Origin of the sequence: Nocardia sp. GCM10030253, assembly GCF_042675075.1 — a bacterium.
Classification (GTDB): Bacteria; Actinomycetota; Actinomycetes; order Mycobacteriales; family Mycobacteriaceae; genus Nocardia.
The window spans coordinates 172864-286853 of record NZ_JBHTDL010000005.1; the positions used below are offsets into that span (position 1 = coordinate 172864).

Below are 113990 nucleotides of genomic sequence, written 5' to 3' on the forward strand. Positions count from 1 at the left end.
TTCTGCCCGCCAGCTTCCACACCTCGAAGAGTTTGATCTCGGCGCCGTTCCCGCCGCGGGCCCGCGCGGAGTCCAGGTGCTGGGCGAGACTGCGCAACCACGTTGTGACCTGGACCGCGGTGTAGCGTTTCGCCCCTGAGCGTTCGCGGCGGAGTCCGGCAACCGCCGCTGGAATCATTGCCGTGAACACGGTCTCTCGCACAGTTTGTTCGTCCGCGGCTGTCGCGAGCTGCACTACGTCGGGCGGCGCGGCGCGCTGCAGGAAGTCGATGGCCAACGTCAGGAGCCACGGGGTTTGTAGTGACCTCGCGAGGGTGCCGCCGGGGTTGATGTCGAGTTCCCTGATGATCGGTTGCCATCGGTCGGGATCGATGCCAGCGGAATCGCGGTGTCGCTCCAGATGTGTTCGGACTTCGACACTGTTGAGCGGACGGAGGATGACTGCCGTAGCGGAATGGAGTCCCGAGTCGCTGCCGAGTTCCTGTGCCAGTCGGTAGGTGGCGGTGCGGCACATGACGACGACCGGTCGGCCGCGCCATTCTGGTTCGTTGAGCTCGTCCAGCGCGGCCCGCGCGCGTGACGGGGGCGACGTGGGAGTGTCCATCTCGTCGAGGCCGTCGAGCAGCGGCAGTATGCGCTCGGCCTCGATCATGGCGGCGGCAACCTGGCGCCGGAGGCCGTAATCGTCAGCGAGCTGGCTCGCCATCCAGCTGCTGAAGTTGGCTCGGGTGGGATCCCAGCTGGCCGCGTTGAATCGGACGGGGACCGAGTTGTGACGGCGGTACCCGATCTCGGCCGGGCCGTCCTTCAGTAGTCCGAGAAGCAGATGGATCGCGGTCACGGTCTTGCCGGCGCCGGACTCGCCGAGCACTACAAGTCGTTGCGGCGAGAGGCTTCGGTAGTAGCGGGCGACATCGACGAGCCAACCGAACTCCTCGCCACCGGCAGCCCGCACGCGGGCGAGCGCTTCCCACTGGATGTCGACGCCCTCTCCCCGGACTACACCCAGCTCGCCGAGACGGCGCTGCTCGATGCGTTGAACGAGTTCGGCAAGTTCGTCGGCTTTCACAGACACCGTCGCCAGCGAGGTGTCCGGATTCCACCAGCGCCACAGCAGGCTGAGACCTTTGGCGGCCGATCCCGCCACACGGGCGGCGGCGCCCAGTTCCGCTCCAGTCATGGCAATGCCCTCGCAGACCTGTGAAGTGCTCCGTCGCCGCCGGGCGGGTAGCGGCTGCTCCCTTCGCAGCGAGTGGTTCGTCCGATGCCGAGTGTGCACCGACAATCGTCGCCGTGGAGCGTTTCCAGCGGTACATCAGTCGATGTTTGCTCGTCGGCGGGAACCTGGCGTGCCGGAGCAGTCGGGAACCTGGCCTGCCGGAGCAGTGAGGTCCGATTACCGGTCAACCACTCTGCGGGATTCAAGTGACCCGCGCTCGGATTAAGATGCCAACGGTGGGGTTGCTGTTCGAGGCGCGTGCGTCGGATTCGCTGTGGATCGACTCTGTTTGGACGTGCCGTAGCGAGCGGGTCGCGGAGATGACCAGCGTTGCGACCGAGACCTGGGGCCTGGTGTTCTGGGAACAGGAGGGCACGGCGTACGCGGGCATTACAGGTCCGGAGAGCCGCTGCGATACCGCCCACGTGCCTGAAGGCGCGGACTTCGTCGGGATCCAGTTCGCGGTCGGCACATCGCTTCGCGCGGTGGCCACACCGTCCCTGGTCGACAGCGGGGTCCTCTTGCCAGATGTGACCAACCGGACCTTCTGGCTGGCTGGTGCCCGCTGGGAGACACCGCACCCGAACGACGCCGAGGCGCTCGTGGACCGGCTCGTCCGAGGCGGAGTCCTGGTCCGCGATCCTTTGGTCGCGGACGCTCTGCGCGGGCACCGTCCCGCGGCCACCGATCGCACGCTCGAGCGTCGTTTCCGGGCGGCGACGGGCCTCACCCGAGGCGCGGTGCGGCAGATCGGGCGCGCCCGATCTGCCGCGTTACTGCTGACCGCGGGCGAGCACCCGAGCGATGTCGTCGACAAGCTCGCGTACTACGACGAACCCCATCTAGCCCGCGCGCTGCGACGGTACGTCGGGCGTACCGCACGGCAGCTCCGCGAGGGCCGCGGCGGTGTGATCGCGCTCGATCCTGCTCAGCGCACGACGTTGTAGACGAGCTTGGCCACTCCGTTGGAGTAGGTCGCGGACTCCTCGAGGCGCAGTTGCTGCTTGTCGCGGTCCGCCCTGCTGAACAGACTCTTGCCCTCCCCCAGCAGCACTGGGAACACGAGCAGGTTGTACCGGTCGATCAGATCGGCGTCCGACAGACGCCGGGCCAGCTCGGCGCTGCCGTGAATGAAGATGGCGCCACCATCGCTCTGCTTCAGAGCGGCGATGTCGTCGATCGACCGCAGGATCGTGATCGGACCCCATCCCTCGATCACGTCGTCGTCGGTGAGGCTGGTCGAGACCACGTACTTGGGAAGTTCCTTGTACGCGGCGTGATCCGCGGAGTCGCGCCAGAACGGGGCGAACACCTCGTAGCTGCGACGGCCGAACATCAGTGCCGTCGTGTCTGCGAGTTCTTCGCCCTTGAGCGAGTAGGCCTCGGGCACGAACTCGGTGTCCATCACCCAGCCGCCGCTGCGGTGCCCCTCCTCCTTGCCGCCCGGCGAGTCCACTACACCGTCCAGCGACATGAAGCCCGTGTAGACCAGTTCACGTGTCAAAATTCCTCCTGAGATCCAAAAGCGGAGACCGCCGTCGACCACCCAGGTGCAGACCGCCCAGGCGGTCACCGGAGACACCGCTGGTCGACAGCCTATCGGCGGCTCGCGCTGCGGTCTTGGACAGAAACGACACCACTTTCAGCGTCTGCCAGCGACCGTAAACGTCCTGTAATGGCTCCCCTACGCCATTCGGCCGTGCAACATACGTGCGACATCTCCCGGCGACCGGCGGTCATCCACAGTCGGGTTCCCCATTGGGGATAGACGCGAAAAATCCCCCTGACCTCGTGCAATGTCAAGGGGATTTGGTGGCCAGGGCCGGGATCGAACCGGCGACCTTCCGCTTTTCAGGCGGACGCTCGTACCAACTGAGCTACCTGGCCGCAGGCACCCGTATTGAATGCCATACGCGAAATGCCGGATTGCTCCGGCACTTCTCTTGCGACCCTGACGGGACTCGAACCCGCGACCTCCGCCGTGACAGGGCGGCGCGCTAACCAACTGCGCCACAGGGCCTTGCGTGCTACCAACGATCCGAAGACCGTACCCCCTACGGGATTCGAACCCGCGCTACCGCCTTGAAAGGGCGGCGTCCTAGGCCGCTAGACGAAGGGGGCTCGTCCTGGATTCCTCCAGACCGGCTTTCAACGGGTGTCCGTTGGGAGCTCGGTTAGCTTATGACAGACCGGTGTGGCTTTCCAAACCGGCTGGTCAAAGCCCTAAACCGAGGTCTTCCAGGCGAGCTTGGGCCTGCCAGCCATCCTTGCGGAACTTCTCGCCCCACTCGGGAGTGGCCATGGCCTCGACGATCACCTCCAGCGCCTCCTGGAATCTGGTTCGCAGATCCATTCCGCCGCCGAAGAGATCCACCATGTAGCGCTGGCCCGCGAGTGCGGCGGCCAACGTGCGAGTGAACCGGTCCGGGTCGGCGTCGGCGCGCAGCTGCCCCTGCTCGATGGCGCGGACGGTGAGCATCCTGGTGGCGCGGCCGAGGATCCGCCCACCGCCGGTTTGCACGTCCCGATAGAAATCGGGCTCGATGATCAGCCGATACTCGGCCTGGACGATGATGTCGTGCTCCAATCGCAGCGCTATCTCGTCGACCAAGCCGTGCAGGATGTCCAGTGCACCGAGATCCGCTCTGGGAAGCCAACGTTCGGCCGATGCGCGATAGCGCTCGACCGCCGTCTCCAGAACGGCACGGGCCAGATCTTCCTTGGAATCGAAATGAAAGTACATGGCGCCCTTGGTGGCGCGCGAACCTTCTAATATGCGGTTGAGCGATGCAGCGGCATAGCCGCTCTTCCCGAACTCAACGGCGGCGGACCTGATAATCGCCGCGCGTGTCCGGCGGGCCCGCTCTTGCTGCCGTGCCATGCTCGAAACGCCTCCGAAGCCTACTCGCCGCCAATCGATGCCCCCCAAAGGAACAGACCCTTGGCGCGAAGTTATGAGTTTTATCAATACTTCAAACCGGGTTTTCGCCCAGTTTCAAACTTTCGGTACGAAAACTTGCGAAAAACCCGAAACACACCAGCTGGTATAGTTTTCCTGCCTGGGTGCGCCGCAGGGGGTGCGCACCCGGGCATTTCTTCGTCTCGGATCTGCCTCCCCCGGCGTCGAATCGTAGGTTGCCACGATCGGCCATACCGGTCGCGACACGTTCGGACACAACAACGATAAGCCGAATTCCGGAACGCCGGGCAAGACGGCGATTCTTCCGGCATTCACCAAGTCGTCACCGTACCTGGAATCATCATCCGACACGCGGCAAACTGGAGAGTAGGGTCGCGGCCGGGCCCAGTTATCTGTTACAGCAAATATCCCGCAATCAACCCGGGCGGTCTGCTCGATTTCCGAATTCGACAGCGTCGCAGCCACGTTCACCCGAGTCGACCGGCCAACCGGTGACGTGACCATTCGACGCGCGGCACCCGCCCGCGCCGACGGCGCGCTCCCCCGAGCTCCGGCTCCGCACCCCCCGCAAATCCAAAGACTTTGGTAGGCAACATGTTTCGATGATATCCATGTCTGGGTGAAATGAACAAAGCTGGGTACCAAATGTTTACCGGCAGCATCGTCGCGCTCGCACCCTTTGTTACCCGGCGCCACACCACCTCTCGGCAGCGCCCCACGATCGCCGCCGACGGCCGCATCCCCGCGCACCGGACACGCCACCGCCCCGGTTACCGAATGCGCGCCCGGCCCACTACACTGTCCCACCGCGCCCCTATAGCTCAGTTGGTAGAGCTACGGACTTTTAATCCGCAGGTCGTAGGTTCGAGCCCTACTGGGGGCACCCCGTCGGGCGTCCGGTTCGCGAACCGGACGCCCGACCTATTTTCCCCGGCTCTTCGACGGGCGACGCGCACCCGCTCCCACCACAAAACACCACACCACCCACAGGGTTTCCCCTACTGTGGGCGCGTCCCCGCACACCTGGGACACCCCTCGACAACAGGCGGAGCTGATGACTTCTTTCGATGATTTGCTCGCCCAGGTACCCGTTTCCCAGATCGCCGCGAAGCTCGGCGTCGACGAGAGCACCGCGAGCACCGCGGTCAAGGCCGCGCTGCCGACACTGCTCGGCGGACTGCAGGCCAACGCGACCCAGCCGGAAGGCGCCGCTTCATTGGTCGGCGCCCTGGACAACCATGGAGACCTCGTCGAAGGCGAGGGCGAGGTCGACATCGACAAGGTCGATGTCACGGACGGCTCGAAGATCGTCGACAACGTCTTCGGCGAAGAGAAGAACACAGTGATCAGCGCGCTCGGCGCGAGCGAGGGCACCGGCGGCAACGACCTGGTGTCCAAGCTGTTGCCGATGCTTGCCCCGATCGTGCTTGCCTATCTGGCCAAACAGCTGTCCGGTGGCGGTGGCGCCGCGGCGGAACCGCAGACACAGGCAGGCGGCGGTGGCATCGGCGACCTGCTCGGCGGGCTGCTCGGCGGCAGCAGCAAGAGCGGTGGCATCGGCGGCGCGATCGGCGAGGCACTGGCCAAGAACGCTGGCGGCACCCTCGGCAATGTGCTCGGCGGTCTCTTCGGCGGCAAGCGCTGAACCAGCGCTTTCGACACTCCCGGTGGCCGTCCGTCACGCGATTTTCGTTCGACCAGCGGACATTCCCCGCCTCCAGGCGCTGTGTGTGATCGAGCACCCCGGGCTAACAACTCTCGGCCCGCAGCGATAGTCCCCTCGCTGCGGGCCATAGTCATAGACTCATCGTGGTCGCCGAGCGCCAACGAGGGCGTATGACGTGTATCACCGGGGCATCGATTGTCAGACAGATGCGTTTCGCATCACACTTACGGTGCCGTAAGGTATGGCCGCATCGGCACGGTCTTACCTTGGGGGGACGACCTGCAAGAGCGCACGCACACATGAAGGGCATATGCATGGCAAGGGATCTGACTCAACTCGAGCTGCTCACGGAGTTGGAGCCGGTTGCCGAAGAAAACGTCAACCGGCACCTCTCCCTGGCAAAGGAATGGCATCCGCACGACTACGTCCCGTGGGACGAGGGTCGCAATTTCGCGGCACTCGGCGGGGCGGATTGGGACCCGGAGCACTCCCGGCTGAACGAGGTCGCCAAGGCGGCCATGATCACCAACCTGCTGACCGAAGACAACTTGCCCTCCTATCACCGTGAGATCGCCGAGAACTTCTCTCAGGACGGCGCATGGGGCACCTGGGTGGGCCGCTGGACCGCCGAGGAGAACCGCCACGGCATCGTCATGCGTGACTACCTGGTGGTGACTCGCGGCGTCGATCCGGTCGCCCTCGAAGAGGCGCGCATGATCCACATGACCAACGGGTTCGCCTCGCCGACCGAGGCCGACGCCGGCTTCCTGCACTCGGTCGCGTACGTGACCTTCCAGGAACTCGCCACCCGGGTCAGCCACCGCAACACCGGCAAGGTGTGCGACGACCCGATCGCCGACCGCATGCTGCAGCGCGTCGCCGCCGACGAGAACCTGCACATGATCTTCTACCGCAACATGTGCGGTGCGGCGCTCGACCTGTCGCCGGACCAGTCCATCGAGGCGATCACGCTGATCCTGGAGAATTTCCAGATGCCGGGCGCGGGTATGCCCAACTTCCGCCGCAACGGCGTGCTGATGGCCAAGCACGGCATCTACGACCTGCGCCAGCACCTCGAAGAGGTGGTGCAACCGGTGCTCAAGAAGTGGGACATCTTCGAACGCACCGATTTCACCCCCCGCGGTGAGGCGGTCCGCGATCGACTCGCCATCTTCCTGGAGAAGCTGGCCGGCGACGTGATCAAGTTCGAAGATCAGCGCGACCGCATGCTCGCCCGCGAGGCGAAGAAGCGCGAGCTGGCCGGGAGCGCCGTGGGCTGACCCCCACCCCGATGACATCGAGCCGCCGTCCGAATATCCGGACGGCGGCTCGTTTATGTCCCGCTAACCAGTAATTGCAATGGCGAGCTATTTCATCGCGGCAGTGCGCCGTCGACGCCGCCGACGTCGGTGATCTTCCAGTCCGAGTTCTTATCCAGCGTGACGTTATAAGTCACCGTCGTCTGCGCGCCTTCCGGGCTTTGTGCGTTCGTCGAACTCACGTTGACGAATACATTTACCTTGTAGACGCCGTCCAGTTCCGACATCACCTTGGCGGTGATCGGCGCGGCCGTCGACGTCCACTTCAACGGCACCAGAATCTGCTCGAGCTTGGGGCCGGTCGCGTCGAACTTGTTCGCCAACTGCGGCGCGGTATTCGCCTTCAACTTCGCGACCCAGGCATTGATGTCCTGATAATTGACCGTTGCGGCGCCGACCGAATATTCGGTGGCGACCTGCTCGGCTTTCCGGTCGTCCGCAACGCGATCATTTTGCTCGGCCAGATCGTGACGAGCCGACCACAGCAGTCCGCTCAGCACGCAGACCGCGACGACCAGCGCGGCAATGACGGCGCTCCTGATCACCGTGGAAACCTGGATCGACACCGTTCCAGGACGGGCGGGCTTCGCTTGCGATGCCGCTCCCGCCGATGTCGCTGTGGTGGTACCTCCCGCCGCCGACTTGCCGCCGGCCTCGGCCTTGTCCCCGCCCGATCCGGCGTCTTCGATCCGTTCCGTCATGCGGCCTCTCCGATAAGTCTGGTGTGTCGAGACGCTCCAACCACTGGCGGCAGGCGTTACTCGGGGTACCAGGTTACTGACGTCGCATAAGTGCGCCGTGACACCCCGGTGCTGGCACCGTGGGAGGCGCAGAATGCGCATCCGAATGCCGAATCCGCCGACGATCCGGCCGCGAACCTCGACACTTGGGGTACCGGCGCCGAACGAGCGGCGCGACTGGCCGCTGAGGGCGCGCTGCGCTGAACCGGCTCTTATCGGAACACGGAAGGCCGAGAATATGGCTACATCGAAGGCCGAGGCGCCCCTCGCGGGCAAGGTCGTCGCGATCACCGGTGGCGCGCGCGGCATCGGCCGCGCTACCGCCGAGGCATTCCTGGCCGCGGGCGCCGCTGTCGCCATCGGCGATATCGATGTCGAACTGGTGGCCAAGACCGCGGCGGAGCTGGGCGCCGACCCGGACGCCAAGATCGTCGGACTGCCGCTGAACGTGACCGATCGGGCCTCGTTCGCCGCGTTCCTCGACTCGGTGGACAGCGAACTCGGCCCGTTGGACGTGCTGGTCAACAATGCGGGCATCATGCCGACCGGACTGTTCGCCGACGAGGACGAGGCGATGACCGATCGGATCATCAATATCAACCTCAACGGCGTCATCCACGGCTCCAGGCTGGCCGTCAAGCGGTTCATGGCGCGCGGCAGCGGTCACCTGATCAACATCGCCTCGCTGGCTGGAACACAAGGCTTTCCCGGCCTGGCCACCTACTGCGCGACCAAGCATGCGGTGGTGGGCTTCACCTCGGCGTTGCACCTGGAGATGAAGGAGCACGGCGTGCATGTCGGCGCGGTGCTGCCCGGCATCGTGCGCACCGAGCTGTCCGCCGGTGCGAATATGCCGAGCTGGATCACGCCCATGACCACTGTCGACCCGGAGGACGTCGCCGCCGCCATCGTGAAATCGGTGCGACAGCAGAAGCCGATGGTGACCGTGCCGCGCATGCTCGCCGCCATCATCAAGTCCGCGCAGCTGCTGCCGTACCGCGCGCAGCTCGGCGTCGCTCGATTGACCGGCGCGACAACCGCTTACGCGCAGCCGGACCCTGCGGTGCGGGAGATCTACCACCGTCGTCTTCGGGGCCAGTAGGACCTCACCGATCGATCCCGCAGCGCGACCGATCACTACTTCGGCGGCGGCCGGTGCGGGTGGCGAGGTCCGGAGGGGATGGACCCCGCCACCCGACAGCGATAGCGGCGGCTTGGGCGTACCGACCCGCTCTGCAGTCCCCGGGTCCCCCAGGGCGATGCTGAGCGTAGAACAGCACCGCAGCTCCTCGTGGCGTGTTAGCCGAACTGTTACCCAGTGAGAATATTTCGATGAATTCTGGTGTTGGGTACGCGATTTCCTGGTTGCGGCGAATGCGCGCGAGGAACTATGTAGCGCATGGATCCGAGCAACGCCGCCGCGCGGCTACTCGCAGAAGTCCTTGCCGCAGGATTCACTGTCGAAGGGTTCATCCGCGCCCTACGCGCCGACCCGAACGCCGACACCGCGGTCCTACCGCCGCTGTCGGGTCCGTGGCGCATACCACCGCCCGGGCACAGCTACTGAGCGCACCTCGTGACCGACGCGGGGCGCAGTATTCCCCAAATTAGCGGCATGTGGAGCCGCCACCTGACTCACGCGGGCGGCGCCATCTTGCAGCTCGATGGCTGGACCGCAAGGCAGACCATCGAGACCGACAATCCGTGGGAACTCGGCGATCTGGCGGAGTGGCTGCCCGAACTCGGCTGAGCGCCTGCGGAATCCGGCGGCGCCGAAGGTCTCGGAGCCGACGGCACCGCCCCCGGCAGTGCCGATCGCCATAGGATTCGTTCGACTGCGCACGACGCCCCCGAAACGGGAGACAACGATGTCCGACCTGCACGCCGAAAGCCCCCATAACGCCGGATGGCGGACACCGCTGCGACTGTTCCTGGCCGCCATGTCCGTGATCGGCTTCGTCGTACCCAATGCGATGGTGATCACATACCTCAGCGGGTCGGATCACACCCAGGTCGACTACTTCCGGGCCTGGACCGCGAGCCTGCCCTCCTCGCAGCTGCTGGTGGACCTGGTGATCGTGGCAATCGCCTTCCTGGGTTGGGCGCTGACCGAAGCCCGCAGGCTCGGGATCATGCGCTGGTGGCTGCTGTCGGCGGGGCTGACCTTCGCGGTCGGCATCTGCTGCGCCGTGCCGCTGTTCCTGCTCGTCCGGGACCTGTACATGGACCAGCACCGAAGGACGGACGCAGGCGTAACTCGCCCCTGATTCCGTCCGACAGCCGAACGGCCATCGCCAGGCCAAAGAGTGAATCAGCGCACGTCACGCACCGCCAGCCTCGGGGTCACCCCGCCGCTGATGCGACACTGGAGGGCGTGACGATGACTACCGAGGCGAAGACCACACTGCGGATCGGGCCGTATCCGGTCGATCCGCCAGTTGTGCTCGCGCCGATGGCGGGCATCACGAACCTGGCATTCCGCAAGCTGTGCCGGGAGTTCGGCAGCTCGACCTCGATCTATGTCTGCGAGATGATCACCGCGCGGGCCGTGGTGGAACGCAACGAGAAAACGCTGCACATGATGTCCTTCGACGAGGACGAGCACCCGCGCTCCATGCAGCTCTACGGCGTCGACCCGGCCACCCTCGGCGAGGCCGTCCGGATCATCGTCGGCGAGGGCTGGGCCGACCACATCGACCTCAACCTGGGCTGCCCGGTACCGAAGGTCACCCGGCTCGGTGGCGGCGCGGCGCTGCCCTACAAGCGCGCCCTGTTCAGCCGGATCGTGCAGGCCATGGTCAGCGGCGCCGAACCGGCCGGCGTTCCGGTGACAGTGAAATTCCGCATCGGCATCGATGACGACCATCTGACTTATCTCGATGCGGGCCGCATCGCCGAGGCCGAGGGCGCCAAGGCCGTCGCACTGCACGCACGCACGGCCGCGCAGCGGTATTCGGGCCAGGCCGACTGGACCGCGATCGCCCGGCTCAAGGAAGCCGTGCGGACGATCCCGGTGCTCGGCAACGGCGATATCTTCTCCGCCGCCGACGCCGTCCGGATGATGGACGAAACCGGTTGCGACGGTGTCGTAGTCGGCCGCGGCTGCCTCGGCAGGCCGTGGCTGTTCGGCGAGCTCCAGGCAGCGCTGCGCGGTGAGCCGCTGCCGGAGGCGCCGAACCTCGGTCGCGTCGGCGAGGTGCTCTACCGGCACGCCGCGCTGCTGTCCGAGCACCTCGGCGAGGATAAAGCGATGCGCGACCTGCGCAAGCATATGGCCTGGTATCTGATGGGCTTCCCGGTCGGCGCGGATCTGCGCCGGTCCTTCGCCACGGTGTCGCAGCTGACCGAATTGCGGGACCTGATAGGCCAACTCGATCCGGACGCCCCGTTCCCGAGGGACGCCGAGGGACCGCGCGGACGACAGGGCTCACCGGGCAAGGTCGCGTTGCCACACGGCTGGCTCGACGATCCGGACGATCCCGCCGTGCCGGAGGGCGCGGATTTGATGCACAGCGGCGGCTGATTTCCGCAGGCAGTGCACCGTGCGAAACTCCCATGCGGCCTTTTCGATTTCATCCTCGGCTGGCTCGTCGTGGCGGAATCGTTATCATTGGCGGAATCGGTCATGCCGGGCGAACCCGGCTCGGTGTCGATAGCCAGGCGGCGTAGACGAAAAGTGAGGTTCGTTGGTGGGTGACGATCGGCACGGGCGTTCGCCTAGGCCCGGAGATCGCGCCCCGTGGGAGCGCTATCCCACGGCAGACAACCCCGAACGAGACGACTCGCGGTCGTCCCGGCGGTCCAGGCATACCGACAACACCCCCGAATCCGGCTCGGCACCACTGACGGTTCAGGACCTCGTCCAGAAAGTCGACAGCGAACGCGGCGGGCGCAGGCGCAGGGCGGCAGCAGCCCCCGAGAGCGACGCCGCACCGACCGGCCGGGGCCGGCGCGAGCCCGCGCACCCCGCCGACGGCGCACCACGTGAATCCGGCACCCCGTCGCGGCCCGCCAACGCCGCACCACAGCGACCGCCCGAAGCCGCCGCCCCGCGACCCTCCGGCGCCCGCCGCTCCCCTGTCTCCTCCGTCGTCGAGGACATCGCCGGCGCAGCGCCCGCGACCGCCCGAGCCACCACGAGCCGACGCGGCGTCGAGGACACCAGACGATCAACGCCCGGCGCGCAGGAACCGCCCGAGGCCGTGACCGACATCATCCCTCCGGTCACCGAACCCACCCGGACCAAACGCCGCTCCACCGGATGGCCGACCACCGAATCCGACAAACCTGATCGAGCCGCACAGCCGAAGACCGTCGGCAATCCGCCGCTGTCCCGGCTCGCGGCGAGCAGGGAGCGTCGCAGCAAGCGGTTACGGGCGGCAGGGCGCGCCACCCTTGCGATGTTCGCGGTGCTCGCGCTACTCGCCACCGGCGGCGGCTGGAGCTATCTGAATGCGACCGCCAACGGCTTCACCCAGGTCAACGCGATCGACGACAACGCCGAGGACGTCGTCGACTCGGGCGCGCAGCTCGGCGACGAGAACTTCCTCCTCGTGGGCACCGACACCCGCGCAGGCGTCAACGGACGACTGGGGGCGGGCACCATCGACGACGCCGAGGGTGCCCGTGCCGATACCGCGATGCTGGTGCATATACCGAAGAACCGCTCGCGAGTCGTCGTCGTGTCGTTCCCGCGCGACCTCGACGTGACCCGGCCGCAGTGCAACGGCTGGGACAACGACAAGCCCGCCTACACCGCGGAAACGTTCCCCTCGGCGATGGGCGACAAGCTCAACGCCGTTTATGCCCTCGGCGGACCCAAGTGCCTCGTCACCACGATTCAACGGCTGACGGGCAGCACCATCAATCACTTCATCGGGATTGATTTCGTCGGCTTCGAAGCAATGGTCGACCAGGTCGGCGGTGTCGAAGTCTGCGCACCGAAGCCGATCACCGACGAGATTCTCGGCACTGTGCTCGAGAAGCCGGGCAAGCAGCGAGTAGACGGCGAGACGGCACTGAACTACGTGCGCGCGAGGCATGTCTACGGTGAGGAACGCAGCGACTACGACCGCATCAGCCGGCAGCAGCGGTTCCTCGCCTCGCTGCTGCGCGGCGCCCTGTCCAGCAAGGTGCTGTTCGATCCTGGCAAATTGAACGGGTTCATCAAGGCATTCACCGATGCGACCTTCGTCGACAAGGTCACCGCGAACGATCTGCTGATGCTCGGGCGGTCCCTGCAGAAGATGGACGCGGGTGCGGTGACCTTCCTGACCATTCCGACTGCGGGTACCACCTCCTACGGCAACGAGATCCCCCGCGAATCCGACATCAAGGCCATCTTCAAGGCGATCCGAGACGACCAGCCGCTGCCCGGTGAGAAGAAGGTGGCACCCGCCCCTGGTTCGATCCCTTCGGCTCCGCCCGCGCCGCCGAAGCTGATCGCGGTGGATCCGGGCACGGTGTCGCTGCTCGTTTCCAACGGCTCGACCACCGTGGGTGCGGCGAACAAGGCGGCCACCAAACTGGGCAACCAGGGCTTCCAGATCTACAACACCGCCAACTACTCCGGTGGTACCTCGGAAGTGGCCACCAAGGTCCGCTACGGGACCGGACACGAAGCCGAAGCGGCCACGGTGGCCAGCTCGCTGCCGGGGGCGACGATCGAGTTGTCGAGCGATCTCGGCGGCATCGTCGAAGTCGTGATCGGCGCCGACTACACGGGCAACGTGCGCACCCCGACGCCGGTCGGCGATCCGATCTCGAATATCGAGGTCAGCACATCCTCGACGCCGACGCCGGTCACGCTTCCCTCCGACCTGGAACACGTCAACGCCGCAGACGACACCTGCAAGTAAGCGACAGCCAGAGCTGGGGCATGCCCGTTCGCCGGGCAATATTCAACTGACGACGACCTCGGTCGCTTCGATGGTGACAGCCCTGGCGGCCAACGGTTCGCGGGCAGGGCCACGGAGCACCGACCCGTCGGCGATGCTGAATTTGCTGCCGTGACAAGGGCACTCGATGGTGTCGCCGACTTTGCCGACGGCGCAGCCCTGGTGGGGGCAAACGGCCGAGAAGGCCCGGATGTCACCGGGGGTCGGTTGGGTCACGACCAGACCTTGCTGTGAAAATATCCGCCCGCCACCGACGGGGATTTCGGCCAGCGCTACTCGCATCGGCCCGGAGTCGGCACTGCCGCTCGCGCATCCGGCGGCGACCACCGCCGCGGCAGCACCGACCCCGAGCAGCACGCTGCGCCGCGTGCATTCAGCGCAAGGCGGCGGATCGGAGTGCGGTGCGGAAGCGTTGTTCATGCGGCCACCAGCAGCCCGGTCGCGTACATCACCAGCAGTCCGACAGCGACGCCGCCGAGGGTCATCGCACCGAATCCCCGACCGCGCTGTTCGCGCAGGCTGGGCACGATCTGCACGATGACCTGGATGATCGCGCCGACGCCGACGCCGAGCAGCAGGGCCGACAGCTCGGCGTTGTTCACTGTCGCGCCGAGGACGGCGCCCACGATGGCAGGGGCCCCGGCGATCAGTCCGAGACCGAGCAGCGTCAGCAGCGGTGGGCGGCGCTCGGTCAGCGGTGACACCACGGCGAGACCCTCGGTGGTGTTCTGGATGGTGAAACCGATGACCAGGAAGGTACCTAGCGCCAATTCGCCGACGGCATAGGCGGATCCGATGGCCAGACCCTCGCCGAGGTTGTGCAGGCCGATACCTATGGCGATCATCAGCGCCAGCCGCACCCCGGCACTGCCCACTGCCTCGGCCGCCTGACGTCGGTTGCGCAGCCACTGGTCCACGGCGGTCAGTCCGAGGAAGGCCAGGCCCGCACCGAGGACGACCAATGCCGCGCCACCGAACGCACCACCGGAGCGGCCCGCGAGCTCGAATCCTTCGCTGATGCCCTCCCATGCCAGAAACGCCAGCAGACCCACCGTTACGGCGAGCAGCACCCGCACGACCCGACTGCCCGCGACACGCATAACGGGCAGGAACAACATGCCGAGTACGACTGGGACGATGCCGACGTAGGTCCCGAGTAGCGCCATCAGGCCGAAGAACGACGCGTTCGGCTCCGGGGTCGTCACGGCGAGCGGGACGTCGTGCTCGATCACCAGACCGGTCGAGGTCAGCATGGAAATCTTGTAGGGCTGGCCGTCCTGCCACGGGTAGTCGAGTAGCAGCCGTGCCGACGCCAACCGCCCGATCGGCTCGGTCGGTCCGGTGAAGTCGATATAGGCGTCGTTGACGAAAATCTGCGCGATCGAAACCGGGTCGGGCCCGGTGTTGCGCACGGTCAGCTCGATCGTGCCCGGCGTGAGCGTGGTGTGCTCGACCGCGATCTCCTCCACGGGCGGGCCGGTCCGTTCGGGCAGGGTGCGCCCGCCGAGCAGGCTCAACCCGACCAACGCGATCATAAGAAGCGCCACCGAGACCAGTCCGAGGATCCACGGCCGACGGGTGTTCAGGGTGTCGGTCATCGCGATTACTCCGTCACCTCGAACATGCCCATCCAACCGAGTTCGGCGAACTCGGTCTTGTGCGCATGGAACATGTATTGCCCCAGGTGAGGGAACCGCAGCTCACAGATACCGCGCTGGCCTTGCCCCTGCACGATGGTGTCGGTGAATTCCGTTGGCTCCAGCCGGGTTCCGGTGGGGTAATAGTCGAAGAAGTTCCCGTGGATGTGGAAGCTGTTGATGGGGTCGTACTCCAGCACGTTGACCAGGTAGATGCGCACCAGTTCGTTGCGCTTCACCCGGATCGGCTCGTGCATGAAGTGGAACGGAATCCCGTTGACCGCGTAGAGCTGGTTGCCCTCGCCATCGAAAGTCGTGTTGTAGCCGTGCATCACCATCACCATCTCGTCGGCCGGTGGCCGTGGCTGCGGCGGATCGACGATGAACGTCCCGTACATGCCGCGGGCGATGTGTTCGGCCAGCGGGCCGACATGGCAGTGGAACAAATGCAGTCCGAACGGTGTCGCGTCGAACTCGTAGGTGAAGCTCTCACCCGGGTTGATGACACCGCGACCGATACCGGGAATGCCATCCATCTCGGCGGGGTGGATGCCGTGGAAGTGCAGTGTGTGCGGATGGTGCGAGCCGTTGGTGAAATTGACCCGCAGCAGATCGCCCGCGCGACAGCGCAGTGTCGGACCCGGGATCCGCGAGTTCAGCGTCCACGCGGGGAAACGCACCCCCGGCGCTATCTCGATGTCCTCGTCACTGGCGAAGACATCCCATTCGCGCAGTGTCCGCCCGTCCGGCCGCGTCGAGGTCCTGCCGTAGTCGAAGTCGCGCAGGACCTCGGTCGGATCGAACCCATTCGCGACGTGATCGACGACCGCGCCCTTACGGAACGTCGGCCCGCTGACCCCGCCGCCGTGCGCACTCGGGTTCGGGTGGTGTGGTCCCGGAGGTGCTTCGGCTTTGGCCGGTCCGGAGTCGAGCAGCGGCAATGCCCCGAGCGCGAGGCCCGTCGAAGCCGCGACGGTTCCGCCGATCATGAACCGGCGCCGTGTGGAAGATGTCATTCCAGCCTGTCATGATTAGAACGAGCGATCTTCTTAGTTTGGCAGGCCGAAAATTATCTTTCAATAGCCCGAATGCAACTGGCGCCGCTCTCAGCTGCGGCAACACCAACGCAAACGACTGGCACCAGGCATTAACCCGCTGTTCGTGACTCGGTCAGCGCGGGGCACTAGTGTCTGATTTCATGCGTGTCATCTACAACGAGCAAATGGCCGATCTTGCCCACCTGCTGGGCGAGATGGCCGGCCTGGCGGGTTCGGCCATGGACCGGGCCACCCAGTCACTGCTCCAGGCCGACCTCGGCCTCGCCGAGTCGGTGATCAGTGAAGACGACCGGATCGCCGAGATGATCCAGGACGCCGAAGAGAAGGCGTTTGCCCTACTTGCGCTGCAGGCGCCCGTCGCGGGCGATCTGCGGCAGGTGGTCAGCGCCATCCAGATCGTCGGCGACGTGAACCGGATGGGCGCGCTCGCGCTGCACGTCGCCAAGGTCACCCGGCGCCGCCACCCCAACCATGCCCTGCCGGAATCGGTCAACGGCTACTTCGCAGAGATGGGCCGCATCGCGGTGAACATGGGCGCGGGCGCCAAGGAGGTGCTCGAGACCCGTGACCCGGAGCGCGCGGCGCAGCTCAACCAGGACGACGAGGCGATGGACGATCTGCACCGTCACCTGTTCACGCTGCTGATGGATCGCGACTGGAAGTACGGCGTCGCCGCGGCCGTCGACGTGACCCTGCTCGGCCGCTACTACGAGCGCTTCGCCGACCACGCCGTTGAGATCGGCCGTCGGGTGATCTTCCTGGTCACCGGCGTGCTCCCGCCGGATCCCGACACCGAATCGTGAGGAATCGAAGGCCCGCACACCACTGCGGGCCTTCGTATTCTCAACCGCCGCAACTTATCTCGCGAGGTTTGCGTAACTCCCCATTGATGCGCTGAAGACGCAGCAAGGCCCGCGCCGTGGCGCGGGCCTTGCTGTCTGTCCGTGTCTAGCCGAAGCGGCCGGAGATGTAGTCTTCCGTCGCCTTCTGGCCCGGGTTGGAGAAGATCTTCTCGGTGTCGTCGATCTCGATCAGCTTGCCCGGCTTGCCCTGCGCCTCCAGGTTGAAGAAGCCGGTCTGGTCACTCACCCGCGCGGCCTGCTGCATGTTATGGGTGACGATGACGATGGTGAATTCCTTCTTCAGCTCGGTGATCAGGTCCTCGATCGCCAGGGTGGAGATCGGGTCCAGCGCCGAACAAGGCTCGTCCATCAGCAGCACGTCGGGCGAGATCGCGATCGCGCGCGCGATGCACAGACGCTGCTGCTGACCACCGGAAAGGCCGCCGCCCGGCTTGTCCAAGCGGTCCTTCACCTCGTTCCAGAGGTTGGCGCCGCGCAACGAGCGCTCGGCGACCTCGTCGAGTTCCTTCTTGCCCCGCACACCCTGCAGCTTCAGCCCGGCAACCACATTGTCGCGAATCGACATGGTGGGGAACGGGTTCGGCCGCTGGAACACCATGCCGATGGTGCGGCGCACACCGACCGGGTCGACGGTCGCACCGTAGATGTCCTCGCCGTCCAGCAGTACCGCGCCCTCGACGCGGGCGTTCGGGGTCACCTCGTGCATGCGGTTCAGCGAACGCAGCACGGTGGACTTACCGCAACCCGACGGGCCGATGAAGGCGGTCACGCTGCGCGGCAATACCGACAGCTTGACATCGGCAACCGCGTGGAACTTGCCGTAGTAGATATTCAGGTCTTTGACGTCGATCCGCTTTGCCATCCGAGTATCCGTTCGCTTCTATCGGTTCCGCGTGAGCAGCTTGTTGACGACCGCGGCCGCCGCGTACAGCAGCGCGATCAGCAGGATCAGCGTCAGGGCCGCGCCCCACACCCGTTCCCGGCCCGCCGCTTCCGGGTTCGCCAGCTCTTGGTAGATCAGCAGGGGCAGCGAGGCCATGTTCCCGTCGAACATGTTGGAGTTGATCGACTTGGCGTAGCCGACGAGCACCAGCACCGGCGCCGTCTCGCCCATGACGCGGGCGAGGGAGAGCAAGATGCCGCTGATCATGCCGGGCGCGGCGGTCGGCACGACGATCCTGAGGATGGTCTTCCACTTCGGGATGCCGAGCGCATAGGACGCCTCGCGCAACTCGTCCGGGACGAGCTTGAGCATTTCCTCGGTGCTGCGCACCACCACCGGCAGCATCAGCAGCACCAAAGCCAGCGACACCGCGAAGGCGCTCTGCGGGAAACCGAGGGTGGCGATCCACAGCGCGAAGATGAACAGGGCCGCGACGATGGACGGCACACCCGCGAGGATGTCGACCATGAAGGTGGTGACCTTGGCCAGCCTGCCGCGGCCGTACTCGACCAGGTAGATGGCGGCCATGATGCCCAGCGGCACCGCGATCACCGCGGCGACCGCTGACTGCACGACCGTGCCGTAGATCGCGTGGTACACACCACCGCCGGTCTGATCGGGCAGGATGCCCTTCTGCGACTTCTGCCACCAGTCCAGCGAGGCGATCGCGCCGATACCCTTGCTGACCACCATCCACAGCACCCAGACCAGCGGCACGAGTGCGATGGCGAAGCACGCGGTGACCGCCGCGGTCGCAATGTTGTTCTTGATCCGGCGGCCCTTGCTCACATGGCGGAAGGTGGGCGCCTTGACCGGCTTGTCGAGAGTCGTCGTGGTAGCCATTACTGGTTGACCTTTCCGCCGGCCGCGAGCCGCGCCAGCGCATTGACGACGAAGGTCAGCGCGAACAACACGAAGCCTGCCGCGATATAGGCGCCGGTCGGCAGCGGAGAACTGAATTCCGAAGCCGCCGAAGCGATCTTGGAGGCGAAGGTGTAGCCGCCGTCGAACAGCGACCAGTGACCCGCCTGTGCGGAGGTACGCAGCACAACCAGCACCGCGATGGTCTCGCCGAGCGCGCGACCGAGGCCAAGCATGGAACCGGCGATCACACCGCTGCGCCCGTACGGCAGCACGGTCATCCGCACCACCTCCCACTTGGTGGCGCCGAGGGCCTGCGCGGCCTCGATGTGCGTGACCGGGGTCAGGTTGAAGACCTCACGGGACACCGAGGTGATGATCGGCAGAATCATCACCGCCAGCACGACGCCCGCGGTGAAGATGGTGCCGCCACCGCCGATCGACACATTGCCGTCGGAGAACAGGAAGAGCCATCCGAGGTTGTCGTTCAGGAAGGTCTGCGCCGGTCCGAGCTGCGGCGCGAGCACCAGGAATCCCCACAGGCCGAACACGATCGACGGCACCGCGGCAAGCAGGTCGACGAGCATGGCGAACGGCCGCGCCAGCGCATTCGGCGCGTAGTGGGTCAGGAACAGCGCGATGCCGACCCCGATGGGCACCGCGATCACCAGCGCGAAGACCGAGCTCAGCACCGTGACCATGAACAGGTCCTTGATGCCGAACCGCAGATCGTCGGCATTGCTGGTGCTGAACTCCGTGCTGGTGAAGAAGTTGACCTCGTCAGCCCTGAGCGAAGGCACCGCGCGAACCAGTAGGAACAGCGCGATCAACGCAATGGAGGCGACGATGATCGCGCCCGCTGCCGTGGCCATCGACCGGAAGATGGTCTCGGCCCGCTGGCTGTGCGGTCGACGCGCCGCGGTGGGAGCCCCCTTGGTGGGATCGCCCTTGGTCAGGCTCACGTCATTATTCGGTTCGCTGGGCATATGCGCAGTATCTCCAGCCGCCCGCGGGCCCGTCGAGTCCGACGAGCCCGCTGCGGTCACCTCAGGGTGCACGGTCATGACGATGCGATCAGGAGATGGCGTTGATCGCGGTGGTCAGGCGGGTCTTGAACTGCTCGGGGATCGGGATGTAGCCGTTCTCCTCGAGTCCCTTCTGGCCGTTGCTGGTGGCCGAGGTCAGGAAGGCCTTGACTGCCTTGGCGATGTCGGCATCGCTGTACTTCGAGCACACGATCTCGTAGGTGGCGAGCATGATCGGGTAGGAGCCGGCCACGGTCGGCTTGTAGAACGAGGTGGTGTCCAGGACGAGGTCGTTGCCCTCGCCCTTGATCTTCACACCGTCGATGGCCTTGCCCGCGGTCTCGACCGACAGCTTCACCGGGTCCTTGCCGGCCGAGGTGATGATCTGCGCGACGGACAGGTTCTGCGACTTGGCGAACGACCACTCGTTGTAGGTGATCGAGTTCTTGGTGTTCTTGATCGCGGCCGAGGTGCCCTCGTTGCCCTTCGCGCCCTCGCCGACACCGCCGGTGAAGGTCTTGCCCGCGCCCTTGCCCCAGGCGCCGTCGGAGGCCGCGTCCAGGTAGAGCTGGAAGTTGTCGGTGGTGCCCGACTCATCGGAGCGGAAGATCACGGCGATCTTGTCCGAGGTCAGCTTGGCGTTCGGGTTCAGCGCCTTGATCTCGGGGGCATCCCAGGTGGTGACGGCGCCGTTGAAGACCTTGGCTGCGGTCGGGCCGTCCAGCACGAGGTCGGTGACACCATCGATGTTGTAGGTGATGGCGATCGGGCCGAAGACGGTCGGCAGGTTCCACGCCGGGGCGCCACAGCGCTCCTGCGCCTTGGCCGGCTCTTCCTTCTTCGAGCTCAGCGGCGAGTCGGAGCCACCGAAATCGGTCTGGCCACCGATGAACTCGTTGACGCCCGCACCCGAACCGCTCGAGGTGTAGTTGAGGGTGTAGCCGTCGCAGTTGGCCTCGTAGGCGGCGACGAAGCGCTCCATGGCGTTCTTCTGCGCCGTCGCACCGCTGGCCTTGAGCGCCTTCTTGCCGCCGCAGGCGACGCTGGTGTTGGCCGCGTTGCTGGTTTCTGTGGTGTTGTCGTCGCTGCCACATGCGGCAAGAGTCATTGCGCCGACGGCCAGCACGCCGACGACGGCGCTACTGCGCTTGAAGTTCACTATTCCTCCGGGGAATCACGTCCGACACGCCCGGTCCCTCACCGGCCCGGGCGGGTGTTGTGGTGCCGTTCGCGAGGAACTTGCGCACCAGGCAGCTGCGCCGCCCATAAGTAACGTAGGTTCGCCCGGTTGACAGTTGGACCAAGCTGGATGAACGGAGGGTGAACAGCCCGGCGCGATTAGGCCTGGTACGTGTGATATTTGCCCCAGTGTTACTCGGGCAACGCCAATGAGCCGCTTTTTGTTCAGCCTCGGGCCGCGTAGGCGACGTCGATGTGCGCGGGAGCGAATCCGAGCCGGGTGTAGGTGTGCACGGCCGCGGTGTTGTCGGCCTCGGTGTAGAGCAGCACCTCGGCGAGTGCGCGTTCGCGCAGGTAGTGCAGGCCCGCGAGAGTGAGCAGCCGGCCGAGTCCGCGCCCCTGCGCCGCAGGGTCGATGCCGACCACGTACACCTCGCCGATTGCCGGATCCTCGTCGTAATGCACCTTGGTCCAATGGAATCCGAGCACATGACCGGGATCGGCGGCATCGGCCGCGATGAACAGGCCCTTCGGGTCGAACCACGACTCGTTTCTTCGGACCTCGATATCGCGCGCGGTCCAGCGACCCTGTTCCGGATGCCAGGCGAACGCGGCGTTGTTCACCCGCAGCAGCTCGGCATCGTCGGCGGGACCCGAATAGGTGCGCAGCACGATCTCCGCCGGGACACCCAATTCAGGTAGCTCTGGCGTTGCCATGGCTCGGCGCATCTGCCACAGCTCGCGCGCGGTCACCAGTTCGAGGCGGGTCGCGACAGCCTGCGCGGGCGGCCGGTTTCCGTGCGCCCACACCCGGGTTCCCGCGCCGCCCTCGGCAAGCGCGGCGACCACGAGTTCGGTCCCGATGCCGTGGTCACGCGCGGCCGGATCGACCGCGACCTCGGCCATCGCCGGATGCTCACCGTGTCCGGGAACCAGATTCGCGTACCCAACGATCGCGCCGTCATGCCGCGCGATCAGGTGCCTCGCCTCATCGGCGGCGGTCAACGACAGCACGGCCTGTTCGGAGACCGGGGCGACACCGTCGGCGGCGGTGGCCCGGTCGAGCAGGTCACGCACCGATCGCGCGGCATCGGCATCGACCTGCTCGATCCAGCGCATCGTCGTATCAGTCATCTGCCGCGAAGATCACTGCACAGAACCGTTCACCGGCGTGAGCGGAGCTCCGTCGGTGCCCTCGTTCTCGTCTTCCTGGAGCGAGACCTGCTCGCCCTTGGCGGCCGACCTGGACGGGCGCACCGCCTTGTATCCGACATTGCGCACGGTGCCGATCAGCGACTCGTATTCACTGCCCAGCTTGGCGCGCAGGCGACGCACGTGCACGTCGACCGTGCGGGTGCCGCCGAAGAAGTCGTAGCCCCACACCTCCTGCAGCAGCTGGGCTCGGGTGAATACCCGGCCCGCGTGCTGCGCGAGATACTTGAGCAGCTCGAATTCCTTGTAGGTGAGATCGAGCGGGCGGCCACGCAGTCGCGCGGTGTAGGTGCCCTCATCGATCACCAACTCGCCGAGCGTGATCTTGCCGGTGTTCTCCGGGCTTGCCACACCACCGTTACGGCCGACCAGCAGCCGCAACCGGGCGTCCAGTTCGGCAGGCCCGGTGCCGGGCAGCAGAATGTCGTCGAGGCCCCAATCGGCGTTTACTGCCACCAGGCCACCCTCGGTGAGCACAGCGACAACGGGCACCGAAGAACCGGTGCTCCCGAGCAGCCGGCACAGGCCGCGCGCGGCGGCCAGGTCGGTGCGCGCGTCGACAAGTGCCACATCCGCGGTGCCCGCTTCCAGCAGGGACGCCACCTCGGTCGGTGCCGGACGCACGTTGTGCGCAAGCAGCGCGAGCGAGGGCAGTACCGACTCTGGGTTGGGGTCGGAGGTCAACAGGAGCAGCTCCACAGGCCCTCCTCCCATCTCGTAGCTCCGACGACAACAGCAGTAACCGCCGAAGCCACGTCGCTAATCACAGGTAATCGGATGCAAGATTAGCGCGTGAACCCCGATGACCTCGCCATCCGGGTAAGCAACGCTCTGGTAATGAGACATTTGATAGCCGAAATTCGCCGCCGGTTAGGGTTGGAGGCATGCGCAAGCTGATTATCGGGCTGCTGGTCCTCGCGGGACTGGCCGTGGTCATCGATTTCGGCGCCGCCGCCTACTCCGAGTATCGCGTCTCGCGCGCTCTGCGTGAGGGCGCCGACCTCATCGCCGACCCCGAGGTGACGATCCACGGGTTCCCTTTCTTCGCCCAGGCGCTCGACGGTCGATTCCAGAACGTCGACATCCGGGCACGCATCGTGCGTCAGGACATCCCTGGCGAAATCTCGGCCGAGGCGACGCTGACCGGAGTGCACCTGCCGCTGCGCGATCTCGTCGACGGCAGCGTGCGCCGCGTCCCGGTGGAACGGGTCGAGGGGCGCATGCGCCTGGAGCCCACTGAACTGGGCAGACTGTTCAAAATTCCGGACCTGCAAGTGCATTCGCGACCTGCGGATAAATCCGACGGAACGGGCGGATCGGGCGGATCGGGGATGACAACGGCGGGCGCGCTGGTGCTCACCGGCACCCTGCCCGGCACACCTGTCGCCTCGACCGTGCCCGGCGCACCGCTCGGCGGCGACAAGGTGAGCATTCAGGCGGATCTGCTGCTCGACGGCGATCAGGTGCGGATCATCGCGACCGGTTTCTACCGCGGCACCGGCACCGAGACCACCCCGACGGCGGTCATCCCCGAAGCCGATCGGCCCGCGGTGCTCGAGCTGTTCACCCGTACGATCGATACCAAGGAATTGCCGTTCGGTCTGCGGCCGACGAAGGTCTCCGCGCAGGGCGGGCAGATCGTGGTCGAGGGCAAAGGTGAGAACGTGACGATCGACCTCGACCGATTGCAGCGGCCATGATCGAAATCACAATTCTGGTGGTGATGGTGCTCGCCGCGCTGGCGGTCGGCACGGCGCTGCGGCGCCTGGACGGAAAGCTGCGCGTCACCGATGTGGTCGAGCCCATCGAGTCGGCACGCGCCGAGTTGCTTACCGCCGCCGGGGTGACCGGTTCGGGTCCCGCGGTACTGCATTTCTCCGCCGACTGGTGCGGTCCGTGCGCGGCGGTGCGCAGGGTGGTTGCCGGTGTGACCGACGAACTGGCCGCTTCGCCGAACCCGCCACTGGACATCGAGATCGATATCGATGCCGAGCCCACGCTCGCGAGAGAGCTGAACGTGCTCTCGTTGCCGACCACTTTCGTCTTCGACAGGGAAGGCAGGGAGCGGTTCCGCATCTCCGGCGTCCCGAAAACCGGCGATCTCCGCACCGCGCTCGAGCCACTGACGGTGTAAAAACCGGGCCTGAAATGGCTTCATAGCCAGTGTGACGAACCCGGGGTCCAATTCTCCCGCCGAACCGGGTAAACTGCCTTTCGTGCAAGCCAACCACGAGCTGATGCTCACCCGACGCCGCACAGTTGATCTGTGTCGCCTCGGTGGTTGTTGCTGCCTGTGCCGCTGACCGGTCGGTTCGTTCAGATTTCCTGACGCCGACCTTTGTCCGCCGTGCGAGTGATCTCATTGATCCCCCGGCGAACTGGCAATTTTCCAGCCAACAGAGTCATTCAGCGCAGGAGTACGCACAATGTCCGCCAAAACCCGTAATACTGCCTCCGGGACAGCCATTCCCCTCGGTTCCGTCGACGTTCGTGGACCGCGCTTCGCCGCGTGGATCACCACCGCCGTCCTCGTCGTCGTGCTGATCGCCGCCGCCGTCTCCACCGCGGCCGCCGCCGTGCTGATCGCGATCCAAGCGGTGGTCTTCGCGATCGGCGCCGCCAACGGTCCGCGACGCAGCCCCTACGGTCGGATCTACGCCGCGCTGGTCGCACCGCGCGTCGGCCCGCCGACCGAAACCGAACCCGTGGCGCCGCTGCGGTTCGCCCAATTACTCGGCCTGGTCTTCAGCGCCGTCAGCCTGCTGGGTTTCCTGGCCGGCTCCACCGTGGTCGGCGCGGTGTTCGCCGGCTTCGCCCTGTTCGCGGCGTTCCTGAACGCGGCGTTCGCGATCTGCCTGGGTTGCCAGATCTATCCGCTGGTCGCCCGTTTCCGCCGGGCCACCCCCGCCCCGGCTTCGAACTGACCCTGCAAGTCACCACCCCCGAAAGGAACAACATGGCCCGCTCCGATGTCCTGGTCCCCGTTGACTGGGCCGAAGAGAACCTCAATACCCCCGGCATCGTCTTTGTCGAGGTAGACGAGGACACCTCCGCCTACGACGGCGGCCACATCGAGGGTGCCGTACGGCTCGACTGGAAGAAGGACCTGCAGGATCAGGTTCGTCGCGACTTCGTGAACCAGGAGCAGTTCTCCGATCTGCTCTCGGCGCGCGGCATCGCGAACGACGACGAGGTTGTGCTCTACGGCGGCAACAACAACTGGTTCGCCGCGTACGCGTACTGGTACTTCAAGCTTTACGGCCACAACAACGTCAAGCTGCTCGACGGTGGCCGCAAGAAGTGGGAGCTCGACGGCCGCCCGCTCTCGCGCGACGCCGTGAGCCGCCCCGCCACCCAGTACAAGGCCGCCGCGCCCGACCTGACCATCCGCGCCTTCCGCGACGAGGTCATCGCCGCCATCGGCGAAAAGAACCTGGTCGACGTCCGTTCGCCTGACGAGTTCTCCGGCAAGATCCTGGCCCCGGCCCACCTGCCGCAGGAGCAGAGCCAGCGTCCCGGCCACATCCCCAGCGCGATCAACGTGCCGTGGAGCAAGGCAGCGAACGAGGACGGCACCTTCAAGTCGGATGCCGAACTGACCGAGATCTACAACGAGGCCGGCCTGGACGGGTCCAAGGACACCATCGCCTACTGCCGCATCGGTGAGCGTTCCTCGCACACCTGGTTCGTGTTGCAGGAACTGCTCGGCCACCAGAATGTCAAGAACTACGACGGGAGCTGGACCGAATACGGCTCCCTCGTCGGTGCACCTATCGCGTTGGGAGCCTAATCACATGTGCGCAGCACCTACCCAGGGTCAAGCTATTCCGGCCGGAGTCGACGTGGAGAAGGAAACGGTCATCACCGGCCGCGTCCTCAGCACCGACGGCCAGCCCGTCGGCGGCGCGTTCGTGCGCCTGCTCGATGGCAACGGTGATTTCACCGCCGAGGTCGTCGCCTCGGGCACCGGCGACTTCCGGTTCTTCGCCGCTCCCGGCGCATGGACCGTGCGGGCGCTCTCCTCGGCCGGCAACGGCTCCGCGGAGATCCGCCCCGACGGCACGGGCATCCATCCCGTCGATGTGGCCGTCGCGAAGTAATAGCTGACGCCGCGAAAGCGACCGATCGCCGCCAACGGCCTCGGCGTTTCCCCGACTTCACGGGGAAGCTCCGGGGCCGTTGTGCTGGGCGGAGCACAAGTCGTTAGACTCCAAACGTGGTCCTCTTCTTCGAGATTCTGCTGGTGGCCGTGGCCGTGCTTATCGGCTGGTTCGGCCTGTACGTCTTCTACCGGCTGTTCACCGAGTCATGAGCGAACTCGCGAGCGAAGGTTCCAATCCGGCCGAGCGAGCGAGTGAACACATGAACGGCGCCGCTCCGGCCGAGCCGTCTCGCCGCAGCGGCGATCAAGCCGTGGCCGATGCCGCCGAACGCGCGAAAGCGACCGGTGCGCGCAACATTCCGATCCTGCCGGATCTGCCGTTGCCGGAAGACACCGCGAACCTGCGCCTCGGTCCGGATCTGAGCTCCTCGATGCTGGCGCTGCTACCGATGGTCGGCGTGTGGCGCGGCGAGGGCGAGGGCAACTCCCCCGAACGTGGCGACTACCGCTTCGGCCAGCAGATCATCGTCTCCCACGACGGCGGCGACTATCTGGCCTGGGATTCGCGTTCCTGGTTCATCGATGCCGACGGCTCATACGGGGGCCCCGACCTCCGCGAGAGCGGCTTCTGGCGGGTGGGTATCGATGGCGACGACGAAGTCATCGAACTGCTGCTCACGCACAGCACCGGCATCGTCGAACTGTTCTACGGCACCGCGCTGACCCAGTCCTCCTGGGAGTTGGCCACCGACGTCGTGATCCGCAGCCAATCCGGCATCGTCGTCGGCGGCGCCAAGCGGTTGTACGGCATCGTCGAGGGCGGCGACCTGGCTTACGTCGAGGAACGCGTCGTCGCCGACGGCCCCCTCGAACCCCGCCTCTCCGCGCGCCTGCAGCGCTACATCGGATAGTCGAGTACGACCAGCGATACAACGCCCCGCACCTCGAATCACCATGAGGGCGGGGCGATCTGCTGTTTCGGGCCGCTATCGCTTGGCTGAACTACCTACGGCTCACGACGGTCGCACTTGACCAATAGTTCATCGGCGACCGTTTCCACCGCCAATGTGAAGCCGCTTACCTCGAGAACGGCCCCGCGCAGTCGTTCATCGTGCAATCGCGACTCGGAGACGGCTGCGACCTGACTTCCGACCAGCTGCGAATACGGGTACTCCGAACCGACATCGAACGCGGTGTACTTTCCGGACTCCGCCACATACTCGATGTATTCGGGCTCCGTCACACCGGCGAACGGGTCACGCCAAGCCCCCGACCCCACGCGTAGTTCCTCACCATCACTGCCCGCGTCGAAGAGCAGGACCGTCCCTTCGTCGAACGTCAACTCGATCGGCCCCTCCGAACGATCGACGTCCGTACCGTGCACGTAGAACACGCGCCTGACCGCCGTGATGCGCCGACCGACCGCCGCAGCAAGACTCTCCGAAGCCACCCGGATACCCCTTCGTAGAACCGACCGGTGAACTGTATCGTTCCGGCCCTTCGTCGCGGCGCGCGTTGACAGCACCCGCATCCAAAACAGGCCCATCGCCGAAAACGAATGAATAACTCATGGCGCGGAGCACAATTCGGTGGCACATCAGGCTTATTTTCGACCCGGTGCTCGATTTCGGTCAGATCGATGCCGACGGGGACGGAGTTTCGGAGGGCCGATCTTCGGCAGATAAGGGAACGACCCCCGAGCCTTCCTTGTGGATGCAACTCGCACAAGGCCCGGTCGGACTAGACCGGGGGCTCGGGGGCCGGGTGACTGCGTTGGATTCGCTAGCGCTCGCGCGGGAATCCTGCAGCGGTGGCGCTAGCGCGCAGCCACCTCACGTGTCCTGGAAAAATACATTTCTCGAACCACCTCCTTCCTTGTGTACAAACGAATTTAGCGAGGAGTCAGCGAGTCGGCAACGGAATTTAGCGGTGGGCGGAAACGGCGGTCTCCCGCGGCGAAAAATCGACACTGACCTGGCCTGATGCTGCGACGTGGACGATCACGTCGGCGCGGTGGTCCGGCGGGAGCTGATGCGTGACGGTGACCACAGTTCGATCGGGATCGACGAGGCCGCTGTCGATGTCGAGAAGATCGCGCAGCAACTGTGCGCCCGCTGCGGCCTCGAGGTGTTCGGTCGGCTCGTCCAGCAGCAGGACTCGGGCGGGCGAGATCAGGGCACGGGCGAGCAGGATGCGGCGGCGCTGCCCGCCGGAGACGGCAGCGGCACCGCCGACGAGGTCGGTGTGCAGGCCGTCTCGGAGGGACGCCAACCAGTCGCCAAGGCCTACTGTGCGCACGGCCTTGGCGGCTTCCTGCTCGGTCAGGTCGCCGCGGGCGACGCGGAGGTTCTCGAGGACGGATGTGCCGAAAAGATGGGCGTCTTCGGCGAAGAAGGTGACTCCGGGGCGTGGTGTGTCGAAGAGCCCAGCCCAGTACATGAGCAGCGTGGTCTTGCCCGCTCCGCTCGGGCCGACAATGGCGATCCTGCGTCCCTCGGGGAGGTCGGGGAGGTTGTCCGGCAGCAGGTCCCGCGAAGAACCGTGGCGGTCTCGGCCATCAGATGGACCGTGCGCCGAGCCCTCCCGCACAGCGAAGCGCGCGTCGTCCCGACCATCGGTGCGGGACAGGCGATGCAGGGCGGCGCGGGCCGTGGTCAGCGCCTGCGCGGCTGTCGGCAGTGGGCCTACCGCTTCGAACGCAGAAAGCGGCAGGAGCACAAGAATGGTGAGCGCCATCGGTGTCATCGCACCGGGGCCGCCGCCGTTCGGCCCGTAGATCGCGATTCCCACCAGCAGCGCGCCGAGTACGCTCGCGCCGATCGAGAGCGGCGTCGCCGCTGCCGCCCAGGCGCTGCGTGACGCTGCCGAATCCTCCGCCACCACCGCTCGTTGCCCTGCGCGGTTCGCGGCCGCGAGCGCCGCGTCCAGACGGCCGGCAACGCGCAGTTCGGGCGCATGGTCGAGCACGGTGACCGCCTGCGCGGTGAACTCGGCACGATCATCGCGCACGGCCGTCTCGGCCTCGCGTGCGGCCCGGGCCGACAACCAAGGGGCGACGAGCCCCGAAACCGCCAGCGCGGCAGCCAGGATCACAGCCGCGGCCACCGAAATAGTGGCAAGCAACCCGATCGCCGCAGCCGACAAGATGATGGATACCGCGACCGGCACGAAGACCCGCACCACTACCGCGCCGAGATCGTCGATGTCGCCACCGATACGAACCAGCAGATCGCCGCGACGCAATCGCGCGGCTCCGCCCGAACCCACCTCGCCCGCGTCAGCCTGCCTACGCGAACGCACACCGGGTACAGCCCGCCGCATCCAGACGTCGGATCCAGCGAGCGCCCGGTACACAGTCGTCCGCGCCGTCGTCATCGCACGCAGCGCAACATCATGCGTAGCAAGACGTTCCAAGTATCGGCACAGTCCGCGCGAAATACCCAGCGCCCGCACCGAAACCACCGCGACACTGAGATCGAGCACCGGCGGCATCTCCCAGGCCCGAGCGATCAACCACGCCGCCAACGCCGCCAGCCCGAGCCCACTCCCCAATGCCAACGTGCCCCATCCGATCGCCACCACAATCCGCCACGGCGACACCTCGAGCAAACCCCACATCCGCCGCAGATCCCCCCACAGCGTGCGACCGGCGCGCCGCTGCGATCCTGTTCGCGCTGAAGCCCTTGCGACACCACGGATCCCGACAATCATCGGCCAGCCCCCTCAACCGATGTAGTCAGCTCGGCGGTGGTGGCGTGGACCGGCACGATGCTGTCCGCGGCGGCGAGGACCGAGGGGCGGTGGCCGATGATGACGACGGTGGCTCCGGCGCTGGCGCGTTGTTTCAAGGCTGCCAGTACGGCGGCCTCGCTGTGGTGGTCCAGGTGGGCGGTTGGTTCGTCGAGAAGGAGTACGGCGCGGTCGGCGGCGAGCACTCTGGTGAGGGCAAGGCGCTGGCGCTGACCCAGCGACAGGCCGACGCCGCCGGTACCGACGACCGTGTCCCAGCCGTGCGGCAGCTCGGCCAGAACCGCATCGAATCCGGTTGCGATGCAAGCGGCTTCGAGCTCGTCGACGACCCGCGCGGCACCCATGGACGACTTGTCGGCGGCGCGAGCGCCGAGTAGTTCGAGGTTCTCGCGCAGGGTTCCCGGTACCAGGACCGGGCGCTGCGGCAGCCAGGCCACGTGGGACCACCAGCGGTCCTCATCGAGTTCGCGCACGTCGGTGCCGTCGACGGTCACCATGCCGTGGTCCGGCGTGACAAGGCCCAGAATCACTTGCAGCGCAGTCGTCTTCCCACTCCCATTCGGACCGGCAAGCACGGTTACCGCATTGGGGCGCAGCACCGCCGACAGCCCGGCGGGCGCAAAGCCATCCCTGGCGCGCACCCTGAGATCGCGTATCTCGATCACACCTGCGAAATCCCCGCCATCGCCACGGGAAACACGACGCTGGTCGACCTCACCGGATCCGGGCAACCCCGGCTCGGCCGCCACCGAATCCGGTTCCAGCACAGCAAAAGCCTTGTCGGCTGCCGCCATTCCGTCCTGGGCAGCGTGGAAGCGCTCGCCGACCATACGCAGCGGCAGGTAGACCTCGGGGGCCAGGATCAGTGCCACCAATCCGGCATACAGGCCCATGCCACCGTAGACGAGCCGTAAACCGATGGAGACCGCGATCAGTGCGACGCTCAGGGTTGCGAGCATCTCCAACACCATGGAGGACAGGAAGGCGATCCGCAGCGCCCGCATGGTGCGCTGCCGCAGCGCATCCCCCAGTTCGCGTACCCGATGCTCCATCGAGCTCCGCCGGATTCCACCGGAGCCGGCGGCCTTGTCTGCCACTGCGACCCGCGCGTCGAATCCCGAAGCACCATCGCCGGACCCGGGTGCGCTGTCGCGGGATCCGGCCGCACCGTTGCCGGATCCGGCCGCGCCGTTGCCGGATCCGGCCGCACCAACGCTGAATTCACCGGCGCCGCGCTCCCGACCGAGCGCCCGCAGCGTAGGCATCCCTGCGAACAGGTCGAGCAGTTGATCCGACAGCCGGGTGGTTGCGGCGAGGGTGGCTTCGGCACGACCCTGGGTGAGCAGGCCGATCAGGATCATGAAGACCGGGATGAGCGGCAGGGTGATCACGGCGATAACACCGGATATCGGGTCGTGGACGGCGATGACCGCCAGCACGACCGGTGGCACCAGGCAGGCGAGCAGCAGGGCCGGGAGATAGCCGACGAGGTAGCCGCGCAGGCCGGTGAGGCCGGTGCTGACAACGACCGCTAGTTCGGTTCGGCGGGTTTCGAGTTCGCGGGGTGTCATGCGGGCGCCTGTGGCCAGGACCGCGGTCTCCAGTTCGGCCACCACCGTGGCGCCCGCCCGATGCGCCAGCCGCGATTGCACCCAGGTGGCCACCACCCGACAGCCGATCGCGCAGACAATGACAGCGAGTTCGGTCGCCCACGCGCCGAGGGTGCGCAGGCCGGGGTCGGTGACGACCCCGGCAAGCACCCGTGCCAGTGCCACCGCGGTGACCACGATGGAAACCGTAATCACCAGTGACAGCACCACACTCAGCGTCAGATAGCGGCGAGCCGAACGAGCGTGCCGCCACAGGCGCGGATCGACGGGCGGACGAGCCATGATCAGTCCTTGTTCGAATCCGGTGGGAGGGCCGATTCCAGCGGGAGACCGATGGGCGGCGGAATCTGGTCGACCGTGATGCGTTTGCGGAACACCCAGTAGGTCCAGCCCTGGTAGACCAGCACGACCGGCGTGACGATCACCGCCGCCCAGCTCATCACCTTCAACGTGTACGGAGTCGACGACGCATTGTCGATGGTGAGGTTGAACAGGTCATTGATGGTGGAGGGCAACACATTCGGGTACAGCGAACCGAACAGCAGCACAGTGGCCGCGGCGACGGTGAGCGTGGTGCCGGTGAACCCCCAGCCGTCCCGATCGGCGAACGAGGCGGCACCGGTGACGACGAGTCCGATCACCGCGAGCACCAAAGGAATCCAGGTCCAGCCGGTGCCGTAGGCGAGCTGGGTCCAGACACCGAAGACACCCACCACCACGGCCGTCGGCATGAGCAGCAACCGCACCGTCTTCACCGCGTCCTCACGCACTTCGCCGCCGGTCTTCAACACCAGGAAAACGGCTCCGTGCAGCGCGAACAGCAACCCGGTCGCGAGCCCGCCGAGCAACGCGTACGGCCCGAGCAGATCCCACACCGAACCCGCGATCTGCTTCTTCTCGTTCAGCGGAACTCCGCGTACCACATTGGCGAACACCCAGCCCCAGGCCAAAGCCGGTATCCAGGAGCCGATGCCGATGCCGATATCACAGCGGGCCCGCCACTTCGGATCGTCTATCTTGCTCCGGTATTCGATGGCACAGACTCGCAGGATCAGCGCGACCAGCACCAGCAACAGCGCAAGGTAGAAGCCGGAGAACAGACTCGCGTACCACTCGGGGAAGGCCGCGAACATCGCGCCGGCCGCCGTCAGCAACCACACCTCGTTGCCGTCCCACACCGGACCGATGGTGTTGAGCACCACACGCCTTCGCGCGTCACTGCCCTTACCGAGGATCGGCATCAGCATCCCGACACCGAAGTCGAAGCCCTCCAGCACGAAGTAGCCGGTGAACAAGACGCCGATCAGCAAAAACCAGAACTCTTGCAGATTCATCGTCGGCTCCTAGATTGCGTCGAACGAACTTGTCGGTGCCCCGCCGTACAGTGGTCTTGCGTCGGAAACGACGTCCCGGACCTCCAAGCGGGAGGCCGGGTTATCAATGCCTGTGGAGAATTCGGCGCTGGCCGGCCCGCTTGTCGGACTGGTGAAACTGGGCTCGATGAAGCAGGAACCTCTGCCTGACAACGGCAAGGGACACCCGAGAAGGGTGGTGTCGAACGAGTTGTTCGGCACGCTTTAATAAGCGAATGAAAGCTGCTCGACGTCTTCAGCACGGTGACGTCCCCCTCCCTGTGTGTCGTCCGGTCCGCGATCGTCGGACCTGACGGCCGCGGGCTCTTCGGGGCCTGCGATGACATATCGGCGCATCAGGTAGAACCACACCACCGCGAGCGCACCGTAGAGCAGGGTGAAAACCACAAGCGAGGTGATCACCGTGCCCGCGACGTGGTCGGAGACGCCCTGCTGCACCATCAGCCGCAGCCGCGGGTCGCCGGTCGGGTTCGGCGCGACAACCCAGGGCTGGCGGCCCATTTCGGTGAACACCCACCCTGCTGCGTTGGCCAGGAACGGCGTCGGGATCGCGATCAGGCACAGCCACGAGTACCAGCGCTGATCGGCGACACGGCCGCCTCGGGTCAGCCACATGCCGACCAGCCACAGCAGGATCGCGCCGGCGGACAGGCCGATCATGGCGCGGAAGGACCAGTAGGTGACGAACAGGTTGGGCCGGTAGTCGCCGGGCCCGAACTTCTCGTTGTATGCCCGCTGCAGGTCGACCACACCGTCCAGGGTGACGTCGCTGAACTTGCCCTCGGCCAGGTAGGGCAGCACAAAGGGCACCTCTAGCACGTGCGTGACGCTGTCGCAGTTGTTGTGCGTGCCCACCGTGAGGACCGAGAAGTCCGGATCGGTAGCGGTGTGGCACAACGATTCCGCCGACGCCATCTTCATCGGCTGCTGCTCGAACATCAGCTTGCCCTGGATGTCACCGGTGAAGAAGATGGCGACGCCGGACACCACGATCACCCACATGCCCGCGCGCCCGGCGGAACGCCACATCCCCCGCGCCTCGGCGACTTTCGTCGCATCGCCGCTGCGCGCGTTCCGTACCATCCACCAGCCCGAGATGCCCGCGACGAAGGTGCCCGCGGTGAGGAAGGCGCCCGCCACCACGTGCGGGAAGGCCGCGAGTGTCGTGTTGTTGGTCAGCACCTCCCAGATGCTGGTCAGCTCGGCCCGCCCACGCTCGGGGTTGTACCTGGCGCCGACCGGATGCTGCATGAACGAGTTGGCCGCGACGATGAAGTACGCGGAGGCGTTCACACCGATGGCGACCATCCAGATGGTGGCCAGGTGCAGCTTTTTGGGCAACCGCGTCCAACCGAAGATCCACAGGCCGAGGAACGTCGACTCCAGGAAGAACGCGACGAGCGCCTCCAGCGCGAGCGGGGCGCCGAACACGTCTCCGACGAAGCGCGAGTATTCGCTCCAGTTCATCCCGAACTGGAATTCCTGCACGATGCCGGTGGCCACGCCCAGCGCGAAGTTGATCAGGAACAGCTTCCCGAAGAACTTCGTCAGCCGGTACCAGTGCTCCTTGCCGGTCACCACCCATGCGGTCTGCATACCCGCGACGAGCGGCGCGAGGCCGATCGTCAGCGGGACGAAGACGAAGTGATAAACGGTGGTGATGCCGAACTGCCAGCGCGAGATGTCCAGGACGCTCATTCGACCTCCAGCCGATCTACGACATGTCGTAGTAAAGGCTACGCCGGAGACTTGACCGATCAAGGAGTCTTACGCCACGACACACCGGGTTTTCGGCCTCGGATAGTTCATTTCCCGAGCTCGGCAACAACTCCTACACGTCGTAGTAGGACGAAGATCACGGAAGGGAGTCCCGATTTCCTCACCAATCCCCGATCGCCCCGGCCCGGCTGACGCCCCGGTCGACCAGCTCGATGATCTCCTCGACATTGTCCGGCGCCATCATGCGCAAACCGTCCAGCGAGTTGACCCTGGCGGCCAGGGTGATGCTCGATAGCATCCAGATGCTGTCGCAGGTGAGCAGGTCGGCGGTGAACAGCGACTTGTACTCACACTTCCAGCCGGCTTTCTCGGCCTCGACGAACAGTGCCCGCTGGGTGACGCCGGGCAGGATGCCGTTCTTCGCGGGCGGGGTGATCAGCTGCTTGTCACGCACGATCACCACGCTCGAGCGCGGACCTTCGAGCACGCGGTTCTCGGTGCTGGTGAAGATCACGTCGTCGGCGCCCATCCGGTGCGCGAACCGCAGTGCCGCCATATTGGAGGCATAGGACAACGTCTTCGCACCCAGCAGCTGCCACGGTGCGGCCTGCGCCAGATCCACCGAAATGCCGCGCGAAAGCGTCACCACCGAAACACCATCGGTCCTGGCCTGCTGCACCCGCTCCGGCACCGGCAGCACCAGCACATAGGAGGTGGGCACCGGCACCGCCGCGGCGAGATCACCGGAGGTGACCGTGGACTTGGCCCCGGACAGTTCGGTGTCGCGGCCCCGCGTGCACACCAGTCGCATCACACCTTCGCGTTCGGTGCCCCATTCCTTCGCCGCCCGCTCGACCGCCTCGCGCCACCGCCCCAGTTCGGGCTCGGGCAAGTCCAGCGCCTGCGCCGAACGCCGCAGCCGACCTAGATGAAACTCGATCGCACAAGGATTGCCGGACCGCACCAGCACCGTCTCGAAGACACCGTCACCACGAAGCACGCCGATATCGTCGGCAAATAACAACGGCGCGTCCGCATCCCGGACCGCGCCGTCGAGTGTTACCAAAACTCGATCTACCATGCGTGGAAGCGTAGGCCCTGTTCGCTGGCCGTGCCTACGTCACGGCAATGTTCGCGGCCGCTTTTAGGGTGGTATCCGACCGACCGCGACTCCTACGTCGTGGTTGCCTGGGCAGCTCCCCGATCGAACACCCGCCGGCAGCCCGACTACGGCACGCGCCTGGGCAGCCGCCTAGAGTGGTTGGCGTGTCCGTGGTCGTTGTACCCAGCCCCATCCTTGTTGTCCCGGGTGCCGTCGCGGGAGCAGCCGGTTCGCCGGATGCCGCCGTCGCATGGCATTACGGCGATCCGTTCGGGGAGCAACGCGCAGCAGTCGAGCGGGTGGCGATCGTCGATCGGTCGCATCGTTTCGTGCTGAGCATTACCGGCGCCGAGCGGCTGACCTGGCTGCACACCATCAGCAGCCAGCACATCGCGAACCTGGGCGACCGGAAGTCGGCGGAGAATCTGGATCTCGATCTCAACGGCCGGGTGCTGCACCATTTCGTGCTCACCGACCTGGACGGCACGCTGTGGATCGACACCGAGGCCGACCACGGACCCGCGCTGCTCGAATTCCTGAAGAAGATGGTCTTCTGGGCCGACGCCAAGCCCGACGCAGCCGATTACGCGGTGCTGAGCCTGCTCGGCCCACAGGTGAGCACGCTGACCGAGACCCTGGGTCTGACCGAGCCACTGCCCGACATCTACGACGCGGTGCCACTACCCGGCGGCGGTCTGCTGCGCCGGATGCCATGGCCCACCGACGATTCCTTCGATCTGGTGATCCCGCGTGACCAGCTGTCCGACCTATGGACCCGGCTGACCGCCGCAGGCGCCGAACCCGTCGGCATGTGGACCTTCGAGGCGCTACGCGTCGCGGCACTGCGCCCGCGCGTCGGGTTGGACACCGATGAGCGGACCATCCCACACGAGGCGCACTGGATCGGCGGCATTGCCGAGCAAGGCGCGGTCCATCTGAACAAGGGCTGCTATCGCGGACAGGAAACGGTGGCCCGGGTGCACAACCTCGGCAAACCACCGCGCCATCTGCTGCTGCTGCACCTCGACGGCTCCGCCGACGATCGCCCCGCTGTCGGCGACGACGTCACCGCGGGCGGACGCGCGGTCGGCCGGATCGGCACCATCATCGACCACTACGAACTCGGCCCGATCGCCCTGGCCTTGATCAAGCGCACCATCCCGGCCGATACCGCGCTGACCGCCGGGCCGTGCGCCGCCGCGATCGATCCGGATTCGGTGCCCGCGGACGACGCACCACAAGCAGGCAGGCTCGCGGTCGACCGCCTGCGCGGACGCTGAGCTGTGTTGGTACGCACAAACCAGACACCGAGAGGGGCAGTGCCGATGCCACCCGATGACTTCGCCCGCGTGCTGGCGGTCTGCGTCGTCCACGCCGAACTCGAGGTGCCGGGCCGGGTCGGCAAAACCGCGATCGACAAGCGGCCGCAGCCCGATCGGGTGGTGGTGCGATCCCTCGGACTCGACGGCGACCACGTGTGCGACACCAAGAATCACGGCGGCATCCATCAGGCCGTATACGCCTACGCCGAGGCGGATGCCCTGCGCTGGGCAGACGAGCTCGACCGCGAACTGCCCGCAGGCTGGTTCGGCGAGAACCTGCGGATCTCCGGGCTCGCGGTCAGCGACGCCGTGATCGGCGCCCGCTGGTCGATCGGCGACACGTTGCTCGAAGTGAGCGCCCCGCGAGTGCCGTGCGCCACCTTCCAGCACTGGTCCAACGAGGCCAAATGGGTCAAGCGCTTCACCCTCCAGAGCGATACCGGGGCATACCTTCGGGTCCTGGCCGAAGGCACGATCGGCGCCGGCGACCAGGTGACGGTGGTGCACATCCCCGAGCATGGTGTCACTGTCCGCGACCTGTTCACCGGTACCGACCTCGACCGGCTCGAGTTGCTGCTGACGGCCGAGCCGTCGATATCCGACGATGTCCGGATGCAGGTCGAGCGGCACGTGCGCCGACATGCGAACCAGCAACGCGCCGAGCAACATCGGGCCGACGACCTTGCGACGGGAGTGCAGCGATGAGTCAGCGCGCAGGAACGACGGAACCGAGCGTCAGCGAGGTGGAGTCGTGAGTGAGCGCAGCGAGCGAACCATGTCACAGTGTGCGTCGCGCACGACGGAACCGAGCGTCAGCGAGGTGGAGTCGTGAGTGTCGAACTCGTCGAGGTCGTGCGTTCCGGTTTCCGTGAATGCGTACATCGCGGGTCGGCCGTGATCCTCGGCCGAGACGGCGAGCCCACTCTCGCACTCGGCGAGGTGCACGTGCCGATCTTCCCGCGCTCCACCAACAAACCGTTGCAGGCGATCACTCTGCTGCGCAACGGCTTCGAGCCCCTCGACGACGCGGAGCTGGCCATCGCGACGGCCTCGCACTACGGCGAGCAGGACCATGTCGCGCTGGTGCGCAGACTGCTCGAACGGTTCGGGTTCGGCGAGAAGGCCCTCGAATGCCCGCCCGACCTGCCGTCGGACGAACGGGCACGGGCCGCGGCGCTCGCCGGATCCGTTGCGCCGAGCCCGGTCTACATGAACTGTTCCGGCAAGCATGCGGCGATGCTTGCCACCTGTGCCGTCAACGGCTGGCCGACCGAGGGCTACCTCGACGAGGCGCACCCGCTGCAGCAGTCGGTGATCGCCACCATCACCGAGCTCACCGGGGAACCGGAGACCGATCTCGGTATCGATGGCTGCGGGCTGCCGATCATCCCGGTTTCGCTGGTCAATCTCGCACGCGCGTTCGCGACCATGGCAACAGCCGACCCCGCGGCACCGGAACGGCGCGTCGCCGACGCGATTCGCGCTCATCCGCGAGTGATTTCCGGCACGAACGCGCCCGATTTATTGACTATGCAGGCAACCCCCGGACTGGTCTGCAAGATCGGCGCCGACGGCGTGCACGCCGGTGCGCTGCCGGACGGAACCGCCTTCGCATACAAGATCGATGACGGCCACGATCGGGCTCGAATCCCCCTGACGCTGGCCATTTTGCACCGAATGGGCATCGATTGGACCGACGCGCATACCGAGCTCGCGGCCCCCGCGGTACTCGGCGGCGGTGCCAGAGTGGGCGTTATCCGTGCCATCCCCGGGGTGCTGTAGGCACCAGCGCCGAGGGCGACAACCTGGCAAACGGCACCTCGTGACGAGTTCTTCACCCACTCCTGGAAGCGAGACCGCCGGACACACGCTAAAGTGTCTGTCAGGAAGATATCAATTCGAACGGGGCCGCCAAACCACCCCAGGCCGCCCCGCAGTGACGCGAGGGGGTCAGCCATGGGCCGTGGCCGGGCTAAGGCAAAGCAGACCAAGGTCGCACGCGAGCTGAAGTACAGCTCTCCGTCGACCGACTTCACGAGCCTTCAGCGCGAGTTGGCGGGTAGCAGTGCTCCCCACACCGCGCAGCGCAGTGATGTGATCTCCGACGAGCACGATGTCGACGAGTCGCGGTCCCGCTGGGACGGCGACGATAATTACGACGACTGGCGCCGCTGACACACGTCAACGTACGAGGGGGAGGCCCTGGCCTCCCCCGCTTTCATGCGTCGATCGACCCTGTGTCGGCGGACGCAACCATCTAGGCCTGCAACAGAATTACCTGCATACGACAACAGAGTCCCGCATCATCCGATGCGGGACTCTGTTGTGCGTTCAGCGGTCTGTCAGAACCTCGGGTGCTCGCCGACCAGGACCGCACGCAACGCGTCCGCATCCTTGGCCTTCTTGACGGTGCCGAGGGTCCAGCATTCGATGTGCCGCGCGGTCAGTACCGCAAGCGCCCGGTCGACGTCCTCCGGCGCGACGACAGCAACCATCCCGACGCCCATGTTGAAGGTCTTCTCCATCTCCACCCGCTCGACCCGGCCGCGCTGGGCGATCATCTTGAAGACCGGCGCGGGATTCCAGGTGCCACGATCGAGTTCGGCGACCAGACCCGCGGGCAGCACCCTGCCCAGGTTGGCGGCCAGTCCGCCACCGGTGACGTGTGCGAAGGTGCGCACATCGGTTTCGGCGATCAGCGCAAGGCAGTCCTTGGCGTAGATCCTGGTCGGCTCGAGCAGTTCCTCGCCGAGCGTGCGACCGAACTCCTCGACGTGCCCGGTCAGCGACATCCGGTCGATGTCGAGCAGCACCTTGCGGGCCAGGCTGTAGCCATTGGAGTGCAGGCCCGACGCGCCCATCGCGATCACCACGTCGCCGGGCCGCACCCGGTCCGGGCCGAGCACCGCGTCGGCCTCGACCACACCGACACCGGTCGCGGACAGGTCGTAGTCGTCAGGATCCATCAGGCCGGGGTGCTCGGCGGTCTCGCCACCGAGCAGCGCGCAGCCTGCCTGTACGCAGCCGTCGGCGATACCGGAGACCAGTTCGGCGACCCGCTCCGGCACTACCTTGCCGACGGCGATGTAGTCCTGCAGGAACAGCGGCTCGGCGCCGCACACCACCAGATCGTCGACGACCATGGCGACCAGGTCGAGCCCGACGGTGTCGTGCTTGTCCATGGCCTGCGCGATCGCGATCTTGGTGCCGACGCCGTCGGTCGAGGCGGCGAGCAGCGGCTCGCGGTAGCCACCCTTCAGCGCGAACAGTCCGGCGAATCCGCCGAGCCCACCCTGGACTTCGGGACGGCTGGCCTTCTTCGCCAATGGTCCGAACAACTCGACGGCGCGGTCACCGGCCTCGATGTCCACGCCGGCTGCGGCGTAGGAGGCACCGGCGCCACTGGGTGTCTGTTCAGTCATTTTCGGGGAAAGCTCCAAACCGAATCGGCGGATAGATGCCTGATCACGCTACCGGAGCCGGATAACGAGCACGCACCGGTATTAGCGCTTGTCCGCCTCTCCGGGTCTTTTGCCGGTATTGGGTGCCGCGAGCCTCGAGCACCGGACCGGCGGGTGAGTGCTCGACCTGTTTCGGGCGCACCCGACGAGTTATCCATGAGCGAGCGAAATCGATTGTCGCGTCATGCATGTCCGCCGCCGGTGTGCGTGCGCGATCATTCATCTCCCAACTCGGTCGTGAACAGGCTCGCCGTCTCGGCTCGACGACGGCGCTGTTCCACAGGATCGGGAACCGGCACCGCGGCGACCAAGCGTTGTGTGTACTCCTCCTGCGGCGCCCGCAGGATCCGATTCCGATCGCCCTGTTCGACGACCGCGCCGTCGCGCAGCACCACGATCCGATCAGCCAACTGGTCGACCACGGCGAGATCGTGGCTGATGAACAGGCAGGCCCACCCGCATTCACGTTGCAGCTGCCCGAACAGCTCGAGCACGGCGGCTTGCACCGACACATCCAGCGCACTGGTCGGCTCGTCGGCGACCAGCAGATCGGGGTCAAGCGCCAGCGCCCGCGCCAGGCTGGCGCGCTGACGCTGACCACCGGACAGCTCGTGCGGATAGCGGCGGTCGGTCCCCGCGGGCAGTTGCACGTCCTCGAGCAGGTGCCGTACCCGCTCGCGGATCTGTGCCGCGCTACCCATCTTGTGCACGATCAGCGGTTCGGCGACGCAGTCGCCGACGGTGAGCCGCGGATTGAGCGAGCTGGCCGGGTCTTGGAAGACGAAGCCGAAGCGGCGCCGGATCGGCCGCAGCTGCCGTTGCGACAGCTTGGCGATGTCCTGCCCACGGACTCGGACAATCCCCGACGTCGGGCGTTGTAGCGCGGCGACACAGCGGCCGATGGTCGACTTGCCCGATCCCGATTCACCGACCAGACCGAGCGTCTCGCCTGGCCCGATGCACAGGCTCACGTTGTCCACCGCGCGGAACGGCGGCCTGCCGAACGGTCCGGGGAACTGGACCACCAGGTCGGACACCTCGAGCACCGGGTCGCCCGCGATCGTCACATCTTTCGGCGGGCCGTGCTCGAGCTGTGCGGTGCCGAGATGGGGCACCGCCGCGAGCAACGCACGGGTGTAGTCCGCACGCGGATTCGCGAACAGCTCGTCCACCGCGGCCTCCTCCACCACCCGGCCGTCGCGCATCACCACGACCCGGTCGGCGAGGTCGGCGACCACACCCATGTTGTGGGTGATGAGCACGATGGCGCTGCCGATGCGATCGCGCAGATCCCGCAGCAGCTCCAGGATTTCGGCTTGCACGGTGACATCGAGTGCGGTGGTCGGCTCGTCGGCGATGATCACCTTCGGCTCGCAGGCGATGGCGATGGCGATCACCACGCGCTGCTTCTGCCCGCCCGAGAGTTGATGCGGGTAGTAGTCCACCCGATGCTCCGGGTCGGGCAGCCCGACCAGCCGAAGCAGTTCCACCGCACGCGCTTTGGCCGCCTTGCGACCCATATCGCTGTGGGCCCGCAGCGCCTCGCCGATCTGGAAGCCGACGGTGAACAGCGGATCGAGCGCGAGGCCTGGCTCCTGGAACACCATCGAGATCGCACCACCGCGCAACGCGGTGAGCTGCTTCTCGCTCATCGAGGTGATGGCCTCGCTGCCGAGAGTGACCAGGCCGCGCACCCGCGCCGTGGCGGGCAGCAACCCCATCGCCGTGCGGGAGCTCACCGACTTCCCGGAACCCGACTCCCCCACGATGGCGAGGACCTCGCCGGGGAATACCTCATAGGACACATTGCTGACGGCATGGACGGGCCCGGCGTCGGTGGCGAACGTCACCGACAGCGATTCGATCGACAACGCAGGTCGGCGATCGGCAACCACGGACGGCTCACTCATCGGTCTTGTCCTTCCGCACTGCGCCGCCTGCTTCGGCACCGCCATCAGCAGCAGCATCCTTGTCCAGCGAGGTACCGCCGCCATCGGCCGCTGCCTCGCCCGCATCCGCATCGGTTTCCGCTGCGGCAGTGGGATTCTCGGCACCGTCCACCTCGGCGGCACCGTCCACCTCGGCGGCCGCAACGCTGTCGTCCGCGGACATCGCAACGGCACGGCGGGTCCGCAGCAGCGGGTTGAGGGCCTCATTGAGGCTCTCTCCGACCAAGGTCATCCCGAGCACCACGAGAACAATGGCGGTACCGGGAAAGATGCTGGTCCACCAGATGCCGTTGGAGACATCGTTGAGCGCCTTGTTCAGGTCGTAGCCCCATTCGGCGGCCTGGGTCGGCTCGATGCCGAAACCGAGGAAGCCGAGGGCGGCCAACGTCAGGATCGCGTCGGCGCCATTGAGGGTGATGATCACCGGCAACGACTGGGTGACGTTGGCGAGGATGTGCCGGAACAGGATTCGCGTGGTGGAGGCGCCGGTGACCCGTGCGGCATCCACGTACGGTTCGTTCTTCACCGCGACCGTGGCGTTGCGTACCACCCGAAAGTACTGCGGCACATAGATCGCCGTAATCGCGACCGCGGCCGAAAGCACGCCGCCGAAGCTGCTCGACTGGCCGCCTGCCACCACGATCGACACGACGATCGCGAGCAGCAGCGTCGGGAACGCGTAGATGGCGTCCATGAAGAGCACGAGTATCCGGTCGACCCAGCGGCCGACATATCCGGACACCAGACCGAGCGGCACGCCGATGAGCAACGACAGCGTCAGCGAGATCGCGATCACATAGAGCGCGGTGCGAGCACCGTAGATCACCCGGGAGAACACGTCTTCACTCCGGACCGATGTGCCGAACCAGTGCTGCCCCGACGGCGGTTGCTGCGCAACGAAAGCGACACCGTCGGAAGAGTTCTGGGCAAGCCCGTACGGGGCGATCAAGGGCGCCAGGATCGCCGTCAGCACGAACAACGCGACCAGGCCGAGACCGACCATCAGGGTCACTCGCTGCAGCCCAGCGGTCATCGTGAACAGTCGCAGCCCCGGCAACCGCCTGCGGACGTTCGGCGGTACCGGTGGCACGACCAGCGGCTCGCTGGCCAATTCCGGTGCGGTCATCAGAACCTCACCCTCGGATCGATCAGCGCGACGACGACATCCACCAGGAAGCTCATGGCCGCGACGGCGAGTGCGACGAACGCGACGATGCCCTGCACCGCGATGAAGTCACGTTGATGCAGATATTCCGCGAGCTGATAGCCGAGCCCCTTCCACTCGAAGGTCGTCTCGGTGAGCACCGCCCCGCCCAGCATCATCGCGATGTACATGCCCATCACCGTGACGATGGGAATCATCGCGTTGCGCACGGCATGTCGGCCGGTCACCACCCGCGCGGAGAGCCCGCGGGCCCGCGCGGCGTCCACGTAATCGCTGCGCAGGGTCTGGATCAGATTGATGCGCACCAGCCGCAGGAAGATGCCCGCGGTCAGCAGGCCGAGCGCGATCGCCGGCAGCACAGCGTGTTTCAGCACATCGACGAGATAGCTGGTGTCGCCGTAGAGGATCGCGTCGATCACCATGATGTTGGTCTTCGGCGAAACGTGCTGCAGTTCGAGCTCCACCGGGGTGCTGGCCCGGCCCGCGACCGGCAGCCAGTCCAGTTTCACCGCGAAGATCAACTTCAGCAGCATGCCGACGAAGAAGACCGGCGCCGCGTAGGCCAGGATGGCGAACATGCGCAACCCGGCGTCAGCGGTCGAATCACGATGTGTCGCCGCGTATCTGCCCAGCGGAACGCCCACCGCGAAGGCCACGAGCAGTGCCCAGAACACCAGCTCGAGTGTCGCGGCACCGTAGGTCGTGACCACCTCGCTGATCTGCCGATTGTCTTGGGAGTGACCGAAATCCCCGTGCATCAACCCGCGGATGTACTCCCAGTACTGGGTCAGGATCGGCCGGTTCAACCCGGCCGCTTCCTTGCGCACTTCGATCTGCTCCTGGGTCATGCGACCGCCCATCGCCGCACTGATCGGATCGCCGATCACCCGCATCAGGAAGAACACGACCGTCACCAGAATCCACGCGGTCGGCAGGATCAGCAGTAGCCGAATCACCAAGTACCGCAACAGTGCAAGCTGACGGGAGTCCCCGCCACCCCCCTTGACGCGGCGCGGCAGCCCGAACCGCCGGGCTCGAGGCGGTGCCGTTTCGAGCGACCTGCGAGCAGTCGCTAGCGATGCCTCGAGCCCGGCTTCATCAGATGTCACTTGCTCAGTACCGTGTAGCGGAACTTGAACGAGGCGTCGAGTGTCTGCGGCACCCCCTGCACCTTGGGATTCGCTACCGCAATCTGCTTGCCCGACAACAACGGAAGCGTCGGCAGGTAGTTCTGCGCCAGGTCACGCTGCACCGCCTCGATCAACTTGACGCGCTTGTCCTTGTCCGGCTCCGTCACCTCCGCGGTGAGCTGCGCGGTGATCTTCGCCTCCTCGAAGTGCGACTGCAGGAAGTTGTTCGGCGCGAAGAACGGGGTCAGGTAGTTGTCTGCGTCCGGGAAGTCCGGGAACCAGCCGAAGTGATAGAGCGGGTAGCCGTCACGCGCACGTTCACGCTGGTAGGTAACCCATTCGGTGGATTGCAGGTTCACCTTGAACAGCCCGGATGCCTCCAGCTGCGACTTGATCGCCGCGTACTCCTCGGAGCTGCTCGAACCGTAGTGATCCGGGTTGTATTGGAGGTTGAGCTCGACCGGCGTCGCGACGCCCGCGTCGGCGAGGAACTTGGCGGCCGCGTCCTTGTTGGGCTTCGCGCCGTAGAGCTCTTGGAGCGGCTCCGCGGCACCCGGCATACCTTGCGGTACATAGCCGTACGCGGGCTTGTAGGTGTTCTTGTAGACACCCTCGGCCAGTGCGGGACGGTCGATGGAGGACGCCATGGCCTTGCGCACCGCGAGCTTCTGCTCCGGCGTACCGCCCGGCATGGTGTTCATGTTGAACACGATGTACCGCAGCTCACCGCCGGGACCGTCGTACACCTTGACCTTGTCGTTGCCGCGCAGTGATTCGATGTCGGTCGGAGTGAAGGACCGGTAGCCGACGTCGAGCGCACCGTTCTGCAGGTCGAGCTTCATGTTGTCGGAGGTGGCGTAGTACTTGGTGGAAATCGTCGAGGTCTTCGGGGTGCCGAGGATGCCCTTGTAGTCCGGGTACGCCTTGTACTCGACCAGCTTGTTCTTGTCGTAGCTCGCGATGGTGTAGGGCCCGGAGTAGCCCTTGGCCTTCACCACGTCCTCGTCGGCCATGACCTTGTCGGCCGGATAGACCTTCTCGTCAACGATCGGACCGGCCTGGGTCGGCAGGATCGCCGGGAAGGTCTGGTCGTTGGCCACCTTCAGGGTGAACGCGACGGTCAGGTCGTCGACGGCGTCGGTCTTGTCCAGGTTGCCGAGCAGTGAGGCGGGCCCGTTGGGGTCGTTGATCTTGACCATCCGGTCGAAGGAGAACTTGACGCTCGTGGCGGTCAATGGATTCCCGTTGGCGAACTTCAGCCCGGACTTCAGCTTGCAGGTGTACACGGTCGGCGTGGTGAACTCACACTTCTCCGCGGCGTCCGGTTTCGGGGTGGCATCGCCGGGGGTGAAGTTCAGCAGATACGAATAGATCTGGGTCTCGACCAGCAGCGATCCATTGTCGTACGCGGCAACGGGATCCAACGAGAAGATCTTGTCCGTGGTGCCGGCAACCAACCCGGCACCGTCACCGCCATCCCCGGTCCGTCCGGAACCGCAGCCGGCCAGTCCAGCGGCCAGCAGCGCTGCCGCGCCGACGGCCGCGCATGCTCGCATCCGCTTTCGTTCTCCAGGCGTCCTTGAAACCAACATCAGGGCCCCACTTCTCGAGCGCCGCACCGCGTTCTCCTGGATCACAGGCCCGGTACGGACACGGTGAACTTCCGATATAACCGGGGACCGTACCCACGATCCATTTCCGACAGGTTGCGTTTTCAAAGAAAAATTGCCGGGGCGTTATCAGCCGTTGCATATCGCGCAGAGGCCGCCCCCGCTCACCGGTCAAATGACCAGGTTCGCGCCGAAACCACCGCGACGGTGTCTCGAGGAGGCCATATCACGAGCAGGGACAGCCGATGGCCGGTACCCAGTCGCTCGGGACCCAAACCAACGCAATCGATCAGCCGGTTTACCCGACTGCCGGATAACCCGACGCCAGGCTTCGTCGTCGCGGACTCGACGCGGGATCAGTAGGGCGCGGCAGGGCGCATAGACCCACCGTAGAACCCGGCTTTCGCGGGTACGAACACGCGAGTTCTCAGGACGGAGAGGTCCCAGAACAACAGGGAGGTCGACAACCGCTCAAGGACGACTGAGCGCGCTCGCATTCGCGTTGTCGCCCAACAGCATTGCCTCGGACTGCCCGCTGAGCATGCCCTCGAGCACGTTCTTGCCGATTGCCGCCTCGGTCGGCAGCGCGATCGGGTAGTTGCCGTCGAAGCACGCAGAGCACAGTCGCGAGCGCGGCTGTTCGGTCGCCGCGATCATGCCTTCGGTCGAGATGTAGCCGAGGGTGTCGGCGCCGATCGAGCGGCGCACACCCTCCACCATGTCGGCGTAGCTGTCTTCCGCGCCCGCGCCGTTGGCGATCAGCTCGGCCCGCGAGGCGAAGTCGATGCCGTAGAAGCACGGCCACTTCACCGGCGGCGAGGCGATCCGCACGTGGATCTCCAATGCGCCTGCCTCACGCAGCATTCGGATCAGCGCGCGCTGGGTGTTGCCGCGCACGATGGAGTCGTCGACAACGATGAGCCGCTTGCCGCGGATCACCTCGCGCAGCGGATTGAGCTTGAGTCGAATGCCGAGTTGGCGAATGGTCTGGCTCGGCTGGATGAAGGTGCGCCCGACGTAGGCGTTCTTCATCAGGCCCTGCCCATACGGCACACCCGAGCCCTGGGCGTAGCCGACCGCGGCGGGGGTGCCGGACTCCGGAACCGGGATCACCAGGTCGGCCTCGACCGGATGCTCATGGGCGAGCAGCCGCCCGATCTCCACCCGGGTCGCGTGCACCGAGCGACCGGAGATGGTGCTGTCCGGCCTGGCCAGGTACACGAATTCGAAGACACAGCCCTTGGGCTCCTGGTTGGCGAAGCGCATCGACCGGACACCCTCGGCGTCGATCGCCAGCAGTTCGCCCGGTTCGATCTCACGGACGAAGGCGGCGCCGACGATATCCAGTGCGGCCGTTTCGCTGGCAACAACCCAGCCACGATCGAGCCTGCCGAGACACAGCGGCCGCACACCGTGCGGGTCGCGCGCGGCGTACAGGGTGTGCTCGTCCATGAAGGTGAGGCAGAACGCACCCTTCAGGGTCGGCAGCAGCTCCATCGCCGCCTGCTCGATGCTCGAGTCCGCGGCGGCGTGTGCGAGCAGTGCGGTCACCACGTCGGAGTCCGAGGTCGCGGCGATCGGCGCGGGGCGGCCGCCCGCCACCGTCGCGCCGCCGATCAGCCCGAGTTCCCTTGCCCGGCCTGCCAATTCGGAGGTGTTGACCAGATTGCCGTTGTGGCCCAAGGCAAGTCCGGAACCGACAGCGGTGGTGCGGAAGATCGGCTGGGCATTCTCCCAGGTGACGCCGCCGGTGGTGGAGTAGCGGCAGTGGCCGATGGCGATATGACCCGGCATCGCGGCCAGGGTCTGCTCGTCGAACACCTGGCTGACCAGTCCCAGATCCTTGAAAACCAGGATCTGCGAACCATCGGAAACGGCGATGCCCGCCGCCTCCTGACCACGGTGCTGCAACGCATACAAGCCGTAGTAAGTGAGCTTGGCCACGTCCTCACTCGGCGCCCAGACTCCGAACACACCACACTCTTCGCGTGGCTCGTTCTCGTCCTGATCCGGGGCGTCGGAAAGTCTGTCGACCGGCAGTTCGGCGTTGGTCACCGTTTGCTCCCTGTTCGGGCGGGCTGGGGGCAACCGTCATTCTACGGGTGAATTTCTGTGCGTGATCACCGACGCCGCATCCGTGCAGCAATCACCGTGGCGAGCTGCGTATATTCCGACCCGGTCAGCTGTTACCGTGCGACCCGTGACGACTACCGACAGTGGGGGCACGGCGGAGGGCAATTCCGGAGGGTCGCAGCGTCACCGCTGGCTGCGCATGGTGCTGCTCCCTGTCGCGGTACTGACCCTGCTGACCACGCTGCTCGCCATCATGTACCTGGACTATGTCGTCGATCCGGAGGGGAACCTGCACGACTTCCCCATCGCCCTGGTCAACCAGGATGTCGGGGACACCATCGGTGCGCCTGGCCAGGAGAAACGCGTCACCTTCGGCGACCAGGTGGCCGACGGCCTGAAGCAGGCCGTGCCCGCCGGCCAAATCGACCTCCGGGTGCTCGGCATCAACGAGGCCCAGCTCCAGATGCAGAGCGGCAAGATCTACGGCGCCATCATCATTCCGAGCGATTTCAGTAAGCGGCTCGTCATTTTCGGCGCAGGCAGCGTGATACCCGGTGATATCGAGCGCCCGATCATCACCCTGCAGACCAATCCGCGCACCGGCGCCTTCGCCACCCAGATCGTCAACCGCATCGGCGCCCAGGCGCTGCCGCAGGTGAACGCGCAGGTCGGCAAGCAGCTGACCGAACAGGTGCATGCCCAGCTGACGCCGCCGCCCGGCGGGCCGGAGCTGACCGCAGCCACCCGAGTCGCACTGGCGAATCCGCTGCAGATCGTCGTCGAACCCTTCCGACCTCTGCCGAGCGGAACCGGCGAGGGCCTCACCGCCTTCTTCTTCGCCCTGCTACTGCTGCTGGCCGGTCTGGTCGGTTCTATGACCATTCACACGATGATCGATGCGGCGCTTGGTTTCGTGCCGACCGAGTTCGGGCCTTGGTTCGTGCATTTCCCGCCGACACCGATCTCCCGATTCCGGACGCTGCTGATCAAGTGGGGCGTGATGGTGCTGACCGCGAATGTCGTCGCGGCGATCTTCCTCATCGTCGCCAAAACGCTCGGCATGCCGATCGACCATCCGCTCGGCCTGTTCCTCTACAGCGCGTTCGCGATCATCGCTGTCGGCATTACCGGCCTTTCGGTGCTCGCCGCAATCGGCTCCGCGGGACTGCTGGTCAACCTGATCTTGTTCATCGTCCTCGGCCTGCCCTCCTCGGGCGGCACGGTACCGATCGAGGCCACTCCGAAGTACTTGGGCTGGCTGGCCGAGTTCGAGCCGATGCACCAGGTCTACCTCGGCGTCCGCGCCATCCTCTACTTCGATGGCAACTCCGCCGCCGGTATGTCCCGCGGCGTCTGGATGGCCGCACTCGGCCTCGCCGTCGGCCTCGTCTTGGGCGCCGTCATCACCCGCTACTACGACCACAAGGGCATGCACCGCAGCGCCACCACCCGAACGGCGACCGCCTGATCGGCCGCACGCCACGCCGTGCCCGGTTCGAGCAGCATTGCTGGTCCGCACCGCCATGTCACCGAATCAGCAACCGCGTGAACGACTTACCGGCGACGCAGGTGGGCCGACCCAGATCCGCTCAATCCCTGGCAACGCTCAGGATCGGCAGCCAGTGTGCTACCTCGGCAGCGCGATTACCGGAGGCGGTCACCGCGCCGACGTCAACGGCGGCGGCGAAATCGAGCAGGCCGGTAGCCAGCAGCAGCCAGGTGCGTGGGTCGGTCTCCACCACATTCGGGGGCGTGCCCCTGGTGTGGCGCGGACCTTCGATGCACTGCACCGCGACGAACGGTGGCACCCGCACCTCCACCGAATGACCAGGCGCCGAGGCCGCGAGAGCGCGCACGCTGGTACGTACGGCGGCCGCGAGCTCGGTGCGGCCAGGTTCGGGGGCCGATTCATCGCGCAGCCAGTCGGACACCGCCATAACCGCTGCCCTGACCGCTGCCGGATCCACCGTTCCACGTCCCGCCACGACAACCGAGATTACTGAACGACCCGGTGGGACCTGTTGCCCGGGACGTGCCGCTCGCCTGCTCACCGCCACGCCTGTGCCGGGCCATCGCATATCGAAACCACCGTCTTGCCGACTGATCAGGAGGTCGAGCGACGAGCCCATCGAACAGCGAGCCGTGGCGCGAGCGCCCCGCCCGCGTTGATGGCCAGGTGCAGCAGGGCAGGGGCGGTGGCACTGTCGGTACGGCGGCGGAGCATGCCGAGGACGAGTCCGCCGAGCGCGGTGGCGGCGACGGTCGCCGGGACACTGTCGCCCGCGGCGCGCGCGGGCTGGATATGCCACAGCCCGAAGGTGCTCGCGCCGAGAAGAATTCCCGCGCGCGAGCCGAAGGTATTGTCCAGCAGTGGATCCAGGGTGCCGCGGAAGATCAGCTCCTCGCTGTAGACGGTGCCGATCGGGATGTGCACGACAATCCATTCCGCCGGCGTGACATCCGGGCCGCGGTCGGCGAACTGGCGTAGCCGACGTCGCACTTCCGGAATGGCAACAGCCGCACTGTAACCCGCGACAACAACGGATGCCGAGGCAAGCCCGTAGCGCAGTCCGCGAACCGACGACCAGTTCGCCCTGCCATCGAACACCAGCGCGTACCCTGTCGCGAACCCCGCGTTGGCCGCGGTCCTGCCGCGCATGTCGAGGCCGAGGCGCGGCAGCAGCCAATTGCTCCATATCAACGGAGCAGTCACGGCAGCAACGCTTTTCGCGATGCCACCGGCACTCACTTGATCTCCCGCTCGTAGTCCTCCGCCGCCTCGAGCTGCCTGCGGATCTTGTCGGACAGTTCCGCGGTCCAATCCGGTGGTTGCGCGACGGCCACCCAGCCGTCCAGCACCAGGCTGCCATAGCGGTGCCCGTGGCCGTCGGTGACGCCCTGAGCATTGGTGAGATCGGCGGCCACCTGCCAGAAGGTGACGAAGGGCCACCAGCGCATCTGCGAGGAGACGTCCGAGCCGCGTGGCTCCGAGAGCCAATCCGGTTGGGAGAGGATCAGATCGGGTGACCACCACACGATCGGATCGGAGGCGTGCTGCAGATAGGCGATGCGCGGGGACCGCCATTCGGGACCCGGTCTGGCGAGATCGGCACTGTCGCTGGCGAATCGGACGACAAGGCCGTCCGCGTACACCGGCTGCACCTCCCGGGAACCGGGGTCGCGCCGCGAAACGAACTGCTGCCACAGCCGATTGGAGTTCGGCGGGCCGACCCACAGCGCTCCATCCACCTTCGCCCGCAGATCCGCAAGCCCGTCGAAGGCCCCCTCCGAGCCCTGCGAACCCAGGCTCTCCCCGTACACCAGCAGTTTCGGCCGTGACTGCGGCGGCCGCGCCTTCCAATGCTCGTACACCGCGTCGAAAATTCTCTTGCCCGCGTCCATGGCCTTGCCTCGGTCGGCGAGGAACGACAGCACGCTGGGCAGATACGAGTACTGCGAGGCGACGATCGCGGTATCGCCGCCGTACATGTACTCGATCGCCCCGGTCGCCATCGAATTCACCCAGCCGGTGCCGGTGGTGGTGACCACCACGATCACCTTCCGGTCGAATGCCCCGGTGCGCTCCAACTCGGACACCGCCAGCTGCGCCTGCGCCTCGCCGTCGGCTGCCGACTCCAATCCCACATAGGCCCTGATCGGCTCGCGGGCCTGCCGGCCCGTGACCGCCGCGATCCGATTGGCGGAGGGACCGTGCGAAACGAACCACCGTCCCTCGAAACCGAGCGAATCCCATTTCGCCAATGACGCCGGGCTGCCGGACCGCTCGGACTGATACGGCTGCACCGCGTTGGGCGAGGTGTGATCGTTGCGCACGCTGAATGCCGAGTTGGCCACGGCGAAGAAGGCGCGGGATGCCACGCCGTTGAAGATGGTGACGACCAGCAGTACCAGCACCAGGAACCCCGCGGTCGGCGCGAGCTCGCGCGGCACCCGTACCCAGCGGTTGAGCTGGCGGGCCAGGAACAGGATGATCTCGCGCAGCGTCCGGTACACCGCGACCATCGCCGCGCCGACGGCCACGCTGAGCAGTCCGGTGCGCAGGTAGGCGGGCGTTGTGGTGCCCTCCATGTCCATCAGCGCGGTGATCTCCCGTTGCCAGCGCGCCGACTGCACCAGCATCAGCCCCGCGCTCAGTGCGGCGGTCAGCAGGATGGCGGATTTCAGCGCGTAGCGCACCCAGGTCGGTGGCCCGGGAACCTTCAGCCGCGGCCGAATCCACAGGCGGAACAGCCATTCCAGCATGCAGCCGAGGCCGTAGCCGAGCGCGGCGTTGACGCCACTGATCAGGCCCTGGAACAGCCAGTCGCGCGGTACCAGCGAGGGCGTCACCGACAGTGCGAAGAACACCGTCGCGACGATCAGCCCGACATAGTTCAGATCGATGATGTCCTCGGCCCGCCGCACGACAACGAGGCCGCGCGCACGCAGCTTCGTCAAGGTCGTGTCGGTCTCGAGCACGATCGGCTCAGCGTGACCGCACGGTGCCGCGGTCGGGCACGGGTGGCGTCGGCGGGTCCGTAACGATCATCACCCGAACAGTATGGCGGTGGGCTACGTCATCGGGGCGCGTTGGCCGGCCGCCACGCGGTGACCTCGACGCAGATCACAGTGCTCGACGCGCGGCTCGTGAAACGCACGCCTGGTAGGCGTAGTGGGCGTGTTGGTCGAGATACCCGACAGATCGCCCAATCACCCAGGTACCCAAGCGATTACCCCGCGCGCGGCAATTACCCATCGCGCTCGAGTAGTTGTACCCGGTCGCACGTGCCGCCCGGCCAGCAGACTCGGTACCCATGAGCACACCCGACGCACAGCCGAAGACCACCTCGGCCTTCCTCGCGCAGGCCGCGATCGCGTTCGGCGTCAGCTTCTTCGGGACCGGCGTCGGCATCTTCTATCTACCACTGGACTTCGCACAGCGCGGCTTCCTCGCGATGTCGGTCCTGTTCCTGGTATCGAGCACCTTCACCTTGGCGAAGGTGGTTCGCGACCAGCAGGAGACCGCGAGCGTACGCAGCCGCATCGACGAGGCGCGGATGGAAAAACTGATCGCTGAGCACGATCCGTTCAAAACCGTCGCCTGACGGCGCTCACCTGGGCGGGCCCGGCAACGAGGGGTCCAGGTCCGCTCAGGTGGTGCGTTGCCGCTCGAGCTCACGCTCGCTATTTGAGCTCGCGCTCGCGCACGGCCGACTGCTCCAGGTAGGCCCGGATCCGATCCGACAGCTCCGCCGACCAATCCGGCGGCCGCGTGATCGCCGCCCAGCCGTCCAATACCAGCGAGCCGTAGCGGTGACCGTGCCCGTCGGCGACGCCTTGCGCGTTGGGCAGGTCGGCGGCGACCTGCCAGAACGTGACGATCGGATACCAGGCCATCGTCGGCGACACATCCGGCCCGCGCGGTTCGCGCAGCCAGTCGGGTTCCTCGAACAGCAGATCGGGCGACCACCAGATCACCGGGTCGGAAGCATGCTGCAGGTAGGCGATGCGCGGCGCCAGCCAGGTGTCCGACGGCTTCGCCAGATCACCGCGATCGTCGGCGAAGCGGACAACCAGGCCGTCCGCGTAGGTCGGCAGTATCTCCGGCGCCCCTGGATCGCGGCGCGTGGTCAACTCGCTCCACAGCCGATTCGAGTTCGGCGGCCCGACCCAGAGCACTCCGTCGGCCTTCGCCCGGATATCGGCAAGGCCGGAGAAGGCGGCTTCCGAACCCTGCGAGCCGAGGCTCTCGCCGTAGACGAGCAGCTTCGGCCGCGCCTGCGCGGGCCGCGCCGACCAATGCTCATAAACCTTGTCGAACACCAGCTTTCCGGCCTGCGTCGCCTTGGCCTTGTCCGAGAGGAACGACAGCACGCTCGGCAGATACGAATACTGGCTGGCGACGATCGCGGTATCGCCGCCGTACATCATCTCGACGGATTCGGCGCTGGTCGAGTCGACCCATCCGGTGCCCGTCGTGGTCACCACGACAAGCACCTTGCGGTCGAACGCACCGGTGCGCTCCAACTCCGCCACCGCGAGTTCCGCCTGAGCCTCCGGGCCGTCAGCGGATTCGAGTCCCGTGTACACCCGAATCGGCTCGCGCGCCGGCTTGCCGGTGACCTGGCTGATAGTGGCGGCGTCCGGACCGTAGGACACGAACCAGCGCCCCTCCGAGCCGAGCGTCTCCCATTTCGCCATCGATGCCGGACTACCGGAACGCTCCGGACCCTGCGGTTGCACGGCATTCGGCGAGGTGTGGCTGTTGCGCACGCTGAAAGCCGAATTCGCCACGCTGAAAAAGGCTTTGGACAGCACACCGTTGAACAGCAGGATCGCGGCAATCGCGACGAGCACGAAGCCGACCGGCATCGCCACCCGGCGCGGGATGTGCACCCATCTGGTCAGCTCACCGGCAACCCAGCGCACCAACCACCTGACGCCACGAAACAGCCCGATGGCGATCGCGCACACAAGAGCGCTCAACGCGCCGGTGCGCAGAAACCCCGAGGTGGTCGTGGGATCCATCCCCATCAGCGTGGTGATCTCGCGCTGCCACCGCGCCGACTGCACCAGCATCTCGACCGCGACGACAACGCATGCCACAACGATCGCGACCCTGACCGCGCCGGGTAGCCAGTTCGGCCGCTGCTCCAGCACATGCGTGACAGATGCGGGCAACTGCACGCTGGGCCGAATCCACCGGCGATACACCCACTCCAGCACACACCCGACGCCGTAGCCGATGGCCGCGTTGATGCCGCTGACCAAGCCCTCGAACAGCCAATCACGCGGCAGCAGTGACGGGGTCAGCGACCAAGCGAAGAAAACGGTGGCAACGACGAGCCCGACATAGTTGGGGTGGAAGAAACGCTCGACGGCGCCGACAATCCTGCCTGCGCCGTCGCCTAGACCTGCCGCTGGCGACTGCTTACCGGTCGCTCGAAACGACCCTGAGACTTCTCGAGCCCCAGCCCCGGTCAAATAACGCCGGCCCCGAACAGCTTCGGCAGCGTGCCCTCGTGCGCGGCGCGCAACTCGTCCATGGGGATGGTGAACTGGCCCTGGACCTCGACGGAATCGGCGCCCTGGTCGACAACGCCGATGCGCACCCACGGCAGCTCGCGCGCGGTGCACATCTTGGTGAAGCGGGTCTCCTCGGAACGCGGCACCGCGACGAGGACACGGCCCGCCGACTCGGAGAACAGTGTCACGAACGGGTCCGCGCCCTCGGGAAGCAGGATGCGGCACCCGGTTTCGCCGGCCAGCGCGGCCTCGACGACGGCCTGGATCAGACCGCCCTCGGAGAGGTCGTGCGCGGCGCTGATCATGCCGTCGCGCGAACCCGAGGTCAGCACCTCGGCGAGCAGCTGCTCACGGGCGAAGTCGACCTTGGGCGGCACACCGCCGAGGTGGTCGTGGGCGACCTGGGACCAGATGGAGCCGCCGAACTCGTCATGGGTGTCGCCGAGCAGGATCAGCGTCTCGCCCGGCTCCAGGCCGAGACCGGTCGGGATGCGCCGGTGCACGTCGTCGATGACGCCGAGCACGCCGACCACCGGGGTCGGCAGGATGGCGTCCTGTCCGGTCTGGTTGTAGAAGCTGACGTTGCCGCCGGTCACCGGAATACCAAGGGCGACACAACCGTCCGCGAGACCGCGCACGGCCTGCTGGAACTGCCACATCACGCCGGGATCCTCGGGGGAACCGAAGTTGAGGCAGTTGGTGACGGCCTTCGGCGTCGCGCCGGTGGTCGCCACGTTGCGGTAGGCCTCGGCCAGTGCCAGCTGCGCGCCGGTGTAGGGGTCGAGCTTGGTGTAGCGGCCCGACGCGTCGGTGGCCAGCGCGATACCGCGGCCGGTCTGCTCGTCGATGCGGATGACGCCCGCGTCGGCGTGCTCGGCGAGCACAGTGTTGCCGCGCACGTAGCGGTCGTACTGCTCGGTGATCCACTTGCGGCTGCACAGCTGCGGGCTGGAAATCATCCGCAGCAGCGTTTCGCGCAGCTCGTCCGGGGTCTTCGGCCGGGTCAGCGTGTCGGTGTTGTCGGCGATGAGCGCATCCTGATCATCGGGGCGCAGCACCGGGCGCTCGTACACCGGGCCCTGGTGGGCGACCGTGCGCGGCGGCACATCGACAACGGTCTCGCCGTGCCAGCTGATGACGAGGCGGTCGCCGTCGGTGACCTCACCGATCACCGTGGCAAGCACGTCCCACTTGTGGCAGACGGCCATGAACGCGTCGACATTCTCCGGCGTCACGACCGCGCACATGCGCTCCTGCGATTCGCTGGAAAGCACCTCGGCCGGGGTCATGCCCTTGGCGCGCAACGGCACCTTGGTCAGGTCGATGTGCATGCCGCCGTCGCCCGCCGCGGCCAGTTCGGAAGTGGCGCAAGACAACCCGGCGCCGCCGAGGTCCTGGATACCGACCACCAGTTTGGCGGCGTACAGCTCGAGACAGCACTCGATGAGCACCTTCTCGGTGAACGGGTCGCCGACCTGGACGCTCGGCAGCTTCTTGCGGCCGGTGCCGGACTCGTCGCCGGAGAAGGTGTCCGAGGCGAGCACCGAGACGCCGCCGATGCCGTCGAGCCCGGTGCGCGCACCGAACAGGATGATCTTGTTGCCGGTGCCTGAAGCGAAGGCCAGATGCAGATCCTCGACCCGCATCACACCCGCGCACAGCGCGTTGACCAGCGGATTGCCCTGGTAGGAGGCATCGAACACGGTCTCGCCGCCGATATTGGGCAGACCGAGGGAGTTGCCGTAGCCGCCGACGCCGCGCACCACACCGTCGACAACCCGGCGAGTGTCGGGCGCGTCGGCCGCGCCGAAGCGCAGCTGGTCCATCACCGCGATGGGCCGTGCGCCCATGGCCATGATGTCGCGCACGATGCCGCCGACGCCAGTGGCCGCGCCCTGGTACGGCTCGACATAGGAGGGGTGGTTGTGGCTTTCCACCTTGAAGGTGACCGCCCAGCCGTCGCCGACGTCGACGACGCCCGCGTTCTCACCGATGCCTGCGAGCATGGAGGCCCGCATCTCGTCGGTGGTGGTCTCGCCGAAGTAGCGCAGATGCACCTTCGATGACTTGTAGGAGCAGTGCTCGCTCCACATCACCGAGTACATCGCCAGTTCGGCGTCGGTCGGCCTGCGACCGAGGATCTCCTTGATCCGCGCATACTCGTCGTCTTTCAGACCCAGTTCTTTATAGGGCTGCGAGATATCCGGAGTTGCTGCGGCTGCGCTGACGGTGTCGACCTGCGGAGTCACGGAGTACCAGGGTCCTTTCGGGCCGGAGCGCGAAGCTGGGGATTCGTCCCGAAGTTTAGCTGTGGCTCCGGATGGACATCGGGGCGCATCGGCCCCTCGCCCGGTTAGCCGGTTTCGCGCACCGATACCCAGGGGCTCGGCGCCGAATTCCATTGCGGGGAATGTGACGCATGGCATGGTGTAAACCCCGCCCAATGGCTTGGGTCGGCACACATCGGCCGACGTAGCAACCGCTAGGCTTTGGCGGTGAACGATCGATCGGGGGTTGCGGATCCGGCTGAGCAGCCCGCCGCCTCGGAGCATGTGCGCTCGGAATCCGCCGCGACCGGCTCGGTGTCGTCGCGACCCCCGTTGTCGAACCGGCAGGTGCGCTGGCTGATCGGCGCCATCGCGTTGTTCGTCGTCTCGGCCGTCGTCTCGCTGCTCGTGCACTGGTGGAGCGGCTACATCGATCTGCAGGTCTACCGCAACGGCGCCCGGGTCTGGCTGGACGGCGGCGAGCTGTACGGCCCGATGCCGCCGGTGATGGGAATCGGGCTGCCGTTCACCTATCCGCCACTTGCCGCGCTGTTCTTCGCGCCGCTGGCGCTGATGCCGCTGCTACTCGCCGAAGTGCTCGTGGTGGCCACATCGGTGCTGAGCCTGGGCATCACGCTGTGGCTCGTGCTCGCGCGGCTGCGCCCAGAGCTGGACCGGATGGTCGTCCTACCGCTGGTGATCACCGCTGTCGCACTGCTGCAGCTGCTGGAACCGCTGCGCCAGACCTTCGGCTTCGGGCAGATCAACCTGGTGCTGATGGCGGCGATCACGATGGATTGCCTGGTGCGCAAACCGTTCTGGCCGCGCGGCATGCTGATCGGCATCACGGTATCGGTGAAGCTGATACCGGCCGGCTACCTGCTGTATTTCCTGCTGCGCAAGGACTGGAAAGCGGCGGGCACCCTGGTGGTGTCCGCGGCCGCGGCCGTCGGGCTCGGATTCCTGCTGTTCCCCGGCGATTCGGTCGAGTACTGGTTCCACACGCTGGCCGACACCGGACGGATCGGGCCGCCGTACTTCGCGGGCAATCAGTCACTCAAGGGCATGGCATTCCGGCTCGGCGTCTCCGATTCGCTGGCCACCCTGATCTGGATCACGCTGTCGCTGGTTGCGATCGGTCTTGCCGCGATCTGGATGCGCAGGCTCATCGAGGCAGGTGCGAACGTGGCCGCGCTCATGGTCAACGCGGCCGCGGTACTGCTGGTCTCCCCGGTCTCCTGGTCTCATCACTGGGTCTGGATCGCGCCCGTCCTTGTGGTCGCCGCCGACGCCATCGAACGCGGCAGGCGCAATCGGTGGTTCATCGGCGCCGTCGCCGCATGCACCGTGATGTTGGCGATCGGCCCGCAGTGGCTGCTGCCGCACCAGCACGATCTCGAGCTCGGCTGGGCGTGGTGGCAGCAGCTCATCGGCAGCGCCTATGTGTTCGTCACCCTCGCGATATTCGTTGTCGCCGTTGTCAATTACCGTCCTGCCGTGGCGGGCGTGAGGAAGGCTGCCAGCGCCGCGGCGTAGGCAGCGACATCGTCGGCGCCCATCATTTCGCGGGCCGAATGCATGGCCAGCTGTGCCGCGCCGACATCGACGGTGGACATCCCGGTGCGCGCGGCGGTCATCGGGCCGATGGTCGAGCCGCACGGCAGATCGGCGCGATGCACGTAGCGCTGCAACGGCACCTGCGCCTGAGCGCAGGCCAGTGCGAACGCGCCCGCGCCCGCCGCGTCGGTGGCGTAGCGCAGGTTCTGGTTGACCTTGAGCACCGGGCCACCGTTCACCTCGATCCGGTGCGCGGGCTCGTGCCGGTCCGGATAGTTGGGGTGCGTCGCGTGCGCCATATCGCCAGAGGCACAGACGGATCCGGCCAGCGCTTCCAGATATTCGGCGCGGCCACCGCCACGGGAGAGCACGATGCGCTCCAGCACGGTCGGCAGCAGATCCGACTGCGCGCCCCGATCGGACTGACTGCCGACCTCCTCGTGATCGAACATCGCCAGCACCGGAATGGCGGACCCCGGCTCGGCGACCGCCGCGAGGAACGCGCGCAGCCCCGCGTAGCAGGTGCCCTGGTTGTCCAGACGTGGCGCGCTGACCAGATCGAGGTCGCGCCCGACCAGCCTGCTCGGCGTCAGGTCGTGGGTCATCAGTTCCCAGCCGAGAATCTCGAACGGGTCGACCTCGGCGTGCTCGGCGACGAAAGCGAGGAACGAGCGCGGTTCGCCGCCGACACCCCAGACCGCGTTGACGTGACGCTGCGGATCCAGCGTGACCCCGCGCCGGTCCTCGGACAGGTGGATCGCGAGCTGGGGCACCCGCAGGATCGGCTCATCGATGCGAACCAGCAGGTCGCGCATCGCGTCTCCGTCCCGCACGCTCAGCCGACCCGAAATGCCGAGCTCCCGATCGAGCCACGAATTCAGCAGGGCGCCACCGTAGGGCTCTAGCCCGACCAGCTGCCAGCCCGCGACGGCCAGATCCGGATGCTGCTTCACCCGCAGATTCGGGCTGTCTGTGTGCGCGCCGACGACCCGGAAGGGCGTGCCACCGGAGGAATCCGCGGTCGCCCAGGCAACCAGCGAACCACCGCGAACCACGTAGTGGCGACTCGGTCCGTCCGAGGGCCACGGGGCCGATTCCGAAAGCCGGGTGAACCCGTTGGCCTCCAATTCGCGGGCGGCCGTACGGCACACATGGAACGGCGAGGGCGACTCGTCGATGAACGCACACAACCCGGCGGCCGTGGCTGCGGTACTGGAAACGGGCATCCTGCGATCCTAGGCAGCTATTACCCGCGGGCTCACCGCGCCGACGGTTCGCCCGCCTGATCGACGATTTGCTGGACCTGTTCCTGCGTCTTGACCGGATCGTCGATCCAGGTCCGGAAGAAGTCGAGCGGGCAATCCGCGTGGGCGTGCGCGTGTGGTCGTGCCGCGGTGCAGCAGGCTGTACGGCCCGAAGTGGTCGCGGTCGAAATACCGCGTCTCGGGCACCGCCCGGACCGATAGCGGGCGGTACGCACTTCGTTCGGCGACACGACCGCTTCGTAGCCCATCTTCGCTCCCGACGATCGACCCAACTAATTCCGTTTGGAAACATAAGCGAAGGAACGACATTTCGCTCAGCCCGTTGCTGGTGAACCGGACTTTCGAGACATTCATCGGACGATTTGTTTCGAGCGACCCACAAGTAGTCGCCAGCGGTTACATCCGATGATTTACATTTGCATCAATTCGCCGAAACGCTCTGTTACCGAAAACCCGATCGCCGAAAGTCAGGTCGCGGAAACGAGCTCGAGCAGGCGCATCAGCTCGGCATAGCGGCGCGCACCCATCCGCGCGCGCAGCTGCTGCTCCGCATGCGCCTCCTCGGCCCGCACCGACTCCACCAGCTCGACTCCGAGCCTGCTGAGCCCGATCAGAATCCGGCGCCGATCATCCTCGGCGGCGACGCGAAAGATCAGGCCGCGCTCCGCGAGAAAGTCCGCGTGCCTGGTCGCCGACGACGGCGCCAGCTGAGACCTGGCCGCCAATTCACTCATTGTGATACCCGTCTCATTGGACAGATTCGACAGCATCGACCACTGATCGGCGGACAGTTGCCTGGCGCACAGTGCGTCATCGAGGTGACTCAGCCAACGGCGTTCCGCGGCACGCAGCGCACCATGCAGCGTGGAATATCCGCCTACAATGGTCGTCATTATTTCCTGCCTGCCCTGAATTCGCGCGAACGAGAAGCAGAGTACCGAATGCCAGCGTTCGGCGAGAGCCAAGACGGGACCATCGAGATCCTGAACATCGTTCCGATGCAGGGTCCCGGCGGTATCGTGGCAGCCTCGTGCGACGCCGCAATTTCGCTTGCGGTCGACGAAATCAACGGCGGCACAGGAATTCTCGGACGTGAAATTCGTACCACGAATATCGATGGCGGACGCGCGCCCGACGAGGTCGCCGACGAGGTCGCCGCGCTGCTCGCTACCGGAATGGTGGACGCGATCACCGGCTGGCACACCTCGGCGGTACGACTCGCCGTTGCCCGCGCCAACGCGAGTCGGGTGCCCTATCTCTTCGCCACCGGGCACGAGGGCCTGACCGACGAACTACCCGGCGTGCTCATGCTCGGCGAACACCCGGCGGGCCAGACCCTGCCCGCGGTGCACTGGCTCGAGCGTGAGTACGGCGTGCGCCGCTGGGCGATCATCGGCAACGACTACATCTGGCCGCGAGAATCAGCCAAGGCGGTGCGCGACAGCCTGCCCGATCCGAACTCGATCGTGCTGGAACGATTCGTGCCGCTCGGTTTGCCGGACTTCGGCAAGTTCCTGTCCGAGCCAGCACTGGACCGGGCCGACGCCATCCTCATCCTGATGGTCGGTGCGGACGTGGCGCGATTCAATCGGCAATTCGCCGCGACCGGGCGGGCCACCGCTCAGCTGCGGATCAGTCCGGCCGCCGACGAGAATGTGCTGCTTGCCGCCGGCCCGAACGCCAACCACAACTTCTATGTGGTTTCCAGCTTCTTCGTGGACGAGCGCACCCCCGACGGTCGCGACCGGATGGCCCGCTACCGCAAACTGCACGGCAGCTTCGCCCCCGCACTGACCAGCTTCAGCAACGCCAGCTACGAGGCCATCCACACCCTGAGCGCGCTCGCATCGACTGTGGGCTCGTTCGACGTGCCCGACATCCACGCCGCGCTCGAAAACGGCGTGCTACTCGAAACCCCGGGCGGCACAAGAGGTTTCCTTGGGAACCAGGCAATCCAGCACGGTTATATCGCCCGCGCCGCAGGAGTCGACTTCGACATCATCGACCGCATTACTTGAATTGGCTGCCCTGTGTTTTTTGGCGGCGCCTGCGGCGCCGCGTGTTCGCGGCCCCCTCAGGCTCGCGTCCGAGCCGTCGAGACTCGCGCCTTCGGCGCATGCGCTTCGACGACTCGGACGCGAGCCGGGCCGCGAACTCTAGTGCTCGATCTCGCTTCGCTCGGAAGACGGTGTCGTGGCGAGGGGGTGCGTCAGTCGCGACGCTCGCGACCTTGGTGATGCGCTTCTGCTAGCTGGTTAGACAGAGAGCTTCTGCAAGTTGGTCAGACAGCGACCAGGGTGTCCAGGACCGACAAGAACAGGCCGAGGCCGTCGTCGCTGGGGCCGGTCAGTGGTTCGGTGGCGTGCTCAGGGTGTGGCATCAGACCGACGACGCGGCCGTTGGCCGAGGCGATGCCCGCGATGCCGCGCTGCGAGCCGTTCGGGTTGGCGCCCGCGTAGCGGAACACGACACGGCCCTCGCCTTCGAGCTCGTCGAGCACGGCGGTGGATGCCTGGAACCGACCCTCACCGGACTTCAGCGGGACAAGGATTTGCGCGCCTGCCTCGTAACGCGAGGTCCACACGGTATCCGCCGATTCCACCCGCAGCCATTCGTCGCGGCAGATGAAGTGCAGGCCTTCGTTGCGGGTCAGCGCACCGGGCAGCAGCCCGGCCTCGCACAGCACCTGGAAGCCGTTGCAGATGCCGAGCACCGGCAGGCCCTGGCCCGCGGCGCGAATGACCGCACCCATCACCGGCGCGAACCGGGCGATGGCACCAGCCCGCAGGTAGTCGCCGTAGGAGAAGCCGCCAGGCACGACGACCGCGTCGACCTTCTTCAGATCGGCGTCGGCGTGCCACAGGCTTACCGCCTCGGCGCCTGCCAGACGCACCGCGCGCGCCGCGTCGACATCGTCGAGCGTGCCGGGAAAAGTGATGACCCCGATGCGCGCAGTCATGAGACGCGAACGACCTTCCATTCCTCGATCACAGTGTTGGCGAGCAGCGCCTCAGCGATCTGTTCGAGCTCCGCATCGCTGACACTGTCGTCGATGTCGAGTTCGAATCGCTTGCCCTGCCGCACATCCGAGACTCCAGCGAATCCCAGACGCGGGAGCGCGCCGACGATTGCCTGCCCCTGCGGATCCAGGATCTCGGCCTTCGGCATCACCTCGACCACGACTCGTGCCACGCGTTGCTCCTCAGGTGGTATTGGGGTGTTATCTGAGCAGCGTAGTTGTCCGAGCTGTCCGGGCCGTGTGCGGGGTCGGCTCAAAATAGGCAGGGTGCCAATAACATGGCCACATGCGTATAGCCCACTTCGGCCATTCCTGCATCCTCGTCGAACTGCACGGCAAGAAGGTGCTGTTCGATCCCGGCACCTTCTCCCACGGCTTCGAGGGCATCACCGGACTCGATGCCATCGCAATTACGCATCAACACCCCGATCACATCGATCCGCTCCGGATCGATGCCCTGATCGCGGCCAATCCCGGCGCTCGGCTGCTGGCCGATCCGCAGACCGCGAAGCACCGCGGCGAACCGTGGGAAGCCGTGCACGCGGGCAACGTGCTCGCACTCGGTGACCTACAGATCACCGGTGGCGGCGGCAGGCACGCGGTGATCCACCCGGAGATCCCGGTGATCGACAACACCGTGTTCCAGCTCGGCACCCCCGACGACCCCGCGCAGCTCGTCCATCCCGGCGACTCGCTGTGGGTGCCGCCGGTGCCGGTCGGTGTGCTCGCCCTGCCCGCCGTAGCGCCCTGGATGCGGATCAGCGAGGCCGTCGACTACCTGCGCGCGGTCAATCCGCGCACCGCCTTCCCCATCCACTACGGCATCATCGTGCCGGAGGCACAGGGCATCTTCTTCGGCCGATTTGCCGAAATGGGTCCTGCCGAAACCGAATTCAAGGTGATCCAGCCCGAGGACGCCGCTGAGCTGTAGGCCCTATGCCTGCCGTGCGTAGCTGGTCAGGAACAACGCTTCGGCCAACGCCATGTGCTCGATCTCGCTGGGGTCCACGCTCTCATTAGGGGCATGGATCAGGCATTTCGGTTCCTCGACGCCGAGCAGCATGATCTCCGCGTCCGGGTAGGTGTCGGCGAAGACATTGCACAGCGGGATCGAGCCGCCCTGCCCCTGAGTGGTCGCCGACCGACCGTAGGAGGCGGCGAGCGCCGCCTCCATCGCGACCCGGGCCGCGCCGCCACCGCCGGATTTGAAAGGTGCGCCGGTGGCTTCGGTTTCCACGGTCAGCTTCGCCTGCCACGGCGTGTTCGCCCGCAGATGGGCGGTGAGCGCCGTCAATGCCTGATCCGGATCGGTGCCCGGCGGGATACGCAGATTGAGCCTGGCCCGCGCGGCGGGCTGGATGGAAGCCGAGGAACCGACCACGGGTGGCGCGTCGATGCCGAGCACCGTCAAAGCCGGTCGCGCCCAGAGCATGTCGGCGACGGTGCCGTCTCCGATCAGTTCTACGCCGCCGAGCACGCCCGCATCGGCGCAGAACTGCTGCTCCGGATACTGCACGCCGGGCCACCGCTGGTCGCTCGGCAGACCGGACACGGTGGTGTTGCCGTGCTCGTCGCGCAATGAGGCGAGCAGGTGGATCAGCGCGGCGAGCGCATCGGGGGCCGGGCCGCCGAACATTCCGGAATGCACAGGGCCCGCGAGGGTTTCGATGGTGACGACGACATTCACATTGCCGCGCAGCGTTTCGGTGAAGGTCGGCACGCCGACGGCGAAATTCCCACAGTCGCCGATCAGGATCGCGTCGGCGCGCAACAGCTCCGGGTTGGCCTCGACGAACCGCTCGAGCCCGCCGGTGCCCTGCTCCTCGGAACCCTCTGCCACCAGCGTGATTCCGAGCGGTACATCGGAACCGAGTGCCCGCAGCGCGGTGAGGTGCATGACGATATTGCCCTTGCAGTCTGCGCTGCCGCGCCCGTACCAGCGCCCGTCTTTCTCGGTCAGCTCCCAGACCGGGGTGCGCCAGGCGGCGTCGTCCAACGGCGGCTGAACGTCGTAGTGGCAGTACAGCAATACCGTTGGTGCGCCCTCCGGCGCGGGACGCGAAGCGATGACCGCCATACTGCCGTCAGGGGTTTCGTGCAGACCGACTTTGGTCAGCCCGACGGCGGCGAACGCATCCGCCACCCACTGCGCGGTCCGGTGACATTCCTCTGGTGGGAACTGCCTGGCATCGGCCACCGACTTGAACGAAACCAACTGGGTGAGATCGGTTTTCGCCCGCGGCATCAGGGCCGCGACCCGCTTGCGCAGCTCGGCGTCATCGCCAGCGGCGGTACCGGGTTCATCGGAAATCATGCCAGCGCCTCACTTGGTTGTGTTGTCGAACTTCGTGGCCGTGGCGCCGGAGCTGCCGGCTTCTTCGCCGTCGCCGTCATCGCCGCTCCCTCTTGCACGCGTTCGGTTCGATCCGATCAGCACACTCCAGAAGCCGCCGCTAGCGCGCCGCTATCTTCACTCTGGCACGAACCGGTCGGCACGGACGACGAATCCACCAGACCGAGCGGTCTGTGTCGCACGTCGGACAGCACGAAGCCGGTCGCAATCGGAAGGTAGTCGGCGACCCGCCCCGAACGATGCTCGATCCTGCACCAGACATCAGTTGCGCTATGACATGCTGTTAGTTCATGGTGCGCATAGTAAATGGCCAGCATTCACATTTCTTCGATGAATATGCAGGTACGGCAAACAGTTTCGAATCATGAATACTGGCATCCATCGCACGGCAAACATCAAGCGAGCCGATATCCGGGAGGCCATTACGATGCAAGACATCCCTGAGCCCGACGACCTGTTCGCGCTGCCCGGCCTGAGCCGGACAGCGCCGAAAACCGGGTTCCCGACGCGGGAGATGTTCCCCCAGGTCGCCTATGAAATCGTGCACGACGAGCTGATGCTCGACGGCGTCTCCAGGATGAATCTGGCGACCTTCTGCACCACCTGGATGGACGACCAGGCCCGCAGGTTGATGGTCGAATCCCTGGACAAGAACATCGTCGACAAGGACGAGTATCCACAGACCGCCGAATTGGAGCGCCGCTGCGTGCGGATGGTCGCCGATCTGTGGCACTCCCCCGATCCGGCGCGCACGCTCGGCACCTCGACCACCGGTTCCAGCGAGGCCGCGATGCTCGGCGGCCTGGCCGCCAAATTCCGCTGGCGCCAGCGCGGCGGTGTTGTTTCGAGCGACCTGCAAGCAGTCGCTAGCGGCGTTGTTTCGAGCGACCTGCAAGCAGTCGCTAGCGGCGGCACTCCCAACTTCGTCTGCGGCCCGGTGCAGGTGTGCTGGGAAAAGTTCGCCCGCTACTTCGACGTCGAAATCCGGCAGGTCCCGCTGCGTGGGGACCGGCTGACCATGCACCCCGACGATGTGGCCGCGCACTGCGACGAGAACACCATCATGGTGGTGGCGACTTTCGGCCAGACCTTCACCGGTCTGTACGAGGATGTCGAAGGGATCGCCAAGGCCCTCGACCAGTTGCAGCGGGTCAGCGGCCTGAACATTCCCATTCATGTGGACGCCGCCAGTGGCGGCTTCCTCGCGCCATTCACCGCACCGGATCTGATCTGGGACTTCCGGCTGCCCCGAGTGAAATCGATCAATGCCTCCGGCCACAAAACCGGCCTCGCACCGCTCGGCACCGGCTGGGCGGTCTGGCGCGAGGCCGCGGACCTGCCGCCGGAGCTGATCTTCAACGTGGACTATCTCGGCGGCAGCATGGCCACCTTCAACCTCAACTTCTCCCGCCCCGGCGGACAGGTGATCACCCAGTACTACGAGTTCATCCGGCTCGGCCGCACCGGCTATTCCAGGGTGCAGTCCCAGATCTACCACGTGGCAAAGCATTTGGCGGCAGGCCTCAAAGCGCTCGGACCGTTCGAAATCATCCACGCGGGCGACCCACAGCTCGGCATCGCGGCGGTGACGTGGCGACTGAAGGACGAAGCGGACCAGGGCTTCAATCTCTACGAGCTGTCGGATCGGCTGCGCACTCGCGGCTGGCTGATCGCCGCCTACCCGCTGCCCGCCGACCGCGAGAACGAAACCGTCATGCGCGCGCTGGTGCGGCACGGGTTCAGCATCGACATGGCCGAGATGCTGCTCTCCGACATCATTCGCGGCATGGACCAGCTGATGAAACATCCGCTGACAACGTCGCTCACCAGGGCGGAGGCAGGCGGTTTCACCCACAACGCGACGGCGGCCGTGCCGAGCAAGAAGCCGATGCCCACGGTGCCGAGCAAGAAGGCGAAACACGGCAAGAAGAAGTCGTGACAATTCTCGAATAGCTCGGTGCCGCCGCCCGATCACGCCATTACGGGCGGCGGCGCCTCGCGCGGTGGTGCCGACCACACCACTCACACGGCCACGCCACTCGCGACAGCGTCTGCCACTCGCGACGTGCTCCGATCACGCCGCCCGTGCGGCAGTGAACGATTCCCAGCGATAGACGTCGCTGACCGCGCCGTGGAACAGCGCGAGATCGACCGCGTCGAGAATGGCCTGGCGCGGACCGGAACGGCCGAGCTGTGCGGCGGAGATGGCCAGGCGCAGCACGCCACCACGGCGAGCGGTGCGGGCGGCGCCCATCACCAGCGCGCGGCACCACCACGGTTCGGCGCGGAAGCCCTCGCCGATGCCGTACACGCGGGCTTTCTGCACCACATTGCGTTCCAGATCGAGGATCGAGGTGAGACCGAGCGCGAGCCGGAAACCGACCTCCGGCAGCGCCTCGATGGCGCCCGCCGACGCGTCCCAGCGCGGGGCGGCGAAGAGCCGGGTGCGCAGCTCCACCTGCTCCATCACCCGGTCCGCCGCGGTGAGGCGCAACCGTGCCTCGTGCCTGGGCAAAGTCGCGAATTCCGCCCTGCGGCGTTTGGTCGCCGCCTGGTCGTAGCCGTGCAGCACGATAGCGTCACCTCGCGCGCGGCGGCCGCGCAACCAAGCCTGCGTCGCCGGGTCGTCGACCAGCCGATACCGGCCCTTCAGCCGGGGCGCGACAAGCAGCGACATTTGCACACCGCGCCGATCCATCTCCGCGCCGAATTCGATCGCGGCATCTCGAGTGGTGTCCCGAATCCCTGACACGGACACGATCAGCTGAGCGTTCATGTACTCACGATGCCCTGGGCAGATGTACTCGGCGTGCAGGCCGGATGACCTGGCGACGAACTCCCCGTCACCAAGTGACCTCGTTTCGGCTACGCGTCGGCCAGCCCGACGATGTCGAGCATCCAGGCGTATTCGAACGCGACTTCCTTCCACTTCTCGTAGCGGCCGCTGACGCCGCCGTGGCCCGCACTCATCTCGGTCTTGAGCAGCAGCGGCGCGTCGCCGGTCTTGGTTGCCCGCAGCTTGGCGACCCACTTGGCCGGTTCCACATACAGGACGCGGGTGTCGTTGAGGCTGGTGACGGCCAGGATGGCCGGGTAGTCGGCGGCCGCGACATTCTCGTACGGCGCGTAGGACTTCATGTAGTCGTACACGTCCTTGTCCGCCAACGGATTACCCCACTCGTCCCATTCGATCACGGTGAGTGGCAGCGACGGGTCGAGGATCGAGGTGAGCGGATCGACGAACGGGACGTTCGCCAGGATGCCCGCGAACAGCTCGGGCGCCAGGTTCGCTACCGCGCCCATCAGCAGGCCGCCCGCACTGCCGCCGTCGGCGACCATGACGTCGGCCGAGGTGACGCCGGTGTCGATGAGATGCTTTGCACAGGAGACGAAATCGGTGAAGGTGTTCTTCTTGGCGAGCGTTTTGCCGTTCTCGTACCAAAGCCGGCCCATCTCACCGCCGCCGCGCACGTGGGCGACCGCGAACATCATGCCGCGGTCGAGCATCGACAGGCGGGAGACCGAGAAGGAGGGGTCGATGCTGGCCTCGTAGGAGCCGTAACCGTAGAGCAGCAACGGCTTCGGCGTCGAGGTGTCGACACCCTTCTTCCACACCAACGAGATCGGGATCCGGGTGCCGTCCGCGGCGATCGCCCAATCACGATGCTGCTCATAGTCGTTCGGGTCGTACCCGCCGAGCACCGGCTGCTCCTTGCGCAGCAGCAACTCGCCGGTGGCAGGCACATAGTCGAACACCTGCAGCGGTGTGATGAACGAGGTGAGCCCGATCCGCAGCGTCGGCTGCTCCCACTCGGGATTGGCGCCCGATCCGACGGCGAAGAGCTCCAGATCGAATTCGAGCTCGCGGCGCTCGCCGTAGCCGGATTCGGTCAGCGGCCAGACGGCGACCCTGGTCAGTGCCTCACGCCGGTAGCTGAGCACCAGGTGATCGGCGAAGCAGTCGATGTCCTCGATCCGCACGTCGTCACGGTGCCCGATCAGGATGGTCATATTCGACGGGTCCGCGGCCGGGGCGTCGGCGAGCACGAAGTTCTCCGCCTTCACCCCGTCGACGACGTCGTTGTGCAGGATCAGGAACCGGTCCTCGCCACCGACCACCGCGTGTTCCGCGGAATACTCGACGCCCTCGCGGCGCGGCAGGATGACGCGGAATTCGCCTTCGGGATTATCGGATTCGAGCACCCAGCCCTCGGTGGTGATCTTGGAACCGACCCAGATCATCAGGTACTTCTCCGAGCGGGTCGCACCGATGCTCACCCAGTAGCGCTCGTCGGGCTCGTGGAACACCTGCACGTCGGTGTCGGGGGCGGTGCCGAGGCGGTGCCGCCACACGGTGTCGGGCCGCCAGGATTCGTCCACCGTCTGATAGAAGATGTGCGAACCGTCGAGCGACCAGGTTGCGCCCGGTGCGGTCCCCGCGATCTCGTCGGCGAGCAACTCGCCGGTGCCCAGATCCTTGAACCGCAGCACGTACCGCTCGTCGCCGACGGTGTCCACCGAGTAGGCGAGCAGATTGCCGTCGTGGCTCAGCGAGAAGGCGCCAAGCGCGAAGAAATCGTGGCCCTCGGCCTGCTCGTTGCTGTCGAGCAAAATCTGCTCACCCGCGATCTCGCTGCCCACCTCCAGCTGCGGCGGGGTCCAGGCATCGATCCCATCGGCGTCCGCATCGATGGGACAGCGGCAGTGCACGCCGTACTGCTTGCCCTCGAAGCTGCGCGAGTAGTACCAGTACTCGCCCATCCGGGTCGGCACCGAAAGATCGGTCTCCTGGGTGCGTGCCTTGATCTCGTCGAAGATCTTCTCCCGCAGTGGCCGCAGATGCGCGGTCCGCGCCTCGGTATAGGCGTTCTCCGCCGTCAAGTACTCGATGACCTCGGGGTTTTCCTTGTCCCGCAGCCACTCGTACTCATCGACGAAAGTGTCGCCATGATGTACCCGCTCGGTCGGCACCGTCTTCGCGATCGGCGCCGTCACCACCGCAGACCCGCCGTCGGGGTTAGGGATCGTTCCGGTACCTGTGTCGAGAGCCATGAGCTCCACCGTAGCGGCGCACCCCTGCGACGGCGTGTTGGCGGGGCAACTCCGCCATCAGCGGTCTGTTTTGCCGGGCACCGACACCTCGACTCCCAGTAAGCTCGCGACCACGCCCCGCACCATTGCCGTCCGGCTCGCGACCGTCGCGGCGGCGCCGCTCACCTGCACCGGAATAGGGCCGCCGAGGAAGATGTTCTCGGCGAGCTGGGGCTTGATCTCGGCCTCGCGTGGGCCCGGGATCCCAGTACCGGTGGAGAGATAGATCGTCTTGCCGCGCAGGCGGTCGGCCAGCAGTGCCGGACCGTGCTCGGCCCAGGCGGGGCTGCCGGGAGCGCCCCACATCCTGAACGGGTCACCGCTCAGGAACGTTGCGCACTCCGCGCGAGCGCACCGCGAATCGACCCGGCCAGATAGTCGAGATCGGCGCGCTTCGGGCTGGTCGGGCGTCCGCGCAGACCGAAGCCGTCACCGGGTGTGCGCGGGATCACGTGCAAATGCACATGGAATACCTCCTGCCCCGCGGTCACGCCGTCGGCCAGAAAGAAGTTCACCCCGTCGCAGTCCACTTCCGACGTGCGCAGCGCCGCCGCCAACTGCTGCCCCACCTGGAACAACTTCCCACCGATCACCGGATCCAGCTCCGCGAGACTGCGCGCGGCCACCTTCGGCACCACCAGCAGATGCCCTGGCGTCATCGGCCGAATATCCATAAACGCCAGCACATCATCGTCCTCGTACACCGTGCTGGCGCCCGCCCGCCCGGCAATGATGTCGGCAAAGATCGTGTAAGGGTCCACACGGCACCCTAACGGGGCGCGGCCGGTCGGTGTCCTCGAACAATCCCGCGCATGGCCCGAGCACAGGCGCGGCCACCGCCATCAACCCCGCCGACCAGCGTGATCGGCGGGGTCCGCGTCGGCTAGAGGATCGGCGACGGCGTGTAGCGGGCCGCTTCGGGGTAGGTGTCGACGAGCTTCTGCACCTGGGCAACCACGTCGGCGACCTGGGCTTCCGCGGCGCCGATGAAGGCCGACTTGTCGGCGAGGGCGGCGTCGAGCGCGGGGCGGTCGAGAGGGAAGCGGGCGTCGGCCGCCAGGCGGTCGAGGAGGTCGGGTTCGCGACCCTGTTCGCGCATCGCGAGGGCGACGGCGACGGCGTGTTCCTTGATCACCTCGTGCGCGGTTTCGCGGCCGACGCCCGCGCGGACCGCGGCGATCAGCATCCGCGTGGTGGCGAGGAAGGGCAGGTAACGGTCGAGCTCGCGGGCGATGACGGCCGGGTAGGCGCCGAATTCGGCCAGCACGGTGAGGAAGGTTTCCATCATGCCGTCGATGGCGAAGAAGGCGTCCGGCAGTGCGACGCGACGAACCACCGAGCAGAAGACGTCGCCCTCGTTCCACTGCGCGCCCGCCAATTCCGCGGCCATCGAGGCGTAGCCGCGCAGCACCACCTGCAGGCCGTTGACGCGCTCGCAGGAGCGGGTGTTCATCTTGTGTGGCATCGCCGAGCTGCCCACCTGGCCGGGCTGGAAGCCCTCGGTGACCAGCTCGTGGCCTGCCATCAGACGGATGGTGTGCGCGAACGACGACGGGCCCGCGCCGACCTGCACCAGCGCCGAAAGCACATCGTGGTCGAGCGAACGCGGATACACCTGGCCGACGCTGGTCAGCACGGTCGCGAAGCCGAGATGCCCGGCGACCTGCTGCTCCAAGGTCGCCAGCTTGGCCGGATCGCCGCCGAGCAGATCGAGCATGTCCTGGGCGGTGCCCATCGGGCCCTTGATGCCGCGCAGCGGATACCGGTCGATGAGTTCACGCAACCTGGTCAGCGCGATCAGCAACTCATCGGCAGCGGAGGCGAACCGCTTGCCGAGCGTGGTGGCCTGCGCCGCGACATTGTGCGACCGACCCGCCATCACCAGCGCCTGATGCTCGGCCGCGCGCTCGGTCAGCCTGGCCGCGATGGCGACACCGTGCGCGTGCACGTGCTCCAGCGAGAGCCGGATCTGCAGCTGCTCCACGTTTTCGGTGAGATCGCGGCTGGTCATGCCCTTGTGCACGTGCTCATGACCGGCCAGCGCGTTGAATTCCTCGATGCGAGCCTTCACGTCGTGGCGGGTGACCCGCTCTCGCTCGGCGATGGCGGCGAGGTCGACCTGGTCGATCACCCGCTCGTAATCGGCGATCACGCCCGGCGGGAGCTCGATACCGAGCTCCGACTGGGCACGCAACACCTCCAGCCACAGCCGCCGCTCGAGCACGATCTTGTTCTCGGGCGACCAGAGATGCACCAGTTGCGGGCTGGCGTATCGGGTGGCTAAAACGTTCGGGACGAGGCTCACGACTGCGCCTCGCTGAACTGCGCCTCGCTGACGCTCGGCTCCGCCGTAAGCCAGAGCGCTGTGCTCATGGTTCGTTCGCTGCGCTCACTCACGGCAGTCAGTCTAGTGCCCGAAACCGATCCATCTGCTGGGGCGTCGCGGGCGCGACGATATCGATCACTTCGAGCAGTGCGCCGCGCGCCATTCGCCTTGGCTCCGGGTCCAATTCGCTCAGTGCCGCCACGACGGCGCCGTCGACGACGGCCACCAGCCTGCGCAATTGCTCCGGCCGCACCATCCGATCCGACCGGCGCAGCACGTCGGCGAGCAACTCGTCGAGCTGCGCTCGTAGTCGTAGCTGCACATCCCGCAACTCCGGATGCCGCGCCGATGCCACCGAACGCTCGTATCGCGCGATCAGCTGCCCACGCGCGTCTTCGTCGTTCCCGTCGGTCCCCACCAGCAAATCGAGCACCAGGTCGACCGTCGCCTCGGCGCCACGGCGCCGATGACTGACGTCGCCGACCCGATGCCGCATCGCGTCCAGCTCCGCGTTGCCACTGAATTCGACCGCCCGCGCGATCAGGTCATCGAGTGACTCGAAGTAGTACGTGGTCGACGCCAACGGAAGGTCGGCACGCGTCGCAACAGAGCGATGCCGCACCGCATCGAATCCGCCTTCGAGTAACAACTCGGCGGCGGCCGCTACCAGAGCCTGGCGACGCCGTTCGCCTTTCGGGGTCGTCGCGGTTATCACCGTGCCATCGTGCCAGTCGTCATCAGTTCATCCGTGCGAAATCAGAGAGGAAACCCAGCCATCGTTGTTTTACCGCATCTGGGCCTTCGGGGTGACGAACTGTGCAAACTCGTTGCCGGACACGAGGATCAGGCACGCAGATAGTGACCGAGCCGAACCAGTGCCGCCTCGATGTCCGCGGTGGCTCCCGCAAACGAGAAGCGCACTGTCCGATGTCCGGCGGCGGTGTCGAAGTCGATGCCGGGCGCGAGCGCGACACCGGTGTGGTCGAGCACGTCCGCGCACCACTTCCTGGCGTCGTCGGTGAGGTGGCCGATGTCGGCATACGCGTAGAAGGCGCCGTCGGCCGGCGCCAGGTCGGTGATGCCGAGTTCGGCAAGCCCGTCGAGCAGCAGCCGCCGGTTCACCGCATAGCGCCGGACATGCCCGTCGAGCTCGGCCTTCGCCTCGGCTCCGAACGCGTGCAGCGCCGCGTACTGCGAAATAGCGGGCGGGCACACAGTCATGTTCGAGGCAAGCCGCTGCAGCGCGGGTCGCAACCCACTCGGCGCGAGCATCCAGCCCAGGCGCCAGCCGGTCATCGAGAAGTACTTCGACACCGAGCCGATCACCACCGATTCGCGGGAGGTCTCCCATGCCGACGAAGTGTCCGCGGTATCACCCGCGTAGGTGATGCCGTGGTAGATCTCGTCGGAGATCAGCAGCGTCCCGTGTGCGTCGCACCAGCGAGCCAGGGCGGCGAGTTCGGCGGGATCGATCATGGTGCCGGTCGGATTGGCCGGGCTGGCCACCACCAGACCCGCGGGCGGCTCCGGCAGCGCCTCCAGCATGGCCACGGTCGGCTGGAACCGGGTCTCCGCGCGGCAATCGAGCTCGACAACGCGGCAACCGAGCGCGCCCAAGGTGTTTCGGTAGGCCGGATAGCCGGGACGGGCCACCACGACCGTGTCGCCGGCATCGAAGGCGGCGAGGAAGATGAGGGTGAAAGCGCCCGAGGATCCGGTCGTCACCACCACGTCGTCGGCGTCGACCTGGTATCCGTAGGTATCGCGGTGATGCTCGGCGATCGCCTCCCGCAACGGGAGAATGCCGAAAGTCTCTGTGTAGCCCAGCAATTCGGAATCGATTGCTTCCTTCGTCGCACGCAGCACCGGGGCGGGTGCTGGCGTCGAAGGTTGCCCGGCCGCGAGCACCAGCACGTCACCGTGCGATCTGGCCCGCTCCGCGGCAGCTTTCCAGACATCCATCACGTAAAAAGGTGGAATGGTCGACCGGCGAGATTCTCTGGACACCCGACAGACGGTAGAGCACACTCTTCCGTCCGGTCGGGGCTATGGTCGGGTTAATGCTTGATAAAGCTCGCCGCGCTGGGCTGGAACGCGTACGTGGAGTGGGTGGCATCGGGGTCATTCCGCCGGATTGGCGTGCCAAGCTGCCGCAACGACCCAAGCGCGACCTCATGGCGGACCTGGGCGTCCTGCGCCGACGAGCCGAACGCGAACTGCACGATCTGCGCCAGCGACCGCGGCCCGACCTACGCAAGCTCTGGCAGCAGCGGCTCGAGCCCGACTATCGCGCGCTCTTGCGCAAACATCGGATCCTGATCGCCGGACTCTGCGTGACGGCGATGTTCGCGGCCGCCGATTCGTCGTTCACCTGGGGTGTCACCGACCGCGTTCCCGGGACCGGCGAAGCGCAACGCGTCGCCTTCCCCTACCCGCTGCAGATGCAGTCGACCCCACCGTCGGTGCGCAGGTACCTCAACGCGATCGCCAACGGCGAGTTGCTCCGTGAGCAGGCGGTGGTCGCGGCCGCCGCGCGCAGCACCCTGGAACGCGCCAAGGCCGAGGCCGCCGCCGCGGTAGCAGGGGAACGGCAGCCGTGGATGACCGGCAGCGCGCCGGTGTCACCCGGCTCGGCCCTGCCCGGCATCACCGGCTTCACGCTGCCGACCCGCGGCATCTTCACCTCCGCATTCGGTTCCCGCTGGGGCACTTTCCACAACGGCATCGATATCGCGGGCCCGATCGGCACGCCGATCTACGCCGTCGCCAACGGCACCGTCATCGACGCGGGCCCGGCCCAGGGATTCGGACTATGGGTGCGCATCCGCCACGACGACGGCACCATCACGGTCTACGGACACATGTACGACTTCTTCGTGTCCGTCGGCGAGCGCGTCCCGGCGGGCATGCAGATCGCCCGCATGGGCAACCGCGGCGACTCCAGCGGTCCGCACCTGCACTTCGAGGTCATCCTCGACGGCAGGCACGTCGACCCCCAGCAATGGCTGGCGATCCACGGCCTCACCTTCGGCTGACGCGCGTCAGACCGTGATTCGGTCCTCGACAGCGGCAAGGCCGATGTCGGTGCGGTAGTGGCTGCCGGGAAGTTTGATCGAGGCGATGCGTTCGTAGGCGTGTGTGCGGGCTTCGGACAGGTCGGCGCCGATGCCGACAACGCTGAGGACGCGACCGCCCGCGGAGACCAGTGCGCCGTCCTCGCGCTGCGCGGTTCCGGCATGTAGCACGGCGGAGTCGCCTCGGTCACCGTCACCCGCGCCGGTGATGACGTCCCCGATGCGCGGCCGGCCCGGGTAGTTTTCGGCGGCGATCACCACGGTGATGGCGGAACCGTCACGCCAGCGCGGTGCGTCGACCTGGGCCAGGGTGCCGGTGGCGGTGGCGTTCAGCAGCTCGGCGAGCGGGCTTTCCAGCAGCGCGAGCACCGCCTGCGTCTCGGGGTCACCGAAGCGGCAGTTGAACTCCACCACGGCCGGGCCTGCGGTGCCGATCGCCAGACCCGCGTAGAGCAGGCCGGAGAAAGCGCTGCCGCGCCGCACCAGTTCGGCGGCGACCGGCTTGACCACGTCCTCGACGATCGCGGTGACCGTCTCCTCCGGCAGCCACGGCAGCGGCGTGTAAGCGCCCATGCCGCCGGTATTCGGTCCGGTGTCGCCGTCGCCGACCCGCTTGTGGTCCTGCGCGGGCAGCAGCGGTACCACTGTCTCCCCGTCGACCAGGCAGAACAGCGAAACCTCCGGCCCGTCGAGGAAAGATTCCAGCAGCACCGGGTGGCCGTTCTCGAGCAGTTCGGCGCCGTGGTCGCGGGCCGCGTGCCGGTCGGCTGTCACCACGACGCCCTTGCCCGCGGCCAGACCGTCGTCCTTCACCACCCAGGTGGGGCCGAAGCGGTCGAGCGCGGCATCGAGCTCGGCCGGAGTGTCCACGATCTCGCTGTGCGCGGTGCGTACCCCGGCCGCCGACATAACGTCCTTGGCGAAGGCCTTGGAGCCCTCGATCCGCGCGGCCGCGGCGGAGGGACCGAAGCAGGCGATGCCCGCCGCCCGCACCGCGTCCGCGACTCCGAGCACCAACGGCACTTCGGGGCCGATCACCACGAGATCCACGGCCAGCTCGGTGGCCAGTGTGACGACGTCCTCGGCCGAGCACGGATCGACAGGGCGGATCTCGGCATGCTGGGCGATCCCGGCATTGCCCGGTGCCGCGTATAGCGCGTTCACCGCGGGGTCCCGGCGCAGCGCCAGGACGAGGGCATGTTCACGGGCTCCGGAACCGATGACGAGTACGCGCACGGCCATCAGCTTAAAGTGTGCCGATTCCAGCTCGACCGGTAGTCGGCGGAGTGAACATACGACATCAGTTGTCGCCTTCACCGCCGCCGGTGAAACGGACGGGGATGATGGTTTGGGAGAGAACCGGTGCGGGCGCAGCGGCCAGCACCCCGCACCCAGACCGCGCAAAGGACGTGCAACCGATGGGTCTGATCGACGGACTGATGGGCAATGCCGGGCGGATCGATCCCGGCCAGGCACAAACGGAATACGCGAAACTTCTCGGCAACGGTGAACAGATCTACGCCGCGTATCTGCTTGTGCGCGATGCCATCCTGTTCACCAACCGACGACTGATCCTCGTCGATAAGCAGGGTCTTTCCGGCCGAAAAGTGAGCTACCACAGCGTCCCCTACCGGGCGATCACCCACTTCTCGGTGGAAACGGCTGGCACCTTCGACCTGGATGCCGAACTCGCCATCTGGATCTCCGGCTCGAACGAGCCGATTCAGAAGCGCTTCAACCGCCAGGTCGATATCTATGAGGTGCAGGGCATCCTGTCGCATTTCGTCGCGGTGTAGGTCGCGTCGGCGAGTCACAGTTTCAGAGTGGCGTCGACAGCAAGCCGCCCGGCGACACCCGCCGGTCGACCTGAAGGCTTGCGCGTAGCCTGCGGGCATGGGTTCTGTTTTCAGTGCGATCATCGACGGTCAACTGCCGGGCCGATTCGTCTGGGAGGACGACGAATTCGTCGGTTTCCTCACCATCGCTCCGGTCACCCCCGGTCACACCCTCGTGGTGCCCCGCAAGGAAATCGACCAGTGGCAGGACGTCGACGCCGATACCTTCGCTCGGTTGAACGGCGTCGCTCAGAAGATCGGGCAGGCGGTGCGGCGGGCGTGGGATGCGCCGCGTGCCGGACTGCTCATCGCGGGCCTCGAGGTACCGCATCTGCACGTGCACGTCTTCCCGGCATTCACCATGGGCAACTTCGATATCTCCGGTGCCGACCACCACCCCTCCCCCGAATCGCTCGACGAGGCGCAGGCCAGGATCAAGCAGGCGCTGCGCGACCTGGGCCACGGCGCGAACGTTCCCGACTGAGAGCAAAGGGCGGCCAGTGCGCAAAGATGCGCACTGGCCGCCCTTTTCGATGGAGCCTCCTGTCAGGATTGAACTGACGACCTTTCGCTTACAAGGCGAGTGCTCTACCACTGAGCTAAGGAGGCGGGAAAGCGGTGACCATCATAACCGGGCGCGCCGACTGCGTGACACCGCATTACGGTGCCACGCAGCGACACTTCGGTCGAGCGTCCCGGCGCAGTATCTAGGTACCGCGGGTCAGGACTTGGCGCCCTGTCGGGCCGCGTCATCGGCGGCCATCGCGTCACGCAGGCTCTTCGGACGCATATCGGTCCAATTCTTTTCGACGTACTCGACGCAGGCAGCGCGGCTGTCCTCGCCGAAGACGACTCGCCATCCGGCCGGAACCTCCGCGAAGGCCGGCCACAGCGAATGCTGCTCTTCGTCGTTGACCAGGACGAAGAAGCGGCCGTCTTCGTCATCGAAGGGGTTGGTGCTCAATTTCACCTCACTGGATACTGGCGCATGTACGGGATGGGCTCCTGGGCCCGTCCGCCGCTGCTGGAGCGTCGGAAGTCCCCGAGCGTTGTGTCGACCCTAGCAAGGTAGACGTTACGTGTTGGCAGTTACCTCAGGCCCCGAAAAAATCGAGCAGGATCTTGTTCACCGCTTCGGGGCGCTCCAGATAGCCGAAATGGCCCGCATCGGGAACTTCCTGGTAGCGCCCACCCGGAATCACCTCGGCGATCTCGCGCGACAGATAGGGCGGGATCATCCGATCATCGGCGAACCCGATGGACAGACAGGGCACCGTGATGCCCCGGTAGGCCTGCACTCTGTCGAAGTCGTGGTCCATCCGGCGCTGCGCGCGGATACCCGGGGTCACCGGGCCGCCGGTGAACTCGAACAGGTCCAGCCAGTCGCGGGCGGAGTTCGGATCGGCCAGCGTCGCGGGCGATAGGTTCATCACGGCCGTCACCGCGGCCTCGTACTTCGCGGGCAGCTTCACGCCGCTGGCGTCGAGCTCGTGCTCACCGAGCGAGAGCGTCTTCTGAAACTGGTCCAGGCGTCCGTGACCGGCCATGAACACGGCCTTGCGCACCAGATCAGGGCGAGCGAGCGCCAATTCCTGGGCCACCCGCGCCCCCATCGAGGTACCGACGACCAGCGCGGGACCCTCGCCGAGCAGTTCGATGAGCCCGGCGGTGTCGGCGGCCAGTTGATCGATGGTCATGCCGGTCGCGGCCTCGAAAGATGGTGCGATACCGCGGTTGTCGAAGGTGCACACGCGATATCCCGCGGCGATCAGCGCCGGAACCTGATGCAGCTCCCAGACCCGTCCCGGGCTGCCGGTGCCCATGATCATCACCACAAGCGGCGCCGATCCCGGTGTATCCGTTCCCTTGGTTCGGTCGCCCTTGACCTGGTAGTTGAGTGAAATTCCGTTCACCGTGGCCAGCGGCATCTTCGAACCCTTTCCGTGGAGTGGTGCTGCGCCCCCACGGTATAGGGACCGCCGGGCCCGCGCACCGACCGGGCGAACAGGTATCCCGGGTGCGGCGCGCCGCCACCAGGTCCGGATACCATTGACTACTCGCACGTACGAGCGTAACGAGCCGGGAGGACAAGAAGATGGCCGCGAAGGGCAGCGCGAACGACATCGCGGACGACGATCTGGAACCACTCGCCGACGAGACCGCCCGCCAGGCGCAGCGCGTCGTCGCTGCGTACGCGGAGGACGCGGACGAGTGCCGGATGCTGTTGTCGATGCTCGGCATCGCACCGAACGCCCGAGTCGAGTAGCGACCGAGTCGACCAACTCGAGCTCGACGACAACGGCGCCGTCGACGAAACCCAATAACTGCAGCGGGAAAAGCGACGCGCAAAGGATGCGTGAGTGGACCAGATGACTGACCAGCCGTCCGAAGACTCCGAGCACGCCTTACCAGAGCTCGCCCTACCAGAGCAATTGCCTGATGCCGCCGAGTTCGAAGCGACGGCCACCGGTCGCGCCGAGACCGACGGCGCCGGTTCCGGTTTCGTCGTCGTCGCCAATCGACTCCCGGTAGACCTGGAACGACTGCCCGACGGCACCACACGATGGAAGCGCAGCCCCGGCGGCCTGGTCACCGCGCTGGAGCCGGTACTGCGCAACAACAAGGGGGCCTGGGTCGGCTGGGCGGGCGTACCCGACATCGAGGTCGACCCGATCATCGAGGACGGGCTCGAGCTGCACCCGGTGCCGCTGACCGCCCAAGAGGTCTCCCACTACTACGAAGGCTTCTCCAACGGCACGCTGTGGCCGCTCTACCACGATGTGATCGTGCGGCCGGTCTACGACCGGACATGGTGGACCGCATACGTACAGGTGAACCGCCGCTTCGCCGAGGCGACCGCGAAGGTGGCCGCCGAGGGCGCCACCGTGTGGGTGCAGGACTACCAGCTACAGCTGGTGCCCAAGATGCTTCGCATGCTGCGACCCGATCTGACCATCGGCTTCTTTCTCCACATCCCGTTCCCCCCGGTCGAGTTGTTCATGCAGATGCCGTGGCGGGCCGAGATCATCGACGGTCTGCTCGGCGCCGACCTGATCGGATTCCACCTGCCGGGCGGCGCGCAGAACTTCTTGTATCTGGCCAGGCGGCTGGCCGGGCAACCCACCTCCCGAGGCACCGTCGGCGTGCGCTCCAAACTCGGTGTGGTGCAGGTCGGTTTCCGCACGGTCCGGGTCGGCGCGTTCCCGATCTCGATCGCCTCGGCCGAACTCGACGAGTATTCCCGGCGCAGGTCGGTCCGGGAACGTGCCGCGAAGATCCGCGCCGAGCTGGGCAACCCGAAGAACATCCTGCTCGGCGTCGACCGCCTCGATTACACCAAGGGCATCGACATCCGACTGGGGGCACTGGAGGAACTGCTGGTCGAGGGCCGGATCGATCCGACGGAGACGGTCATGGTGCAGCTGGCGACGCCGAGCCGTGAACGGGTGGAGAGCTACATCCAGATGCGTGGCGACATCGAGCGCCAGGTCGGCCGGATCAACGGCGAGTTCTCCCAGGTCGGCCACCCCGTGGTGCATTACCTGCACCGCCCCATCCCCCGCGACGAACTCATCGCCTTCTTCGTGGCCGCGGACGTCATGCTGGTTACCCCGCTGCGCGACGGCATGAACCTGGTCGCGAAGGAATACGTGGCCTGCCACAGCGGCCTCAACGGCGCCCTCGTCCTGAGCGAATTCACCGGCGCCGCAGCTGAATTGCGCCAATCCTACCTGTGCAACCCGCACGACTTGGACAGCGTGAAGGACGCCATCGTCTCCGCACTGGAGGACGACCGTGATACCAAACGCCGCCGCATGCGCTCATTGCGCCGCCAAGTCCTCGCCCACGACGTGGAACGTTGGGCCCGCTCCTTCCTGGACGCACTGGCTCAGGACCAGGTCGCGGGCAGCGCGCTGCTCACCGACGACGACGTCTACCCGGAATCCCGCTCACCGCGCAGGTGACTGCGAGCATCGCCCCAACGCACCCACTCGCCACGACACCGTCTTCCGAGCGAAGCGAGACCGAGCACTAGAGTTCGCGGCCCGTCTCGCGTCCGAGCGGGCGAAGCGCATGCGCCGAAGGCGCGAGTCTCGCCCGCTCGGACGCGAGACCAAGGGGGCCGCGAACACGCGGTGCCGAAGGCACCGCCAAAAAGACACAGCCATCTCCCAGCTTGGGTCCAGGGAGTTCCCAGGCGGGTGTCGGACGATGAACCGATGAGCGCGCCGTCGGAGAGCACACCCGAGGCTCGGGTCCTTGTGGTGGACGACGAGCCGATGATCGTGGAGTTGCTGTCGGTGAGTCTGCGTTATCAGGGGTTCGAGGTCGACACCGCGGTCGATGGCGCGCAAGCGCTCGACAGGGCGCGCAGCTTCCGCCCGCAGGCCCTGATCGTCGATGTGATGATGCCGGGGATGGACGGCTTCGGGCTGTTGCGCAGGCTGCGCGCCGACGGCGTCGACGCGCCTGTGCTGTTCCTCACCGCACGCGACGAGGTGCAGGACAAGGTCGCCGGGCTCACCCTCGGCGCCGACGACTACATCACCAAGCCGTTCAGCCTCGAGGAAGTGGTGGCGCGGCTGCGGGTGGTGCTGCGCCGGTCGGGTCACCACACGCCGGTGCGAGAGAGTTCGCGAATCCGGTTCGAGGACATCGAACTCGACGACGACACCCACGAGGTGTGGAAGGCAGGCGAGCCGGTTCCGTTGTCCCCCACCGAGTTCACGCTGCTGCGCTACTTCATGGTGAACGCGGGCACGGTGCTGAGCAAGCCGCGCATTCTGGATCACGTGTGGCGCTACGACTTCGGCGGTGAGGTCGGCGTCGTGGAGACCTATGTGTCCTATCTACGCAAGAAAGTCGATACCGGAGATGAGCGACTGATTCACACGCTGCGGGGTGTCGGCTATGTGATGCGCACACCGAACCGCGCGCGACAGGCCGAGAAGTGACAAACGCGCGGATCCGGAAAGCCCGTCGCAGACTGACGCGCACCTGGTCGGCGATCCCACTGCGCGTGACATTGGTGCTCGCCCTGGTTGTCCTGGCCGGGCTCGGCCTGCTGGCCTCCGCGATGGTTGTCACCTCCGCGTTGGAGGATTCGCTGATGCGCCGGACCGATCAGCAATTGCGGGACGCCTCGATGGCATGGATGCGGCCGCCGCGACCGCTACCACCGAACCTTCCGATCGCCTTCTATATCCGTTCCGAACCGAACTCCGACAAGGGCGTCCACCTCGAGACCCGACCGTTCAATGTGGACGCCGAACCCGAGCTGCCGAGTCCGCCGCCGTGGCGGACGGATCGCGATCCCCCACCGGGTGTCGTAGGCATCACCAAGCCCGCCACGGTCGGCTCCAAGAACGGAGCGTCGGTCCAGTGGCGGGCCATGACAGTGAAAACGCAGGACGCCACCACGACGGTGGCCGTACCGCTCACCCAGAACATCGAGACGGTGCGCCGCCTGATCATGCTGCAACTGATCGTGGGCGCCGCGGTCCTCGCCGCACTCGCGGTGGCCGCCTACTTCGTGATCCGGCGCAGCCTGCGGCCGCTGCGCGGGGTCGAGAAGACCGCCGCCGCGATCGCCGCGGGCGACCTCACTCGCCGAGTTCCGGTGCGCGGCACCAATACCGAGGTCGACCGACTGTCCCAATCGCTCAACGGCATGCTCGCCCAGATCCAGCATGCCTTCGCGGCGACCGAGGCCTCGGAGTCCGCGGCCCGCCGCTCCGAGGCGAAGATGCGGCGCTTCATCGCCGACGCGAGCCACGAACTGCGCACGCCGCTGACCACGATTCGCGGCTTCGCCGAGCTCTATCGCCAGGGCGCGACCACCGACCCCGCCCTGTTCATGGAGCGAATCGAGCGCGAGGCCCAACGAATGGGCCTACTGGTGGAGGACCTCCTGATGCTGGCCCGCCTTGACGCGCAGCGCCCGCTGGAGCAGGGCCCCGTCGATCTACTCGCCCTCGCGAGCGATGCCGTGCACAATGCGCGCGCGATGGCCGCCGCCGCGGACCCGGACGGACCGCGCCGCTCCATCGAGCTGGAAATCCGTTCCGGTGCAGGCACATTGGAGGTGAACGGCGACGAAGAGCGGCTGCGCCAGGTGCTGGCCAACCTGCTGAACAACGCACTCACCCACACCCCACCGGACGCCTCGGTGCAGGTCCGGCTTACGCCCGAGTTCGACGAAATCGTGCTGGAGGTCGCCGACACCGGTCCCGGCCTCCCCGAGGACCAGGCCGATCGAGTCTTCGAACGCTTCTATCGCACCGACACCTCACGCACCAGAGCCAGCGGCGGCACCGGCCTCGGCCTGTCGATCGTGCAGGCTTTGATTGCCGCACACCGGGGCACGGTGAGTGTCGAAAGCGCCCCGGGCGAAGGCACCACCTTCACCGTGCGACTGCCCCGGGAAATGTAAGCGCGACAAGCACTTAGGGGGCTACCGCCAGGTATTCGACTCACTCACCGCAAGGCGGCGGAGTGGCTGGTGAGCCCTACTCATGGCATCCTGAGCGGCTCAGACCGGCGTGACCTGGGAAACCAGCCAGTTGTCGTCGCTCTTGTCCACAGTCACCCGGACACGGCTGCCGGTGGATGTGCCCTGCGGCGATTCCTGACTGGTGGTGACCTGGTTGAGGAAGATCAGGACAACGGCGCGCGAGCGGTCGGCGGAAACCACACCGCGAGCCACGGTGGTCGCCTTGACGCTGAGCTGTTTTTCCTTGGCGCCCGGCGCGATGGCCTGCTGGATCAGCTTCAAGTAGTCCTCGCGGAAACTCGCCGAGAGCTGATCGGCCGCCTTCGGCAGTTCGGTGTCCACGGTCTTGTAGTCGTAGGTGAACATCGCCGATACCGTGTGGTCCGCCGCGGCCACCGCTTCGGCGCGGGACTGCTCGGACTGCCGATCATCCCAGTATCGGAATCCGTTGATACCGGCCACAATCCCCGCGACGACCACGATGACGGCCGTGGCGAGCAGCAGGATCTTGCCTCGTAGTTCACTCATCCCACGAACTCCACGTTGGACGCGGACAGCCCGGAACCGTTGCGGGTCACGGTGACCCGGAACCGGTAGAACCGCGTCTGCGGCTCGGCCTGACCCGCATTGGTCAGTGTCTGTTTGGCGGCGACCAGGATCTTCGCCGAATCTTCGTCGTCGCTCTCGACCGCGGCCTCCACGATCTCGCCATTGGAGACGACCTTGGCTTCTTTCACGATGCTGAGGAACGGGTCGACCCGACCATCGAACTCGGTCTTGAACTGGCCCGAGGCCACCGAAAGGATCCGGTCGATGTCTTCCTTGGCCGAGTCGGCCCGGATGGTGGTGAGGTTGAGAATCGCCTGCCGCGCGGTCTGGGTGTATTCGGTGCGGCGGGCATCGCGGTCGTCGACGGACTTCATCGCCACGACCGACCAGCCCGCGCCGACCACGGCGGCGACGGCGACCAGGGCGCACGCGGCCGCGGCCAGGACGCGGGTACGCCCGGAACGGGCCTTCGCTTCCCCGGCCTGCTCGGAAGCATCCGGCTCATCGGCGTCTTTCGCGGTTTCCGACGATGATTTGCCCAGGTCGACCGGTCGGCCCTCGGCCGGTGTCGAATCGACGTCCGACGCGGTCGATGTCGCAGAAGACGTCTCGACGGCGGCGGCAGCCGCGACCCCCTCGGATCCGGTCCCGGCAGCCGTGGTGCCGAGCGCCGCGGCGCGAGCGGAAAAGGCCTTGGCGACCGACGGCATCGAGCCTGCGGTTTTCGCTGACTCGGCCGGTGACGCCGACCCGCCGGGCGTCTCGGTCTCCTCGACCGGAGGCCCCGCTGAGCGCACCGCGCGACGCCGCGCGCGGTGCGTATCTTCGTTGATCTCATTCATCGTTGCTGCTCCTCGAGCATTGCCTGCCAGCTCGACGGTACCGTGCCTGATCCGTCGGGCCCGACGTCGCCTTGTCGGTAAGTGCGCCCGTCCGTGCCGAGGTAAACGCCGGTCGACGGGTCATACGGCCTGGCAGCCGCTGGTGTCCCGCCACCGTAGCTCGCGGGAGCGACCGGCACCGCGGCAGGCGCGACAGGTGCGCTCGCGGGCGCCACCGGCTGCACCGGACCGAACGGCGGGTTGTTCCCTAACGGCACATACCCGGTGCGGCACAGCTCGGGGGTCGGAGCGCGCACGCCGGGGAATTCCATACACGGGGTGTTGCGGATACCGCGCACCTCGATGGGTGAATCCTGCGGCACCTTGCAGTACAGACCGGGCGGGGTACCGATGGAATCCAGCTCGCTCGGCGAGCGGCGCTCATTCGCGGGCAGAAACCCGGTGGTGCAGGCGGGCGGATCGTTGATCACCGCCATGAAGTCGACCATCACGCCGTATTCCATCGGTCCGCGGATGATGGTTTCCAGTGCCGCGATCAGCGGCGGGAAGACCACCAGGAGTTGTTCCACACCAGCGTGATACGTGACAGCCAGCTGGCTGACGCTCACCAGATTGCGCAACAACAGCGGCAGTGTCGGTTTCAGGTCGTTGAACTGTGCGCTGACCCGCTGCATCGCGGCGGGACCGTCCCGCAGCAGATTGCGCAACGCCGGATCGTGCGCGCGCAATTGGTCGGTCACCGTGGCCAGATCGCTTGTCCACGAACGAATAGCCGCATCGGACTGCGTTTGGGTGTCGAGCAGCGGGCCGATCTGATCCAGCAGCTTCTTGGTCGGTTCCGCGCTGTTCTGCGCTTCCTGCACCAGCAGGGCCGCGGAATCGATGAACCGCTGCAAGTCCGGGCCCGCACCGTTGAAGGCCTGGAATGCCTCGTCGATCACCTGGCGCAGCCTGGTGTCGGCGACGCTGGACAGCAGCCGGTCGCTCTGGTCGAGCAGCGATCCGACATCCTGCGGCAGCTTGGTGCGCTGCACCGGAATCACGGAGCCGTCGACCAGGTTTCCGCCCTTCGGCTGCTCGACGGGCACCAGGTCGACGTACTGCTCGCCGATCGCGGAAACGCTACGTACCCAGGCATCCACGTCGGCCGGGATCTTGTAGTCGCTGTCGATGGACAGTTTCGCCTCGACACCGTCCGAGGTCAGCCGAACTTCCTTGACCACACCGACATTCGTACCGCGATAAGCGACGTTGGCCGTCTGGTAGAGGCCGCCGGTCGCCTCGAGCTGGACGATCACGTCATACCGTCCGATGCCGAACATCGCAGGCAGCTTGACGTACATACCGCCCATCACCACGAGGCCGATCACCGTGAGCACGGCGAAGATCGACAGCTGGATGCGGACGAATCGGGTGAGCGTCATCGTCCCGGACTCCCTTGTGGCGCAGTGGCTCCCGGCAACGGCACGGTCAACCCTGGAATGGCGGGCAGCCCCGGTATCGGCGGCAGGCCGGGCAGCGTCGGAGTCGGCTGGCTCTGGGCGGGCGGCGGCTGCAGCGGCCCGGTCGCCGGGTTTCCGCTCTGCGTGGCCGTATTGGGTGCGAAGCCGCCGAGCACGCCTTCGACGCCGCCGAACCGACCACCGAGCGGTGTTCCGGTGAGCCAGTTGGTATCCAGCCGCTTCGCGGTCAGATCCATGGTGATGTACAGGTTGAGGTAGTCGCCCTTGATCGCGTTGCCGAGGTTCTTCATCGGGAACGGGAAGGTGGGCAAGATCTTGAGCGCCTCGATGAGATTGTTGCCGGTATCGGCCAGCGTCTGCACCACCGGCGCGAGGCTGCGCAGATTCGACTTCAGGTCCTCACCGCTCGCGGCGACGATCCGAGACGTGACATCGCTCAGCTCACCGAGCGCGGTGATCGCCGCGGCGATGTTCGCGGTGCGGTCGGCGAGCACGGTGAGCGCGGGGTGGATCTGCTCGATGGCGGTGGCCAGCACCGTGCGCTGCTGGACCAGTTGGCCGCCGAGGCGATCCAACCCGCTCATCGCCGCGATGATGTCGTTGCGCTGCGCGTCGAGATTGGTGGTGAGCTCGGCCAGCTGCGGCAGCAGATCGCGGATGTCGTTCTCGCGGCCGTGCAGCGCCGCATTGAGTTCGCGGGTAATCGTCTCCAGCTGCGAGATGCCACCGCCGTTGAGTACCACCGACAAGGATGAAAGGACCTGCTCGGTGGTCGGGTAGATGCCTGCCCGCTCCAGCGGAATGACGTCGCCGCCGCGCAGTCGACCCTGCGGCGCGACATCGGTCGGTGCGGCCAGCTCGAGATGGTTGCTGCCGAGCAAGCTGGTCTGACCGATCTTCGCGACCGCGTTGGCCGGTAGCTGCACATCGGGATTGAGCGAGACGGTGACCAGCGCGTGCCAGCCTTGCACCTCGATCTTGGACACCGTCCCGACCGTCACATCGTTGACGCGGACCGGCGAATTCCGCGTCAGCGTCGTCACATTCGGCATCTGGATACGCACCGAATAGGAGCCGTCGGCGGTCCCCTCGGTGCCCGGCATCGGCAGCGAGTTCAGGCCGTCCCACTGACAGCCGGAGACACCGAGTGCTACCGCGATGCCCACGGCGAGCGCACCCATCCTGCGTGTCGAACGCGGTCGCTTCATCGCCCTCCTCCCGGAATAGCCAGTCCCTCTAGCCCACTCGGCACGGTCACCGGCGCCTGCTGCGGCGCGGACGATGGCGCCCGCGCCGCCAGGCTCGGTGGGCTGTACACCAGCTGGTTCGGGAACGCGGTCACGCTGGAGGCCGGATTAAGCAGGATCGGTGCGTAATTCATGGCCAGCGAGCTGATCACGGGAGCCAGATATTGGGCACACAGATCGGCGGAGCGGTCGGAATCATTGGCCTCGAGTGCCCGGATCGATCCGCACAGGAAGCTGAGCGGATCCGCGGTGTTGTTCAGCGCGACGGCTCCGGTGACCGTGCCGGTGGCGGGCTTGTAGATCTGATAGAAGTTCACCAGCGCCGTCGGTCCCGAGTGCAGCACCCGTTCCAACTCCGGTCGCTTGTCCACCAGTAACTGCGTGACATCGGCGAGCCGCTGTACGCCTTCGGTGAGTTCGGCGCCGCTGCCCTCGAGGAATCGCTTCACATCCGCGAGTGCCGTGTCCAGATTGTCCAGTCCGGCACCGAGATCCGCGGAGTTGGCCGCGAGTACCGAGGCCACCGAGGCGAGCCTGCCGCCGAACTGCACGATCTGCTCGTTGCTCGCCGAGAGCACCTCGACAAACTTCTGCAGATTGCGGATGGTGCCGAAAAGGTCGGTGCGGCCGTCCGACAGCGTGCTCAACGTCGCCGACAGCTCCCGCAGCGTATCGCGCAGCTTCTGGCCGTTGCCGTCCAAATTGTCGGCGGCGGTATTGACGAAGCGGCCGAACGAACCCTGCGTGTCACTGCCGACCGGCCCCAGAGTTGTTGCCAACTTGGACAGTTCGGCCTTGATGTCGTCCCACTCGACGGGCACCGCAGTGCGGTCGATGCCGATCTCCGCGCCGTCGCCCAGCTTCGGCCCACCGGTGTAGGCGGGCGCCAACTGGATGAACCTGGCCGACACCAATGACGGCGAAATGATCACCGCGCGTGCGTCGGCGGGGATATCGACACCCCGATCGAGGCTCACCCGCACCTGCACCCGGTCGCGGCCCGGCTCGATCGAATCGATGCGGCCGACCTTGACTCCGAGGACGCGCACATCGTCGCCCGCGTACAACCCCGTCGTCGACGGGAAGTACGCGGTGATCGTCGTTTTCCCGATTCGGGTGATGCCGGTGTACGCACCGGCCAGAACCAGGGCGGCGACCAGCACTCCCGCGACGACCAGCACCCAGCGCGGTAGTTTCCGAACACTAGCCAGCATGGTCATCGCGGCGGCTCCTGGACTGCGGGTCCGATCGAGGGCCCTGGGTTCGTGAAGATATTGCGCAGGTCCTCCGGGAGATGCTCCGGCCACACCAAGGCGTCGACGAGCGGCTGCAACTCAGTACTGGACGCGTTCACCACGTAGGCGTTGAACCAGGGTCCGTTGCCGACCTGTTCACCGAGCGCCGCCGCGTACGGTCCGAGTCCGTCGAGCGCCTCGCTGATGTTCTGCTTGTTGCGCTGCAGCAATGCAAGCACCGAATTCAGCTTGTCCAGAGCGGGTTTCAGCTGCGCCTCGTTGTCGGCCACCAGACCGGACAGCTGCTGGGACACCCCGTTCACATACACGATCAGCTGCCCGATCGCGCCACGGCGCCGATCCAGCTCGCCGAGCAGGTCGTTGCCGTCCAGGAGCAGCGCACTGATCTGGTTGCTCCGGTCGGCGAGGATCTTCGTGACGTTCTGCGCACGGGCCAACAGCTCCGACAGCGCCTGATCACGCGCATTGATGCTGCGCGACAAGGCAGTCACCCCGTCCAACGCGGAACGCAGCGGGGCGGGGGTATCGGCAAATGTTTCCGAGAGCGCATCGAGGGTTTTGTCGACCTGGTCCATATCCAGCCCCTGCACCGTGCGACCGAGGTCGCCGAGCGCGTCGTTGAGCGAATACGGGGAGGTGGTGCGCTCCAACGGAATCGTGTCGTCGGCACGCAACGCGCCCGAACCTTCCGGCGCCACCTCGAGCGATTTGCGGCCGAGCACGGTGTTCGTCTTGATCGCTGCGGAGGTCTTCTGACCCAACACGATCGACTCGTCGAGGGTGAACCGGACCAGCACCTTGTCGCCGTCCAGGTGGACATCCTCCACTCGGCCCGAGCGCACACCGGCGACCTGCACCGGGTCGCCGGGTACCAGACCGCCGGCATCGCCGAAGTACGCCGTGAAGGTCGCACCGCCACGGATGAACGGGAGCCGGTCGAATTGCAGTGCCGACAGAGCCACCGCGATCGCGACAACAATGCCGACGATGCCGATGGTGATGCCAGGTGATCGCTTCTCGTTCATGGGTTCGGCGCACACCTTCCGGTCGTCTGCTCACCGGGCAGGTTGACCTGTAACTGCTTGCCGTCCGGACCATCGATGAGCATGTTCGTGCCACAGACGTAGAGCTGCAGGAACGAGCCGTAGGCGCCGATACGAATCAGCTGCTTGTAGGTAGCGGGCAGTCGCTCCAGCACCCACTGCACGGTGTCGGAGCCGTCATCGAGGTTGGTGGCCAGGCGACCGGTCTGCTCGAGGGTGCTGCGCAGATCCGGGCGCGCCTGACCGAGCAGGTCGGTGAGATCACGCGTGGCTCCGGCGATTCGGGGCAGCGCGTCACCGATCGGGTCCCGCTCGGCGGCCAAACCACTGACCAGGCGCTGCAATTCCTCGAGTGTGGTGGCGAACTGGTCACCGCGCTGGTCGATGGTCTGCAACACCGTATTCAGGTTGTTGATCACGCTACCGATCAACTCGTCCCGTTCGGCCAGGGTTTTGGCGAACGAACCGCCGCTGTTCAGCAGCTGCACCAGCGTGCCGCCCTGACCTTGGAAGATCTGCAGCAACGCACTCGTCAGGTCGTTGACCTGCCCGGGATCGAGGCCACGGATCAGCGGCTTGAATCCGCCGAGCAGCATGTCCAGGTCCAGCGCGGGCGCGGTCTGCTCCTTGCCGATGGTGCCGCCGTCGGCGAGCACCTGCGTCGAGCCGGGCCCTTCGAACAGCTCCATGTACCGGTCACCGACCAGGTTTTCGTACTTGATCGTCGCGCGGGTGCTCGCGAGCAGCCGGTACTTGCGGTCGACGTCGAATTCGACGTGCGCCAGATCGTCCTTGCCCACCTTGATCGAGGTGACCGAGCCGACCGGCACCCCGGCGATGCGCACCTTCGAGCCGGGCAGCATCCCCGACGAGCTGGTGAATACCGCGTGGTACCCGTACTCCCGCGAGAAACGCATCTGGCTGAACACGATTGCCAACCCGGCGAAGACCAGCGTCATCACCACGGTGAAGATAGCCAATTTGACTGTCGTTGCGGTGTTCTTCACAGCGCGCCCACCCCCGGGAGCCCGGCGAACAGCAGCTGGAACACCCTGGGTGCTTCGTTGAGCCGCGGCGAACCTGTGTTCGGCTGGTACACCGTGCCCTCGCTGGTATCGGTGACGACATAGTCGGCGTGGCTGCCGGGCACGCGGTTCACGACGCCGTCGCAGTGCACGCCGCCGGTGGCATTCACCTTCGGCAGATCATCCGGATAGGTGTAGGGCTTGGCGCCGAACATGAAGTTGGTGTTCATCCCGATGCCGGGCTTCCGGCCACCGAACATCTCCTCGGCAATCGGCATCAACGGCCCGATGCCATTGACGAGGCAGCCGAGCGCGGGGGCGTACTCCCACAGCAGACTGGTCGTCGGCACCAGCAGATCCAGCGCGGTAACGAGCTGATTCTCGTTCTCCCGCAACACCGAACCGGTGGTGTCGGCCAGGCCGATCAGATTCACAAGCACGTTGTCCAGGCTGCTCTGCTCGTCGACGAACGTATTGCTCGTCGTGATGAGGTTTTCCACCGTGCGCAGCAGGTCGGGAACGGTGTCGGCGTACAGGTTGGTGACATCGGCCGTCTTGATCAGATCCTGTTGCAGCGTAGGCAGATACGGGTTGATGTCCTTCAGGTACGCATCGCTGCGCGAGAGCAGCTCGCCCAGCTTCTGACCCCGCCCTTCCAGCGCGGTGCCGAGCGCGGACATCGTCGCGTTCAGCTTCTCCGGCTCGATCTTGTTGAGCAGATCGGACAGGTGCTGGAACAGCGTGTTGAACTCGACGGTCACCGCGGCGGCCGTGACGGTCGCGCCCGGCTTCAGCGGGGTCGACGAGGGCTGCTGCGGCACGGTGAAGTTGATGTACTTGGCGCCGAATACGGTGGTAGACCGGATGTCTACGCCCGCGTTGGACGGAACCAGTTTCAGCAGTTCGGGATCCACCGCGAGCTTCAGCTCGGCGCCATCGCCGGTCTGGTCGATCGCCGCGACTCGGCCGATCTCCACCCCGCGTACCTTCACTTTGGCGTCTGGGTCCAGGACGAGACCGCTACGCGGTGCGTCGACCGTGACGGTGACCGTCCGAGTGAATCCACCCACGAACATGATCATCGCGACGGCGGAAATGGCGACCAAGGTCAGCACCATCGCGGCGCCGGCCAGTTTCAGGCCGAGCCCACCGCGCATGGCTGCCGCCAGGCCGCTTGCTGTTTGCTTCGTTTGCGCCATACCGCTTTACCCGGAGAGATGGAAGTTGCCGGAGGTGCCGTAGATGGCCAGCGAGATCAGCAGGGTCACCGTGACCACCGCGACCAGCGAGGCCCGCACCGCATTGCCTACCGCGATCCCGACACCGACCGGCCCGCCCGCGGCGTGATAGCCGTAGTAGGTGTGAATCATCATGACCGCCAAGGCCATGAAGATCGCCTGCGCGAACGACCAGAGGATGTCGCTGGGAATCAGGAACGTCGAGAAGTAGTGGTCGTACACGCCCGCCGACTGCCCGTAGATGACGACCGTGGCGAACCGGCTCGCGACGAACGAACAGATGACCGCCAGCGCGTACAGCGGAACGATCGCGATCATCCCGGCCAGCACTCTGGTGCCGACCAGGTAGGGCACCGGCCGGATCGCCATCGATTCCAGCGCGTCGATCTCCTCGGCCACCCGCATCGCACCCAGCTGTGCGGTCGACCCCGCGCCGATGGTCGCAGCCAGGCCGATGCCCGAAATCACCGGCGCCGCAATGCGTACGTTGATGAAGGCCGCGAAGAATCCGGTCAGCGCCTCGACGCCGATATTGCCGAGCGAGCTGTAACCCTGCACCGCAATGGTGCCGCCGGTGAACAGGGTGAGAAATCCGACGATGACAACGGTGCCGCCGATAACAGCCAAAGCACCTGTGCCCATGCTGATCTCGGCGATCAATCGGATCGTTTCGGTCCGGTAGTGCACCAGCGCGCGCGGAATGGATCCCAGCGTCTGCGCATAGAACACCGCATGCTTGCCCATCGAATCGAGTGAGCCAGAAAATCGACGCACGCGCCGCACAGTGCGCGGGAACCGGGATTCGATCACGAATGCCATGTGATCACCGCGCCGAGAACTTGATACCGACGGCAGTGACCACGACGTTCACCACGAACAGCGCCATAAAGGCGAAGACAACGGTCTGGTTCACCGCATCACCGACACTCTTCGGACCGCCCTTGACATTCAGGCCCAGGTAACACGCCACCAGTCCGGCTATCAGGCCGAACAAGCCGGCCTTCACCTCGGAGATGACGAGTTCGGGTAGATGGGTGAGCAGCGTGATGCCGTTGACGAAGGCGCCGGGGTTCACATCCTGCAGCAGTACCGAGAACAGGAAGCCGCCGACGATGCCGATGGTGCACACCAGGCTGTTGAGCATCAGCGCGACGAAGGTCGAGGCCAGCACCCGAGGCACCACCAGCCGCTGGACCGGGTCGATGCCGAGCACGCGCATCGCGTCGATCTCTTCGCGGATGGTCCTGGCGCCGAGGTCGGCGCAGATCGCGGTGGCGCCCGCGCCTGCCACGATGAGCACGGTGACGATCGGTCCGACCTGGGTGACCGCACCGAATGCCGCACCGGCGCCGCTGAGGTCGGCGGCGCCGATTTCGCGAAGCAGGATGTTCAGCGTGAAGCTGACCAGGACGGTGAACGGGATCGCGACCAGCAGCGTCGGAACGATCGAGACACGGGCGATGAACCAGGCTTGATCAATGAATTCGCGCCATTGGAACGGGCGTCGGATACTGGCGCGCGCGACATCTGCGACAAGTTCGAAAAACCCGCCGACTGCCCGCAACGGCACAGCGAGGACCTCGTTCATTCGCGATCCTCCTTGCTCATCCTGCTTGTACAGCTCACAGCGTGATGCCCCCTCGAGGCGTCGTTGCCTCAACGATTAGAACATGTTCATTTTGCTGCCGGAAGCTTTTCGCCACTTTTGAACTGCACTTTTCTTAGACGCGGGGATTTCAATTTGAAACGTGTGTCAGAAATGCATGACCTGGGCTTTGTGAGCCTTCGCACACCATGACTCCCATGTCTACCAAGTGCTGGACCAGTGATCAACAGTTGACCGATGGCGGCCGCCATCAACCAGCTGATCAGCGTTCTCGAGCGACCAGCACTCGCTAGCGATCAAGATCGAGCAATGCAGATGCCGAAAATGTACGGCCTTCCGGCCGATCGGCGAAGTACCCACCGAGCGTGGCGGCCAAATCATTCGCCGACCACTGGTCGCCCTCGGCGTCGAACCGCTGCTCGACCGTCGGCGCCGCCATCAGCGCGACCATCGGCCCGTACACCACGAAGACCTGCCCGTTGACCGCATCGGCGGCCGGCGAGGCGAGGTAGGCGACCAGCCTCGCCACATGATCCGGCGCGAGCGGATCGATGCCGCCCTCGGGCGCCGCGCTGAACACGGCCTCGGTCATCGCGGTCCGCGCCCGCGGGCAGATGGCATTGGCGCGCACGCCGAAGCGGGAAAGACCGCGCGCCGCGGACAGCGTCAATGCGGTGATACCCGCCTTGGCGGCCCCATAGTTGGCCTGCCCCTCAGGTCCGAGCAGTCCCGCTTCGGAGGAGGTGTTGACGAGCCTGCCGTAGATCGGTGCGCCCGCAGCCTTGGACTTGGCGCGCCAATAGGCTCCCGCGTTGCGGGACAGCAGGAAATGACCACGCAGGTGCACCGCGATCACCGCGTCGAAGTCCTCGTCGGACATGTTGAACAGCATCCGGTCGCGCGTGATGCCCGCATTGTTGACCACGATGTCGACGCCGCCGAACGCCTCGTCCGCGGTGCGGATGAGCGCATCGGCGGTCGAGCGCTCGGCAATACTGCCGGCAACGAACTCCGCCTTGGCGCCGAGTGCCCGGATCTCGGCAAGGGTGTCGGCTACCGCGTCCGATTCGGACAGGTCATTGACCACCACAGACGCGCCCGCGGCGGCCAGGGCGAGCGCCTCGGCCCGGCCCAGCCCCGCGCCGGACCCGGTCACGATCGCCACCCGGCCCGAGAGGTCTGTGTTGCCGATCACTTCTGTTTCAATCACGGCGCCGACTCTAGAACGTGTTCCTATCTAGAGCAAGGTGCGGGTCACTCCAACCGCAGCGCGGCCTTGGGGCACTGCGCGACCGCATCCTCCACATCGGCGAGCCGATCCTCGGGAACCTGGGCCGCCACGATGTGCAGCACGTCCTCGTCATCGAGTTCGAAGACGTCGGGGGCGATTCCGACACAGATTCCGTTCGCTTCGCACTGGTCCAGATCAACACTGACCTTCATGAGAACTCCTTCACTTCGACTCTCTTCGAAGCCTAACAAGCCGATGCCGTCACGCGCGCCGCCATCGAGCCGATTCCCCTTCAATACTGGAACATGTTTCAGTTCATATGCAATGATCGGTTGAACCCAATCGAACGAAGGCATGAGGTATTGCCATGCGCATTGCGTACACGCCACAGCAGGAAGAGCTCCGCGCGGAGCTGCGCGACTACTTCGCGCGGCTGATCACCCCGGAGCGCCGAGCCGCGCTGAGCTCGCAGACCGGCGAGTACGGGCAGGGCAACGTGTACCGCGAGGTCGTGCAGGAGATGGGCCGCGACGGCTGGCTCACCCTGGCCTGGCCGAAGGAGTTCGGCGGCCAGGACCGGCCGACGATGGACCAGCTGATCTTCACCGACGAGGCGGCCATCGCGGGCGCGCCGGTGCCCTTCCTGACCATCAACTCGGTGGCGCCGACGATCATGCACTACGGCAGCGAGGAGCAGAAGAAGTTCTTCCTGCCCAAGATCGCCGCGGGCGAACTGCACTTCGCCATCGGCTACTCCGAGCCGAGCGCGGGCACCGACCTGGCCAGCCTGCGCACCTCCGCGGTGCGCGACGGCGACGACTACGTGATCAACGGTCAGAAGATGTGGACCAGCCTCATCGCCTACGCCGATTACATCTGGCTGGCCGTGCGCACCGACCCGACCGCAAAGAAGCACAAGGGCATCAGCATGCTCATCGTGCCGACCACGGCCGAGGGCTTCTCGTGGACGCCGGTGCACACCATGGCGGGCCCCGATACCAGCGCCACCTACTACCAGGACGTCCGCGTCCCCGCGAGCTCGCTGGTCGGCAAGGAGAACGGCGGCTGGGCGCTGATCACCAATCAGCTCAACCACGAGCGGGTCGCGCTCACCTCGGCCGGGCCGCTCGGCCTCGCACTGAGCCAAACCGTGGAGTGGGCGCGCAATACCAAGTCCGCCGACGGCCAGCGGGTGATCGACAAGGAATGGGTGCAGCTCAATCTCGCAAGGGTGCACGCCAAGGTCGAGTACCTGAAGCTGATGAATTGGGAGATCGCCAGCCGCGCCGACGCGGGCGGCGACGCCGCGCCACGTCCATGGGACGCCTCCACCTGCAAGGTGTACGGCACCGAACTGGCCACCGAGGCGTACCGGCTGCTGATGGAGATCCTCGGCCCGCAGGCCTACCTGCGCCAGGACTCCCCCGGCTCCGTGCTGCGCGGGCGACTCGAGCGGATGCACCGCGCCGCGCTGATCCTCACCTTCGGTGGCGGCACCAATGAGGTCCAGCGCGACATCATCGCCATGACCGCCCTCAAGCAACCGGCCTCGGCGCGCTGACGCGAGACTTTCGAAAGGTAGATCGCCATGGATTTCACCCCCACCGAGGCCCAGCTCGATCTCGCCAGGCTGACCGGCGAGGTCTGCGGCAAGCTGGTCACCGCCGACCGGCTGCGCGAACTCGACAAGACCGCCGTGCGTTTCGACGAACCGCTGTGGGCCTCGCTTGCCGAGACCGGCGTGCTGGCGGCGGCGCTGCCGGAGACCGTCGGCGGCAACGGCTTCGGTCCGCTCGAGCAGAGCGCCATCCTGCGTGAGCTCGGCAAACATGTGGCCGCGGTGCCGTACCTGTGGTCGGTTGTGCTCGGTGCGGGCGCGCTGGCCGCCTTCGGCACCGACGCGCAACGCGATTGGGCCACCCAGGCCGGTGCGGGCAGCGCGATCCTCACGGCAGCACTGGCGGAGGAACAGAACTGGGAACCGACCAAACCGACCACCACCGCGGTAGAGGGGGGTGGTGGCTGGCGGGTGACCGGCGCCAAGCTGGCGGTGCCGTTCGCCGCGCAAGCCTCCCGAATCCTGGTCCCGGCAACGGCTTCCGGCCGTGCCGCGGTGTTCCTCGTCGATCCGTCCGATGCCTCGGTCCAGGTGACTGCTCAGCAGGTGACCGACCTGAGCGCCGAGTACTCGCTCGAATTCACCGACACCCCTGCCGAATTGATCGGCAGCGTCGACAACGGCGCCGAGATCCTGGACTGGCTACTGACCAGGGCCTGGCTCGGCCTGAGCTCCCAGCAGCTCGGCACCGTCGAGCGCGCACTGGAGCTCGTCGCCGACTACGCCCGTGAGCGTGAGCAATTCGGCAAGGCGGTCGGCAGCTTCCAGGCCGTCGCGCAGCGTCTCGCCGACGGGTACATCGACGTACAGGGCCTGCGCCTGGCCGTCACCCAGGCCACCTGGCAGCTGTCGGAGAATCTGCCGAGCGCCGAGGCGGTGCATACCGCCAAGTTCTGGGCCGCCGATGCGGGACATCGGGTGGCGCACACCGTCGTCCACGTACACGGCGGTGTCGGCATCGATCGTGACCACATCGTGCACAACTACTTCACCGCTGCCAAGCACAATGAATTCGCGCTCGGCGGGGCCACCGACCACCTCCGCGCCATCGGCTCTCGCCTCGCGGAAACTCCTGCCTGACCCAGGAACTCCGCACCCGAATCGGCCCGCCGGTCCTGCCACCGGCGGGCCGATTGCCGTGCCGACTCAGCGGTACGGAGCGCGAAAGCTCAGCGCGCTTCCGGGTGCATCACCGCGTCGCCGACCACTACCGCGCCGGGCGCGTCCTGCTCGCGGGCGACGCTCGGTCCGCGGGGCAGCGCCCCGCGGACCGTTCTGTCTACACGCCGCAAGTCCTACCTGATCCCGACCCTCGCCCGGAGGACCGAACTGTCGGTGAAATCCACCTGCCGGTCCGCATTCGACAGCGCGGTCACCATACAAGTCCCGAACGATCCGGACCTGTCGAACAATGTCGCACTGCCGACGGCGATCCCGTCGGCACTGATGTGGCTGTCGGCCTCCAACCCGATCTCCGGCCCAATGGCAGGCCGCGCCAGCGCGAGCGTTAGGTCGGTATTGATGAACCCGATCCCCTCGCTACCCCAGTTGGTCATCATGCTCGTCGCTTCACCGATCATCGCGGCACCGGCGAACGCCGACGGCGTCTCCCCCTCGATCACCGAAATCGGTACCTGCCAGGTGCGTTTGCGTCCATCGTTCTGATGCTCGCCGATCCGAGACGACCAGCCGTCAGGTCGCCCGTCGCTGTTCCACAGCGGCGGGGTCGGCCTGTCGGCGACCGGCACCGCAGGCGGCTGCGGACCGACGGCGCGGGTCCAGACCCGACCTGGCGGCTGCACCGACCGCTGCAAAAAGATCGCCGTCGCTCGTGCCACGTCCACGCCGTCCTGCATCAGCGCGGCATCGGCGACCCGGATCCGCTTCCCCTCCCGAACCAGCTCGGTCACCACGGACACCGGCTTGTGCAGTGTGGGCCGGAACAGATCGACAGTGAGCCGGGCGGGCGTGAAACCAGCCGAACAGTGCTGCAGCTCCAGCGCCCTGGCCATCAGGCCACAGATCGCAGGCCCGTTGATCATCTTCGACGACCAAGCGCTGGCGGCGAACGGCAACGGCTCGAAGCCCCGTTCGGCGGCCGCGAAAAACGCATAGGGCGTTGCCAATTCGATCTCCTGTCCACCACTGGCGACTGCTTGCAACGGCAAGGGCCGCCGCATGTTCGCGGCAACCCCTGCCGTTGTCGGTCGTACCTACTGTCTTACTTGCCGCTCGCCTCGAGGTGTTCATCGGCCGGGCGGGCCTCGGTCTGCTCCTTGGCCCAGCGGTAGTCAGGCTTGCCAGCGGGCGAGCGCTTGATCTCATCGACGAACCACAGGCTGCGCGGCTGCTTGTAGGGCGCGATCTCGTTGGTCAGCATGGGGCGGAGCTCTTCGAGCGACGGGCGGTTGTCGCCGCGGCACTGCACAACGGCGACAACCCGCTGGCCCCACCGCGCGTCCTCGACGCCGACCACCAGCGCGTCGAAGATCTCCGGGTGCGACTTGAGCGCGCCTTCGACCTCTTCCGGGTAGATCTTCTCGCCGCCGCTGTTGATGCTCACCGAACCACGGCCGAGCATCGTCACCGTGCCGTCCTCCTCGACCCTGGCGTAGTCGCCGGGAATCGAGTAGCGAACGCCGTTGATCTCCTTGAAGGTCGCCGCGGTCTTGGCTTCGTCCTTGTAGTAACCGATCGGAATGTGTCCCTTGCGGGCGAGAATGCCGACAACACCCGAGCCGGGCGCCACCGGATTGCCGTCTTCGCCGAGCACCTCGGTGGAAGCATCGATTTTCACGCGGGGACCGCCGGTGTGCGTTGCGCCCTTGGTGACGATGGACAGCCCACCGAAACCGGTCTCCGAAGAGCCGATGGAGTCCGAGAGCATGCGGTTGGGCAGCAACTCGAGGAACTGGTCCTTGAGTGCCGGGGAGAACAGCGCCGCACTGCTGGCCATCACGTACAGGCTCGAAAGGTCGTAGGGCTTACCGGTTTCCGGATTGCCCTCGATCAACGCGTCGAGCATCGGCCTGGCCATCGCGTCACCGGTGATGAAGATGAGGTTTATCTTGTGGCGATCGATGTGCTGCCACACGCCGTGCCCGCTGAACTCCGGGATCATCACGGCCTTGCCGCCACCGAACAGGCTGTGGAAGGTGGCCCACTGCGAGCCGCCGTGAATCATCGGCGGAATCGGGAACCGCACCATCTGCGGGTTGGCCGCGCCGACTTTGGCCAATTCCCATTCGTCATCGACGTATTCGCCGGTGACGAAGTTGATGCCGGCGCCGAGTACCCGCCACACATCCTCCTGCCGCCACATCACGCCCTTGGGCAGGCCGGTGGTGCCGCCGGTGTAGAGCATGTAGAGGTCGTCCGGAGAACGATCGCCGAAGTCGCGCTCGCCGGAGGACTGCTGAAGCACCGCTTCGTAATCCACCGAATCCGCTGCGGTGGGGATCGTGCCGGTCGTATCGTCGTCGACGACGATGACTGTCTTCAGCAGCGGAGTATTCGAGCGAACGCCGGACACCCTGTCGCTGAAGCGGCGCTCGTGGATGAGCGCGACCATGTCCGAGTTGTCGAAGATGTGCTGTAACTCGTTCTCGACATATCGATAGTTCACGTTGATCATCACGGCGCGAGCCTTGAAGATCGCGACCATGGCCTCGACGGCCTCGATCGTGTTGCGCGAGTAGATGCCCACCTTGTCGCCCGGTTGGACACCCTGTTCCAGCAGGTAGTGCGCCAGTTTATTGGCACGCTCCTCCAGCTGCGCGTAAGTCACCTCGCGGCCGTCGTCGGCCAGCGCTACGCGGTCGGGCATGAGATCGATGGCGTGTTCGACTAGGTCCGCTATGTTGTAGCTCACAGACCTAAAAATAGAACGTGTTACTGTTTCTGACAAGGCTCGAGAGTCAGGAGATACGAGTTATGCCAGATTGCCTCGTCGAGAAGCGCGATCACGTCCTCATCGTCACCATGAATCGTCCCGAGGCCCGCAACGCGCTGTCGGGCGAGATGATGGCGATCATGCGCGACGCCTGGGACCAGGTGGACAGCGATCCCGACATCCGGGTCGCGATCCTGACCGGCGCGGGCGGCGCGTTCTGTGCGGGTGCGGACCTGAAGGCGATGACGACTCAGCACCCCGGCGACTCCTTCAAGGGCGGTGGCTGGGATCTGTCGAAGATCGAGGCGCTACTCAAGGGCCGTCGGCTCACCAAGCCGCTGATCGCGGCGGTGGAGGGTCCCGCCATCGCGGGTGGCACCGAGATCCTGCAGGGCACCGACATTCGAGTGGCCGGCGAGAGCGCGAAATTCGGTGTGTCCGAGGCGCGTTGGGGCCTGTTCCCGCTCGGCGGCTCCGCCGTGCGACTGGTGCGCCAGATCCCCTACACCGTCGCCGCGGACATCCTGCTCACCGGTCGGCACGTAACCGCGACCGAGGCCAAGGAGATCGGCTTGATCGGGCATGTGGTGCCGGACGGCACCGCGCTGGACAAGGCGCTCGAACTGGCCGCACAGATCTCGGCCAACGGACCGCTCGCGGTGCAGGCCATCCTGCGCACCATCCGCGATACCGAGGGCATGCATGAGGAAGAGGCGTTCAAGATCGACGCCGAGCTCGGCACCGCGGTCTTCAAGTCGGCCGACGCCAAGGAAGGCCCGAGGGCCTTCGCGGAGAAACGCAAGCCCACTTTCACCGGCAGCTGACGCAAGAGACCCCCGGCGCATTCCGCACCGGGGGTCTTTTGCGTCATGGCTCAGTTGCTGCCGGGGTAGTCCATCCAGAACGGCTCCCACTGGTGGCCATCGGGGTCGATGAAGGTGCGGCCGTGCATGCCGACCTGCGCCTCCTGCGCCCGCTTGTCCTCGTTGACCTCCTCGGTGGCGCCGACCGCCAATGCCGCGGTGGTGAGCGTGTCGACCTCTTCGGCGCTGGACAGCGAGAGCGCATACGCGGCACCGATGGTCGAGCCGGTGTCGGCGAGCGGGCGGCTGCTGAAGGTCGGGAAGAAATCCTTGGTCAGCAGCATCAGGCAGATATTGTCGTCGACCACGATGCAGGCGGCGTTGTCATCGGTGAAGTCCTGGTTCACCTTCCAGCCGAGAGCCTCGTAGAAGGTCTTCGACCGGCCCAGATCGGCGACGGGGAGGTTGATGAAGATCATCTTGCTGCTCATGTTCGGTGTCCTTCTCTCGGTCCATTACGTGGTCCGTATTTTCGGTTCACAGATAGAGACGGACCGTCGGCCGAGAACTCATCGCCGCCCAGCGTTGTGATGCGAGGCAGAGTGGCCCACACAGCCGCCCGGCCGTGATGATGATCTTGATTCCCCAGGTGGAGCGCTTTCTGGTCTGTGATGTGTCGGTGGCCTGTGGCAGGGTGACTTCCATGACCGACTTGTCCGGCAACACCGCCGGCCTCGCCCCTGATGTGCTCTCCTCCTTCGAGGGACATCGGCGGGAGCTGTGCGCTTACGCCTACCGAATGCTCGGATCGTCCTTCGAGGCGGAAGACGTGGTGCAGGAGACCTTCACCCGGGCATGGAAGTCCTACGACTCGTTCGAAGGCCGAGCCAGCCTCCGGTCCTGGCTGTACCGGATCGCCACCAATGTCTGCCTGGACATGATCGACGGTCCGCAGCGCCGCGCGAGGCCGATGGACCTGTCGGGGCCGTCGCGGCCGGACGCTCCGCTGCCCATGCCGCAGCCGGACTACGTCTGGATCGAACCGATCCCCAATGCCCTCGCCTTCGGGTCGGACCCGGCCGAGCATGCGAGCGCGAAAGACACACTGCGGCTTGCTTTCGTCGCCGCCTGTCAGCACCTGCCCGCCACCCAGCGCGCCATCCTGATCATGCGCGAGGTGCTGCGGTTCTCGGCCAGCGAGACCGCGGAGGCCCTCACCATGTCACCCGCGTCGGTGAACAGCGCGCTGCAGCGCGCCAGGGCGACCATGTCGAAGGTCCAGCCCGCGACCACCGACACCTATGACGAGACCGACGAGGACCAGCGCAAGCTGGTCGACGACTTCGTCAAGGCGTTCGAGGCCTACGACATGGACACGCTGACGACCCTGCTGAAAGCGGATGTGGCACTGTCCATGCCGCCGCTCGAGCTGTGGATCTCCGGCCCCGAAAACGTCGCCGCGTTCATGCTCGGCCACGGCCACGCCTGCCGCGACTCCCGGCTGGTCCGGCTGGAGGGCGCGAACGGCCTGCCCGCGTTCGGCCACTACAAGCCGAGCGACGAGCCCGGCGTGTGGGTCCCATGGTCGATCACCGTGCTGGAGCTCGACGGCGGCACCGTCGCCGGCCTCAACTTCTTCCTCGACACCGACAAGCTGTTCCCACTGTTCGGCCTCGCGCAGGAACTGCGCGAAGAAGTCTGACGAGCGCAGTGAAATGGTGGCCCGAAGACGTCACCGCAGCCACCATTTCACTACCGATAACCATCCCACTACCGCCGTTACCCAAAGCGCCTGGAACGCAACCACAGCCAGTCCTCATGCTGGGAGCTGTGTGCCTGCCTGCTCAGGCTGCGGAAGACCAAATCGGGTACGGCGCACGACGTGCCCAGCACTGCTCGGTAACCCGCTGGTAGGCGAGTTCCGCTGCCCAGGCCGGGGAACGCTACCCAAGTCTTGGTTGGTGATGGGTTCGTCGGGCTGCGGTTCGGGGTGGTGGTCCTGCACGGACTCCTCGGTCTCGCTGTCCCGGGATCGTGTGCCGTCCAGTGGTTTTGCCGGGGGCAGTGCTGGTGGCGTCGTGTGCCGTACCCGGCTTGGTCTTCCGCAGCTTTTCGAGGCAGGCACACAGCTCCCAGCGTGAGGACTGGCTGTAGTTACGTTGTCGGACATCTCTCCGCCGACGACCAGGAGACCCGGGCAGACAAATCGTCTGCACCCCTGCTCGCGGTCCTGACCATCCTGTCGCGATCCGAACACCCCGTGTGCTAACCCGACACTCAGTACACGGGGTGTCGGGTTGGCACACGGGGTGTTCGGAACTGCTGATCGTTCGGGTTAGGGGGTCGGTAGGTAGGTTTCTTTGAGTTTGCGCTTGTAGAGCTTGCCGTTGGGGTCGCGTGGGAGTTCGGGGAGGTAGTCGATCGAGCGGGGCATCTTGTATTTCGCCAATTGTGTTGCGGCGAAGGCTAGTAGCTCGGCGGTGAGGTCGTCGTCGCCCTCGAAGCCGTTGGCGGGCTGCACCACCGCTTTCACCTCCTGGCCCCAATCCGCATGTGGCAGACCGAAGACCGCGACATCGGCGACCTTCGGGTGCGTGATCAGTACGCTCTCGATTTCGGCGGGATAGATGTTGACGCCACCGGACAGGATCAGGTCCGACCGGCGATCGTGCAGGTAGAGATAACCGTCTTCATCGAGGTGGCCGATGTCGCCGACGGTGAAGAGGTCACCGACCCGCGACTCCTCGGTCTTCTCCTTGGCGTGGTGGTACTCGAAGCTCGACGCGCCCATTTTCATGTAGACCAGCCCGGTCTCCCCTGCGGGCACCTCGGAGCCGTCTTCCTCGCTGAGCACCTTGATCACCGACCAGGGCCAGGCCTTGCCGACCGAGCCGGGCTTGAGCAGCCACTCGGTGCCATTGATCACGGTGCCGCCACCTTCGGTGGCCGCGTAGTACTCGGTGACGGTCGGGCCCCACCACGCCAGCATCTGCCGCTTGGTCTCCTGCGGGCATGGCGCCGCGCCGTGCACCATGCTGCGCAGCGAAGACACGTCGTACTTGGCGCGCACCTCTTCGGGCAGCGCGAGCAGCCGGTGGAACTGGGTCGGCACCATGTGACTGTGGGTCACCCGATGCTTCTCGATGAGCCGCAACATCTCCTCGGCATCCCAGCGATCCATCAGAACAACCTTGTGTCCCACCTGAATCGAGATGGTCGCCCAGTTCAGCACCGCGGTGTGATAAAGCGGCGAGCCGCAGATATGCACATGGTCGTCGTAGGGCGCGAGCTCGAACAACCCGAAGAAGGCGTTCGTGTGCGGCGGAACGACATCCGGATCGGCGCCGGTCAGTGGACGGCGAACACCCTTGGGCCGCCCCGTGGTTCCCGAGGTATAGAGCATCGGCGCACCGGTGGTCCGGTTGTCGGGGCGGCCGGTGTCGGCCGCGCCGAGCCAGGCCACTGATTTGAAGCCATCGATCTCACCCACCGCGAAGCGTGCCGTTGCGGGCAATCCGGCTTCATCGGCTGCGGCGATGGCGGCCGCGGCAAACCGGTCGCTGGCGATGAATGCCTTCGCCTCGCTGTCGGACAGGATGTAGGCGACCTCCGGGCCGGTCAGGTGCCAATTCACTGCCACGATGTACAGCCCGGCCTGGTAGGCCGCGAAATAGGCGGCGACCGCCTCGACGCAGTTGTGCACCATGCTGACAAGTACGTCACCGGGCTGTAGACCAAGCGCCCGCAGGCCGGTGCCGTAACGGTTGGCTAGCGTGGCCAATTCGCGATAAGTCACCTCGCGGCCCGCGGGATCAACCAAGGCGATCCGATCGGGTTCCGCGTTCGCGATGTTCCACAGACCGAGAATTTCTACTGACTCCTGCGTCGTCACCCTACGAATCTAGAACGTGTTCTACATCTGTACAAGGGGTGCGAGCCGATGCAATTGCTCGATATCAGGAACGGACACCAGCATCTCGGTGACACCGGCCGCCTCCCACACCCCGAGTTGCTTACGAACCTGCTCCTCGTCACCGATGATCGCGGTATCCAGAATCAGCTCATCCGGCACCAGCGCGGCCGCCTCGGCCTTCTTGCCCGCCTGAAAGAGCCTGCCGATCTCGTCGACCTCACGCTCGTATCCCATCCGCCGGTACACCTGCGCGTGGAAGTTCAGCTCCGGCGCGCCCATGCCACCGATGTAGAGCGCCATAATCCAGCGCATCCGCTCGATCTCGCTCTTGGCATCGTCGGTGATCACCACCTGACAGCTCGCGGCGATCTCGAAATCCTCCCGCGAACGCCGCGCGCCCGCCCTGGCGAAGCCCTCGTCGAGCCAGTCGTTATACATCCCGGCCAGCCGCGGCGCGTAGTAGATCGCCAGCCAGCCGTCGGCGATCTCGGCAGTCAGCGCCACATTCTTCGGGCCTTCGGCACCGAGCCAGATCGGCAAATCCGCTCGTAGCGGATGCACGATCGGCTTGAGCGGCTTACCGAGCCCGGTCGACCCAGGCCCCGTGTAGGGCAGCGGGTACTGCGGTCCGTCATTGGTGACCGGCGCCTGCCGTTCCAGCACGCGGCGGATGATGCCGACGTACTCCCTGGTGCGCTGCAACGGCTTGGCGAACGGCTGCCCGTACCAGCCCTCCACCACCTGCGGCCCGGAGACGCCGAGACCGAGTATCGCCCTGCCGCCGCTGAGATGGTCGAGCGTCAGCGCGTGCATGGCGGTCGCGGCGGGCGTGCGCGCAGACATTTGCACCACCGAGGTGCCCAGGCGCACCCGCTGCGTCGACGATCCCCACCACGTCAGCGGACCGAAGGCATCCGACCCCCAGGATTCGGCGGCGAATACGGCGTCGAACCCGGCCGCCTCGGCGGCCACCACCAACTCACCGGCATTCTGCGGCGGTTGCGCCATCCAGTACCCGAGTTGCAATCCGAACTTCACCATCGACCTCTTTCCAGCCAACTTCTTGCCAGCAGAATAAGAACCTGTTCTACTCGACATTGTGACTCAGGGGAATACTGCATCCGGCATAATCGCGAATGAGAGCGGGCCGAAATTGAACACTGCGTCGCGCAGCGACTCGACGAGGGGCGGTGGCCGGGCGACGGGAGGGCACACCGAGCCCGACGTACTCAGCGCGCCCCTCCGGGTGCGATTCGACTACACCCGGTCGGTCGGACCGACTATCGGCACCTTCCTGACCAAGTTGCGTGGCCGCAAGATCGTCGGCGTACGCGGCTCGGACGGGCGGGTGCTGGTGCCGCCACCGGAATACGATCCGATCACCTCCGCGCCGCTCACCGAGTTCGTCGACGTGGCCGACACCGGCACTGTCGAATCGTGGACCTGGGTCCATGATCCACTGCCAGGACAGCCGTTCGATCGCCCCTTCGCCTGGGCGCTGATCAAGCTCGACGGCGCGGACAGCACGCTGCTGCACGCCGTCGACGTGGCCGCCCCCGACGCGATCCACACCGGCCAGCGCGTGGTCGCAAGGTGGGCTGCCGAGACCGAGGGCAGCATCAAGGACATCGCTTGCTTCGAGCCCGGCGAAACATCCAGCGCACCAGTGGAATCCACCGATGACGCCGAGCCGATCACCGTGATCACCACCCCGGTCGACCTCGCCTATATGCACACCGCGTCGCCACAGGAAACCATCTACCTGCGTGGACTTGCCGAGGGCAAGCTGCTCGGCGGGCGGACCGACGCCGCGGGCAAGGTGTACTTCCCGCCGCGCGGCGCCAACCCGACCGATGGCAGACCGACCGACGAAATCGTCGAGCTGCCCGACCGCGGCACCGTCACCACCTTCTGCATCGTGAACGTGCCGTTCCTCGGTCAGCGGATCAAGCCGCCGTATGTGGCGGCCTATGTGCTGCTGGACGGCGCCGACATCCCCGTACTGCACCTCGTCCTCGGGTGCGAGGCGAGCGAAGTGCGGATGGGCATGCGAGTGGAAGCGGTGTGGAAGCCGCGCGAGGAGTGGGGCTACGGGCTGGAGAACGTGGACCACTTCCGTCCCACCGGCGAGCCGGACGCCGAATACGACACCTACAAGCACCACCTCTAGAGAGGCCGACGTGACCGACGCAGCCACCGGCGCAAGCGCCACATCTGGCACCGACATCGCGGTCGTGGGTTTCGCCCACGCACCGCACGTGCCGGAAACCTTCGGCACCACCAACGGTGTCGAGATGCTGGTGCCCATCTTTCAGCAGCTCTACACCCAGCTCGGCATCACCAAGTCCGATATCGACTTCTGGTGTTCCGGCTCCTCCGACTATCTGGCCGGACGGGCTTTCTCGTTCATTTCGGCGATCGATGCCATCGGCGCGGTGCCGCCGATCAACGAATCCCACGTGGAGATGGACGCCGCATGGGCGCTCTACGAGGCGTTCGTGAAGCTGCGCTCCGGACAGGCGAAGACCGCGCTCGTGTACGGCTTCGGCAAGTCCTCGGCGGGCACGCTGCGGCAGATCCTCACCATGCAGCTCGACCCCTATCTGGTCGCCCCGCTGTGGCCGGACTCGCTGTCCATCGCGGGCTTGCAGGCGCGCGCCGGGCTCGATGCCGGTCGCTGGACGGAACGGGATATGGCCGCAGTGGCCGCCGGTGCTGCCGGCGATATCGACAGCCTGCTCGGCACACCATATGTCGCCGACCCGCTGCGCGCGCATGACGTCGCGCCGATCACCGACGGTGCGGCGGCGATCGTGCTCGCCGTCGGCGACCGGGCCCGCGAACTCTGCGAGCGCCCGGCTTGGATCACCGGGATGGCGCACCGCGTCGACACTCCTCAACTCGGCGCCCGCGATCTCACCGTCTCCCCCTCGACTTCGGCTGCTGCCCACGCGGTTACCGGCGGCGATACCAGCGGCTTCGACATCGCGGAACTGCATGCGCCGTTCAGTCACCAGCAGCTGATTCTCGCCGAGGCGATCGGCTTGAAGCCTGAAACCACGGTGAATCCCTCGGGTGGTGCATTGGCGGCCAATCCGATGTTCGCCGCAGGCCTGGAGCGGATCGGCTTCGCGGCCGAGGCCATCATGGCGGGCACCGCGAATCGCGCACTCGCCCATGCCACCAGCGGCCCCGCCCTGCAGCAGAATCTTGTGACTGTTTTGGAGACCAAATGAGCGAGCCAGCGAGCGAATCAACAACACAGCGCCCGAGGGGCACGACGGAACCGAGCGCCAGCGAGGTGCAGTCGTGACACTCCCTGCCGCGGTGCTCGGCACCGGACAAACCCATCACGTGACGAAACGGACCGACGTGTCCATGGCGGGCATGTGTCGCGAGGCAATTGATCGCGCGCTCGAGGATTCGGGCCTCACCATCGCCGACATCGACGCGGTGGTGGTCGGTAAGGCTCCCGACCTCTTCGAGGGCGTCATGATGCCCGAGCTGTATCTCGCAGATGCGTTGGGCGCCACCGGAAAACCGCTGCTGCGCGTTCATACCGCGGGCTCGGTCGGCGGCTCGACCGGCGTGGTCGCCGCCAACCTGGTGCAGGCCGGGGTGCACAAGCGCGTGCTGGCGATCGCCTGGGAGAAGCAATCGGAATCGAACGCCATGTGGGCATTGTCGATTCCCGTGCCGTTCACCATGCCGGTCGGCGCCGGCGCGGGCGGGTACTTCGCGCCGCACGTCCGTTCCTACATTCGGCGCTCGAACGCGCCGAGCCACATCGGCGCGATGGTGGCGGTGAAGGATCGTCGCAACGGCGCCAAGAACCCCCTCGCGCACCTGCATCAACCGGATATCACGCTGGAGAAGGTGCTGGCGTCCCAAATGCTGTGGGATCCCATCCGATTCGACGAGACCTGTCCCTCCTCGGACGGGGCGTGCGCGGTGGTGATCGGCGACGAGGAAGCAGCGACCGCCGCCGAAGCAGCGGGCAAGAAGGTGGCGTGGGTGCACGGCACCGCGATGCGCACCGAACCGACCACCTTCGCCGGGCGCGACCAGGTGAATCCGCAGGCAGGCCAGGACGCGGCCGCCGCGCTGTGGAAGGCCGCCGGGATCACCGACCCGCTCGCCGAGATCGATGTCGCCGAAATCTACGTGCCCTTCTCGTGGTTCGAACCGATGTGGCTGGAGAATCTCGGCTTCGTGCCGCCCGGCGACGGCTGGAAGCTCACCGACAAGGGCGAGACGGAGATCGGCGGCACGCTGCCGGTCAACCCCTCCGGTGGCGTGCTCTCCTCGAATCCGATCGGCGCGTCCGGGCTCATCCGCTTCGCCGAGGCCGCCAAGCAGGTGATGGGTCGGGCCGGGGCTTACCAGGTCGAAAATGCCAAGAAGGCACTCGGCCACGCGTACGGCGGCGGCTCGCAGTACTTCTCGATGTGGGTCGTCGGATCCGAGCGGCGATGAAGTTCACCCTCGGTATCGCGCTGAGCCCGCTCGAGCAACTGCCGGAGCTGGCGAAGACCGCGGAGGAATGCGGTTTCGCCTCCATCGGACTGCCCGACTCGCTGTTCTACATGAAGTCCGCGTCGGCGAAGTATCCGTACACCGCCGACGGCAGCCGCTTCTGGGGGCCGGAGACGCCATGGGTCGACCCACTCATCGGGGCGACCGCCATGGCGGCGGTGACCAGCCGGATCCGCTTCTACACCAATGTGCTCAAACTCGGTTCCCGCAATCCATTGCTACTGGCCAGGCAGGTCGGCTCGGTCGCAAACCTATCCGGCAACCGTTTCGGATTCGGTGTCGGGATCGGTTGGGCGCCGGAGGAATTCGAGTGGTGCGGCGTTCCGTACGCGCGGCGCGGCGCCAGGGTCGACGAGATGATCGAGGTCATCAAACTGGTCCTCGGCGGCGGCATGGTCGAGTACCACGGCGAGTTCTTCGATTTCGACCCGCTGCAGATCAGCCCCGCCCCGACTGAGCCGGTGCCGTTCTACGTCGGTGGGCACACCGAGCCCGCACTGCGTCGCGCCGCCAAGATCGGCGACGGCTGGACCTCGGCGATGATGACCTACGACGAGCTGGTTCGGACCATCGGCAAGCTGGGTACGCTGCGTGCCGAATTCGGCCGCGACACTGAACCATTCGAGATCCAGGCGGTATGCATCGACCGGTTCGGCCGATCCGGATACCAGGATCTGGCCGACGCCGGAGTGACCGACGCGATCGTGGTCCCGTGGCTGGCCGACGGTATCGGCTTCGACGGTGCGCTGGCGGCCAAGCAGGAGTCGCTGCGCCGATTCGCCGCGAAGAATATCGAGGAACCCATCGTCGCGAAGGCAGGGGTATGACCACTACCGAACATCCAGCGCGAGCCGCCGGGCTCGCCTCGCAAGCGGCGGTGCGGGCCAGGGACAAGCAGGCCTGGGTCGCACTGTTCGCCGAGGACGGCATCGTCGAAGATCCTATCGGCCCTTCGGGTTTCGACCCCGAGGGCAAGGGTCACCGGGGCAAGGAGGCCATCGCGGCTTTCTGGGACATGGCGATCGCGAAGACCGATTCGATCGAGTTCCTGTTCGGTGATTCCTTCGCCTGCGGTAACGAGATCGCCTTCACCGGCACCATTCGATCCAAGCTCGGTGGCCATCAGATCGATGCCGACGGCGTATTCACCTACAAGGTGGATGAAACAGGCAAAATCGCGGCGCTGCGGGCATTCTGGGAGGTCGACCGCGCCATGGCCACCGCCAAACCCGTCAGCTGACCTCGCCGCCTCACCCTCGAGGCAGCACAACGAAGGGCCCTCGTACCGGCAAGGGGACTGCCGGGTACGAGGGCCCTTCGTGTTTCGTCAGTGCGCGACCGGGCAGCCCCCCGAGGACTTGTAGTCCACCGAGAACTCCTTGACGCCGTTGAGCCAGCCGGAGCGCAGGCGCTTCGGGTCGCCGAGCTTGCTGATATCGGGCATGTAGTCGGCGATGGCGTTGAAGATCAGATCGACCTCCATCCTGGCCAGGTTCGCACCGATGCAGAAGTGCGCGCCGGTGCCGCCGAAGGACAAGTGCTGGTTGTCCTTTCGGGTGATGTCGAACTTTTCCGGGTTCTCGAAGACATCCTCGTCGAAGTTGGCCGAGCTGTAGAGCATGACCACCCGCTGCCCCTTCTTGATCTGCACTCCCCCGAGCTCGGTGTCCTCGAGCGCGGTCCGCTGGAACGAGGTCACCGGGGTCGCCCACCGAATGATCTCGTCGGCGGCGGTGGCCGGGCGCTCCTTCTTGAACAGCTCCCACTGATCTGGGTTATCCAGGAAGGCCGCCATGCCGTGGGTGATCGCGTTGCGGGTCGTCTCGTTGCCCGCCACGGCCAGCATGATCACGAAGAATCCGAATTCCTCCGGCGTCAGCTCATCGCCGTCGACATCCGCCTCGATCAGTTTGGTCACGATGTCGTCGGCCGGACACTCCTTGCGCGCCGCGGCCATCTGGTAGGCGTAGCCGAGGACCTCGGTGGACGCGGCGACCGGGTCGGCCTCGTTTTCCGGGTCGTCGTACCCGGTCATATCGTTCGACCAGGTGAATACCTTCATCCGGTCTTCCTGCGGAATACCGATCAGCTCGGCGATCGCTTGCAGCGGCAGCTCGGAGGCGACCTGGGTGACGAAGTCACCGGATCCGGACTCCACCGCCGCCTGCACGATCGACTCTGCCCTGGCCTTGAGTTCGGCGCGCAGCCCGTTGATCACGCGCGGGGTGAAGCCGCGCGAGATGATCTTGCGCAGTTTGGTGTGCTGCGGCGCGTCCATATTGAGCAAGACGAACCGCTGCAGTTCGATCGCCTCGCGGGTGATCTCGTCATTGAAGCGCGGGATCGCGGTGTTCTCGAATGAGGAGAACACCTCGCTGCGCCGCGAGACCTCCTTGACTTCCGCGTGCTTGCTGACGACCCAGAAGCCGTCGTCGTGGAATCCACCCCTCTCTGGCGACTTCGGGTTCCACCAGATCGGGGCGGTCCGGCGCAGTTCCGCGTACTCCTCGACCGGAA

The 113990-nt window shown here is 66.2% G+C and carries 106 protein-coding genes, 5 tRNA genes and 2 pseudogenes (2 of these 113 only partly in view); 45 read left to right on the forward strand and 68 right to left on the reverse strand.

Going from position 1 to position 113990, the window contains the following annotated elements:
- Positions 1 to 1180, reverse strand: partial view of an NACHT domain-containing protein gene (locus tag ACFQZZ_RS09115; protein ID WP_378676818.1) — the 5' portion only. 887 nt of this gene lie to the left of the window's left edge; 1180 of the gene's 2067 nt are visible here — the first part of the coding sequence; its start codon is at positions 1178 to 1180; its stop codon lies off the left edge, out of view.
- A 275-nt stretch (positions 1181 to 1455) separates the two neighbouring features.
- Between ACFQZZ_RS09115 and ACFQZZ_RS09120 the strand changes: the two genes are divergently transcribed.
- A complete protein-coding gene (locus ACFQZZ_RS09120) occupies positions 1456 to 2166 on the forward strand; it encodes an AraC family transcriptional regulator (protein WP_378676821.1) in 711 nt (236 codons plus the stop codon).
- Here ACFQZZ_RS09120 and ACFQZZ_RS09125 read toward each other — a convergent pair.
- From ACFQZZ_RS09125 to ACFQZZ_RS09145, 5 genes are all read right to left on the reverse strand, one after another.
- Positions 2148 to 2723 carry a dihydrofolate reductase family protein gene (locus tag ACFQZZ_RS09125; RefSeq protein ID WP_378676824.1) on the reverse strand — a complete coding sequence of 192 codons (576 nt, stop codon included), beginning with the start codon at positions 2721 to 2723 and terminating at the stop codon, positions 2148 to 2150. The two genes, ACFQZZ_RS09120 and ACFQZZ_RS09125, sit on opposite strands and share 19 nt — an antisense overlap.
- A gap of 306 nt (positions 2724 to 3029) precedes the next feature.
- A tRNA-Phe gene (locus ACFQZZ_RS09130) sits at positions 3030 to 3106 on the reverse strand.
- 59 nt (positions 3107 to 3165) lie between these two features.
- Positions 3166 to 3239, reverse strand: a tRNA-Asp gene (locus tag ACFQZZ_RS09135).
- A 28-nt stretch (positions 3240 to 3267) separates the two neighbouring features.
- A tRNA-Glu gene (locus ACFQZZ_RS09140) sits at positions 3268 to 3340 on the reverse strand.
- 94 nt (positions 3341 to 3434) lie between these two features.
- Positions 3435 to 4100 (reverse strand): TetR family transcriptional regulator, encoded by a 666-nt coding sequence (locus ACFQZZ_RS09145; RefSeq protein WP_378676826.1) that lies wholly within the window; start codon positions 4098 to 4100, stop codon positions 3435 to 3437.
- A gap of 849 nt (positions 4101 to 4949) precedes the next feature.
- On the opposite strand from ACFQZZ_RS09145, the gene ACFQZZ_RS09150 reads away from it, so the two are divergent.
- The 3 genes from ACFQZZ_RS09150 (at position 4950) to ACFQZZ_RS09160 (ending at position 7085) form a co-directional block, all read left to right on the forward strand.
- Positions 4950 to 5022, forward strand: a tRNA-Lys gene (locus ACFQZZ_RS09150).
- A 171-nt stretch (positions 5023 to 5193) separates the two neighbouring features.
- Entirely contained in the window at positions 5194 to 5784 is a 591-nt protein-coding gene (locus ACFQZZ_RS09155) for a DUF937 domain-containing protein (protein ID WP_378676829.1), read from the forward strand.
- A 335-nt stretch (positions 5785 to 6119) separates the two neighbouring features.
- Entirely contained in the window at positions 6120 to 7085 is a 966-nt protein-coding gene (locus tag ACFQZZ_RS09160; RefSeq protein ID WP_378676832.1) for an acyl-ACP desaturase, read from the forward strand.
- Positions 7086 to 7177: 92 nt separating this feature from the next.
- Here the strand turns inward: ACFQZZ_RS09160 and ACFQZZ_RS09165 are convergent, their stop codons facing one another.
- Complete coding sequence (locus ACFQZZ_RS09165; protein ID WP_378676835.1) at positions 7178 to 7825, reverse strand: hypothetical protein; 648 nt, start codon at positions 7823 to 7825, stop codon at positions 7178 to 7180.
- 90 nt (positions 7826 to 7915) lie between these two features.
- Between ACFQZZ_RS09165 and ACFQZZ_RS09170 the strand changes: the two genes are divergently transcribed.
- The 7 genes from ACFQZZ_RS09170 (at position 7916) to ACFQZZ_RS09200 (ending at position 13722) form a co-directional block, all read left to right on the forward strand.
- Positions 7916 to 8068, forward strand: a complete 153-nt coding sequence (locus tag ACFQZZ_RS09170) for a hypothetical protein (protein WP_378676837.1) — start codon at positions 7916 to 7918, stop codon at positions 8066 to 8068.
- A gap of 34 nt (positions 8069 to 8102) precedes the next feature.
- Positions 8103 to 8966, forward strand: a complete 864-nt coding sequence (locus tag ACFQZZ_RS09175; protein WP_378676840.1) for an SDR family oxidoreductase — start codon at positions 8103 to 8105, stop codon at positions 8964 to 8966.
- A 297-nt stretch (positions 8967 to 9263) separates the two neighbouring features.
- Positions 9264 to 9431, forward strand: coding sequence for a hypothetical protein (locus ACFQZZ_RS09180; RefSeq protein ID WP_378676843.1), 168 nt, complete (start codon positions 9264 to 9266; stop codon positions 9429 to 9431).
- A 48-nt stretch (positions 9432 to 9479) separates the two neighbouring features.
- Positions 9480 to 9614, forward strand: a complete 135-nt coding sequence (locus ACFQZZ_RS09185) for a hypothetical protein (RefSeq protein ID WP_378676846.1) — start codon at positions 9480 to 9482, stop codon at positions 9612 to 9614.
- 118 nt (positions 9615 to 9732) lie between these two features.
- Positions 9733 to 10131: a DUF2834 domain-containing protein gene (locus ACFQZZ_RS09190; protein WP_378676849.1), complete on the forward strand. Its 399-nt coding sequence runs from the start codon at positions 9733 to 9735 to the stop codon at positions 10129 to 10131.
- 113 nt (positions 10132 to 10244) lie between these two features.
- A complete protein-coding gene (gene dusB, locus ACFQZZ_RS09195; protein ID WP_378678293.1) occupies positions 10245 to 11387 on the forward strand; it encodes a tRNA dihydrouridine synthase DusB in 1143 nt (380 codons plus the stop codon).
- A gap of 166 nt (positions 11388 to 11553) precedes the next feature.
- The gene (locus ACFQZZ_RS09200) at positions 11554 to 13722 is read left to right on the forward strand and encodes an LCP family protein (RefSeq protein ID WP_378676852.1); all 2169 of its coding nucleotides are present in this window, start codon (positions 11554 to 11556) and stop codon (positions 13720 to 13722) included.
- A gap of 42 nt (positions 13723 to 13764) precedes the next feature.
- On the opposite strand, the gene ACFQZZ_RS09205 is transcribed toward ACFQZZ_RS09200, so the two are convergent.
- The 3 genes from ACFQZZ_RS09205 to ACFQZZ_RS09215 are packed head-to-tail and all read right to left on the reverse strand — an operon-like array spanning position 13765 to position 16387.
- The gene (locus tag ACFQZZ_RS09205; protein ID WP_378676855.1) at positions 13765 to 14181 is read right to left on the reverse strand and encodes a Rieske (2Fe-2S) protein; all 417 of its coding nucleotides are present in this window, start codon (positions 14179 to 14181) and stop codon (positions 13765 to 13767) included.
- Positions 14178 to 15359, reverse strand: coding sequence for a ZIP family metal transporter (locus ACFQZZ_RS09210; protein ID WP_378676857.1), 1182 nt, complete (start codon positions 15357 to 15359; stop codon positions 14178 to 14180). The genes ACFQZZ_RS09205 and ACFQZZ_RS09210 overlap by 4 nt, the downstream gene beginning before the upstream one ends.
- A 5-nt stretch (positions 15360 to 15364) precedes the next feature.
- Positions 15365 to 16387, reverse strand: coding sequence for a multicopper oxidase domain-containing protein (locus ACFQZZ_RS09215; RefSeq protein WP_378676860.1), 1023 nt, complete (start codon positions 16385 to 16387; stop codon positions 15365 to 15367).
- 209 nt (positions 16388 to 16596) lie between these two features.
- On the opposite strand from ACFQZZ_RS09215, the gene phoU reads away from it, so the two are divergent.
- Entirely contained in the window at positions 16597 to 17259 is a 663-nt protein-coding gene (gene phoU / locus ACFQZZ_RS09220) for a phosphate signaling complex protein PhoU (RefSeq protein ID WP_378676862.1), read from the forward strand.
- 145 nt (positions 17260 to 17404) lie between these two features.
- Here the strand turns inward: phoU and pstB are convergent, their stop codons facing one another.
- The 6 genes from pstB to ACFQZZ_RS09250 form a co-directional block, all read right to left on the reverse strand.
- Complete coding sequence (gene pstB / locus ACFQZZ_RS09225; RefSeq protein ID WP_378676865.1) at positions 17405 to 18181, reverse strand: phosphate ABC transporter ATP-binding protein PstB; 777 nt, start codon at positions 18179 to 18181, stop codon at positions 17405 to 17407.
- A gap of 18 nt (positions 18182 to 18199) precedes the next feature.
- Positions 18200 to 19105, reverse strand: coding sequence for a phosphate ABC transporter permease PstA (gene pstA, locus ACFQZZ_RS09230; protein WP_378676868.1), 906 nt, complete (start codon positions 19103 to 19105; stop codon positions 18200 to 18202).
- On the reverse strand, positions 19105 to 20109 hold the full coding sequence (pstC, locus tag ACFQZZ_RS09235; protein ID WP_378676870.1) for a phosphate ABC transporter permease subunit PstC: 1005 nt from the start codon (positions 20107 to 20109) through the stop codon (positions 19105 to 19107). Before pstC ends, pstA begins: the two co-directional genes overlap by 1 nt.
- 88 nt (positions 20110 to 20197) lie before the next feature.
- Positions 20198 to 21307, reverse strand: coding sequence for a phosphate ABC transporter substrate-binding protein PstS (pstS, locus tag ACFQZZ_RS09240; protein ID WP_378676872.1), 1110 nt, complete (start codon positions 21305 to 21307; stop codon positions 20198 to 20200).
- Positions 21308 to 21552: 245 nt separating this feature from the next.
- On the reverse strand, positions 21553 to 22461 hold the full coding sequence (gene mshD / locus ACFQZZ_RS09245) for a mycothiol synthase (protein ID WP_378676875.1): 909 nt from the start codon (positions 22459 to 22461) through the stop codon (positions 21553 to 21555).
- A gap of 12 nt (positions 22462 to 22473) precedes the next feature.
- Complete coding sequence (locus ACFQZZ_RS09250) at positions 22474 to 23238, reverse strand: winged-helix domain-containing protein (protein WP_378676877.1); 765 nt, start codon at positions 23236 to 23238, stop codon at positions 22474 to 22476.
- A 185-nt stretch (positions 23239 to 23423) separates the two neighbouring features.
- On the opposite strand from ACFQZZ_RS09250, the gene ACFQZZ_RS09255 reads away from it, so the two are divergent.
- From ACFQZZ_RS09255 to ACFQZZ_RS09280, 6 genes are all read left to right on the forward strand, one after another.
- A complete protein-coding gene (locus tag ACFQZZ_RS09255) occupies positions 23424 to 24239 on the forward strand; it encodes an LmeA family phospholipid-binding protein (RefSeq protein WP_378676880.1) in 816 nt (271 codons plus the stop codon).
- A complete protein-coding gene (locus tag ACFQZZ_RS09260) occupies positions 24236 to 24673 on the forward strand; it encodes a thioredoxin family protein (protein WP_378676882.1) in 438 nt (145 codons plus the stop codon). Before ACFQZZ_RS09255 ends, ACFQZZ_RS09260 begins: the two co-directional genes overlap by 4 nt.
- 292 nt (positions 24674 to 24965) lie before the next feature.
- Complete coding sequence (locus tag ACFQZZ_RS09265; protein WP_378676885.1) at positions 24966 to 25463, forward strand: DUF4395 domain-containing protein; 498 nt, start codon at positions 24966 to 24968, stop codon at positions 25461 to 25463.
- A 32-nt stretch (positions 25464 to 25495) separates the two neighbouring features.
- Entirely contained in the window at positions 25496 to 26329 is an 834-nt protein-coding gene (locus ACFQZZ_RS09270; RefSeq protein WP_378676887.1) for a sulfurtransferase, read from the forward strand.
- 4 nt (positions 26330 to 26333) lie between these two features.
- On the forward strand, positions 26334 to 26639 hold the full coding sequence (locus ACFQZZ_RS09275) for a DUF1416 domain-containing protein (protein WP_378676890.1): 306 nt from the start codon (positions 26334 to 26336) through the stop codon (positions 26637 to 26639).
- 208 nt (positions 26640 to 26847) lie between these two features.
- Positions 26848 to 27552 carry an FABP family protein gene (locus tag ACFQZZ_RS09280; RefSeq protein ID WP_378676892.1) on the forward strand — a complete coding sequence of 235 codons (705 nt, stop codon included), beginning with the start codon at positions 26848 to 26850 and terminating at the stop codon, positions 27550 to 27552.
- 95 nt (positions 27553 to 27647) lie between these two features.
- On the opposite strand, the gene ACFQZZ_RS09285 is transcribed toward ACFQZZ_RS09280, so the two are convergent.
- The 6 genes from ACFQZZ_RS09285 to ACFQZZ_RS09310 form a co-directional block, all read right to left on the reverse strand.
- Positions 27648 to 28091, reverse strand: a complete 444-nt coding sequence (locus ACFQZZ_RS09285) for a hypothetical protein (protein ID WP_378676895.1) — start codon at positions 28089 to 28091, stop codon at positions 27648 to 27650.
- 473 nt (positions 28092 to 28564) lie between these two features.
- On the reverse strand, positions 28565 to 30259 hold the full coding sequence (gene cydC, locus ACFQZZ_RS09290; protein WP_378678296.1) for a thiol reductant ABC exporter subunit CydC: 1695 nt from the start codon (positions 30257 to 30259) through the stop codon (positions 28565 to 28567).
- 89 nt (positions 30260 to 30348) lie between these two features.
- Positions 30349 to 32283: an ABC transporter ATP-binding protein/permease gene (locus ACFQZZ_RS09295; RefSeq protein ID WP_378676897.1), complete on the reverse strand. Its 1935-nt coding sequence runs from the start codon at positions 32281 to 32283 to the stop codon at positions 30349 to 30351.
- Between the two features lie 2 nt (positions 32284 to 32285).
- Positions 32286 to 33335 carry a cytochrome d ubiquinol oxidase subunit II gene (gene cydB, locus ACFQZZ_RS09300; RefSeq protein WP_378676900.1) on the reverse strand — a complete coding sequence of 350 codons (1050 nt, stop codon included), beginning with the start codon at positions 33333 to 33335 and terminating at the stop codon, positions 32286 to 32288.
- A 243-nt stretch (positions 33336 to 33578) separates the two neighbouring features.
- Entirely contained in the window at positions 33579 to 35072 is a 1494-nt protein-coding gene (locus ACFQZZ_RS09305; protein ID WP_378676903.1) for a cytochrome ubiquinol oxidase subunit I, read from the reverse strand.
- A 181-nt stretch (positions 35073 to 35253) separates the two neighbouring features.
- On the reverse strand, positions 35254 to 36174 hold the full coding sequence (locus tag ACFQZZ_RS09310; RefSeq protein WP_378676906.1) for an aminodeoxychorismate lyase: 921 nt from the start codon (positions 36172 to 36174) through the stop codon (positions 35254 to 35256).
- Positions 36175 to 36359: 185 nt separating this feature from the next.
- Between ACFQZZ_RS09310 and ACFQZZ_RS09315 the strand changes: the two genes are divergently transcribed.
- The 4 genes from ACFQZZ_RS09315 (at position 36360) to ACFQZZ_RS09330 (ending at position 39692) form a co-directional block, all read left to right on the forward strand.
- Positions 36360 to 37475, forward strand: coding sequence for a YgfZ/GcvT domain-containing protein (locus tag ACFQZZ_RS09315; protein ID WP_378676908.1), 1116 nt, complete (start codon positions 36360 to 36362; stop codon positions 37473 to 37475).
- Between the two features lie 45 nt (positions 37476 to 37520).
- A complete protein-coding gene (locus ACFQZZ_RS09320) occupies positions 37521 to 38222 on the forward strand; it encodes an MOSC domain-containing protein (protein ID WP_378676911.1) in 702 nt (233 codons plus the stop codon).
- A gap of 123 nt (positions 38223 to 38345) precedes the next feature.
- Positions 38346 to 39299, forward strand: a complete 954-nt coding sequence (locus ACFQZZ_RS09325; RefSeq protein ID WP_378676913.1) for an asparaginase — start codon at positions 38346 to 38348, stop codon at positions 39297 to 39299.
- 174 nt (positions 39300 to 39473) lie between these two features.
- Positions 39474 to 39692: a DUF3073 domain-containing protein gene (locus ACFQZZ_RS09330; RefSeq protein ID WP_378676915.1), complete on the forward strand. Its 219-nt coding sequence runs from the start codon at positions 39474 to 39476 to the stop codon at positions 39690 to 39692.
- 167 nt (positions 39693 to 39859) lie between these two features.
- On the opposite strand, the gene purM is transcribed toward ACFQZZ_RS09330, so the two are convergent.
- The 6 genes and pseudogenes from purM to purF form a co-directional block, all read right to left on the reverse strand.
- Positions 39860 to 40939, reverse strand: coding sequence for a phosphoribosylformylglycinamidine cyclo-ligase (gene purM / locus ACFQZZ_RS09335; protein WP_378676917.1), 1080 nt, complete (start codon positions 40937 to 40939; stop codon positions 39860 to 39862).
- A 254-nt stretch (positions 40940 to 41193) separates the two neighbouring features.
- Positions 41194 to 42888, reverse strand: coding sequence for an ABC transporter ATP-binding protein (locus ACFQZZ_RS09340; protein ID WP_378676920.1), 1695 nt, complete (start codon positions 42886 to 42888; stop codon positions 41194 to 41196).
- A gap of 211 nt (positions 42889 to 43099) precedes the next feature.
- Positions 43100 to 44053: pseudogene (locus ACFQZZ_RS09345) on the reverse strand (ABC transporter permease); the annotation flags it as partial.
- Positions 44053 to 45045: an ABC transporter permease gene (locus ACFQZZ_RS09350; RefSeq protein WP_378678299.1), complete on the reverse strand. Its 993-nt coding sequence runs from the start codon at positions 45043 to 45045 to the stop codon at positions 44053 to 44055. The gene ACFQZZ_RS09350 and the pseudogene ACFQZZ_RS09345, both read right to left, overlap by 1 nt.
- 152 nt (positions 45046 to 45197) lie before the next feature.
- Positions 45198 to 46778 (reverse strand): ABC transporter substrate-binding protein, encoded by a 1581-nt coding sequence (locus tag ACFQZZ_RS09355; RefSeq protein ID WP_378676923.1) that lies wholly within the window; start codon positions 46776 to 46778, stop codon positions 45198 to 45200.
- Positions 46779 to 47303: 525 nt separating this feature from the next.
- Positions 47304 to 48887: an amidophosphoribosyltransferase gene (gene purF, locus ACFQZZ_RS09360; protein WP_378676925.1), complete on the reverse strand. Its 1584-nt coding sequence runs from the start codon at positions 48885 to 48887 to the stop codon at positions 47304 to 47306.
- A gap of 145 nt (positions 48888 to 49032) precedes the next feature.
- On the opposite strand from purF, the gene ACFQZZ_RS09365 reads away from it, so the two are divergent.
- The gene (locus ACFQZZ_RS09365) at positions 49033 to 50373 is read left to right on the forward strand and encodes a YhgE/Pip domain-containing protein (protein WP_378676926.1); all 1341 of its coding nucleotides are present in this window, start codon (positions 49033 to 49035) and stop codon (positions 50371 to 50373) included.
- A gap of 121 nt (positions 50374 to 50494) precedes the next feature.
- Here ACFQZZ_RS09365 and ACFQZZ_RS09370 read toward each other — a convergent pair whose 3' ends face one another.
- The 3 genes from ACFQZZ_RS09370 to ACFQZZ_RS09380 all read right to left on the reverse strand — a co-directional run bounded on the left by ACFQZZ_RS09370 (position 50495) and on the right by ACFQZZ_RS09380 (position 53384).
- Complete coding sequence (locus ACFQZZ_RS09370) at positions 50495 to 50890, reverse strand: sterol carrier family protein (protein ID WP_378676928.1); 396 nt, start codon at positions 50888 to 50890, stop codon at positions 50495 to 50497.
- 119 nt (positions 50891 to 51009) lie between these two features.
- Positions 51010 to 51618 (reverse strand): CPBP family intramembrane glutamic endopeptidase, encoded by a 609-nt coding sequence (locus tag ACFQZZ_RS09375; RefSeq protein ID WP_378676931.1) that lies wholly within the window; start codon positions 51616 to 51618, stop codon positions 51010 to 51012.
- 32 nt (positions 51619 to 51650) lie between these two features.
- Complete coding sequence (locus ACFQZZ_RS09380; protein WP_378676934.1) at positions 51651 to 53384, reverse strand: alpha/beta hydrolase; 1734 nt, start codon at positions 53382 to 53384, stop codon at positions 51651 to 51653.
- Positions 53385 to 53719: 335 nt separating this feature from the next.
- On the opposite strand from ACFQZZ_RS09380, the gene ACFQZZ_RS09385 reads away from it, so the two are divergent.
- Positions 53720 to 54010 (forward strand): YiaA/YiaB family inner membrane protein, encoded by a 291-nt coding sequence (locus tag ACFQZZ_RS09385; protein ID WP_378676937.1) that lies wholly within the window; start codon positions 53720 to 53722, stop codon positions 54008 to 54010.
- A 79-nt stretch (positions 54011 to 54089) separates the two neighbouring features.
- Here ACFQZZ_RS09385 and ACFQZZ_RS09390 read toward each other — a convergent pair whose 3' ends face one another.
- The gene (locus tag ACFQZZ_RS09390) at positions 54090 to 55796 is read right to left on the reverse strand and encodes an alpha/beta hydrolase (RefSeq protein ID WP_378678302.1); all 1707 of its coding nucleotides are present in this window, start codon (positions 55794 to 55796) and stop codon (positions 54090 to 54092) included.
- Between the two features lie 89 nt (positions 55797 to 55885).
- Positions 55886 to 58180: a phosphoribosylformylglycinamidine synthase subunit PurL gene (gene purL, locus ACFQZZ_RS09395; protein ID WP_378676939.1), complete on the reverse strand. Its 2295-nt coding sequence runs from the start codon at positions 58178 to 58180 to the stop codon at positions 55886 to 55888.
- A gap of 246 nt (positions 58181 to 58426) precedes the next feature.
- On the opposite strand from purL, the gene ACFQZZ_RS09400 reads away from it, so the two are divergent.
- Positions 58427 to 59734 carry a glycosyltransferase 87 family protein gene (locus tag ACFQZZ_RS09400; RefSeq protein ID WP_378676942.1) on the forward strand — a complete coding sequence of 436 codons (1308 nt, stop codon included), beginning with the start codon at positions 58427 to 58429 and terminating at the stop codon, positions 59732 to 59734.
- Here ACFQZZ_RS09400 and ACFQZZ_RS09405 read toward each other — a convergent pair.
- The 3 genes from ACFQZZ_RS09405 to ACFQZZ_RS09415 form a co-directional block, all read right to left on the reverse strand.
- Positions 59683 to 60981, reverse strand: coding sequence for a M18 family aminopeptidase (locus tag ACFQZZ_RS09405; protein WP_378676944.1), 1299 nt, complete (start codon positions 60979 to 60981; stop codon positions 59683 to 59685). The genes ACFQZZ_RS09400 and ACFQZZ_RS09405 overlap by 52 nt on opposite strands.
- A 32-nt stretch (positions 60982 to 61013) precedes the next feature.
- A complete protein-coding gene (locus tag ACFQZZ_RS09410; protein WP_378676947.1) occupies positions 61014 to 61268 on the reverse strand; it encodes a hypothetical protein in 255 nt (84 codons plus the stop codon).
- Between the two features lie 219 nt (positions 61269 to 61487).
- Entirely contained in the window at positions 61488 to 61913 is a 426-nt protein-coding gene (locus ACFQZZ_RS09415; RefSeq protein WP_378676950.1) for a MarR family winged helix-turn-helix transcriptional regulator, read from the reverse strand.
- Positions 61914 to 61961: 48 nt separating this feature from the next.
- Between ACFQZZ_RS09415 and ACFQZZ_RS09420 the strand changes: the two genes are divergently transcribed.
- Positions 61962 to 63038, forward strand: coding sequence for a substrate-binding domain-containing protein (locus tag ACFQZZ_RS09420; protein ID WP_378676952.1), 1077 nt, complete (start codon positions 61962 to 61964; stop codon positions 63036 to 63038).
- A 263-nt stretch (positions 63039 to 63301) separates the two neighbouring features.
- Here the strand turns inward: ACFQZZ_RS09420 and purQ are convergent, their stop codons facing one another.
- Both purQ and purS read right to left on the reverse strand, forming a co-directional pair.
- Positions 63302 to 63979: a phosphoribosylformylglycinamidine synthase subunit PurQ gene (gene purQ / locus ACFQZZ_RS09425; protein WP_378676955.1), complete on the reverse strand. Its 678-nt coding sequence runs from the start codon at positions 63977 to 63979 to the stop codon at positions 63302 to 63304.
- Entirely contained in the window at positions 63976 to 64212 is a 237-nt protein-coding gene (gene purS / locus ACFQZZ_RS09430) for a phosphoribosylformylglycinamidine synthase subunit PurS (protein ID WP_328408768.1), read from the reverse strand. Before purS ends, purQ begins: the two co-directional genes overlap by 4 nt.
- 113 nt (positions 64213 to 64325) lie before the next feature.
- Between purS and ACFQZZ_RS09435 the strand changes: the two genes are divergently transcribed.
- The gene (locus ACFQZZ_RS09435; protein WP_378676959.1) at positions 64326 to 64970 is read left to right on the forward strand and encodes an MBL fold metallo-hydrolase; all 645 of its coding nucleotides are present in this window, start codon (positions 64326 to 64328) and stop codon (positions 64968 to 64970) included.
- A 3-nt stretch (positions 64971 to 64973) separates the two neighbouring features.
- Here ACFQZZ_RS09435 and ACFQZZ_RS09440 read toward each other — a convergent pair whose 3' ends face one another.
- Positions 64974 to 66353, reverse strand: coding sequence for a dipeptidase (locus ACFQZZ_RS09440; RefSeq protein WP_378676962.1), 1380 nt, complete (start codon positions 66351 to 66353; stop codon positions 64974 to 64976).
- 466 nt (positions 66354 to 66819) lie between these two features.
- On the opposite strand from ACFQZZ_RS09440, the gene ACFQZZ_RS09445 reads away from it, so the two are divergent.
- Positions 66820 to 68331 (forward strand): glutamate decarboxylase, encoded by a 1512-nt coding sequence (locus ACFQZZ_RS09445; RefSeq protein WP_378678305.1) that lies wholly within the window; start codon positions 66820 to 66822, stop codon positions 68329 to 68331.
- 135 nt (positions 68332 to 68466) lie between these two features.
- On the opposite strand, the gene ACFQZZ_RS09450 is transcribed toward ACFQZZ_RS09445, so the two are convergent.
- From ACFQZZ_RS09450 to ACFQZZ_RS09480, 7 genes are all read right to left on the reverse strand, one after another.
- Positions 68467 to 69168 carry a DUF2334 domain-containing protein gene (locus ACFQZZ_RS09450; RefSeq protein WP_378676965.1) on the reverse strand — a complete coding sequence of 234 codons (702 nt, stop codon included), beginning with the start codon at positions 69166 to 69168 and terminating at the stop codon, positions 68467 to 68469.
- A gap of 89 nt (positions 69169 to 69257) precedes the next feature.
- Positions 69258 to 71444 carry a S9 family peptidase gene (locus ACFQZZ_RS09455; RefSeq protein WP_378676967.1) on the reverse strand — a complete coding sequence of 729 codons (2187 nt, stop codon included), beginning with the start codon at positions 71442 to 71444 and terminating at the stop codon, positions 69258 to 69260.
- 57 nt (positions 71445 to 71501) lie between these two features.
- The gene (locus ACFQZZ_RS09460; protein WP_378676970.1) at positions 71502 to 71789 is read right to left on the reverse strand and encodes a hypothetical protein; all 288 of its coding nucleotides are present in this window, start codon (positions 71787 to 71789) and stop codon (positions 71502 to 71504) included.
- Between the two features lie 17 nt (positions 71790 to 71806).
- A complete protein-coding gene (locus ACFQZZ_RS09465; RefSeq protein WP_378676973.1) occupies positions 71807 to 72244 on the reverse strand; it encodes an HIT family protein in 438 nt (145 codons plus the stop codon).
- Between the two features lie 122 nt (positions 72245 to 72366).
- Positions 72367 to 73788 (reverse strand): adenylosuccinate lyase, encoded by a 1422-nt coding sequence (purB, locus tag ACFQZZ_RS09470; protein ID WP_378676976.1) that lies wholly within the window; start codon positions 73786 to 73788, stop codon positions 72367 to 72369.
- Positions 73789 to 73885: 97 nt separating this feature from the next.
- On the reverse strand, positions 73886 to 74524 hold the full coding sequence (locus tag ACFQZZ_RS09475; protein ID WP_378676979.1) for a TetR/AcrR family transcriptional regulator: 639 nt from the start codon (positions 74522 to 74524) through the stop codon (positions 73886 to 73888).
- 128 nt (positions 74525 to 74652) lie between these two features.
- Complete coding sequence (locus ACFQZZ_RS09480; RefSeq protein ID WP_378676982.1) at positions 74653 to 75816, reverse strand: pyridoxal phosphate-dependent aminotransferase; 1164 nt, start codon at positions 75814 to 75816, stop codon at positions 74653 to 74655.
- A gap of 53 nt (positions 75817 to 75869) precedes the next feature.
- Between ACFQZZ_RS09480 and ACFQZZ_RS09485 the strand changes: the two genes are divergently transcribed.
- Complete coding sequence (locus tag ACFQZZ_RS09485; protein WP_378676984.1) at positions 75870 to 76844, forward strand: M23 family metallopeptidase; 975 nt, start codon at positions 75870 to 75872, stop codon at positions 76842 to 76844.
- Between the two features lie 6 nt (positions 76845 to 76850).
- Here the strand turns inward: ACFQZZ_RS09485 and purD are convergent, their stop codons facing one another.
- Entirely contained in the window at positions 76851 to 78119 is a 1269-nt protein-coding gene (gene purD, locus ACFQZZ_RS09490; protein ID WP_378678308.1) for a phosphoribosylamine--glycine ligase, read from the reverse strand.
- A 182-nt stretch (positions 78120 to 78301) separates the two neighbouring features.
- On the opposite strand from purD, the gene ACFQZZ_RS09495 reads away from it, so the two are divergent.
- Positions 78302 to 78679 carry a PH domain-containing protein gene (locus tag ACFQZZ_RS09495; RefSeq protein WP_378676985.1) on the forward strand — a complete coding sequence of 126 codons (378 nt, stop codon included), beginning with the start codon at positions 78302 to 78304 and terminating at the stop codon, positions 78677 to 78679.
- Positions 78680 to 78776: 97 nt separating this feature from the next.
- Positions 78777 to 79202 (forward strand): HIT family protein, encoded by a 426-nt coding sequence (locus ACFQZZ_RS09500; protein ID WP_378676988.1) that lies wholly within the window; start codon positions 78777 to 78779, stop codon positions 79200 to 79202.
- 50 nt (positions 79203 to 79252) lie between these two features.
- Here ACFQZZ_RS09500 and ACFQZZ_RS09505 read toward each other — a convergent pair.
- The 3 genes from ACFQZZ_RS09505 to ACFQZZ_RS09515 all read right to left on the reverse strand — a co-directional run bounded on the left by ACFQZZ_RS09505 (position 79253) and on the right by ACFQZZ_RS09515 (position 80646).
- Positions 79253 to 79327 (reverse strand) — tRNA-Thr (locus ACFQZZ_RS09505).
- Positions 79328 to 79439: 112 nt separating this feature from the next.
- A complete protein-coding gene (locus ACFQZZ_RS09510; RefSeq protein WP_327112110.1) occupies positions 79440 to 79682 on the reverse strand; it encodes an MbtH family protein in 243 nt (80 codons plus the stop codon).
- 130 nt (positions 79683 to 79812) lie between these two features.
- A complete protein-coding gene (locus ACFQZZ_RS09515) occupies positions 79813 to 80646 on the reverse strand; it encodes an alpha/beta fold hydrolase (protein WP_378676990.1) in 834 nt (277 codons plus the stop codon).
- A gap of 167 nt (positions 80647 to 80813) precedes the next feature.
- On the opposite strand from ACFQZZ_RS09515, the gene ACFQZZ_RS09520 reads away from it, so the two are divergent.
- The 4 genes from ACFQZZ_RS09520 to ACFQZZ_RS09535 all read left to right on the forward strand — a co-directional run bounded on the left by ACFQZZ_RS09520 (position 80814) and on the right by ACFQZZ_RS09535 (position 85151).
- Positions 80814 to 80984 carry a hypothetical protein gene (locus ACFQZZ_RS09520; RefSeq protein WP_378676993.1) on the forward strand — a complete coding sequence of 57 codons (171 nt, stop codon included), beginning with the start codon at positions 80814 to 80816 and terminating at the stop codon, positions 80982 to 80984.
- A 94-nt stretch (positions 80985 to 81078) separates the two neighbouring features.
- Positions 81079 to 82683, forward strand: coding sequence for a trehalose-6-phosphate synthase (locus ACFQZZ_RS09525; protein ID WP_378676996.1), 1605 nt, complete (start codon positions 81079 to 81081; stop codon positions 82681 to 82683).
- A 255-nt stretch (positions 82684 to 82938) separates the two neighbouring features.
- Complete coding sequence (locus ACFQZZ_RS09530; protein WP_378676999.1) at positions 82939 to 83673, forward strand: response regulator transcription factor; 735 nt, start codon at positions 82939 to 82941, stop codon at positions 83671 to 83673.
- Complete coding sequence (locus tag ACFQZZ_RS09535; RefSeq protein ID WP_378677001.1) at positions 83670 to 85151, forward strand: sensor histidine kinase; 1482 nt, start codon at positions 83670 to 83672, stop codon at positions 85149 to 85151. Before ACFQZZ_RS09530 ends, ACFQZZ_RS09535 begins: the two co-directional genes overlap by 4 nt.
- 99 nt (positions 85152 to 85250) lie before the next feature.
- Here the strand turns inward: ACFQZZ_RS09535 and ACFQZZ_RS09540 are convergent, their stop codons facing one another.
- The 12 genes from ACFQZZ_RS09540 to ACFQZZ_RS09595 form a co-directional block, all read right to left on the reverse strand.
- Positions 85251 to 85739: a h domain protein gene (locus ACFQZZ_RS09540; RefSeq protein ID WP_378677004.1), complete on the reverse strand. Its 489-nt coding sequence runs from the start codon at positions 85737 to 85739 to the stop codon at positions 85251 to 85253.
- Positions 85736 to 86602 carry a hypothetical protein gene (locus ACFQZZ_RS09545; protein WP_378677006.1) on the reverse strand — a complete coding sequence of 289 codons (867 nt, stop codon included), beginning with the start codon at positions 86600 to 86602 and terminating at the stop codon, positions 85736 to 85738. The genes ACFQZZ_RS09540 and ACFQZZ_RS09545 overlap by 4 nt, the downstream gene beginning before the upstream one ends.
- Positions 86599 to 88026 carry an MCE family protein gene (locus ACFQZZ_RS09550; protein ID WP_378677008.1) on the reverse strand — a complete coding sequence of 476 codons (1428 nt, stop codon included), beginning with the start codon at positions 88024 to 88026 and terminating at the stop codon, positions 86599 to 86601. Before ACFQZZ_RS09550 ends, ACFQZZ_RS09545 begins: the two co-directional genes overlap by 4 nt.
- Entirely contained in the window at positions 88023 to 89273 is a 1251-nt protein-coding gene (locus ACFQZZ_RS09555; RefSeq protein ID WP_378677011.1) for an MCE family protein, read from the reverse strand. The genes ACFQZZ_RS09550 and ACFQZZ_RS09555 overlap by 4 nt, the downstream gene beginning before the upstream one ends.
- Entirely contained in the window at positions 89270 to 90532 is a 1263-nt protein-coding gene (locus tag ACFQZZ_RS09560; protein WP_378677014.1) for an MCE family protein, read from the reverse strand. Before ACFQZZ_RS09560 ends, ACFQZZ_RS09555 begins: the two co-directional genes overlap by 4 nt.
- Positions 90529 to 91593 (reverse strand): MCE family protein, encoded by a 1065-nt coding sequence (locus ACFQZZ_RS09565; RefSeq protein WP_378677017.1) that lies wholly within the window; start codon positions 91591 to 91593, stop codon positions 90529 to 90531. Before ACFQZZ_RS09565 ends, ACFQZZ_RS09560 begins: the two co-directional genes overlap by 4 nt.
- Positions 91590 to 92618, reverse strand: coding sequence for an MCE family protein (locus tag ACFQZZ_RS09570; RefSeq protein ID WP_378677020.1), 1029 nt, complete (start codon positions 92616 to 92618; stop codon positions 91590 to 91592). The genes ACFQZZ_RS09565 and ACFQZZ_RS09570 overlap by 4 nt, the downstream gene beginning before the upstream one ends.
- Positions 92615 to 93793 carry an MCE family protein gene (locus ACFQZZ_RS09575; RefSeq protein ID WP_378678313.1) on the reverse strand — a complete coding sequence of 393 codons (1179 nt, stop codon included), beginning with the start codon at positions 93791 to 93793 and terminating at the stop codon, positions 92615 to 92617. The genes ACFQZZ_RS09570 and ACFQZZ_RS09575 overlap by 4 nt, the downstream gene beginning before the upstream one ends.
- Positions 93794 to 93841: 48 nt before the next feature.
- Positions 93842 to 94693, reverse strand: coding sequence for an MlaE family ABC transporter permease (locus ACFQZZ_RS09580; protein WP_378677022.1), 852 nt, complete (start codon positions 94691 to 94693; stop codon positions 93842 to 93844).
- Between the two features lie 4 nt (positions 94694 to 94697).
- On the reverse strand, positions 94698 to 95462 hold the full coding sequence (locus ACFQZZ_RS09585) for an MlaE family ABC transporter permease (protein ID WP_378677026.1): 765 nt from the start codon (positions 95460 to 95462) through the stop codon (positions 94698 to 94700).
- 307 nt (positions 95463 to 95769) lie between these two features.
- Positions 95770 to 96687, reverse strand: a complete 918-nt coding sequence (locus ACFQZZ_RS09590; RefSeq protein WP_378678316.1) for a 3-oxoacyl-ACP reductase — start codon at positions 96685 to 96687, stop codon at positions 95770 to 95772.
- A gap of 47 nt (positions 96688 to 96734) precedes the next feature.
- Complete coding sequence (locus ACFQZZ_RS09595) at positions 96735 to 96923, reverse strand: ferredoxin (RefSeq protein WP_378677028.1); 189 nt, start codon at positions 96921 to 96923, stop codon at positions 96735 to 96737.
- Between the two features lie 155 nt (positions 96924 to 97078).
- Here ACFQZZ_RS09595 and ACFQZZ_RS09600 point away from each other — a divergent pair, with 155 nt between their 5' ends.
- The 3 genes and pseudogenes from ACFQZZ_RS09600 to ACFQZZ_RS09610 all read left to right on the forward strand — a co-directional run.
- The gene (locus ACFQZZ_RS09600) at positions 97079 to 98272 is read left to right on the forward strand and encodes an acyl-CoA dehydrogenase family protein (RefSeq protein ID WP_378677030.1); all 1194 of its coding nucleotides are present in this window, start codon (positions 97079 to 97081) and stop codon (positions 98270 to 98272) included.
- Between the two features lie 27 nt (positions 98273 to 98299).
- Positions 98300 to 99409, forward strand: a complete 1110-nt coding sequence (locus tag ACFQZZ_RS09605; RefSeq protein ID WP_378677033.1) for an acyl-CoA dehydrogenase family protein — start codon at positions 98300 to 98302, stop codon at positions 99407 to 99409.
- A gap of 89 nt (positions 99410 to 99498) precedes the next feature.
- Positions 99499 to 99573, forward strand: a pseudogene (locus ACFQZZ_RS09610) (FAD-dependent monooxygenase); the annotation flags it as partial.
- 51 nt (positions 99574 to 99624) lie between these two features.
- Here the strand turns inward: ACFQZZ_RS09610 and ACFQZZ_RS09615 are convergent.
- Positions 99625 to 100455 (reverse strand): acyl-CoA thioesterase domain-containing protein, encoded by an 831-nt coding sequence (locus ACFQZZ_RS09615; protein ID WP_378677035.1) that lies wholly within the window; start codon positions 100453 to 100455, stop codon positions 99625 to 99627.
- Between the two features lie 95 nt (positions 100456 to 100550).
- Positions 100551 to 102200 carry an acyl-CoA synthetase gene (locus ACFQZZ_RS09620; RefSeq protein ID WP_378677037.1) on the reverse strand — a complete coding sequence of 550 codons (1650 nt, stop codon included), beginning with the start codon at positions 102198 to 102200 and terminating at the stop codon, positions 100551 to 100553.
- Positions 102201 to 102262: 62 nt separating this feature from the next.
- On the opposite strand from ACFQZZ_RS09620, the gene ACFQZZ_RS09625 reads away from it, so the two are divergent.
- Positions 102263 to 103045, forward strand: coding sequence for a crotonase/enoyl-CoA hydratase family protein (locus tag ACFQZZ_RS09625; protein ID WP_378677038.1), 783 nt, complete (start codon positions 102263 to 102265; stop codon positions 103043 to 103045).
- A gap of 50 nt (positions 103046 to 103095) precedes the next feature.
- On the opposite strand, the gene ACFQZZ_RS09630 is transcribed toward ACFQZZ_RS09625, so the two are convergent.
- Positions 103096 to 103515 carry a VOC family protein gene (locus ACFQZZ_RS09630; protein ID WP_378677040.1) on the reverse strand — a complete coding sequence of 140 codons (420 nt, stop codon included), beginning with the start codon at positions 103513 to 103515 and terminating at the stop codon, positions 103096 to 103098.
- Positions 103516 to 103727: 212 nt separating this feature from the next.
- Between ACFQZZ_RS09630 and ACFQZZ_RS09635 the strand changes: the two genes are divergently transcribed.
- Positions 103728 to 104726 (forward strand): sigma-70 family RNA polymerase sigma factor, encoded by a 999-nt coding sequence (locus tag ACFQZZ_RS09635; RefSeq protein WP_378677042.1) that lies wholly within the window; start codon positions 103728 to 103730, stop codon positions 104724 to 104726.
- Between the two features lie 633 nt (positions 104727 to 105359).
- Here the strand turns inward: ACFQZZ_RS09635 and ACFQZZ_RS09640 are convergent.
- Both ACFQZZ_RS09640 and ACFQZZ_RS09645 read right to left on the reverse strand, forming a co-directional pair.
- The gene (locus ACFQZZ_RS09640) at positions 105360 to 106916 is read right to left on the reverse strand and encodes an acyl-CoA synthetase (RefSeq protein WP_378677044.1); all 1557 of its coding nucleotides are present in this window, start codon (positions 106914 to 106916) and stop codon (positions 105360 to 105362) included.
- 21 nt (positions 106917 to 106937) lie between these two features.
- Positions 106938 to 107975, reverse strand: a complete 1038-nt coding sequence (locus ACFQZZ_RS09645) for an LLM class F420-dependent oxidoreductase (RefSeq protein ID WP_378678319.1) — start codon at positions 107973 to 107975, stop codon at positions 106938 to 106940.
- A gap of 208 nt (positions 107976 to 108183) precedes the next feature.
- Between ACFQZZ_RS09645 and ACFQZZ_RS09650 the strand changes: the two genes are divergently transcribed.
- From ACFQZZ_RS09650 to ACFQZZ_RS09670, 5 genes are all read left to right on the forward strand, one after another.
- Positions 108184 to 109107: a Zn-ribbon domain-containing OB-fold protein gene (locus ACFQZZ_RS09650; protein WP_378678321.1), complete on the forward strand. Its 924-nt coding sequence runs from the start codon at positions 108184 to 108186 to the stop codon at positions 109105 to 109107.
- 10 nt (positions 109108 to 109117) lie between these two features.
- Entirely contained in the window at positions 109118 to 110173 is a 1056-nt protein-coding gene (locus ACFQZZ_RS09655) for a thiolase domain-containing protein (RefSeq protein ID WP_378677047.1), read from the forward strand.
- A 73-nt stretch (positions 110174 to 110246) separates the two neighbouring features.
- Positions 110247 to 111413, forward strand: coding sequence for a thiolase domain-containing protein (locus ACFQZZ_RS09660; RefSeq protein WP_378677050.1), 1167 nt, complete (start codon positions 110247 to 110249; stop codon positions 111411 to 111413).
- Positions 111410 to 112300, forward strand: coding sequence for a TIGR03619 family F420-dependent LLM class oxidoreductase (locus ACFQZZ_RS09665; RefSeq protein WP_378677053.1), 891 nt, complete (start codon positions 111410 to 111412; stop codon positions 112298 to 112300). The genes ACFQZZ_RS09660 and ACFQZZ_RS09665 overlap by 4 nt, the downstream gene beginning before the upstream one ends.
- Positions 112297 to 112713: a nuclear transport factor 2 family protein gene (locus ACFQZZ_RS09670; RefSeq protein ID WP_378677056.1), complete on the forward strand. Its 417-nt coding sequence runs from the start codon at positions 112297 to 112299 to the stop codon at positions 112711 to 112713. The genes ACFQZZ_RS09665 and ACFQZZ_RS09670 overlap by 4 nt, the downstream gene beginning before the upstream one ends.
- An 87-nt stretch (positions 112714 to 112800) precedes the next feature.
- On the opposite strand, the gene ACFQZZ_RS09675 is transcribed toward ACFQZZ_RS09670, so the two are convergent.
- Positions 112801 to 113990, reverse strand: the 3' portion of a protein-coding gene (locus tag ACFQZZ_RS09675; protein ID WP_378677058.1) for a cytochrome P450. 121 nt of this gene lie beyond the right edge of the window; 1190 of the gene's 1311 nt are visible here — the last part of the coding sequence; its start codon lies beyond the right edge, outside the window — the gene reads right to left on this strand; the stop codon is at positions 112801 to 112803.

Excerpts from the sequence above, each read along its gene's own strand:
- ACFQZZ_RS09145 (WP_378676826.1), bottom strand. The coding sequence starts at position 4,100 with ATGGCACGGCAGCAAGAGCGGGCCCGCCGGACACGCGCGGCGATTATC.
- ACFQZZ_RS09155 (WP_378676829.1), top strand. The coding sequence starts at position 5,194 with ATGACTTCTTTCGATGATTTGCTCGCCCAGGTACCCGTTTCCCAGATC.
- ACFQZZ_RS09160 (WP_378676832.1), top strand. The coding sequence starts at position 6,120 with ATGGCAAGGGATCTGACTCAACTCGAGCTGCTCACGGAGTTGGAGCCG.
- ACFQZZ_RS09165 (WP_378676835.1), bottom strand. The coding sequence starts at position 7,825 with ATGACGGAACGGATCGAAGACGCCGGATCGGGCGGGGACAAGGCCGAG.
- ACFQZZ_RS09175 (WP_378676840.1), top strand. The coding sequence starts at position 8,103 with ATGGCTACATCGAAGGCCGAGGCGCCCCTCGCGGGCAAGGTCGTCGCG.
- ACFQZZ_RS09180 (WP_378676843.1), top strand. The coding sequence starts at position 9,264 with ATGGATCCGAGCAACGCCGCCGCGCGGCTACTCGCAGAAGTCCTTGCC.
- ACFQZZ_RS09185 (WP_378676846.1), top strand. The coding sequence starts at position 9,480 with ATGTGGAGCCGCCACCTGACTCACGCGGGCGGCGCCATCTTGCAGCTC.
- ACFQZZ_RS09190 (WP_378676849.1), top strand. The coding sequence starts at position 9,733 with ATGTCCGACCTGCACGCCGAAAGCCCCCATAACGCCGGATGGCGGACA.
- dusB (WP_378678293.1), top strand. The coding sequence starts at position 10,245 with ATGACTACCGAGGCGAAGACCACACTGCGGATCGGGCCGTATCCGGTC.
- ACFQZZ_RS09205 (WP_378676855.1), bottom strand. The coding sequence starts at position 14,181 with ATGAACAACGCTTCCGCACCGCACTCCGATCCGCCGCCTTGCGCTGAA.
- ACFQZZ_RS09210 (WP_378676857.1), bottom strand. The coding sequence starts at position 15,359 with ATGACCGACACCCTGAACACCCGTCGGCCGTGGATCCTCGGACTGGTC.
- ACFQZZ_RS09215 (WP_378676860.1), bottom strand. The coding sequence starts at position 16,387 with ATGATCGGCGGAACCGTCGCGGCTTCGACGGGCCTCGCGCTCGGGGCA.
- phoU (WP_378676862.1), top strand. The coding sequence starts at position 16,597 with ATGCGTGTCATCTACAACGAGCAAATGGCCGATCTTGCCCACCTGCTG.
- pstB (WP_378676865.1), bottom strand. The coding sequence starts at position 18,181 with ATGGCAAAGCGGATCGACGTCAAAGACCTGAATATCTACTACGGCAAG.
- pstA (WP_378676868.1), bottom strand. The coding sequence starts at position 19,105 with ATGGCTACCACGACGACTCTCGACAAGCCGGTCAAGGCGCCCACCTTC.
- pstC (WP_378676870.1), bottom strand. The coding sequence starts at position 20,109 with ATGCCCAGCGAACCGAATAATGACGTGAGCCTGACCAAGGGCGATCCC.
- mshD (WP_378676875.1), bottom strand. The coding sequence starts at position 22,461 with ATGACTGATACGACGATGCGCTGGATCGAGCAGGTCGATGCCGATGCC.
- ACFQZZ_RS09255 (WP_378676880.1), top strand. The coding sequence starts at position 23,424 with ATGCGCAAGCTGATTATCGGGCTGCTGGTCCTCGCGGGACTGGCCGTG.
- ACFQZZ_RS09260 (WP_378676882.1), top strand. The coding sequence starts at position 24,236 with ATGATCGAAATCACAATTCTGGTGGTGATGGTGCTCGCCGCGCTGGCG.
- ACFQZZ_RS09265 (WP_378676885.1), top strand. The coding sequence starts at position 24,966 with ATGTCCGCCAAAACCCGTAATACTGCCTCCGGGACAGCCATTCCCCTC.
- ACFQZZ_RS09270 (WP_378676887.1), top strand. The coding sequence starts at position 25,496 with ATGGCCCGCTCCGATGTCCTGGTCCCCGTTGACTGGGCCGAAGAGAAC.
- ACFQZZ_RS09275 (WP_378676890.1), top strand. The coding sequence starts at position 26,334 with ATGTGCGCAGCACCTACCCAGGGTCAAGCTATTCCGGCCGGAGTCGAC.
- ACFQZZ_RS09280 (WP_378676892.1), top strand. The coding sequence starts at position 26,848 with ATGAGCGAACTCGCGAGCGAAGGTTCCAATCCGGCCGAGCGAGCGAGT.
- cydC (WP_378678296.1), bottom strand. The coding sequence starts at position 30,259 with ATGTGGGGTTTGCTCGAGGTGTCGCCGTGGCGGATTGTGGTGGCGATC.
- ACFQZZ_RS09295 (WP_378676897.1), bottom strand. The coding sequence starts at position 32,283 with ATGGCTCGTCCGCCCGTCGATCCGCGCCTGTGGCGGCACGCTCGTTCG.
- cydB (WP_378676900.1), bottom strand. The coding sequence starts at position 33,335 with ATGAATCTGCAAGAGTTCTGGTTTTTGCTGATCGGCGTCTTGTTCACC.
- ACFQZZ_RS09305 (WP_378676903.1), bottom strand. The coding sequence starts at position 35,072 with ATGAGCGTCCTGGACATCTCGCGCTGGCAGTTCGGCATCACCACCGTT.
- ACFQZZ_RS09310 (WP_378676906.1), bottom strand. The coding sequence starts at position 36,174 with ATGGTAGATCGAGTTTTGGTAACACTCGACGGCGCGGTCCGGGATGCG.
- ACFQZZ_RS09320 (WP_378676911.1), top strand. The coding sequence starts at position 37,521 with ATGCCACCCGATGACTTCGCCCGCGTGCTGGCGGTCTGCGTCGTCCAC.
- ACFQZZ_RS09330 (WP_378676915.1), top strand. The coding sequence starts at position 39,474 with ATGGGCCGTGGCCGGGCTAAGGCAAAGCAGACCAAGGTCGCACGCGAG.
- purM (WP_378676917.1), bottom strand. The coding sequence starts at position 40,939 with ATGACTGAACAGACACCCAGTGGCGCCGGTGCCTCCTACGCCGCAGCC.
- ACFQZZ_RS09340 (WP_378676920.1), bottom strand. The coding sequence starts at position 42,888 with ATGAGTGAGCCGTCCGTGGTTGCCGATCGCCGACCTGCGTTGTCGATC.
- ACFQZZ_RS09355 (WP_378676923.1), bottom strand. The coding sequence starts at position 46,778 with ATGCGAGCATGCGCGGCCGTCGGCGCGGCAGCGCTGCTGGCCGCTGGA.
- ACFQZZ_RS09385 (WP_378676937.1), top strand. The coding sequence starts at position 53,720 with ATGAGCACACCCGACGCACAGCCGAAGACCACCTCGGCCTTCCTCGCG.
- ACFQZZ_RS09405 (WP_378676944.1), bottom strand. The coding sequence starts at position 60,981 with ATGCCCGTTTCCAGTACCGCAGCCACGGCCGCCGGGTTGTGTGCGTTC.
- ACFQZZ_RS09410 (WP_378676947.1), bottom strand. The coding sequence starts at position 61,268 with ATGGGCTACGAAGCGGTCGTGTCGCCGAACGAAGTGCGTACCGCCCGC.
- ACFQZZ_RS09415 (WP_378676950.1), bottom strand. The coding sequence starts at position 61,913 with ATGACGACCATTGTAGGCGGATATTCCACGCTGCATGGTGCGCTGCGT.
- ACFQZZ_RS09420 (WP_378676952.1), top strand. The coding sequence starts at position 61,962 with ATGCCAGCGTTCGGCGAGAGCCAAGACGGGACCATCGAGATCCTGAAC.
- purQ (WP_378676955.1), bottom strand. The coding sequence starts at position 63,979 with ATGACTGCGCGCATCGGGGTCATCACTTTTCCCGGCACGCTCGACGAT.
- ACFQZZ_RS09435 (WP_378676959.1), top strand. The coding sequence starts at position 64,326 with ATGCGTATAGCCCACTTCGGCCATTCCTGCATCCTCGTCGAACTGCAC.
- ACFQZZ_RS09440 (WP_378676962.1), bottom strand. The coding sequence starts at position 66,353 with ATGATTTCCGATGAACCCGGTACCGCCGCTGGCGATGACGCCGAGCTG.
- ACFQZZ_RS09445 (WP_378678305.1), top strand. The coding sequence starts at position 66,820 with ATGCAAGACATCCCTGAGCCCGACGACCTGTTCGCGCTGCCCGGCCTG.
- ACFQZZ_RS09450 (WP_378676965.1), bottom strand. The coding sequence starts at position 69,168 with ATGAACGCTCAGCTGATCGTGTCCGTGTCAGGGATTCGGGACACCACT.
- ACFQZZ_RS09455 (WP_378676967.1), bottom strand. The coding sequence starts at position 71,444 with ATGGCTCTCGACACAGGTACCGGAACGATCCCTAACCCCGACGGCGGG.
- ACFQZZ_RS09460 (WP_378676970.1), bottom strand. The coding sequence starts at position 71,789 with ATGTGGGGCGCTCCCGGCAGCCCCGCCTGGGCCGAGCACGGTCCGGCA.
- ACFQZZ_RS09485 (WP_378676984.1), top strand. The coding sequence starts at position 75,870 with ATGCTTGATAAAGCTCGCCGCGCTGGGCTGGAACGCGTACGTGGAGTG.
- ACFQZZ_RS09495 (WP_378676985.1), top strand. The coding sequence starts at position 78,302 with ATGGGTCTGATCGACGGACTGATGGGCAATGCCGGGCGGATCGATCCC.
- ACFQZZ_RS09500 (WP_378676988.1), top strand. The coding sequence starts at position 78,777 with ATGGGTTCTGTTTTCAGTGCGATCATCGACGGTCAACTGCCGGGCCGA.
- ACFQZZ_RS09515 (WP_378676990.1), bottom strand. The coding sequence starts at position 80,646 with ATGCCGCTGGCCACGGTGAACGGAATTTCACTCAACTACCAGGTCAAG.
- ACFQZZ_RS09520 (WP_378676993.1), top strand. The coding sequence starts at position 80,814 with ATGGCCGCGAAGGGCAGCGCGAACGACATCGCGGACGACGATCTGGAA.
- ACFQZZ_RS09530 (WP_378676999.1), top strand. The coding sequence starts at position 82,939 with ATGAGCGCGCCGTCGGAGAGCACACCCGAGGCTCGGGTCCTTGTGGTG.
- ACFQZZ_RS09540 (WP_378677004.1), bottom strand. The coding sequence starts at position 85,739 with ATGAGTGAACTACGAGGCAAGATCCTGCTGCTCGCCACGGCCGTCATC.
- ACFQZZ_RS09545 (WP_378677006.1), bottom strand. The coding sequence starts at position 86,602 with ATGAATGAGATCAACGAAGATACGCACCGCGCGCGGCGTCGCGCGGTG.
- ACFQZZ_RS09550 (WP_378677008.1), bottom strand. The coding sequence starts at position 88,026 with ATGACGCTCACCCGATTCGTCCGCATCCAGCTGTCGATCTTCGCCGTG.
- ACFQZZ_RS09555 (WP_378677011.1), bottom strand. The coding sequence starts at position 89,273 with ATGAAGCGACCGCGTTCGACACGCAGGATGGGTGCGCTCGCCGTGGGC.
- ACFQZZ_RS09560 (WP_378677014.1), bottom strand. The coding sequence starts at position 90,532 with ATGACCATGCTGGCTAGTGTTCGGAAACTACCGCGCTGGGTGCTGGTC.
- ACFQZZ_RS09565 (WP_378677017.1), bottom strand. The coding sequence starts at position 91,593 with ATGAACGAGAAGCGATCACCTGGCATCACCATCGGCATCGTCGGCATT.
- ACFQZZ_RS09575 (WP_378678313.1), bottom strand. The coding sequence starts at position 93,793 with ATGCGCGGTGGGCTCGGCCTGAAACTGGCCGGCGCCGCGATGGTGCTG.
- ACFQZZ_RS09580 (WP_378677022.1), bottom strand. The coding sequence starts at position 94,693 with ATGGCATTCGTGATCGAATCCCGGTTCCCGCGCACTGTGCGGCGCGTG.
- ACFQZZ_RS09585 (WP_378677026.1), bottom strand. The coding sequence starts at position 95,462 with ATGAACGAGGTCCTCGCTGTGCCGTTGCGGGCAGTCGGCGGGTTTTTC.
- ACFQZZ_RS09595 (WP_378677028.1), bottom strand. The coding sequence starts at position 96,923 with ATGAAGGTCAGTGTTGATCTGGACCAGTGCGAAGCGAACGGAATCTGT.
- ACFQZZ_RS09600 (WP_378677030.1), top strand. The coding sequence starts at position 97,079 with ATGCGCATTGCGTACACGCCACAGCAGGAAGAGCTCCGCGCGGAGCTG.
- ACFQZZ_RS09605 (WP_378677033.1), top strand. The coding sequence starts at position 98,300 with ATGGATTTCACCCCCACCGAGGCCCAGCTCGATCTCGCCAGGCTGACC.
- ACFQZZ_RS09625 (WP_378677038.1), top strand. The coding sequence starts at position 102,263 with ATGCCAGATTGCCTCGTCGAGAAGCGCGATCACGTCCTCATCGTCACC.
- ACFQZZ_RS09630 (WP_378677040.1), bottom strand. The coding sequence starts at position 103,515 with ATGAGCAGCAAGATGATCTTCATCAACCTCCCCGTCGCCGATCTGGGC.
- ACFQZZ_RS09635 (WP_378677042.1), top strand. The coding sequence starts at position 103,728 with ATGACCGACTTGTCCGGCAACACCGCCGGCCTCGCCCCTGATGTGCTC.
- ACFQZZ_RS09665 (WP_378677053.1), top strand. The coding sequence starts at position 111,410 with ATGAAGTTCACCCTCGGTATCGCGCTGAGCCCGCTCGAGCAACTGCCG.
- ACFQZZ_RS09670 (WP_378677056.1), top strand. The coding sequence starts at position 112,297 with ATGACCACTACCGAACATCCAGCGCGAGCCGCCGGGCTCGCCTCGCAA.